This window comes from Bacillus sp. 0209A, from assembly GCF_036765095.1.
Classification (GTDB): domain Bacteria; phylum Bacillota; class Bacilli; order Bacillales; family Bacillaceae; genus Bacillus; species Bacillus subtilis_G.
In genome coordinates, this window is record NZ_JBAIZV010000001.1 from 345,581 (window position 1) to 460,923 (window position 115,343).

112 protein-coding genes, 2 riboswitches and 1 other annotated feature (2 of these 115 running past the window's edge) are annotated in these 115,343 nt (G+C 44.7%); of the genes, 8 read left to right on the top strand and 104 right to left on the bottom strand.

The genetic code is table 11. The features are described from left to right. The 13 genes from ftsY to V6D44_RS01370 form a co-directional block, all read right to left on the bottom strand. Positions 1–47 carry the 5' end (the start) of a signal recognition particle-docking protein FtsY gene (ftsY, locus tag V6D44_RS01310; protein WP_087992079.1) on the bottom strand. The gene continues 943 nt to the left of window position 1, outside the view, so only the first 47 of its 990 coding nucleotides appear in the window; it begins with the start codon at positions 45–47; its stop codon lies off the left edge, out of view. A 19-nt stretch (positions 48–66) separates the two neighbouring features. Continuing rightward, complete coding sequence (gene smc / locus V6D44_RS01315; RefSeq protein ID WP_333516230.1) at positions 67–3,627, bottom strand: chromosome segregation protein SMC; 3,561 nt, start codon at positions 3,625–3,627, stop codon at positions 67–69. Positions 3,628–3,728: 101 nt separating this feature from the next. After that, positions 3,729–4,478, bottom strand: a complete 750-nt coding sequence (gene rncS / locus V6D44_RS01320) for a ribonuclease III (protein ID WP_014113767.1) — start codon at positions 4,476–4,478, stop codon at positions 3,729–3,731. A gap of 139 nt (positions 4,479–4,617) precedes the next feature. Continuing rightward, on the bottom strand, positions 4,618–4,851 hold the full coding sequence (acpP, locus tag V6D44_RS01325) for an acyl carrier protein (RefSeq protein WP_003154310.1): 234 nt from the start codon (positions 4,849–4,851) through the stop codon (positions 4,618–4,620). A gap of 84 nt (positions 4,852–4,935) precedes the next feature. Continuing rightward, complete coding sequence (gene fabG / locus V6D44_RS01330; RefSeq protein WP_087992081.1) at positions 4,936–5,676, bottom strand: 3-oxoacyl-[acyl-carrier-protein] reductase; 741 nt, start codon at positions 5,674–5,676, stop codon at positions 4,936–4,938. Continuing rightward, positions 5,669–6,622 carry an ACP S-malonyltransferase gene (fabD, locus tag V6D44_RS01335; RefSeq protein WP_202327687.1) on the bottom strand — a complete coding sequence of 318 codons (954 nt, stop codon included), beginning with the start codon at positions 6,620–6,622 and terminating at the stop codon, positions 5,669–5,671. The genes fabG and fabD overlap by 8 nt, the downstream gene beginning before the upstream one ends. A gap of 18 nt (positions 6,623–6,640) precedes the next feature. Beyond that, positions 6,641–7,642, bottom strand: coding sequence for a phosphate acyltransferase PlsX (gene plsX / locus V6D44_RS01340; protein WP_087992083.1), 1,002 nt, complete (start codon positions 7,640–7,642; stop codon positions 6,641–6,643). A 13-nt stretch (positions 7,643–7,655) separates the two neighbouring features. After that, complete coding sequence (gene fapR, locus V6D44_RS01345) at positions 7,656–8,222, bottom strand: transcription factor FapR (protein WP_087992084.1); 567 nt, start codon at positions 8,220–8,222, stop codon at positions 7,656–7,658. Between the two features lie 108 nt (positions 8,223–8,330). Then, positions 8,331–10,379 carry an ATP-dependent DNA helicase RecG gene (gene recG / locus V6D44_RS01350; protein WP_253269085.1) on the bottom strand — a complete coding sequence of 683 codons (2,049 nt, stop codon included), beginning with the start codon at positions 10,377–10,379 and terminating at the stop codon, positions 8,331–8,333. Continuing rightward, complete coding sequence (sdaAA, locus tag V6D44_RS01355; protein WP_202327688.1) at positions 10,357–11,259, bottom strand: L-serine ammonia-lyase, iron-sulfur-dependent, subunit alpha; 903 nt, start codon at positions 11,257–11,259, stop codon at positions 10,357–10,359. The genes recG and sdaAA overlap by 23 nt, the downstream gene beginning before the upstream one ends. A gap of 23 nt (positions 11,260–11,282) precedes the next feature. Then, positions 11,283–11,945 carry an L-serine ammonia-lyase, iron-sulfur-dependent subunit beta gene (gene sdaAB / locus V6D44_RS01360; RefSeq protein ID WP_087992087.1) on the bottom strand — a complete coding sequence of 221 codons (663 nt, stop codon included), beginning with the start codon at positions 11,943–11,945 and terminating at the stop codon, positions 11,283–11,285. Positions 11,946–12,083: 138 nt separating this feature from the next. Next, positions 12,084–13,745: a DAK2 domain-containing protein gene (locus V6D44_RS01365; RefSeq protein ID WP_087992088.1), complete on the bottom strand. Its 1,662-nt coding sequence runs from the start codon at positions 13,743–13,745 to the stop codon at positions 12,084–12,086. 15 nt (positions 13,746–13,760) lie between these two features. Continuing rightward, positions 13,761–14,123 carry an Asp23/Gls24 family envelope stress response protein gene (locus tag V6D44_RS01370; RefSeq protein ID WP_087992089.1) on the bottom strand — a complete coding sequence of 121 codons (363 nt, stop codon included), beginning with the start codon at positions 14,121–14,123 and terminating at the stop codon, positions 13,761–13,763. Between the two features lie 279 nt (positions 14,124–14,402). Between V6D44_RS01370 and rpmB the strand changes: the two genes are divergently transcribed. Then, positions 14,403–14,591, top strand: a complete 189-nt coding sequence (gene rpmB / locus V6D44_RS01375) for a 50S ribosomal protein L28 (RefSeq protein WP_003221548.1) — start codon at positions 14,403–14,405, stop codon at positions 14,589–14,591. A 72-nt stretch (positions 14,592–14,663) separates the two neighbouring features. On the opposite strand, the gene spoVM is transcribed toward rpmB, so the two are convergent. The 17 genes from spoVM to V6D44_RS01460 form a co-directional block, all read right to left on the bottom strand. After that, complete coding sequence (spoVM, locus tag V6D44_RS01380) at positions 14,664–14,744, bottom strand: stage V sporulation protein SpoVM (protein ID WP_003221545.1); 81 nt, start codon at positions 14,742–14,744, stop codon at positions 14,664–14,666. A gap of 70 nt (positions 14,745–14,814) precedes the next feature. Then, positions 14,815–15,465: a thiamine diphosphokinase gene (locus tag V6D44_RS01385; RefSeq protein ID WP_087992090.1), complete on the bottom strand. Its 651-nt coding sequence runs from the start codon at positions 15,463–15,465 to the stop codon at positions 14,815–14,817. A gap of 68 nt (positions 15,466–15,533) precedes the next feature. Continuing rightward, entirely contained in the window at positions 15,534–16,187 is a 654-nt protein-coding gene (gene rpe, locus V6D44_RS01390) for a ribulose-phosphate 3-epimerase (protein ID WP_202327689.1), read from the bottom strand. Between the two features lie 4 nt (positions 16,188–16,191). Next, positions 16,192–17,088, bottom strand: a complete 897-nt coding sequence (gene rsgA, locus V6D44_RS01395; RefSeq protein WP_087992092.1) for a ribosome small subunit-dependent GTPase A — start codon at positions 17,086–17,088, stop codon at positions 16,192–16,194. A 14-nt stretch (positions 17,089–17,102) separates the two neighbouring features. After that, positions 17,103–19,049 carry a serine/threonine protein kinase PrkC gene (gene prkC, locus V6D44_RS01400; protein ID WP_087992093.1) on the bottom strand — a complete coding sequence of 649 codons (1,947 nt, stop codon included), beginning with the start codon at positions 19,047–19,049 and terminating at the stop codon, positions 17,103–17,105. After that, positions 19,043–19,807, bottom strand: coding sequence for a protein-serine/threonine phosphatase PrpC (gene prpC / locus V6D44_RS01405; protein WP_087992094.1), 765 nt, complete (start codon positions 19,805–19,807; stop codon positions 19,043–19,045). Before prpC ends, prkC begins: the two co-directional genes overlap by 7 nt. A 6-nt stretch (positions 19,808–19,813) precedes the next feature. After that, positions 19,814–20,905 (bottom strand): 23S rRNA (adenine(2503)-C(2))-methyltransferase RlmN, encoded by a 1,092-nt coding sequence (rlmN, locus tag V6D44_RS01410; RefSeq protein WP_087992095.1) that lies wholly within the window; start codon positions 20,903–20,905, stop codon positions 19,814–19,816. A gap of 2 nt (positions 20,906–20,907) precedes the next feature. Beyond that, a complete protein-coding gene (gene rsmB, locus V6D44_RS01415; RefSeq protein WP_333516231.1) occupies positions 20,908–22,251 on the bottom strand; it encodes a 16S rRNA (cytosine(967)-C(5))-methyltransferase RsmB in 1,344 nt (447 codons plus the stop codon). After that, the gene (gene fmt / locus V6D44_RS01420; protein WP_087992097.1) at positions 22,238–23,191 is read right to left on the bottom strand and encodes a methionyl-tRNA formyltransferase; all 954 of its coding nucleotides are present in this window, start codon (positions 23,189–23,191) and stop codon (positions 22,238–22,240) included. Before fmt ends, rsmB begins: the two co-directional genes overlap by 14 nt. A gap of 4 nt (positions 23,192–23,195) precedes the next feature. Beyond that, positions 23,196–23,678 (bottom strand): peptide deformylase, encoded by a 483-nt coding sequence (def, locus tag V6D44_RS01425; RefSeq protein ID WP_087992098.1) that lies wholly within the window; start codon positions 23,676–23,678, stop codon positions 23,196–23,198. Positions 23,679–23,704: 26 nt separating this feature from the next. Beyond that, positions 23,705–26,122 carry a primosomal protein N' gene (gene priA, locus V6D44_RS01430; RefSeq protein WP_333516232.1) on the bottom strand — a complete coding sequence of 806 codons (2,418 nt, stop codon included), beginning with the start codon at positions 26,120–26,122 and terminating at the stop codon, positions 23,705–23,707. Then, positions 26,119–27,339: a bifunctional phosphopantothenoylcysteine decarboxylase/phosphopantothenate--cysteine ligase CoaBC gene (coaBC, locus tag V6D44_RS01435; protein ID WP_333516233.1), complete on the bottom strand. Its 1,221-nt coding sequence runs from the start codon at positions 27,337–27,339 to the stop codon at positions 26,119–26,121. The genes priA and coaBC overlap by 4 nt, the downstream gene beginning before the upstream one ends. Positions 27,340–27,420: 81 nt before the next feature. After that, the gene (rpoZ, locus tag V6D44_RS01440) at positions 27,421–27,624 is read right to left on the bottom strand and encodes a DNA-directed RNA polymerase subunit omega (RefSeq protein ID WP_087992101.1); all 204 of its coding nucleotides are present in this window, start codon (positions 27,622–27,624) and stop codon (positions 27,421–27,423) included. Positions 27,625–27,627: 3 nt separating this feature from the next. Then, a complete protein-coding gene (gmk, locus tag V6D44_RS01445; protein WP_010327898.1) occupies positions 27,628–28,242 on the bottom strand; it encodes a guanylate kinase in 615 nt (204 codons plus the stop codon). 7 nt (positions 28,243–28,249) lie between these two features. Then, the gene (gene remA, locus V6D44_RS01450) at positions 28,250–28,519 is read right to left on the bottom strand and encodes an extracellular matrix/biofilm regulator RemA (protein WP_003154355.1); all 270 of its coding nucleotides are present in this window, start codon (positions 28,517–28,519) and stop codon (positions 28,250–28,252) included. Positions 28,520–28,595: 76 nt separating this feature from the next. Next, positions 28,596–29,471, bottom strand: a complete 876-nt coding sequence (locus V6D44_RS01455; protein WP_087992103.1) for a YicC/YloC family endoribonuclease — start codon at positions 29,469–29,471, stop codon at positions 28,596–28,598. Between the two features lie 81 nt (positions 29,472–29,552). Next, entirely contained in the window at positions 29,553–32,225 is a 2,673-nt protein-coding gene (locus V6D44_RS01460) for a calcium-translocating P-type ATPase, SERCA-type (RefSeq protein ID WP_202327691.1), read from the bottom strand. Between the two features lie 119 nt (positions 32,226–32,344). On the opposite strand from V6D44_RS01460, the gene rqcH reads away from it, so the two are divergent. Beyond that, complete coding sequence (gene rqcH, locus V6D44_RS01465) at positions 32,345–34,057, top strand: tRNA modification protein RqcH (protein WP_333516234.1); 1,713 nt, start codon at positions 32,345–32,347, stop codon at positions 34,055–34,057. 239 nt (positions 34,058–34,296) lie between these two features. On the opposite strand, the gene sirC is transcribed toward rqcH, so the two are convergent. The 53 genes from sirC to V6D44_RS01730 form a co-directional block, all read right to left on the bottom strand. Continuing rightward, positions 34,297–34,785, bottom strand: a complete 489-nt coding sequence (gene sirC / locus V6D44_RS01470) for a precorrin-2 dehydrogenase (RefSeq protein WP_333516235.1) — start codon at positions 34,783–34,785, stop codon at positions 34,297–34,299. Then, complete coding sequence (gene sirB / locus V6D44_RS01475; RefSeq protein ID WP_087992107.1) at positions 34,766–35,551, bottom strand: sirohydrochlorin chelatase; 786 nt, start codon at positions 35,549–35,551, stop codon at positions 34,766–34,768. The genes sirC and sirB overlap by 20 nt, the downstream gene beginning before the upstream one ends. Before the next feature lie 2 nt (positions 35,552–35,553). After that, positions 35,554–36,327: a uroporphyrinogen-III C-methyltransferase gene (gene cobA, locus V6D44_RS01480; RefSeq protein ID WP_087992108.1), complete on the bottom strand. Its 774-nt coding sequence runs from the start codon at positions 36,325–36,327 to the stop codon at positions 35,554–35,556. Positions 36,328–36,429: 102 nt separating this feature from the next. Then, a complete protein-coding gene (gene cysC / locus V6D44_RS01485; protein WP_087992109.1) occupies positions 36,430–37,017 on the bottom strand; it encodes an adenylyl-sulfate kinase in 588 nt (195 codons plus the stop codon). 12 nt (positions 37,018–37,029) lie between these two features. Then, on the bottom strand, positions 37,030–38,178 hold the full coding sequence (gene sat, locus V6D44_RS01490; protein WP_087992110.1) for a sulfate adenylyltransferase: 1,149 nt from the start codon (positions 38,176–38,178) through the stop codon (positions 37,030–37,032). A gap of 48 nt (positions 38,179–38,226) precedes the next feature. Beyond that, positions 38,227–39,291, bottom strand: a complete 1,065-nt coding sequence (cysP, locus tag V6D44_RS01495) for a sulfate permease (protein WP_087992111.1) — start codon at positions 39,289–39,291, stop codon at positions 38,227–38,229. 11 nt (positions 39,292–39,302) lie between these two features. Beyond that, entirely contained in the window at positions 39,303–40,004 is a 702-nt protein-coding gene (locus tag V6D44_RS01500; protein ID WP_087992112.1) for a phosphoadenylyl-sulfate reductase, read from the bottom strand. A gap of 154 nt (positions 40,005–40,158) precedes the next feature. Then, positions 40,159–40,264, bottom strand: a riboswitch (SAM riboswitch). Positions 40,265–40,408: 144 nt separating this feature from the next. Next, positions 40,409–41,041 carry an orotate phosphoribosyltransferase gene (pyrE, locus tag V6D44_RS01505; RefSeq protein WP_284690394.1) on the bottom strand — a complete coding sequence of 211 codons (633 nt, stop codon included), beginning with the start codon at positions 41,039–41,041 and terminating at the stop codon, positions 40,409–40,411. Then, entirely contained in the window at positions 41,038–41,757 is a 720-nt protein-coding gene (gene pyrF, locus V6D44_RS01510; protein WP_202327695.1) for an orotidine-5'-phosphate decarboxylase, read from the bottom strand. Before pyrF ends, pyrE begins: the two co-directional genes overlap by 4 nt. Continuing rightward, positions 41,726–42,661: a dihydroorotate dehydrogenase gene (locus V6D44_RS01515; RefSeq protein WP_333516236.1), complete on the bottom strand. Its 936-nt coding sequence runs from the start codon at positions 42,659–42,661 to the stop codon at positions 41,726–41,728. The genes pyrF and V6D44_RS01515 overlap by 32 nt, the downstream gene beginning before the upstream one ends. After that, the gene (gene pyrK, locus V6D44_RS01520; RefSeq protein ID WP_087992116.1) at positions 42,661–43,431 is read right to left on the bottom strand and encodes a dihydroorotate oxidase B electron transfer subunit; all 771 of its coding nucleotides are present in this window, start codon (positions 43,429–43,431) and stop codon (positions 42,661–42,663) included. Before pyrK ends, V6D44_RS01515 begins: the two co-directional genes overlap by 1 nt. Next, positions 43,428–46,643, bottom strand: coding sequence for a carbamoyl-phosphate synthase (glutamine-hydrolyzing) large subunit (gene carB, locus V6D44_RS01525; protein ID WP_333516237.1), 3,216 nt, complete (start codon positions 46,641–46,643; stop codon positions 43,428–43,430). The genes pyrK and carB overlap by 4 nt, the downstream gene beginning before the upstream one ends. Next, positions 46,628–47,722, bottom strand: coding sequence for a carbamoyl phosphate synthase small subunit (locus V6D44_RS01530; protein ID WP_087992118.1), 1,095 nt, complete (start codon positions 47,720–47,722; stop codon positions 46,628–46,630). Before V6D44_RS01530 ends, carB begins: the two co-directional genes overlap by 16 nt. After that, entirely contained in the window at positions 47,719–49,005 is a 1,287-nt protein-coding gene (locus V6D44_RS01535) for a dihydroorotase (RefSeq protein ID WP_202327697.1), read from the bottom strand. Before V6D44_RS01535 ends, V6D44_RS01530 begins: the two co-directional genes overlap by 4 nt. Then, on the bottom strand, positions 48,989–49,903 hold the full coding sequence (locus tag V6D44_RS01540; RefSeq protein WP_087992120.1) for an aspartate carbamoyltransferase catalytic subunit: 915 nt from the start codon (positions 49,901–49,903) through the stop codon (positions 48,989–48,991). The genes V6D44_RS01535 and V6D44_RS01540 overlap by 17 nt, the downstream gene beginning before the upstream one ends. A gap of 145 nt (positions 49,904–50,048) precedes the next feature. Continuing rightward, complete coding sequence (gene pyrP, locus V6D44_RS01545) at positions 50,049–51,356, bottom strand: uracil permease PyrP (RefSeq protein ID WP_202327698.1); 1,308 nt, start codon at positions 51,354–51,356, stop codon at positions 50,049–50,051. A gap of 179 nt (positions 51,357–51,535) precedes the next feature. Then, on the bottom strand, positions 51,536–52,081 hold the full coding sequence (pyrR, locus tag V6D44_RS01550) for a bifunctional pyrimidine operon transcriptional regulator/uracil phosphoribosyltransferase (protein WP_087992122.1): 546 nt from the start codon (positions 52,079–52,081) through the stop codon (positions 51,536–51,538). 180 nt (positions 52,082–52,261) lie between these two features. Further along, positions 52,262–53,173 (bottom strand): RluA family pseudouridine synthase, encoded by a 912-nt coding sequence (locus V6D44_RS01555; RefSeq protein ID WP_087992123.1) that lies wholly within the window; start codon positions 53,171–53,173, stop codon positions 52,262–52,264. A gap of 1 nt (position 53,174) precedes the next feature. Next, positions 53,175–53,639 (bottom strand): signal peptidase II, encoded by a 465-nt coding sequence (gene lspA, locus V6D44_RS01560; protein ID WP_087992124.1) that lies wholly within the window; start codon positions 53,637–53,639, stop codon positions 53,175–53,177. A 102-nt stretch (positions 53,640–53,741) separates the two neighbouring features. Next, a complete protein-coding gene (ylyA, locus tag V6D44_RS01565; protein ID WP_087992125.1) occupies positions 53,742–54,116 on the bottom strand; it encodes a sporulation-related RNA polymerase-binding protein YlyA in 375 nt (124 codons plus the stop codon). A 143-nt stretch (positions 54,117–54,259) separates the two neighbouring features. Continuing rightward, positions 54,260–57,025, bottom strand: coding sequence for an isoleucine--tRNA ligase (gene ileS, locus V6D44_RS01570; RefSeq protein ID WP_087992126.1), 2,766 nt, complete (start codon positions 57,023–57,025; stop codon positions 54,260–54,262). A gap of 52 nt (positions 57,026–57,077) precedes the next feature. After that, positions 57,078–57,310: a binding site (T-box leader), on the bottom strand. A gap of 62 nt (positions 57,311–57,372) precedes the next feature. Beyond that, positions 57,373–57,867, bottom strand: a complete 495-nt coding sequence (gene divIVA, locus V6D44_RS01575) for a septum site-determining protein DivIVA (RefSeq protein ID WP_003221468.1) — start codon at positions 57,865–57,867, stop codon at positions 57,373–57,375. A 93-nt stretch (positions 57,868–57,960) separates the two neighbouring features. Next, positions 57,961–58,734 (bottom strand): YlmH family RNA-binding protein, encoded by a 774-nt coding sequence (locus V6D44_RS01580; protein WP_087992127.1) that lies wholly within the window; start codon positions 58,732–58,734, stop codon positions 57,961–57,963. A 61-nt stretch (positions 58,735–58,795) separates the two neighbouring features. Continuing rightward, on the bottom strand, positions 58,796–59,068 hold the full coding sequence (locus tag V6D44_RS01585; RefSeq protein ID WP_087992128.1) for a YggT family protein: 273 nt from the start codon (positions 59,066–59,068) through the stop codon (positions 58,796–58,798). Between the two features lie 6 nt (positions 59,069–59,074). Next, complete coding sequence (sepF, locus tag V6D44_RS01590; RefSeq protein ID WP_141113407.1) at positions 59,075–59,533, bottom strand: cell division protein SepF; 459 nt, start codon at positions 59,531–59,533, stop codon at positions 59,075–59,077. Next, the gene (locus tag V6D44_RS01595) at positions 59,530–60,222 is read right to left on the bottom strand and encodes a YggS family pyridoxal phosphate-dependent enzyme (protein WP_253269077.1); all 693 of its coding nucleotides are present in this window, start codon (positions 60,220–60,222) and stop codon (positions 59,530–59,532) included. Before V6D44_RS01595 ends, sepF begins: the two co-directional genes overlap by 4 nt. Positions 60,223–60,228: 6 nt before the next feature. Further along, positions 60,229–61,065 carry a peptidoglycan editing factor PgeF gene (pgeF, locus tag V6D44_RS01600; protein ID WP_087992130.1) on the bottom strand — a complete coding sequence of 279 codons (837 nt, stop codon included), beginning with the start codon at positions 61,063–61,065 and terminating at the stop codon, positions 60,229–60,231. A gap of 162 nt (positions 61,066–61,227) precedes the next feature. Further along, positions 61,228–61,473 (bottom strand): YlmC/YmxH family sporulation protein, encoded by a 246-nt coding sequence (locus tag V6D44_RS01605; RefSeq protein ID WP_003232153.1) that lies wholly within the window; start codon positions 61,471–61,473, stop codon positions 61,228–61,230. Between the two features lie 82 nt (positions 61,474–61,555). Beyond that, complete coding sequence (locus V6D44_RS01610) at positions 61,556–62,836, bottom strand: acetylornithine deacetylase (protein WP_087992131.1); 1,281 nt, start codon at positions 62,834–62,836, stop codon at positions 61,556–61,558. Positions 62,837–62,921: 85 nt separating this feature from the next. After that, positions 62,922–63,023: riboswitch (TPP riboswitch) on the bottom strand. Between the two features lie 12 nt (positions 63,024–63,035). Beyond that, positions 63,036–63,830, bottom strand: coding sequence for an ABC transporter ATP-binding protein (locus tag V6D44_RS01615; RefSeq protein WP_087992132.1), 795 nt, complete (start codon positions 63,828–63,830; stop codon positions 63,036–63,038). Between the two features lie 147 nt (positions 63,831–63,977). Beyond that, a complete protein-coding gene (gene sigG / locus V6D44_RS01620; RefSeq protein WP_003221449.1) occupies positions 63,978–64,760 on the bottom strand; it encodes an RNA polymerase sporulation sigma factor SigG in 783 nt (260 codons plus the stop codon). A 139-nt stretch (positions 64,761–64,899) separates the two neighbouring features. Beyond that, positions 64,900–65,619: an RNA polymerase sporulation sigma factor SigE gene (gene sigE, locus V6D44_RS01625; RefSeq protein WP_003221446.1), complete on the bottom strand. Its 720-nt coding sequence runs from the start codon at positions 65,617–65,619 to the stop codon at positions 64,900–64,902. A 62-nt stretch (positions 65,620–65,681) separates the two neighbouring features. Next, complete coding sequence (spoIIGA, locus tag V6D44_RS01630; RefSeq protein WP_202327736.1) at positions 65,682–66,611, bottom strand: sigma-E processing peptidase SpoIIGA; 930 nt, start codon at positions 66,609–66,611, stop codon at positions 65,682–65,684. 193 nt (positions 66,612–66,804) lie between these two features. Then, positions 66,805–71,106 (bottom strand): S8 family peptidase, encoded by a 4,302-nt coding sequence (locus V6D44_RS01635; protein ID WP_253269076.1) that lies wholly within the window; start codon positions 71,104–71,106, stop codon positions 66,805–66,807. Positions 71,107–71,405: 299 nt separating this feature from the next. After that, entirely contained in the window at positions 71,406–72,554 is a 1,149-nt protein-coding gene (gene ftsZ / locus V6D44_RS01640; RefSeq protein WP_087992134.1) for a cell division protein FtsZ, read from the bottom strand. 35 nt (positions 72,555–72,589) lie between these two features. After that, positions 72,590–73,912, bottom strand: coding sequence for a cell division protein FtsA (gene ftsA / locus V6D44_RS01645; RefSeq protein WP_087992135.1), 1,323 nt, complete (start codon positions 73,910–73,912; stop codon positions 72,590–72,592). A gap of 174 nt (positions 73,913–74,086) precedes the next feature. Continuing rightward, positions 74,087–74,452, bottom strand: a complete 366-nt coding sequence (locus V6D44_RS01650; protein WP_087992136.1) for a small basic family protein — start codon at positions 74,450–74,452, stop codon at positions 74,087–74,089. 17 nt (positions 74,453–74,469) lie between these two features. Continuing rightward, on the bottom strand, positions 74,470–75,177 hold the full coding sequence (locus V6D44_RS01655) for a DUF881 domain-containing protein (protein WP_087992137.1): 708 nt from the start codon (positions 75,175–75,177) through the stop codon (positions 74,470–74,472). 22 nt (positions 75,178–75,199) lie between these two features. Then, positions 75,200–75,895: a DUF881 domain-containing protein gene (locus V6D44_RS01660; RefSeq protein WP_087992138.1), complete on the bottom strand. Its 696-nt coding sequence runs from the start codon at positions 75,893–75,895 to the stop codon at positions 75,200–75,202. Next, positions 75,892–76,683 (bottom strand): cell division protein DivIB, encoded by a 792-nt coding sequence (divIB, locus tag V6D44_RS01665; RefSeq protein WP_087992139.1) that lies wholly within the window; start codon positions 76,681–76,683, stop codon positions 75,892–75,894. Before divIB ends, V6D44_RS01660 begins: the two co-directional genes overlap by 4 nt. Before the next feature lie 129 nt (positions 76,684–76,812). Continuing rightward, positions 76,813–77,724, bottom strand: a complete 912-nt coding sequence (murB, locus tag V6D44_RS01670) for a UDP-N-acetylmuramate dehydrogenase (RefSeq protein WP_202327700.1) — start codon at positions 77,722–77,724, stop codon at positions 76,813–76,815. A 31-nt stretch (positions 77,725–77,755) separates the two neighbouring features. Further along, positions 77,756–78,847, bottom strand: a complete 1,092-nt coding sequence (murG, locus tag V6D44_RS01675; RefSeq protein WP_253269075.1) for an undecaprenyldiphospho-muramoylpentapeptide beta-N-acetylglucosaminyltransferase — start codon at positions 78,845–78,847, stop codon at positions 77,756–77,758. Positions 78,848–78,967: 120 nt separating this feature from the next. Next, positions 78,968–80,068, bottom strand: a complete 1,101-nt coding sequence (gene spoVE, locus V6D44_RS01680; RefSeq protein ID WP_014663887.1) for a stage V sporulation protein E — start codon at positions 80,066–80,068, stop codon at positions 78,968–78,970. Positions 80,069–80,128: 60 nt separating this feature from the next. Continuing rightward, positions 80,129–81,484, bottom strand: coding sequence for a UDP-N-acetylmuramoyl-L-alanine--D-glutamate ligase (murD, locus tag V6D44_RS01685; protein ID WP_253269074.1), 1,356 nt, complete (start codon positions 81,482–81,484; stop codon positions 80,129–80,131). Then, a complete protein-coding gene (gene mraY / locus V6D44_RS01690; RefSeq protein ID WP_087992144.1) occupies positions 81,485–82,459 on the bottom strand; it encodes a phospho-N-acetylmuramoyl-pentapeptide-transferase in 975 nt (324 codons plus the stop codon). A 111-nt stretch (positions 82,460–82,570) separates the two neighbouring features. Then, positions 82,571–84,055, bottom strand: coding sequence for a UDP-N-acetylmuramoyl-L-alanyl-D-glutamate--2,6-diaminopimelate ligase (locus V6D44_RS01695; RefSeq protein ID WP_087992145.1), 1,485 nt, complete (start codon positions 84,053–84,055; stop codon positions 82,571–82,573). Positions 84,056–84,228: 173 nt separating this feature from the next. Next, on the bottom strand, positions 84,229–86,169 hold the full coding sequence (locus tag V6D44_RS01700) for a stage V sporulation protein D (protein ID WP_087992146.1): 1,941 nt from the start codon (positions 86,167–86,169) through the stop codon (positions 84,229–84,231). Positions 86,170–86,302: 133 nt separating this feature from the next. Next, positions 86,303–88,444 (bottom strand): penicillin-binding protein 2B, encoded by a 2,142-nt coding sequence (pbpB, locus tag V6D44_RS01705; protein ID WP_437124953.1) that lies wholly within the window; start codon positions 88,442–88,444, stop codon positions 86,303–86,305. 5 nt (positions 88,445–88,449) lie between these two features. Next, positions 88,450–88,803, bottom strand: coding sequence for a cell division protein FtsL (gene ftsL, locus V6D44_RS01710; RefSeq protein WP_087992148.1), 354 nt, complete (start codon positions 88,801–88,803; stop codon positions 88,450–88,452). Positions 88,804–88,842: 39 nt separating this feature from the next. After that, positions 88,843–89,778, bottom strand: coding sequence for a 16S rRNA (cytosine(1402)-N(4))-methyltransferase RsmH (gene rsmH, locus V6D44_RS01715; RefSeq protein WP_333516238.1), 936 nt, complete (start codon positions 89,776–89,778; stop codon positions 88,843–88,845). 69 nt (positions 89,779–89,847) lie between these two features. Continuing rightward, entirely contained in the window at positions 89,848–90,279 is a 432-nt protein-coding gene (mraZ, locus tag V6D44_RS01720) for a division/cell wall cluster transcriptional repressor MraZ (RefSeq protein ID WP_003221402.1), read from the bottom strand. 125 nt (positions 90,280–90,404) lie between these two features. After that, positions 90,405–92,024, bottom strand: coding sequence for a bacillithiol biosynthesis cysteine-adding enzyme BshC (gene bshC / locus V6D44_RS01725; RefSeq protein ID WP_202327703.1), 1,620 nt, complete (start codon positions 92,022–92,024; stop codon positions 90,405–90,407). A gap of 69 nt (positions 92,025–92,093) precedes the next feature. After that, positions 92,094–92,990, bottom strand: coding sequence for a 2-dehydropantoate 2-reductase (locus tag V6D44_RS01730; protein WP_202327704.1), 897 nt, complete (start codon positions 92,988–92,990; stop codon positions 92,094–92,096). A gap of 157 nt (positions 92,991–93,147) precedes the next feature. Here V6D44_RS01730 and V6D44_RS01735 point away from each other — a divergent pair, with 157 nt between their 5' ends. Further along, positions 93,148–93,630, top strand: a complete 483-nt coding sequence (locus V6D44_RS01735) for an N-acetyltransferase (protein WP_087992152.1) — start codon at positions 93,148–93,150, stop codon at positions 93,628–93,630. 55 nt (positions 93,631–93,685) lie between these two features. Here V6D44_RS01735 and gerR read toward each other — a convergent pair whose 3' ends face one another. The 3 genes from gerR to V6D44_RS01750 all read right to left on the bottom strand — a co-directional run bounded on the left by gerR (position 93,686) and on the right by V6D44_RS01750 (position 95,135). Continuing rightward, a complete protein-coding gene (gene gerR / locus V6D44_RS01740) occupies positions 93,686–94,270 on the bottom strand; it encodes a sporulation specific transcriptional regulator GerR (protein ID WP_087992153.1) in 585 nt (194 codons plus the stop codon). 145 nt (positions 94,271–94,415) lie between these two features. Next, entirely contained in the window at positions 94,416–94,595 is a 180-nt protein-coding gene (rpmF, locus tag V6D44_RS01745; RefSeq protein WP_003154457.1) for a 50S ribosomal protein L32, read from the bottom strand. Positions 94,596–94,616: 21 nt separating this feature from the next. Beyond that, positions 94,617–95,135, bottom strand: a complete 519-nt coding sequence (locus V6D44_RS01750) for a YceD family protein (RefSeq protein WP_087992154.1) — start codon at positions 95,133–95,135, stop codon at positions 94,617–94,619. 27 nt (positions 95,136–95,162) lie between these two features. Here V6D44_RS01750 and V6D44_RS01755 point away from each other — a divergent pair, with 27 nt between their 5' ends. Both V6D44_RS01755 and V6D44_RS01760 read left to right on the top strand, forming a co-directional pair. Next, positions 95,163–95,348 carry a hypothetical protein gene (locus V6D44_RS01755; protein WP_087992155.1) on the top strand — a complete coding sequence of 62 codons (186 nt, stop codon included), beginning with the start codon at positions 95,163–95,165 and terminating at the stop codon, positions 95,346–95,348. Beyond that, on the top strand, positions 95,345–96,592 hold the full coding sequence (locus V6D44_RS01760) for a nucleotidyltransferase (protein WP_087992156.1): 1,248 nt from the start codon (positions 95,345–95,347) through the stop codon (positions 96,590–96,592). Before V6D44_RS01755 ends, V6D44_RS01760 begins: the two co-directional genes overlap by 4 nt. 174 nt (positions 96,593–96,766) lie before the next feature. Here the strand turns inward: V6D44_RS01760 and ddcP are convergent, their stop codons facing one another. Together ddcP and V6D44_RS01770 are read right to left on the bottom strand one after the other, a co-directional pair. Continuing rightward, positions 96,767–97,792, bottom strand: a complete 1,026-nt coding sequence (gene ddcP / locus V6D44_RS01765) for a protease DdcP (RefSeq protein ID WP_087992157.1) — start codon at positions 97,790–97,792, stop codon at positions 96,767–96,769. Position 97,793: 1 nt separating this feature from the next. Beyond that, on the bottom strand, positions 97,794–98,576 hold the full coding sequence (locus tag V6D44_RS01770; RefSeq protein WP_087992158.1) for a patatin family protein: 783 nt from the start codon (positions 98,574–98,576) through the stop codon (positions 97,794–97,796). Positions 98,577–98,755: 179 nt separating this feature from the next. Between V6D44_RS01770 and spoVV the strand changes: the two genes are divergently transcribed. Beyond that, positions 98,756–99,982 (top strand): dipicolinic acid transporter SpoVV, encoded by a 1,227-nt coding sequence (gene spoVV / locus V6D44_RS01775; protein WP_087992159.1) that lies wholly within the window; start codon positions 98,756–98,758, stop codon positions 99,980–99,982. A gap of 11 nt (positions 99,983–99,993) precedes the next feature. On the opposite strand, the gene coaD is transcribed toward spoVV, so the two are convergent. The 8 genes from coaD to V6D44_RS01815 all read right to left on the bottom strand — a co-directional run bounded on the left by coaD (position 99,994) and on the right by V6D44_RS01815 (position 104,805). Next, positions 99,994–100,479, bottom strand: coding sequence for a pantetheine-phosphate adenylyltransferase (gene coaD, locus V6D44_RS01780; protein ID WP_087992160.1), 486 nt, complete (start codon positions 100,477–100,479; stop codon positions 99,994–99,996). Positions 100,480–100,483: 4 nt separating this feature from the next. Next, complete coding sequence (gene rsmD / locus V6D44_RS01785) at positions 100,484–101,038, bottom strand: 16S rRNA (guanine(966)-N(2))-methyltransferase RsmD (RefSeq protein ID WP_087992161.1); 555 nt, start codon at positions 101,036–101,038, stop codon at positions 100,484–100,486. Between the two features lie 324 nt (positions 101,039–101,362). Then, complete coding sequence (locus V6D44_RS01790; protein WP_015715839.1) at positions 101,363–101,635, bottom strand: YlbG family protein; 273 nt, start codon at positions 101,633–101,635, stop codon at positions 101,363–101,365. Positions 101,636–101,689: 54 nt separating this feature from the next. Then, entirely contained in the window at positions 101,690–102,139 is a 450-nt protein-coding gene (gene ricF / locus V6D44_RS01795; protein ID WP_087992162.1) for a regulatory iron-sulfur-containing complex subunit RicF, read from the bottom strand. Between the two features lie 119 nt (positions 102,140–102,258). After that, positions 102,259–102,498: a YlbE-like family protein gene (locus tag V6D44_RS01800; RefSeq protein ID WP_003221368.1), complete on the bottom strand. Its 240-nt coding sequence runs from the start codon at positions 102,496–102,498 to the stop codon at positions 102,259–102,261. A 15-nt stretch (positions 102,499–102,513) separates the two neighbouring features. Continuing rightward, the gene (locus V6D44_RS01805) at positions 102,514–102,912 is read right to left on the bottom strand and encodes a YlbD family protein (RefSeq protein WP_087992163.1); all 399 of its coding nucleotides are present in this window, start codon (positions 102,910–102,912) and stop codon (positions 102,514–102,516) included. 324 nt (positions 102,913–103,236) lie between these two features. Then, positions 103,237–104,277 carry a CAP domain-containing protein gene (locus V6D44_RS01810; protein ID WP_202327705.1) on the bottom strand — a complete coding sequence of 347 codons (1,041 nt, stop codon included), beginning with the start codon at positions 104,275–104,277 and terminating at the stop codon, positions 103,237–103,239. 81 nt (positions 104,278–104,358) lie between these two features. Next, positions 104,359–104,805 (bottom strand): CBS domain-containing protein, encoded by a 447-nt coding sequence (locus V6D44_RS01815; RefSeq protein ID WP_087992165.1) that lies wholly within the window; start codon positions 104,803–104,805, stop codon positions 104,359–104,361. Between the two features lie 140 nt (positions 104,806–104,945). Between V6D44_RS01815 and V6D44_RS01820 the strand changes: the two genes are divergently transcribed. Beyond that, positions 104,946–105,308 carry a YugN family protein gene (locus tag V6D44_RS01820; RefSeq protein ID WP_087992166.1) on the top strand — a complete coding sequence of 121 codons (363 nt, stop codon included), beginning with the start codon at positions 104,946–104,948 and terminating at the stop codon, positions 105,306–105,308. Positions 105,309–105,545: 237 nt separating this feature from the next. Here the strand turns inward: V6D44_RS01820 and ctaG are convergent, their stop codons facing one another. From ctaG to cyoE, 6 genes are all read right to left on the bottom strand, one after another. After that, positions 105,546–106,439: a cytochrome c oxidase assembly factor CtaG gene (ctaG, locus tag V6D44_RS01825; protein WP_333516239.1), complete on the bottom strand. Its 894-nt coding sequence runs from the start codon at positions 106,437–106,439 to the stop codon at positions 105,546–105,548. Positions 106,440–106,465: 26 nt separating this feature from the next. Further along, complete coding sequence (ctaF, locus tag V6D44_RS01830) at positions 106,466–106,798, bottom strand: cytochrome c oxidase subunit IVB (RefSeq protein ID WP_087992168.1); 333 nt, start codon at positions 106,796–106,798, stop codon at positions 106,466–106,468. A 2-nt stretch (positions 106,799–106,800) separates the two neighbouring features. Next, positions 106,801–107,424: a cytochrome c oxidase subunit III gene (ctaE, locus tag V6D44_RS01835; protein ID WP_003221354.1), complete on the bottom strand. Its 624-nt coding sequence runs from the start codon at positions 107,422–107,424 to the stop codon at positions 106,801–106,803. Continuing rightward, positions 107,424–109,292 carry a cytochrome c oxidase subunit I gene (ctaD, locus tag V6D44_RS01840; protein WP_087992169.1) on the bottom strand — a complete coding sequence of 623 codons (1,869 nt, stop codon included), beginning with the start codon at positions 109,290–109,292 and terminating at the stop codon, positions 107,424–107,426. Before ctaD ends, ctaE begins: the two co-directional genes overlap by 1 nt. Positions 109,293–109,324: 32 nt before the next feature. Continuing rightward, the gene (coxB, locus tag V6D44_RS01845; RefSeq protein ID WP_087992170.1) at positions 109,325–110,395 is read right to left on the bottom strand and encodes a cytochrome c oxidase subunit II; all 1,071 of its coding nucleotides are present in this window, start codon (positions 110,393–110,395) and stop codon (positions 109,325–109,327) included. Positions 110,396–110,634: 239 nt separating this feature from the next. Continuing rightward, positions 110,635–111,552, bottom strand: coding sequence for a heme o synthase (gene cyoE / locus V6D44_RS01850; RefSeq protein ID WP_039073848.1), 918 nt, complete (start codon positions 111,550–111,552; stop codon positions 110,635–110,637). Positions 111,553–111,905: 353 nt separating this feature from the next. Between cyoE and ctaA the strand changes: the two genes are divergently transcribed. Next, on the top strand, positions 111,906–112,826 hold the full coding sequence (gene ctaA, locus V6D44_RS01855) for a heme A synthase CtaA (protein ID WP_087992171.1): 921 nt from the start codon (positions 111,906–111,908) through the stop codon (positions 112,824–112,826). 37 nt (positions 112,827–112,863) lie between these two features. Here the strand turns inward: ctaA and V6D44_RS01860 are convergent, their stop codons facing one another. After that, complete coding sequence (locus V6D44_RS01860; protein WP_333516240.1) at positions 112,864–114,297, bottom strand: cryptochrome/photolyase family protein; 1,434 nt, start codon at positions 114,295–114,297, stop codon at positions 112,864–112,866. Between the two features lie 64 nt (positions 114,298–114,361). After that, positions 114,362–115,343, bottom strand: the 3' end of a protein-coding gene (gene pyc, locus V6D44_RS01865; RefSeq protein ID WP_333516241.1) for a pyruvate carboxylase. 2,465 nt of this gene lie beyond the right edge of the window; the window shows 982 of its 3,447 coding nt (coding positions 2,466–3,447); the start codon falls outside the window, past its right edge; the stop codon is at positions 114,362–114,364.

Below are 115,343 nucleotides of genomic sequence, written 5' to 3' on the forward strand. Positions count from 1 at the left end.
TCTGTCTGTTTTGTGATTTTCTCTTTTAATTTTTTAAAAAAGCTCATCTTTTACCCTCTTTCCTCGTTACTGTACGAATTCTTTTGTTTCTTCCAGCTTAACTGAAATTACCTTTGAAACACCGGATTCCTGCATGGTTACGCCGTATAGCACATCCGCTTCCTCCATCGTCCCTTTTCTGTGGGTAATCACGATAAACTGGGTATCGCTGCTGTATTTTTTTAAATACTGCGCAAATCGGAAGACATTCGCTTCGTCAAGCGCAGCCTCTACTTCGTCAAGGACGCAAAACGGCACAGGACGAACCTTTAAGATTGAGAATAAGAGCGCTATAGCAGTAAGCGCACGCTCTCCGCCTGACAGAAGGTTTAAGTTTTGCAATTTTTTCCCCGGCGGCTGTGCGATAATCTCGACTCCTGAGTGAAGCAGATCGTTCGGATCGGTGAGCCTTAGTTCAGCTCGTCCTCCTCCGAATAAGGAACGGAAGACTTGATCAAAATGTGAGCGGATTTGGACGAATGTGTCGTTAAAGCGTTTCGTCATTTCTTCATCCATTTCTTCAATCACTTGGAACAAGGTATTTTTCGCTTCTGTCAAATCTTCTTTTTGTTCTGACAGAAACTTATACCGTTCGTTGACCCTCTCAAACTCATCTATGCTTCCGAGGTTTACAGCACCCAGCTCTTCGATTGCGAGTTTAATCAGCTTCACGCGCTTTCTGGCTTCCTCTGGATCTGCTTCAAGCTGATATGTCTCTTTTGCCCCCTCAAAGGACAAGCTGTATTCCTCCCGCAAGTACTGAAGCAAATTATCAAGCTCAACTTCCATCCGGCCCAGTTTGACCTCTTCATCTTTTAAGAGCGTTGTTTTTTGTTTATACAGCCGTTTCATTTCTTTCAGCTCACGCTCATACGTATCAAGCCCATGCTGAAGCTTGATACGCTGGTCGCGTCTTAACGCAATCAGTTCGATCGTTTTCGTTTTGTCATTCAATTTATGTTTTGCAGCTTCTTCAAGCTTTTCTTCGCCGCTGGAGCTTGATGACATCTCTGACGTTAAGAAGCTCAAGTCTTCTTTCGCTTCTTTTAATGCAAACTCTGTTTCTGCGAGCTCTTTCTTTAGTCTGTCAAGGTTGTCCTCTTCACCCTGGCATGCCTGCTCTTTTTTGGCCGCTGTGATCTTCAGCTCGGTAAGCTCATTGGAGAGAGACTCTTTCGTTGTTGATTGCGTTTGTTTTTGTTTTGTCAGTCTGTCCATGTCCTCTTCAAGCTGCTTCATCTTTTCGGATACGGCAGAAAGCTCTTCTTCCAGCTTGCGTTTGCGCGTTTTCTTCTCTTCATCGCTTTCTAACAGAGCGGATTTTTCTTGATCATAGAGCTCTAAATGGGTGTTGATATTTTTTTCGGCAACTTGAAGTTCGTACAGCTGGCCTTTTACATCCTGCTGCTTTAATCTCAAGCTTTCCCCTGTTTCTCTTAAATCAGCCAGTTTATTCTCTATATCCTGAAGGGATTGCTTAAGTGTTTTGACTTCTTGTTCAAGCAGTGCTGTTTTCTCTTCCATTTCAATGAGCCGTTTGCTCACATCTTCAAGCTCACGGCTTCTTCCAAGCAGCGAGTTATTTTTCTTTTTAACCGCTCCGCCCGTCATTGAACCACCCGGATTCACGACATCTCCCTCAAGGGTTACGATGCGGTACCGGTGGCCGAGAAGCTTCGCAAGCTCATTTGCCCCCTTTAAATCCTCTGTGATCAGCACGGTTCCAAGAAGATTCTGGATGATGCGCCGATACGCAGGATCAAATGTGACAAGTTCACTGGCAACCCCGAGAAATGACGAATGCTGCGCTGCTGTTTCCGCGTCCCGGCTTTGAAGCTGGCGGTCTCTGATGACAGAAAGAGGCAGAAACGTCGCCCGGCCGAAGGAATTCTGTTTTAAATATTGAATCGCTTTGCGGGCAGACTGTTCATCGTCGGTCACGACATGCTGGGCAGAAGCGCCGAGCGCAATTTCAATGGCCGTTTCATACTTTCGGTCTGTTGACATCAGCTCAAGGACCGCTCCGCGAATCCCGCCAAGGCGCTCCTTCACTTTCAGCACTTCTTTAACACCTTGATAAAAGCCGGAGAAATCACCCTGCATCGTCTCAAGCATGTCCTTTTTCGATCTCGCTTGCTGAACGTATTGGTATGCCTGATACAAAGCGGATTCATTTTTTTCGTATTGGCGCTTTTTCTGCTCATATTTTGTCTGCATGTCACGATATGCGCCGACTTGGCTGTACATCTCCTGCTCAATTCGGGCAAACTCCGTTTCACATGCGGCTTTTCGCGCAGAAATATCGCGCCGTTCCTGAAGATGCTTTTCATTGTTGTCTGCAAGCCTCTGTAATGTGACAGCGGATTGGGACATCTGGTCATCCAGCAGCTGGAGCTCGTTGCGTATCGAAGCCTGGCTGTTTAACAGCTCAAAGTAATCGCTTTTCAGCTGCTCGATCTTCTCTTCGACATTTTCATTGTGAAGACTGAGAGCCTGTTGCTTTTCTTTTACCTGAGCTCTTAACTGTTTCACCTCTGCCTGAAGCGTTTCGAAGACAGCTTCCTGCTTCGCAAGCTCTTCTTTCAGCACCGTTTCTTTTTGCTGAAACTGAACGATGGCTTCTTCCAGCTGTTCTTGGTTTTGCACAGCGTTTTTCTTGCGTTCTTTCAGGACTTCTTTACGGCCTTCAAGCTTTTCCAGCTCTTCACTCGTCACCAATAAGACCTGCTGGAGCTCATCTACTGATTCATCCAACGCTTGAATTTTGTCTCTCGCATCTTCAATTTTCGCTTCTTTCGCAGAAATTGCAGACGATTCAGCGAGCTCTTCTTCCTTTGCGAACTGCACTTTCTCTTTAAGCGTTGACCATTTGCCATGCAGCTCTTCGATATCATAGGCAGTCAGCGCAATTTCAACATGCTCCAGCTCTTTCTTTTTCTCCAGATAGTCTTTCGCGATTGAAGCTTGAATTTTAAGGGGTTCAACCTGTCCTTCAAGCTCATGTAATATATCTTCTACCCGGTTTAAATTGTCCTGTGTCTCAAACAGTTTATTTTCTGCTTTTTTCTTTCTCGTTTTATATTTAAGCACCCCGGCGGCTTCTTCAAAGATACTGCGGCGATCCTCCGCTTTGCTGCTCAGGATCTCTTCCACTTTCCCTTGGCTGATAATAGAAAATGCTTCTTTACCTAGACCAGAGTCCATAAATAAATCAATAATATCTTTTAAGCGGCACTGCTGATTGTTAATCAGAAACTCACTCTCGCCTGATCTGTATACACGTCTTGTAACACTGACCTCATGGAAGTCAATCGGCAAGAAATGATCATCATTATCAAGAGTAAGTGTAACTTCAGCTAGGTTTAATCGCTTTCTCGAATCACTGCCGGCAAAAATGATATCTTCCATTTTTCCGCCGCGAAGAGACCGTGCCGATTGCTCTCCAAGAACCCAGCGAATGGCATCTGTAATATTGCTTTTTCCGCTCCCGTTTGGACCGACAACCGCTGTAACGCCTTTTACAAAATCTACGGAAATCCGTTCTGCAAACGATTTAAATCCTATAACGTCTAAGCGTTTGAGGAACATAGCGATCCTCCTTATGTAATAAGTATTTCAATTCTATCATAAAACATGGATGAAATAAGACGGCATACATACTGAAATCCCCCTGAATGATAAGGGGGATTTTATTGTCTCGTATGGTGTTTTTGCAATTTAGCTAAAGCTTCCTGAGCAGCGTGCTGTTCGGCTTCTTTCTTTGAACGGCCGTTTCCGACTCCGAGTGGTTCACCTTTTAGAGATACGATGGCTTCAAATTCACGGTTGTGCGCAGGCCCTTTTTCGTTGGAGATTTTATACTCCAGAGAGCCTTTGCCGTCCCGCTGCACGTATTCCTGCAGCTGGCTTTTGAAATCCATCACATGAGAAAAAGCACCATCGTTAATTTTAGGGAACACATAGACTTTTAAGAAACTTTCGACCGGCTCTAATCCCTGATCAAGATACAAGGCTCCGATAAATGCCTCAAAAACATCCGCCAATAGAGCGGGACGCTTTCTTCCGCCTGTCATTTCCTCACCTTTACCCAATAGGACAAGGTCGCCGAATGACAGTTCGTGAGCCAATGAAACGAGAGACGGTTCGCATACAATCGCGGCTCTCAATTTCGTCAAATCTCCTTCACTCATAGCCGGGTACTTGGCAAATAAGAATCTGGAGATGGTCAGTTCCAAAACAGCGTCACCTAAAAATTCAAGCCTTTCATTATCTTCATACGGCTTTTTCCGATGCTCATTCACATAAGATGAATGTGTAAATGCTTGATACAAAAGCTTTTCATTTTGAAAGTGAACCGAAATCCGTTCTTGAAACTCTTTAAATTGTTCTACTTTTTTATAGAACTTTTTTTTATCTTTATAATGTGAGTGTTTTGACATAGTAACCTCCATAGGCACATCAGGTTCACCGCGCTTCTCTGACTAAACCGGATACAGCGCGCGTAAAAGCGGCATGCTGTAATAACTGCACGAATAAAGGGCTAAAGCCCCGCGTTTCGGCGGGACTTTTAGCATCAGCTTATTGCTGGTTTTGTATGTAGTTCACAGCGTCGCCGACTGTTGCAATCTTTTCAGCATCTTCGTCAGAAATTTCCATATCAAACTCGTCTTCAAGTTCCATAACAAGCTCAACTACATCTAGGGAATCAGCACCTAAGTCTTCCTTGAAAGAAGCTTCAAGTTTGACGTCTGCTTCATCAACGCCAAGGCGATCTACGATGATTTTCGTTACACGCTCTAATGTATCTGCCATAGCAATTCACCTCCCCTCAAGTATTATAGTGGATTCGTTTTTAAAAAACTAGAGAAACTATGATGAAATTTTCGAGAAAAAAACTTACATCACCATTCCGCCGTCAATATGAAGCGTTTGGCCTGTCATATAACGAGCTCCCTCAGAAGCAAGGAACGTGACAACGCTGCTGACGTCGCCAGGTTCGCCAAATCGCGCGAGCGGAATTTGTTTCAGCATTTCGTCTTGAACATCTTTTGTTAGCTTATCTGTCATATCAGTTGAGATAAATCCAGGCGCAATCGCATTTACCGTAATATTGCGGCTTGCGAGCTCTTTGGCAGAAGATTTTGTTAAACCGATCACGCCGGCTTTTGCGGCCACGTAGTTTGCTTGTCCAGGATTTCCACTGACACCTACGATAGACGACACGTTAATAATACGGCCTGAACGCTGTTTCATCATTTGTCTTGTAACAGCTTTCGTGCAGTTGAAAACACCCTTTAAGTTAATGTTAATGACGTCATCCCATTCATCTTCTTTCATTCTCATGATGAGATTGTCTCTTGTAATTCCGGCGTTATTAACTAAAATGTCAATCGCAGAAAAAACAGACAGCGTTTCTTTTATCATGTTTTGTACATCTTCGGGATTTGATACATCCGCTTTGACAGCAATTGCTTTTCTGCCCAATGATTTGATTTCATCGACTACTTCATTAGCTTTCGCTTCATTGCCGGAGTAGTTCACGACAACGTTTGCGCCGCTTTTTGCCAAGTCAAGGGCGATTGAGCGGCCGATTCCGCGGGATGCGCCAGTGACAATAGCTGTTTTGTCATTAAGCATTTTCATTCTCCTCCTTAAGCGTTTGAATTGCCAGCTCGATCGTTTCCGGATCTGATACAGCAATTGTTTTTAAGCGTCTGTTTACTTTTTTCACAAGGCCTGAAAGCACTTTTCCGGGGCCGATTTCAATAAAAGTCGTAACACCCTCTGCAATCAGCTTGTTAATGCTTTCCTCAAAACGAACCGGAGAGTAGAGCTGCTCAATGAGCTTCTCTTTGATTTCTGCTTTATCAGTCATGACATTAGCAGAAACGTTTGAGATGACCGGAACGTCAGCGTCATTTATGTCACAGGAGTCCAATACTTCTTTCAGCTTTTCAGCTGCTGGCTTCATTAGTTCAGAATGGAACGGGCCGCTTACTTCAAGCGGAATCGCACGTTTTGCACCGTTCTCTTTTGCCCGTTCAGATGCAAGCTCTACCCCTTTAGCTGTTCCGGAAATGACGATTTGTCCGGGGCAGTTGAGATTCGCAAGCTGGACAAGGCGACCTTCCTCCGTCACTTTATCGGTTACTTGCTTTAATGTTTCAGCATCCATGCCGAGAATCGCAGCCATGGCTCCTTCGCCAGCCGGCACTGCTTCATTCATAAACTCTCCGCGTTTTCTGACGGTATAAACAGCATCTTTGAAAGACAGTGCGCCAGACGCAACCAGTGCGGAATATTCACCAAGGCTGTGTCCTGCTGTAAAATCAGGTGTAATGCCTGATTCTTTAAATTTTTCAAGAACAGCAATGCTTGTCGTCAGCAAAGCAGGCTGTGCATTATATGTAAGTGTTAATTCTTCAGTATCACCTTCAAAAATCAGCGAACTGAGTTTTGTTTCCAATGTTTCATCCGCTTCATCAAAGAGACGCTTTGCAGCAGGGACCTGCTCATAAAGCTCTTTCCCCATGCCGATAAATTGTGATCCCTGACCCGGGAATAAAAATGCAATCTTACTCATGATGTAAAAACCTCCAGACTACTCATCTGTTTTTTCTTCTTTTACTTCTTCCTGAATGAGCGCAGCCACATTTTGGCTGACCATCTCTCTTGCTTGACGAATCGCGTGAAATACAGCATTAGAATCTGAAGAGCCGTGCGCCTTGATCACAGGGGCTTTTAAGCCAAATAGACTTGCTCCGCCATAATTCGAATACTCCATTTTCATTTTCATGTCTTTCATCTTCGGCTTCAGCACAGCTGCCGCGAGCTTTGATGTTAAATTAGACGTCATGACTTCCTTCATCATTTTAAAAATAGACAACGCAGAACCTTCCAGCGTTTTGAGTGTAACATTCCCGGTAAAGCCGTCTGTTACTACAACATCCGCCACATCATCTAAAAGGTCTCGCGCTTCCACGTTTCCGATAAAATGTATATTAGCTGTTTCTTTTAATAATTGAAACGTCTGCTTCGTCAGTTCGTTTCCTTTTTTATCTTCTGTTCCGACATTTAAAAGCCCGACTCTCGGTGAAGTGACACCGCGTACTTGCTGAGAATAAACAGAACCCATGATGGCATATTGGGCGAGGTGCTCCGGCTTGGCATCGACATTGGCGCCGACATCAAGGAGAAGAAATCCATCTCCTGAAATGGTCGGAAGCGTCGGGGCAAGCGCCGGACGGTCAATCCCTTTAATTCTGCCGACAATAAACAGACCGGCTGTCATTAACGCGCCGGTATTTCCTGCTGATATGCAGGCGTCAGCTCTGTTTTCCGCAACTTCCTGCGCCATAAGGACCATAGATGAGTTCTTTTTTCTTCGCACAGCGCGGACCGGTTCATCCGTAGGCTCAATCACTTCATCTGCGTGCAGCACCGTGATGCGATCTGGTGTTGTTGTTAAATGTGATTCTATCGTTGTTTTGTCACCGACAAGTGTGATATGGAGATCATCAAATGCCTCTATACCCTTTAAAACTCCGTCAATAACAGCTTTGGGAGCGTGGTCTCCTCCCATTGCATCTACAGCTATTCTCATGCATGCTCCACCTTTATAATTGTTTTGAACGGTACATGTCAAAATGTCCAGAAAAAACAATTTCTTCGCCAACATAGCTGTTCACTTCGACAACTGTTCTTCCTTTTTCTTTTTCGACCGCCGTCACTTTCGCTTTCGCTACAACACGTTCTCCCTGCTTTACCTGTCTTGTAAAGCGGATGTCTGCGCTTGCAGTCAGTGCCAGCTCGTCATCAATAACGGCCACAGCCAAAGAATTCGCCTGTGCAAACAAATGGTGTCCTCTCGCAATTTGATTCCGGCTGAACACATGCTCCTGTTTGATTTCTAAAATGGATATCGCCTGATCATCCAGCTCAAGGTCAATAATTTCTCCGATAACTTCGTCCAGTGACAGGGATTTCACTTCATCTTCAAGCGTTTTCTCTGCAACGTTCTTAATTCTTTCTCTCAGCTCCGGTATCGATAGCTCTAAGCGGTCCAAACGAATTGTCTGGATGCTCACCCCGAATTTACCCGCTAATTCTTCATCTGTAATAAAGGGGGTTGCTTGTATCGTCTGCTGAAGTAATTCCTGGCGTTCTCTCTTATTTCTTCTCATGTCTAAACACCATCCGGACAATTAAGACTAGGTACTAATAGTAGTATATAATTTCATAGATTGGAATGCAACGATTGTTTCTTGCTGAACACCGAAAACTTCTGGTAACTAGCTTAATTTTTCCCCGTCCATTGCTCCGCTCGTCAGTAATCGCTCTCTCAGCACACCGTATTCCGGCTCGTTCCAGAACGCGTCAGAAGCCACAAGATTCGCAGCATCCTGCCTTGCCGTTTCAAGCGCTCTGTAATCATGAACCATGTCCGCCACCTTGAATTCAGGCATTCCGCTTTGTTTTTTACCGAAGAAATCTCCCGGGCCTCTCAGTTCCAGGTCCTTTTCAGACAACTCGAAGCCGTCATTGGTCTCGGACATAATTCTCATCCGCTCTTTCCCTGTTTCTGATTTAGGATCGGCCATCAGAATGCAAAACGATTGATGCTCTCCCCGTCCGACACGGCCGCGCAGCTGGTGAAGCTGTGACAGTCCGAAACGGTCGGCGTCATAAATCACCATAATGGTTGCATTTGGAACATTCACGCCAACCTCAACAACAGTGGTTGATACGAGGATTTGACAGTGATTCGCACTAAACTCTCTCATGACCTGATCTTTTTCATCGGAATGCAACTTTCCGTGCATCAGGCCGACATTCCATTTCCCTTGGAAAATGTCAGAAAGCATATTGTACACATCAATAGCGTTTTGCACATCAAGTTTGTCTGATTCTTCAATCAGCGGGCAGATGATATAAGCCTGTCTGCCCTGTTTTAATTCTTTTTCGACGAATGCCAAAATACGATCCAGCATGTCATGTTTTACCCAATAGGTTTCGATCTGTTTTCGTCCCGCCGGCATTTCATCAATGACAGATACATCCATTTCACCGAACACTGTGATGGCTAACGTTCTTGGGATTGGAGTGGCTGTCATAAAAAGAACATCGGGATCCTGCCCTTTGTTCCGAAGTTTTTTACGTTGCTCAACTCCAAATCGGTGCTGTTCATCTGTAATGACGAGACTCAGCGCCTTAAACTCCACCTCATCCTGAATTAAAGCGTGGGTTCCTACAAGAATATCAATCTCTCCCGCGGCAAGACGCTCAAGCAGTTCTTTTCGCCGCTTCCCTTTGACAGAGCTTGTCAAAAGGGCGACGCTGACATTCCACTTTTCAAATAGTGAAACGAGCGAATCAGCATGCTGCTCGGCCAGAATCTCTGTCGGCACCATGAGCGCCCCCTGGTATCCGGACAGGATCGCAGCATACAACCCAATGGCCGCGACTGCCGTTTTTCCTGATCCGACGTCTCCTTGAAGAAGACGGTTCATTCTGTATGGAGAAGACATGTCTGCTGTTATTTCGCGAAGCACGCGCGACTGGGCGTTAGTGAGAGGAAACGGAAGGCTATTGATAAATCTCATGAGTTCTTCGTTTGAAAAACGCTGCCGTATCCCTTGAGTCTGCTCTCTTTCCGCCTTTCGGAACGCCTGCATTTTCAACTGAAACAACAAAAATTCCTCATAAACAAACCGGCGTCTTGCAAGCGTTAACGCTTCTCTTGTTTCAGGCTGATGCATCATTTTTAACGCCTGCTGATAGTCCGGCAGCTTATAGCGTGTTTTTAGCTTTTCCGGAAGAGGATCCGGAAGCGAGTCTGCATACTGGGTCAGCGCCTGCTGAATAAAGCGTCTCATCATTTTGACGGTAACATTTTCTTTCACAGAATACACTGGTTCAATGCTTTTATCCTCTTGGTGCGGCCCGTTTTTCAACTCCTGAACAGAGATGGTTTGGCGGTGCTTGTCCCATTTACCGGAAATCGTCACGACAGAGCCCAGCGAAAGCTTTTTCTTCAAATAAGGCCGGTTAAAACATACGGCAGTGATTAAATAGCGGCCGACAAGAATCCTGAATGTCAGCCTGTTTCGTTTTTTTCCGTAATAGGTAAGAGAAGGCTCTGAATGAACCTTCCCTTCGACTGTGACTCTTTCATCATGCTTCACTTCTTCTAAATCCCTCAGCTCGTAGTCATCATAGCGATAAGGGAAATAATTCAGAAGATCAGAAGTGTCATAAATACCGAGTTCATGTAATGTTTTTTCTGTTTCCGGCCCAATGCCCTTAATGTTAGCTATACTAGTTTGCTGATGTTGTTTCACGTGAACCTAGCGCTCCTCCGAAAATTTTTTTCTCTAATTCTCTGCCAGTCGGTGTTGCTGCTAAACCGCCCTGACCTGTTTCTCTAAGTGCAGTGGGCATCGTTTGGCCAATTTTATACATGGCATCAATAACCTCATCACATGGAATGCGGCTTGTAATGCCCGCCAATGCCATATCAGCAGCAATCATCGCATTTGACGCGCCCATCGCATTCCGTTTCACACACGGCACTTCAACAAGCCCCGCTACAGGATCGCACACGAGCCCGAGCATATTTTTTAATGTAATGGCCATGGCCTCCGCGCTTTGTTCGGGTGTTCCTCCTGCCATTTCAACAATAGCCGCAGCCGCCATGCCTGAGGCTGATCCAACTTCTGCCTGACACCCTCCTGCGGCGCCGGAAATACTTGCGTTATTGGCCACGACAAATCCGAAAGCGCCGGACGTAAACAAAAAGCGGATCATTTGTTCTCTTGTTGGGTTCAGCTTTTCTTTTACAGCAAATAATGTGCCTGGCACCACACCAGCAGAACCAGCAGTCGGTGTCGCACAGATGGTACCCATGGCTGCATTTACTTCATTTGTTGCAACAGCTTTCGATACAGCATCTAAAATCAGCGGGCCAGACAGGCTTTTGCCTGACCGAATGTAGGCCTGCAATTTAACGGCATCCCCGCCTGTTAAGCCTGTTTGGCTCGTAACTCCCTCGAGTCCTTTCTGAACCGCTGCTTCCATAACAGACAGGTTGTGATCCATCTGCTGAAAAATCTCTTCTTTTGTTTTTTCTGTTACTTCCATCTCTTGAGCGATCATCACATCAGAGATGGATATTTGCTTTTCTTTTGTAATCTCTAATAATTCCTTTACATTACGAAACATAACTGGCTCCTCCTGACCTTTCGCTAGTCAGCAATCTTTGTCACTTGAATAATATTCGGCAGCTTCGACAGTTCGTCGAGAACATGCTCATCGATATTTTGATCAACCTCTATTGTCATCAGCGCAAGCTGGCCGATATCCTTTCGGGCTACTTCCATATGGCCTACGTTGATTGAAAATTTCGCCAGGACATTGGCAACACCGGCAATCGTGCCAAACTTGTCATTATGAACAACTAATATGGCCGGGTGATTTCCTGACAGCCGTAGTTCAAAACCGTTTAATTCTGTGATTTCAATCTTTCCTCCGCCAATCGAAATACCCGTCAGCTCAAGCTCTCCCTTTTCATCAGATATGGTGATTTTGGCTGTATTCGGATGGACGGGGACAGCGTCTTCAACCCGAAACTCTATATCAATTCCTTTATCTTCTGCAATTTGTATAGCGGTTTTAATTCGTTCGTCGAATGTGTCAAAATCCAGCAATCCGCCGATAATCGCGACATCTGTGCCGTGGCCTTTATACGTTTCCGCAAAAGAGCCGTAAAAGGATACGATGATGCGCTCAGGCTCTCTGCCAAATAAACTTCTGGCCACTCTCCCGATTCTCGCCGCTCCCGCCGTATGCGAGCTGGACGGACCAATCATAACGGGTCCGATAATATCAAAAACGCTTCTGTATTTCATGCTATTCCTCCTTATGAACCAGAGCTTATAAGCGCTTTGCTTCTAGACTAATTGATCATATATAAAATGGCAAGCGGGCGCGTCACAGCGCTGCCGCACTTAAAAGCAGAAATAAGAATAGAAGGGCGAATCGCCCTTCTATTCTGCAGAAACTATATACGAATACAGCGGCTGTTTTCCGTTGTGGATCTCAACTTCAATCTCCTCGTACTTTTCACTTAGGAACGCTTCAAGCTCCTCAGCTTCTTCCTGAGACGCATCCTCACCATATAGGATGGTGACAATTTCGTCGTCTTCTCCGATCATTTCTGACAGCAGCATTTTCGCGGCTGACAGCTGATCTTCAGCAGTGCCGATAATCGTGCCATTCAGAATTCCCATAAAGTCGCCTTTTTTAATGTCTTTGCCGTCAATATGGGTATCTCTGACTGAGTACGTCACCTGCCCGCTTTTTACTTGCTGAATGGCGCTGAGCATATTGGCTTCGTTCGCTTCAGCTTCTTGATCCGGATTAAATGCCAGCAGGGCTGACATCCCTTGCGGAACCGTTTTGGCAGGAATGACAAAAACCTGTTCACCCATTACACTAGCCGCTTGATTAGCCGCCATGATGATGTTGGAGTTATTCGGTAAGATAAACACTGTTTCCGCATTTACAGATTTCACGGCATCGACAATATCCTCAGTGCTCGGGTTCATGGTCTGCCCGCCTTCAATCACAACAGAAGCGCCGATGCTTTTGAATAAATCGGAAATACCTTCTCCCATCGCCACAGTCACAATGCCATACGGCTGTTTTGCCGGCGGTTTTTCGTTGTCAGCAGGTTTGCTTTCCTGGCTGATGAGGGAGGTATGCTGCTCTCTCATATTTTCTATTTTAATTTTGATCAATTCACCGTAATGCTGGGCATAATTTAATACGTTTCCCGGTTCTTCCGCATGAATATGAACCTTCGCCAGCGATTCATCCGCAATGACTAACAGAGAATCACCGAACTGGCTGAGATCTTGTCTGAACGTGCCTTCGTCGAATTCTCGTTTTGCCTGATCGAGTCTAACCATCACTTCCGTACAAAAACCAAATTCAATATCTTCGGTATTCATCACGCTTTGCGCGCTCTTATGATGCTCTGCGCTGACCATGTCGTCAAGTGACGGAAGAACAGCTTTTTGAGGCACAGCCTCACCTTTTAATGAAGCAAGGAAACCTTCATACACACAAAGCAGGCCTTTGCCGCCGCTGTCGACGACTCCTACTTCCTTCAGGACAGGAAGCAATTCAGGGGTCCGGTTTAAAGACGCTTCTGCTTCTTCAGTCACTGCAGTCATCAGCGCTGTGATATCGGTTTCTTTTTCTGCCAGAGCCATCACTTTTTTCGCAGCGTCTTTTGCAACTGTTAAAATGGTGCCCTCTACAGGTTTCATGACAGCTTTATAAGCCATGTCAACACCCGCTTGCAGCGCAGCGGCAAACTCTTGTGCATTTATTTCTTTTTTTGATTCAATGCTTTTACTGAATCCACGGAACAATTGGGACAGGATCACTCCTGAATTTCCGCGTGCTCCCATGAGCAGTCCTTTAGATAACGCAGAGCCTACCTTACCGATATCATCCGTATCCATTTGCTCCACTTCTCTTGCTCCGGAAGTCATTGACAGGTTCATGTTTGTTCCCGTATCGCCGTCCGGCACCGGAAACACGTTCAGCGCATCAACTGCACTCGCGTTTTGAGACAGATTCTGCGCTCCCGCGAGAATCATCCCGGCAAAAGTTCTGCCGTCTAATGTTCTAATAGACAATCCTACTCCTCCTAACTACGGGTTCGTCACTCGGACGCCTTGGACATAAATATTAACAGAGTCCACTGCCAGTCCGATGGTTTGATTTACTGTGTACTTTACTTTTGTTTGGATATTATGTGCCACTTCAGAAATTTTCGTGCCATAGCTGACAATGATATACATATCAATATGTATCTGTTCTCCTTCTTGGCGAACTTGGACACCTCTGCTGAAATTCTCTTTCCGAAGGATTTCAGTCAGTCCGTCTTTAATCTGATTTTTAGAGGCCATACCGACAATGCCGTAACAGTCAATCGCCGCGCCACCTGCAACCATCGCAATGACTTCATTAGATATATCAATCTGCCCGTACTTCGTTCTTAATTCAATGGACACACTAGTTCCTCCTTCGAATGCATAGAGTTACAGCTATTCTACTATATGGTTTCCATTATGAAAAGAAAAGACCCGGCTGTCGCTGCCTGTCCCTCTACATATACTATAGCACCGCTGTTTCCGCAAGATGTCAAGTGAATTTTCTTGAAAGATGTTGAAACAATAGTTGCAAACGTTTTTTAGCTGTGGTAAATTATTTAAAGTATCCATATCGAAAGCATCTAAGATTATATGAAATGTTAAAAAGTAGATGTTTTGTGCAAGTGAGGAGGGAAACAAATGGCACGTAAATGCGTTATCACAGGTAAAAAAACAACAGCTGGGAATAACCGTTCTCACGCAATGAACGCTTCTAAGCGCACTTGGGGCGCGAATCTTCAAAAGGTTCGTATCCTTGTGAACGGAAAACCTAAAAAAGTATATGTATCTGCTCGAGCTTTAAAATCAGGTAAAGTTGAGCGTGTATAACAAAATGAACGCCTGCCCCGATATGTGGCAGGCGTTTTTATGTGGTGAAAGAGGGCTTTGAACCCCTGGGCTTTAATCTTTTCTGAATGAGCCCAGCATCGCCCGGACAATTCCTCCTAAAAACTTCGGCAATTTAATGGTGTAAAATTTCATTTTTTGTCCCCTCCTATAACGTACCGTAACCGCCTGTTCATTGATTTTAGCAAATGAATGAAAGCACATGCTAATCCGTGCTTCTTATCATTATTAATATGCCTTTTGCAAACGAAAAAGTACCTCGTGAATGAATGAGTTCGTTACTAATACATAGTGTTGAACCGAGCGTAATATGACATTTATTTAGCGGATATTTAAAACCGTTCAGTGTCAGCTCATGTATTTCTTCGGAAAACGGTATGAAGGAGATATATCGCTTGTTTTCATCCTTCTCCATATCATATTCACCAGGAGGGAACATTTGAATATGATTTTGTTTGTCTATCAGCCTAATTTTTATATTCGTTTTTACACCTCTGTACAGAAGCTGAATATTTCCTAAAAAATGATCAGCTCTGCCGCCTGTAATGCCGAAAATCTGAATCATATCAGGCTGCTTTTCCAGCGCCCAATCAAGGGCGAGGTCCAAATCTGTCTGATCTTTTTCTGATTGATACACATGGAGTGCGGGAGCCGCTTTTTCAATTCGGCGGCGTTCTTGCTCTGTTATGCTGTCAAAATCTCCAAAAGCTTCATCAGGAATGATACCGGCATCCAAAAGATTGACGGTGCCTTTGTCAACACCGATCCAAAGTACGTCCTCAGCCGTAGCCGTATAGCCAGTTAGATCGGGAATGAGATCTTTAGGGCCTCCCGCAACGATATTGATTGTCTTCATCTTTGATTCCTTTCTCTGATACAGGAAAAAGAGCTTAGGCGTTGTATGCCCAGCTCTTTTTTTGCTTTTTATTTACTTCCTCTGATTTCAGAAATCGCTTTTTTACGGTCAGGCTGGCCGTAAACAGCTGAACCGGCAACGAGTAAATTTGCGCCCGCTTCAATAACTAGCGGAGCGGTTTCTTTGTTGACGCCGCCGTCTACTTCAATCAACAGATCTTTTTTTCCTCTTTCATCCGCCATTCGCTTAACTTCTTTTATTTTAGAAAGGACGGAATGAATAAATTTCTGCCCGCCAAATCCCGGGTTCACCGTCATTAAAAGAACAAGATCGAGGTCGTCGAAAACATGCTCGATGACCTGTACAGGTGTATGCGGGTTCAGAACAACACCGGCCTTTGTGCCTTGCTCTTTAATAAGCTGGATGGTACGGTGCAGATGCGGACATGCCTCAACATGTACAGACAGGATATCTGCGCCCGCTTTAGCGAAAGCAGGGATGTAACGATCCGGCTCCTCTATCATTAAATGAACATCAAGCGGCAAATCTGTTACCGGCCGTACAGCTTCTACAATCAGCGGACCGATCGTGATATTGGGGACAAAATGCCCGTCCATGACATCAATGTGAATACAATCGGCTCCGCCCTTTTCTACATCTTTAATCTCATTGCCTAAAGCGGCAAAATCAGCGGAAAGAATAGATGGTGCAACCTTTATCATTATGCTAATACCTCGGCTTTCTGTCTTTAATCTCCGTCATAAATTCAACATAATGGTCGTAGCGGTACTGCTTTAATTCCCCGTCTTCAACAGCTTGTTTCACTGCACATTTCGGTTCTTTTAGATGTAAGCAGCCTCTAAATTTGCATGAAGAGCTTTTTTCTCTGATATCAGGGAAGGTATAGCCCAGCTCTTCTTCCTCAATGTCTGTAAATTCAAGCGAGCTGAATCCCGGCGTATCCGCAACCAAGCCTCCGGACGTATGAATCAGCTCTACGTGGCGGGTAGTGTGTTTCCCGCGGCCCAAATGTTCGGAAATCTCGTTTGTTCTTAAACCGAGCTCCGGACTGATTGCGTTGAGGAGCGAGGATTTTCCAACACCGGACTGACCCGCAAACACCGTTGTTTTGTCCTTAAAATGCGGGATGATATCCACCAAAGTGTCTTGGTCCTTAGAGGAGGTGAGATACACGTCATAACCAATATTCCGATAGTCTTCTGCATAGGCTTGTATCGTATCTTTTGTATCTTGATCTTCAATCAGATCCATTTTTGTAACGCATATAATTGGCTGAATATCATTAGCCTCAACGAGAACCAGGAAGCGGTCGAGCAATGCCGTGCTGAAAGAAGGCTGAACCGCTGAGAAAACAAGGACCGCTTGATCAACGTTGCAAATTGGCGGCCTGATCAGCTCATTGGTTCTTTCTTTAATTTCTAACAAATATCCCTCTTTGTCATTTTCAGCCTGATACACAACGTAATCGCCGACGAGAGGGGTAATTTTGTTCTTTCTGAAAATGCCTCTTCCTCTGCATTGTACCACTTTATCTGAATCCTCTGATTCATCCAGTACATAGTAAAAGCCGCTAAGCGCCTTAATAATTTTGCCCTCAGGCATATTTTCCCTCCTTGTTATTCATCTTTCGGATACTCAATGGTTTTGTAGCTGACGACTTTATTGTTTACCATCACTTGATAGTACCCTTTCTGGCCGGATTCAATCTTCAGTTCGATCGTTCGTTCAGTCGGCTCTTTTATCTTAAATTCTTCGTAAGTGTCAGAGATACTGTGATCCGCATCGTCAATAGCGATTTGTACTTCAAGCTCGTCCCCTTCATTTTCTGGCTCGTAGGGGATCTCGACCTTTTCTTTCACTGTTTTCGCAGGTTTTTTCTCAGGTCCGAGAGAGAATGTCACTTCCACTTCGTTTCCCGGCTTTACTGCCGTTCCTGCTGCTGGTTTTTGTTTGACAACCTGCCCTTCTGGAACGTCATCTGAGTATGCTTCTTTTTCTTTCAGCTTCAGTCCGTTGTCTTCCAGATATCCAGACGCTGCTTCTTTACTGTAAGTTTTCAAGTCTCTAAGCGTAATGTCTTCAGGCCCGATACTGACTGTGAGTTTGACTTGATCATCACTCGGCACAAGCTCAGTCCCTGCTGACGGATTCTGTTCAATGACAGTGCCCGCGTCTTTCTCATCATTCACTTCATTCACTGTGACATGTTTAAAACCTTGGTCTTTCAACGCTTTTTTTGCCTGATCGACCGTTTGGCCTGTAACATCACCGATCTCCGTTTTAGCTTTTCCGGTGCTTTTATAAAGCGTGACCGTTGCGCCTTCTTTGACTGTAGAATCCGCTTTAGGATCCGTTTTTACCATCAGGCCTTCTTCAATTTTCTCATCTGAGATTTCCAAAACCTCAGAATCAACCTGCAAACCGTCTTTTTCCAAGATGTCTGCCGCCTTTTCGTATTCCATTCCGGAGACATCAGGTATTTTGACATCTTCAGGCATAAAAAGCGACGGAAAAACAGTGACAGCAAGAATTCCCGCCGTGATGAATACGATGCAAACCGTGAGCAAAACCCACGGCCACTTTTTTCTTTTGCCGTTTTTCTTTGTTTTATTTTCGTTGCTGGGTGTCAATTCGGCTTCTTTTTCGCCAGCAGCTTTAGCGAGCTCTTCATCTTTAATGATAGGAATCGCTTTTGTCATTTCTTCATCTTCTTGAATCATAAATTTCTTTTCATTGAGTCTGTCGGCATCAAAAGCTGTTTTGATATCAGCTTCCATGTCTTCAGCCGTTTCATAGCGATGAAAAGGATCTTTGGCAGTTGCCTTTAGGATCATGTTTTCTACGCTTTGGGGTACTGACGGATTCCACCTTCTCGCCGAAGGAGTTTCCGCCTGAAGATGCTTTAAGGCGATGCTGACTGCCGATTCTCCATCAAACGGGATACGGCCGGTTAAAAGCTCGAAAAGAACGATTCCAAGCGCATAAATATCCGATTTTTTTGTTGCCAAACCGCCCCGCGCCTGTTCAGGTGATAAGTAATGCACTGAGCCCAGCACAGAATTGGTATGGGTGATTGTGGTCGAACTTAGTGCCGTCGCAATTCCGAAATCCGTCACTTTGATATTTCCCATGTGGTCAATCAAAATGTTATGCGGCTTAATGTCTCTGTGAACAATCTGATTTTGATGGGCATGAGCGATGGCTGAGACAATTTGCTCCATGATGTTCAGCGCTTCTTTAGGGTGAAGCGGCCCGTTTGCTGTTATGTATTCTTTAAGCGTCATGCCCTCAACGTACTCCATGACAATATAATAAATATCATCTTCTTCACCCAAATCGTAAATGCTGACGATATTCGGGTGATCGAGGCTTGATGCGGATTGGGCTTCTCTCCGGAAACGCCTGATAAACTCATTGTCATTCACATAGTCAAACCGCAGGATTTTGATTGCGACTTCACGGTCTAGAATCATATCCTCAGCTAAATACACGTTGGCCATTCCCCCGCCGCCTATGACGCGGAGAATTTGGTAACGTCCGCTGATCCGCTTGCCGATTAGCACTGATCTTCACCCTCTTCAACATGTAAAGCAAGCTCAAGCAAAACTGCTGTAATGTTGTCTTCCCCGCCATTCTGATTGGCTTTGTCCACAAGCAGGTTTACTTTTTCCTGAGGAGCTGAATCGCTTTGCAGGATGTCTTTTAATTCAGTGCCTTCCACTTTATTCGTCAGTCCGTCAGAACATAGAAGCAGTTTGTCCCCGGGTTCGATATCAAAAGAACGTGTGTCAATACTTACTGACAGGTCTGTTCCGAGTGCCTTCGTCAGCACATTTTTTCGCGGATGATGTTCAGCGTCTTCTCTTGAAATCTCTCCAGTGCGTACCAGCTCATTTACAAGCGAATGATCTTCTGTCACTTGAAAAAAATGGTCCTCCTGAAGCAAATAGCATCTGCTGTCACCTATATGAGCAACAGAAACCGTTTTCCCCGTAAAAAGCGCACATACAATCGTCGTCCCCATGCCTTGGCATTCTTCGTGGGCTTGGGCATGATCGTATATTTTGCTGTTTACCGCCAGAATCTGTTCAATGAGCCATTTTTCACATTCTGCGGGCGCAACTGGAATCGCCTCCGCTTCATTCCATTTCTCCCCCATGGCTTTCACAGCCATCTTGCTCGCAACATCTCCAGCAAGATGGCCGCCCATGCCATCAGCGACAACCGCTAATACAAATTCGTCTTTCCCTTTGAATATCCCCGCATCATCTTCGTTATGCTGGCGGATTTTTCCTGTATCTGTTTTTAAGGCTGTTAACAACCCTCATCACCTCGTCTCGTCTTGACGCTCCTTCGCGCGAAGCTGACCGCAGGCTGCGTCAATGTCATGGCCTTGCTCTCTTCTGATTGTGACATTAACTCCGCGGGATTTCAGCGTTTTTTCAAAATCGAAAATCTGGTCACGCGGTGTACGCACATAGTCCCGTTCAGGCACGTAGTTTACCGGAATCAAGTTCACGTGGCATTTAATTCCTTCCAGCAAGTCGGCAAGTTCTTCAGCGTGCTCGACCTGGTCGTTTACGCCCCCGAACAGCCCGTATTCAAAGCTGATACGGCGTCCCGTTTTGTTAATATAATATTTAACAGCTTCCATTAATTCAGGCAGCTTATACGCTCTGTTAATCGGCATCAAACGGCTTCTGATTTCTGTATTCGGCGCATGCAGAGAAATCGCAAAGTTAATCTGCATTTTCTGATCAGCGAATTCGTAAATTTTCGGGATGATCCCGCTTGTAGAAACTGTAATGTGGCGCGCGCCGATATTGAGGCCCTTATCATGGTTAATGATTTTCAAGAAAGCGAGCATTTCATCAAAGTTATCAAAAGGTTCACCGATCCCCATGATCACGACAGAGCTCACTCGTTCATCCGTCTCATCAAGAGCTTTTTGGACTTTGACGACTTGAGCGACAATTTCACCCGCTTCAAGGTTTCGTTTCAAGCCTCCAAGCGTCGAAGCGCAGAATGTACAGCCAATGCGGCAGCCAACCTGTGTCGTTACACATACAGAATTACCATACTCATGTCTCATTAAAACGGTTTCGATTGTATAACCGTCATGAAGTTCGAATAAAAACTTCATTGTACCATCTTCAGAGGTTTGTTTAACGGCCGTTTTCAGCGTTGTTAACACAAAATGAGTGCTTAATTTCTCACGCAGATCCTTTGACAGGTTTGTCATTTCCTCAAAAGAAGATATCCGTTTTTCATATAGCCATTCAAAAATCTGTGCCGCGCGGAACGGTTTCTCTCCGTTGTCTGTCAGCCATTGTTTGATTTCATCTAATTCTAAAGAATAAATAGACGGACGCTCTGTCCGCAATTCTTTTCTATCTTTCGTTTTTTTCATTTCTGCCATTGTTATCCCTTCTTTCTCATGCTGCAAATAAAGAAACCATCTGTTCCGAAATAATGAGGAAGGATTTGCACCCTTCCTTCCCGAACAAAGGGTCTCGCCTTTTCGGGCAGCCGCTTTTCAAGAGACAAATCGGGTTCAAAATCAGGATGTTCTTGTATAAACGCATGTATGACTTCTTCATTTTCTGTCCGGTCCATTGTACACGTACTGTAGACAAGAGTGCCACCTTTTTTTACTAATGGTGCGATTTCCGCCAAGATCGACAGTTGGATTTCAGCAAGCCGTGCGCTGTCATCAGGCTTTTTCGTGTATTTCATGTCCGGCTTTCTTCGGATGACACCAAAACCTGAGCACGGGGCATCTACCAATATCCGGTCAAACTGTTCGTTTTCAAACGTTTCTCCTGCTTTTCTCGCATCCATTGTTTCCGCATGAATGATCGTAAGGCCAAGCCGGTCTGCCGCTTCTTTGATCAGCTTCACTTTATGTTTGTGAAGATCAAGCGACGTAACGTTTCCCTTGTTCTCCATCAATTCGCCGATATGAGCCGACTTTCCGCCAGGCGCCGCACATGCGTCAAGCACCGTTTCACCGGGCTTAGGATCAAGGGCGCGGGCGACGAGCATGGAGCTCTCATCCTGGATGGACACTTCACCGTTTTGGAAGAAATGAGTTCCAACAATTGTTCCCTTTAGGAGCTTCACAGCGTCTTCAGCGAGGTCGCCTTTTTCAACGTCGATTCCCTCAGCTGCCATTTGATCAAGCAAATCCGTTCTGTCCGCTTTCATTTGGTTGACACGCAATGTCTGCTTCGGCGGAATGAGGTGGATGCGGCAAATCTTTTCAGCTGCTTCAAATCCATACGCAACGGCCCATTCTTTCACGAGCCATTCCGGATGGCTTGTCTCTGTCGCCAGCCGGCGGACAGGGTCTTCAATGGTGTCAAAGGCTGGAACACCTTCGCGCTGAATGGAACGAAGTACGCCGTTGACGAATGAAGCAATGCCTTTGTGTCCTCGGATTTTAGCAATTTCGACCGCTTCATGAATAGCAGCCCTGTCTGGTATCTTCTCCAAATACTCCATTTGATATAAGGATAGACGAAGAAGCTGAATCACCCACGGCTTTACTTTTTGAGGCTTATTAACAAACGGTTTGAGCATATAATCGAGCGCGATCTTGTTTTGCAATGTACCGTAGACAAGTTCAGTCAAAAGACCTCTGTCCTGATCGCTCAGTTCATTTGATTTAATGACCGACTTCAGGAGCAGATTACTGTAAGCCTGGTTTTGTTCTAGTTTGATCAGCGCCTCAAGGGCGATATCACGAACACTATTTTTTTTCATTGTTTACTCCTAACATATCGCCTGCTTCAACATGAGCGCCGCGCACAAAGTCCTCGCCTTTCATGCGTTTTTTGCCGGCCGGCTGAAGTTCGGTTAATAACAAGGCCGTGCCGTTACCTGTGGCTACTATAATCCCTTCCTTTTCAATCGCAACGACTGTGCCGGGCTCGGCTTTTGTTGGTGCGGGTGTTTTTTTCGACGTCCACACTTTCAAGTTTTGTCCATTAAGGGTCGTATAGGCCACAGGCCAAGGATTTAAGCCGCGGACTTGGTTGTAAAGCTCTTCACCTGTTCTAGACCAATTGATCAGCTCTTGCTCTCTTTTGATGTTAGGCGCGTATGTCGCTTTCTCTTCATCCTGCTTTTCAGGTGATATGCTGCCGGCAATGACGTTTGGAACGGTTTCAGACAATAGCTTCGCGCCAGCCGCGCTTAATTTATCATGCAGCGTTCCGACATTGTCGGTTTCTTCAATGTCCACTTCCACTTTTGAAATCATATCGCCCGCATCTAATTTTTCTACCATATACATAATGGTAACACCTGTTTTTTTCTTTCCCTGCAGAATGGAGTAATGGATCGGAGCTCCGCCGCGCAGTTCCGGCAAAAGAGACGCGTGAACGTTAATGCAGCCGTATTTTGGGCTGTCGAGAAGCTCCTTCGGCAAAATTTGTCCGAATGCTGCGGTTACAATAAGGTCAGGCTTAAATGCCAGCACTTTCTCGATTTCTTCTGTCAATCTGACTTTTTCAGGCTGAAGAACCGGGATGCCGTGACGCAATGCCTCTTCCTTGACCGGAGGAGGTGTCAGCACTTTTTTTCTGCCCTTCGGACGGTCCGGCTGTGTGACGACCCCCACTACTTCATATCCGTCCTCTATCATGTTTCTTAAAACAGGAACTGAAAAATCAGGCGTTCCCATAAATACGATTCTTGTCATCAAATCATCCTTCCATATCCGCTAGTTCATCTTCTGTATAGTATTTGCTTATTTTAGATGTAAACAGCACACCGTCTAAATGGTCCATTTCGTGCTGCACAGCCCTCGCTAAAAAGCCTCGCGCTTCCAGGATGAACGGTTTTCCCTGACGGTTAAATGCACGCACTTTGACGTAATCGGCACGTGTGACATCACCATAGACGCCGGGAAAGCTCAGGCATCCTTCAATTCCGGTTTGCCCACCGCTTTTTTCTAAAATCTCGGGATTAACGAGATCCATTCTGCCGCTGTCATCCCCGATGTCTACGACAGCCGCTCTTTTTAAAATGCCGATCTGCGGCGCTGCCAGTCCGACCCCATCCATTTCAAGCATGGTGTCGTACATATCATCAAGCAGTTTTTTTAGCTTTTTATCAAAAACAGTCACGGTTTCCGTCGGGGTTTCCAAAACCTCCGCAGGATGTGTGACGACTTTTTTCACAGCCAATTTGTTACCCTCCAAGACGTGAGATCTTACATCATCATATAAGGATTCATATCAATTGAAATCATTACATGCTTTTGTTCAATTTCGCGTTTATAATGTTCCAGTATCTTCTTCAATAAAGCGGATAACTGGGTTTCCTGTTTGTATTTTATCACGCATTGATAGCGATATCTATCTTTGATCCGGGCTATCGGCGACGCGCTAGGCCCGAGAATTTTCGTGTCAGCTCCGCAGTTTGCTTTCAAAAAGTGAGCGATTTTTTCAGCCGTAACAGCTGCTTTCGCCACTTCCTCATGAGAAACCGTCACAAGAGCCAAATAGTAATAAGGCGGATAGGATTGTTCTCTCCTGTGCGCCATTTCATGCTGATAGAATGTTTCATAATCGTGCGACTTCGTCAGCTGGATGCTGTAATGGGACGGTGTGTACGTTTGAATGATGACACGGCCGGGTTTCTCATGCCTTCCTGCCCGGCCGCTCACTTGCGTTAACAGCTGAAATGTTTTTTCGGCCGATCTGAAATCAGGAATATGGAGTGTTGTATCAGCACTTAACACTCCGACAAGTGTGACATTGGGAAAATCAAGCCCTTTCGCGATCATTTGCGTTCCGAGAAGAATATCCGCTTTTCCTTCTCCGAAAGCTGACAATAATTTTTCATGGGCGCCCTTCCTTGAAGTCGTATCAACATCCATCCGAATCACTCTCGCATTTGGCAGAACTTTTGTCAGTTCTTCCTCCACTCGCTGTGTCCCCGTCCCGAAAAAGCGGATATGCTCGCTTGCACATTCGGGACAAGTATGCGGGACAGGCTCTTCATGTCCGCAATAATGGCATTTCAGCCTTTGGCCGTAACGATGATACGTCATGGAAATGTCGCAGTGCGGGCATTGCGGGACATATCCGCAATCCCTGCACATCACAAAGGAAGAATAGCCTCTTTTATTTAAAAACAGCACCGCCTGCTCACCCTTGGCAATCGTTTCTTCAAGCTGTTCCATTAATTCAACTGAAAACATTGAGCGATTGCCGTTTCTGAGCTCCTCTCTCATATCGACAAGCGAAACCTCAGGCATCACCTGTTGGTTAACGCGATGCTTCAGCGAAAGAAGTTCATACACGCCCTTTTGGGCCCGTGCATATGACTCTAATGTCGGCGTAGCACTGCCTAACACAACGGGACAGCTGTGATGCTCAGCCCGCTTGATCGCAACCTCTTTCGCATGATAGCGCGGCATTTCTTCTTGTTTATAAGAGGACTCATGCTCTTCATCGATGATAATCATGCCAAGATTTTCAAACGGAGCAAAAATAGCCGATCTGGCGCCGACGACAAGCCGCACTTCCTTCCGGTGGATTTTGCGCCACTCGTCATATTTTTCTCCTGTGGATAATCCGCTGTGCATGACTGCCACCTGAGAGCCGAAACGGCCCTTAAAGCGATTGACCATCTGCGGCGTCAGCGATATTTCCGGTACGAGGACGATGGCTTCTTTTCCTTTCGCCAGTACTTTTTCAATCGATTGCAAATAAATTTCCGTTTTTCCACTTCCTGTCACGCCGTGAAGGAGGAACACTTTATGTTCATCGTTTTCCAATGTCTGGCGCATTGGCTGAAAGGCAGCGCTCTGTTCGTCTGTCAGCGGGAGCGGCTCTGTTTTTTTGAACATTTTGTCCTGATAGGGATCTCTGTAAACCTCTTCATAGCTTTCCTTCAAAAGCCCCTTTTGGATAAGGGTTTTGATGGTCGCAGAGCTTGCACCCGTTTTTTTGCACAAATCCGCCGCAGGAATTTTTACACCTTCCGGCTCAGCGATGAAAAAGTGAAGAATCGCCTGCTGCTTGGCTGCTTGGCGGGATAATTCCTCTGCTTGCTTGGCAAGCTCTTCTAAATTCGCATTTGCCTGAATATGCCTGACCACTTTTTTATTCGTTTTTTGCGCGACTTTATATGTCACGTCAATGCTGCCTTTTTGAACATGCTTTTGAATCAGTTTCAGCGTATCGTGATCGGGTATATCTGAATACAGCAGAGTCTTTGTTTCAGAAAACAGCCGATCCACTTGCGGCGGAAGATCGGCGCCCTGTGTGATTTTTAGTTCTTTTTCATATTTTGCCTTTAATGCGGCAGGCAGCATCACTTGAAGCGCCGTTATTTTAAAAGACAGCGTTTTGTCGGACAGCCATGATGACAAATTCATCAGCTCCTCTGTCAAAACAGGTGTAAGATCTAATAAATCCTCTACTTCCTTGACAGATTTCCCCGAGAGATCAGATGCTTCTTTCACAGCTGTCACAAACCCTTGAATTTTACGGGGGCCAAATGGAACAATGACCCGCATGCCCGTTTTAATCATGCCTTTGAGATGGTCCGGGATTTTATAATCAAAAGGCCTGTCAATATTTTTAGTGCTGACATCAACGATGACCTCGGCAAAATTCATGATTGCTCTCCAGTTTGTTTTGAGAGGACTGCGATTTCCTGGAGGATTTCAAAAGAAACATCGAGCTTAGACATCATCGGAAGCTCGCGTTTGCGCCCGTCTTCGAAAAAGATTGTCACGATATTCGTATCAGCACCAAAACCGGCCCCATTTGCTTTCACATCATTTGCCACAATCATATCAAGATTTTTAGCGGCGAGCTTTTTGCGCGCATAGTGTTCAACGTCTTGTGTTTCAGCGGCGAAACCAACTAAAAGCTGGGACTGCTTTTTCTCGCCCAATTCTCTTAAAATATCAACCGTTCTTGTCAATTCAAAGGTCATATCGCCGTCTTGTTTTTTCATTTTATGGTCAAATACGGTTTTCGGCGTAAAATCGGCTACCGCAGCTGTTTTAATGACAATATCACTTGAGTCATACACAGAGAGCACCGCATCGCGCATATCCGCAGCAGATTGAACAGGAATGAACTGAGCCAGACCTTTAGGCTGATCAAGTGAAACAGGGCCAGAGATTAAGGTTACCTGTGCGCCGAGCTGAACAGCAGCCCCCGCTAATGCGTATCCCATTTTACCCGTTGATTTATTGGTGAAAAATCGGACAGGATCAATCGCTTCCCGTGTCGGGCCAGCTGTAATGACCACATGTTTGCCCTCCAAGGGAGCAATTTTTTCTTCAGCAAAATGCTTTTCGGCTAGCTCCACGATATTTTCTGGCTCTTCCAATCTGCCTTTCCCTACATAACCGCACGCTAAATAGCCCTCACTCGGCTCAATAAAACGATAACCATCCTTATTCAGAACAGAGATATTTCGTTTGACTGCCGGGTGGTCATACATGTGAACATTCATCGCCGGCGCGATCCATACGGGAGCCGTTGCCGCTAACAACGTGGTCGTCAGCATATCATCGGCGATGCCGTTTGCCAATTTTCCAATCACATTAGCCGTAGCCGGTGCCACGATAATCAAGTCGGCCCAGTCTGCAGCATCAATATGAGATATGACACTTGGATTCTGTTCTTTAAATGTATCTGTATATACTTCATGGCGGCTCAATGCCTGAAATGTCAGCGGTGAGACGAATCGGCATGCTGATTCAGTCATAATCACTTTGACATTTGCTCCTGCCTGAACCAGCTTGCTCGTTAACGCACAGGCTTTATAAACAGCGATGCCTCCGCTCACGCAAAGTAACACATTCCGATTGTTAAGCAATGACTTCTCCCCCTCTGCACTTTACAAAAACCGCACGGAAAAAAATAACAACCTACATGATATAGGTTGCTACTTGTGCTACTATTCGCGGTCTTCCTTTTCAAACGAAAGCAGGCCTGCATCAATTTCTTCTAAAGCTTTGCCTACATATTTGTGTGAAATCGTATGTTCAATCAATTGATCTTTTTTGATTTGCATTTCACGCGCACGTCTCGCAGAAACAGTCACGAGCGTGTATTTGGAATCTAATTTATTCATTAATGAGTCAATCGACGGATCTAACATCTGTTATTCAACCTCCAGCATTTTCTTATATCTCGGTGCAACGCGCTCCCGCTTCAAATGTTCAGCGAGAACGATTGCTTTGATTTTGTCGCAAGCCTTTTCGACATTATCGTTTTCAACGACATAATCATAAGCATCCATCATTTCGATCTCAGCTTTTGCGGCTTTCATTCGATTTTCAATCAGAGCGTCTGTTTCCGTTCCCCGTGTCACGATTCTGTTCTTCAGTTCAGAAAGGCTTGGAGGCGCAAGGAAAATAAACAGGCCTTCCGGGAAAGCATTTCTCACTTGAAGAGCGCCTTGAACTTCGATTTCTAAAAAGACATCTTTTCCATCTTGAAGCGTCTGTTCAACATAATCGACAGGAGTGCCGTAATAATTGCCGACATACTCCGCCCATTCAAGCAGCTTGTTGTCTGCAATCATTTGTTCGAATTCTTCTCTCGTTTTGAAAAAATAATCGACTCCGTTCACTTCGCCCTCTCGCGGACTTCTTGTGGTTACCGAGATCGAATATTCAAATTTTGTGTCTTCCTGCGAAAAGATCGCTTGCCGAACCGTTCCTTTACCAACTCCTGAGGGACCTGAGAGAACGATTAATAACCCTCTTTCTTTCATGCGGCAACTATCCCTGCCCTTCATCCATAATTTCTTCTTTAACAGAAAGTCTGTGTGCAACTGTCTCAGGCTGGACGGCAGATAAGATAATGTGATCACTATCCATGACGACAACTGCACGGGTTCTTCGCCCGTATGTAGCGTCAATTAGCATTCCGCGGTCTCTTGCATCCTGGATCATCCGTTTGATTGGCGCAGACTCCGGGCTGACAATCGAAATCATCCGATTGGCGGAGATAATATTGCCAAATCCGATATTAATCAGTTTAATCGTCATCTTCTACGTTCCCCCTGTAAAGTAGACGTCTCTAGTTTAGCCTAGTAAGACCGTCTGTAAACAATACGCACAGTCACTATTCTATATTTTGCACTTGTTCTTTTATTTTTTCAATAGAACTTTTCATTTCGACGACAAGCTTTGTGATCTGATGATCATTTGCTTTTGAGCCGATTGTATTTGCTTCCCGGTTCAGCTCCTGAACGAGAAAATCGAGTTTGCGCCCGACAGCTCCTCCACCAGCTAATATATCACGAAATTGGGCGAAGTGGCTCTTCAGCCTGGTAATCTCTTCAGAGATATCAGAGCGGTCTGCAAAAATAGCGCATTCTGTTACAAGCCGGCTCTCGTCTAACACGTCTTCAGTCCATTCTTTTATTCTGGCGTACAGCCGTTCCCGGTAGCGAGATACGACATCGGCTGCCAGCAATTCAGTTTCATTCACCAGCTCTTCAAGCTGATCAATATGCATCAGGCAGTCTTTTGCTAAAAGCAATCCCTCTTTTTCACGCATTTCACAGAGCCCTTTTACCGCTTCCTCTGCAGCAGCGGTGATTAACGCCTCCAGCTTGTCATTTTGCGTCTGTTCTTCATGAATCTGGACGACATGGTCAAGCTTAAAGAAATCCATTACTTCAGGCTCTGCAGCCAATTGATACCGCTTCTTCATATCTCCCGCGGCTGCGACATATTCATCGAGCAGCGGCCAATCAATTTCAAGCCTTTTCTCAACAAGCATATCGCTGTCAATGGACACAAAAAGTTCAATTCTTCCGCGCTGGATATGCTGCAGAATGGTCTGTTTCAGTTTATCTTCAAAATATAGCAAAGGCCTTGGCAAACGAGCGTTCACTTCTTTAAATCTATAGTTCACAGATTTAAGTTCAACGCTTACAGAGAGATCATCTTGTGTTTTGCTTGCACTGCCGAAGCCTGTCATACTTCGTATCATTTTAAAACACCCAATTCTTCCCTGTTCTATAATAAAAGGGCAATAGACATGCTATTACCCCTAAGATTATATCATATGAATTTATTTTTTTCTTGTCAAAAGTGACCCAGCTAGCAAAAAAGTAGGAATGGCGGACATGCCGATGACGAGCATCCAGTCTCCCGGTGTGATGGCTACCGTATGAAAAATCGGCTGAAGCGGCGGATAGTAGATGACGACAAGCATCAGCAACATAGATGACAATACTGCGCCTATTAAGTACAGGTTTTCAAACGGATTTCTGGAAAAAACAGAGGTCTCGCTGCGACAGTCAAAAACGTGAATCAGCTGAGCCAGCACCAATGTTGCAAACGCAATCGTCTGGGCGTAAGCCAAATTCTCCGGATTCCGGTGATATACAATGATAAACGCTAAAATAGTGGCAGCTCCGATTAAAAATCCTCTGGAGACGACCTTCCATCCAAGCTTGCGGGCAAATACCCCTTCTTTCGGATGACGAGGCTTCCGCTTCATCACGTCTCCTTCCGGCTGATCCATGCCGAGCGCCATTGCCGGCAATCCGTCCGTCACCAAGTTGACCCACAAAATCTGAATCGGCACGAGCGGCAAAGGAAGGGCAAGCAGCATCGCAAACAGCATGACAAGGATTTCTCCGACGTTAGAAGCCAACAGGTATCTGATGAACTTTCTGATATTCTCATAGATGTTTCTGCCCTCTTTTATCGCTGACTTGATCGTCGCAAAATTATCATCCGCGAGAACGAGGGATGACGCTTCTTTGGCCACATCTGTCCCGGTAATGCCCATAGCGACTCCGATGTCAGCTTGTTTAATGGCAGGGGCGTCATTGACGCCGTCTCCCGTCATCGCCACAATATGCCCGTTTTCCTGGTAAGCTTTCACGATTTTCAGTTTATGCTCAGGAGAAACGCGTGCAAATACATACACATCCTCCACCACATGAGAAAGCTCTTCTTGAGAAAGTTCATTCAGCATCTGGCCGTCCATGATTTTGCCGCTTTTCGGAAGGAGGCGCAAGTCTTTCGCTATCGCTTTAGCGGTCTCCAGATGATCGCCTGTAATCATGACAGTCTTGATTCCCGCTTCACGGCATTCTTTAATCGCCTGTCTGACTTCCGGCCGCGGCGGATCAATAATGCCTGAAAGGCCGAGCATCGTCAAATCTTTTTCCGCCTGCTCCATAGACGGTGTTTCACCTGCTTTAATCGGCTTGTAGGCAACTGCTATCGTTCTGAGCGCCTGGGATGCCAAATGTCTTAATACCGACTCTGTTTCTGCTTTTCTCTCATTAGAGAAAAGAGCCGCTGAGCCGTCATAATAAATACGGGAAGAACGCTGCATCAGCACATCCGGTGCACCTTTTGTAATGATATACCGTTTTCTGTCCTGATCCTCTACAATGACAGTCATCATTTTGCGTACAGAATCAAACGGAAACTCATCAATCACCCGATAATGAGATTCAACAAACTCCTTAGAAAAACCGCCTTTTCTCGCCGCGGTAAGCAGCGCCCCCTCTGTCGGATCTCCGTCAAGCACATATACGCCGTCTCTTTTCTCAATATTGGAGTTGTTACAAAGCGCTCCGAACAGCAGCATCTGCTGAAGCGGCATATGCTCATTGACACTGATCTCTTTTTCGTTCAGTGTGAAGCTTCCATTCGGTTCATAGCCGGCCCCTGTTACTCTCCATGTTTTTCCTCCGGACCAGACATGTGTCACCGTCATTTTGTTTTGCGTCATTGTCCCTGTTTTATCTGAACAAATGATAGATGCACATCCAAGCGTTTCAACCGCAGGGAGCTTTCTTACGATTGATTTTTGCTTAATCATCCGCTGTACGCCAAGTGACAGCGCCACTGTCACAATCGCCGGGAGCCCCTCCGGAATAGCAGCTACAGCCAGCGACACACCCGCTAAAAACATACTGTACAGATCATGGCCCTGAATGACACCGACAGCAACGACAAGTACCGTCAGCAGCAACGCAACAACAATTAAAATCTTCCCGAGCTGCTCCAGTCGTCTTTGCAGCGGTGTTGACAGTGTCCCCGCCGATTCAAGCATATCGGCAATTTTCCCCATTGCCGTATTCATTCCTGTTCCGACGACGACCCCGATACCGCTGCCGCGGGTCACAATCGTTCCCATAAATGCCATATTCGTAATATCACCGAGCGAAACATCCGGTTTTTTTAATTTGTCGGCATGCTTCACAACCGGGATTGATTCCCCGGTCAGCGCTGATTCTTCTATTTCAAGGCTTTTCGCTTCAACAATTCGAACGTCCGCGCCAATTCTGTCACCACTTGTAAATTTCACAATATCCCCCGGCACAAGTTCTTTAGAAGGAATCTTTATCCAGCTTCCTCCCCTGAGCGCCATGACATGTGGTGTTGAAAGCTCTTTTAAAGCCTGAAGAGATTGCTCAGCACGCCTTTCTTGAAAGAAACCGAGTATGCCATTCACAAACACAATCGCAATAATCGCAACCGCGTCTACGTATTCACCAAGAAATCCTGAGATTAACGTTGCCGCCAGAAGCACAAGCACCATAAAATCTTTGAACTGCGCGAAAAACAAGAGAAGCGCTGATGTTTTTTTCCCTTCTGCTAGCTCGTTTGGCCCATGCTTGTCGAGGCGTTTTTTCACCTCTTTTTCTGTTAATCCTTGTTTCATGGACGTATTGGTTGCCTCTAGTAAATCTGTTTGCCCCATTTCATGAAACTTCATTCCGCTCGTCCACTCCCCTGCTCTTATAGAGATATCACTCTATAAGCATGCTTATTCTGACTCGTCCCATTTCATGCTATAATTATCGAATGCAGGAAGAATGAGAGGGTGTATTGCATATGTCGTTTGATGGCATGTTTACATACGGAATGACACACGAACTTAACGAGAAAATCATGGGCGGGCGAATTACGAAAGTCCATCAGCCATATAAGCATGATGTGATTTTTCACATTCGCGCGAATGGAAAAAACCAAAAACTATTATTATCGGCACACCCGAGCTATTCACGGGTGCACATCACGACGCAAGCTTATGAAAACCCAAGCGAACCACCAATGTTTTGCATGCTGCTGAGAAAGCATATCGAAGGCGGATTTATCGAGAAAATTGAACAAGCGGGCTTAGACCGCATTATGATTTTTCATATTAAAAGCCGGAACGAAATAGGCGATGAAACAGTTCGGAAGCTTTATGTGGAAATTATGGGACGCCACAGCAATATCATTTTGACAGATGGAACTGAAAATCTGATCATCGACGGACTTAAGCATTTATCTCCGTCAATGAACAGCTACCGTACAGTACTGCCCGGCCACGATTATAAGCTTCCGCCGGCACAGGACAAAATCTCGCCGTTCGAGGCGACAGAAGATCACATTTTGCGTCATCTCAGTTTTCAAGAAGGTCGGCTTGATAAACAAATTGTCGACCACTTTTCAGGTGTGTCTCCGCTCTTTGCCAAAGAAACGGTCCACAGAGCGGCTCTGGCCAACAAAGTCACACTGCCAAAAGCGCTGCTGGAGCTGTTTGCGAAAGTAAAAGAACACCGATTCATTCCAAACATTACGACTGTAAATGGAAAGGAATATTTTTATCTGCTGGAGCTGACTCATTTAAAAGGTGAAGCGCGCCGGTTTGATTCATTAAGCGAGCTGCTCGACCGTTTTTATTTCGGAAAAGCTGAACGAGACCGCGTTAAACAGCAGGCACAGGACCTTGAACGGTTTGTAGTCAATGAACGGAAGAAAAATGCCAACAAAATCAAAAAATTAGAAAAAACACTGGAGTATTCGGAAAACGCGAAGGAATTTCAGCTATACGGGGAGCTTTTAACTGCTCATTTATATAGGCTGAAAAAAGGTGATAAACAGGCTGAGGTCATTAATTATTACGATGAAAAAAGCCCGACAATCACGATTCCTTTAAATCCTAACAAATCGCCTTCTGAAAACGCACAGGCCTACTTCACGAAGTATCAGAAAGCAAAAAATTCGGTCGCAGTTGTCGAGGAGCAAATCAGGCTGGCACAGGAAGAGATTGAATACTTTGATCAGCTGATTCAGCAGCTTTCATCCGCTTCTCCTCGAGATATTAGCGAAATCAGGGAGGAGCTTGTAGAAGGCAAATATTTACGCCCTAAGCAGCAAAAAGGACAGAAAAAACAAAAACCGCACAACCCGGTTTTGGAAACATATGAATCCTCTTCGGGCCTGACAATTTTAGTTGGTAAAAACAACCGCCAAAATGAGTATTTAACGACAAGAGCCGCAGCCAGAGACGATATTTGGCTTCACACGAAGGATATTCCAGGCTCCCACGTTGTGATCAGAAGCAGCGAGCCGGATGAGCAAACAATCATGGAAGCCGCGACGATTGCTGCTTATTTTTCAAAAGCTAAAGATTCAAGTTCAGTGCCTGTAGACTATACAAAAATCAGGCATGTTAAAAAACCGAACGGCGCGAAGCCCGGCTTCGTCACCTATGATAGCCAGCATACCGTCTTTGTTACACCTGATGCTGATACTGTCATCAAGCTGAAAAAAAGCTGAACCGCATGGATAAAGAAAAGCCAGAGCTTTGTATGCTCTGGCCAGCGTGTCGACAATGCATTCGTTGTCAGGCCCGCGCGTCGGTGCTCACGAATTCCGACATTCGCTGCGCTCCGAGGCTCGTCCTTCCTAGACTTCAAGGGTTTTCAATCACGCTGAAAAAACGACAAAACCCTAAAACGAAAACCGTTTTAGGGTTTTGTCAACAATCTGAAGCCAGAGCATTTGTATGCTCTGGCTTATTTCTTTCTTCTCGTCTGATAAAGTCTGTCAACTTCAGCGACAAAACCGCCGTCAATCAGCTCACCCACTTTTTCAGCCAGCTCCTTTGTGTGCTTTGGGCTGGCTCCGTTTGTAGAAACAGATACCGTAACATGCCCTCTTTTTACGATTTTCGGTATGTACACATTGCCAAGCTCAGCATCACTGACACAATTGACAAGCTGAAATGGCGAAGCGGTTTGAGCAATCTCTTTGTTGACTGCCGCATTATCCGTTGCGGCTATAATCAAAAACGCATCGAGATAATCTTCTTTTTCAATCGTACGTCTGACCCATCTGATGCGGCGATTGTCTGCCATCTGCTTGATTTCCGGTTCAACATCCGGACTGACAAGCGTAATATCAGCTCCCTCTGAGAGCACCGTTTCCAGTCTTCTGAGAGCGATGCCGCCGCCTCCTGCAATGACAACCTTTTTCTTCTCCAGGCTAATATGCAGCGGGAGCATATGAACCTCCGTCAAAATCAAATTGTCCTTTAGGGTTTGCAGCGGTTTCGCTCACACGATTCAAAAATGCGTTTTTCACGTGAGGGTGGAAACCGATATAGGAGGAGAGATAAACATTCGGATTAACAGCTTTTAATTCCTGAAACTCTCGTTCGATTTCATTCATCAGCATGCCCGTAAAAAGCAAATAGGGAACGATAAAGGTTGTTATGCCGTCATCTTCTTTAAGTTTCGAAAAAATCTCTTTGTAATTCGGGCCGCATGCTGTCAAAAAGCACGGGATGACCTCCTTGACCGGAATCATATTTTGGAGAAGGTTGGCAATACCGGTTACATCTCTTTTGACTTCGGGATCTGAACTTCCCCTTCCGATGAGCACGACTCTGGCATTTTCATACGGAACACCTATGTCTTTCATTCGGTGGTATACGGCTTTGACTACTTCTTCGTCAATTCCGATCGGCCTTCCATATGAAACGCGGACCGAAGGATACCGAGATGCGGCACGCGCAATTTCTTCCGGAATATCATGTTTTGCATGCGCAGCTGTTAAAAGAAGCAGAGGCACCACTGCGATATGAGTGGCGCCTTGTTTCACACATGCTTCAAACCCTGTCTCAATTGTCGGCTCCTGAAGCTCTAAAAAGCTGATTTCCTGTACAGGCGCAGAGACGTGCGCCTTGCATCCTTCCAAAAAGGCCGCGGCTTCTTGCTGCGCCTTTTTCACCCGGCTGCCGTGGCCGACATATAAAATTGCTTGTTTCATTTTTACAACGCCTCGCTTAAATCTTGTTTTTTCAGTTCAGACTCAAACCATTCCAGCTTATAGTGATAATTTACAACATTTCCAACGACAATTAAACTCGGATTTTTAATGTCCTCTTTTATCACCGTTTCTGAAAGGGTATCAACTGTACAAAAAACAGTTTTTTGCTTGTCCGTTGTTCCCCAGTGAATAAAGGCTGCCGGCGTAGATCCGTCCCGGCCGTTTTCAAGGAGCTTTCTTTCAATCTGCTGTATGTTTTTGATACCCATATAGATAACAAGTGTATCAATTCCTGTAGCCAGCGCTTTCCACTTTTCCTCAAAATCCTCTTCTTTTTTATAATGACCCGTTACAAAAGCGACGTTAGAGCCCGCATCACGATGAGTAACAGGAATCCCGGCATAGGCAGCTGCCGCAATTCCTGACGTAATGCCGGGGATGATTTCAAACGGAATTCCGTTTTCTGAGAGGCATTCCGCTTCTTCTCCCCCTCTGCCGAACACAAAAGGGTCTCCGCCTTTCAGTCTGACAACGGTTTTTCCTTTTTGCGCATACTTCACAAGAAATCGATTGATGGTTTCTTGCTTCATCGTATGAAAATCTGGAAGCTTCCCGCAGTAGATCAGGTCTGCTTGCTCTTTGGCATATTGTAAAATCTCTTTATTTACTAATCTGTCATATAAGATGACATCAGCTTTTTCAATGGCTTTCAGCGCTTTAATTGTCAGCAGATCAGGGTCTCCGGGACCCGCTCCTACAATATATACTTTCCCCATCGTATTTCCCCCGATCTATTCGAGTTCTTCCAGAACATTCGCTGTAATGTTGTTCTCGCTTGCATTCCGGCACCTGAGAAGAACACAGCAGATCATACTAGCTCAATTTTTTTTGACAAACTCGATCAGCTGGTTTTTACACGCTTCACGGTCATGCTGTCCTGAATCAAGAACAAGCTCCGGTGCTTCCGGCTCTTCATAAGGAGAATCAATTCCTGTGAAGAAGGGAATTTCCCCGTTTCTTGCTTTTTTGTAGAGCCCTTTCGGATCTCTTTGTTCACAAATATCGAGGTCGCATTTAATGTATACCTCATTGAATTCGCCTGCTTCTACAAGCTGGCGAACCTGTTCTCTGTCCTCGCGGAAAGGAGAGATAAAAGCAGTGATCACAATGGTGCCCTGCTGAACAAACAACTTTGCCACCTCTCCGATTCGGCGGATGTTTTCTTTACGGTCTTCATCTGAAAAACCAAGATCCTTATTTAAGCCGTGACGGATATTATCCCCGTCCAGCACAATGACTTGGTAGCCCAGCTCAAACAATTCTCTCGCAGCGGCATTGGCAATGGTTGATTTGCCTGAACCGCTTAACCCTGTCAGCCAGAGAATAGAGCTTTTATGCTTGTTTTTTTGCTGGTACTCCTCTTTTGTAATAGAGGCTTCATGCCATACGATATCGCGATTTGTCACTGCCAGTCCTCCTTAAAATACGCCTGCTTCTTCTTTTTTCTTCATCCCTTTGATTAACACTTCTACGACTTCTGCGCGGCTGAATTCAGCAGGCGGCAGCACACCGTCTCTCAGCATGCCTCTTACCTTAGTGCCTGATAAAATCACGTGATGCTCTCTGCCGTGAGGGCAAGTTTTCGCGGTTCCCATATTCCCGCATTTTTCACAGAAGAAGCTGTGCTCGAATTTCAGCGGTGTAATCCCGAGCTCTTCAGGTTTAAATGTGTCAAACAGCTCCTGTGCTTCGTATGTTCCGTAATAGTCACCTACACCCGCGTGATCGCGGCCGACGATGAAATGCGTGCAGCCGTAGTTCTTTCTGACAAGCGCGTGGAAAATCGCTTCTCTCGGTCCTGCATAACGCATCGCCGCTAAGAAGACGCCGAGGAACACGCGGTCTTTCGGATAATAATTGTCAAGAAGCACTTGGTAGCTTTCCATCCGCACATCAGCTGGGATGTCATCAGATTTTGTTTCACCTACCAGCGGGTTTAAGAACAAACCGTCTACTGTTTCAAGAGCCGTTTTTTGAATGTATTCATGTGCTCTGTGAACAGGATTTCTTGTTTGGAAACCGACAATTGTTTCCCAGCCATTTTCCGCAAACTGGCGTCTTGTTTCTGCCGGTTCAAACGTAAATTCAGGGAACTGTTTTGAAGCTTTTTTAATCAATGTGATCGGTCCGCCGACATATGTATCGCCGCGGCTGAACAGCTTTTTAACACCCGGGTGTTCCTGATCATCGGTTTTGTACACATTGACCGCTTCTTTTTGTTTGTCTGGCACGTACAGGTCTTCAATTTGGATAACGCCGTATGTGTCTCCTTCATACGTTAACTTTACCGTTTCACCGACTGACAGTTCAGCTGCTTTTTGCGCGCCTACCGGGAGCGTGATCGGCAGAGACCAGACAACACCGGAAGAAAGACGCATGTTTTCCACAACAGATACGTAATCCTTTTCATTAAAGAAGCCTTCGATCGGGCTGTAGCCGCCGATTCCAATCAACTCTAAATCGGCAAAAGAAATTAAATCAAGTTCAATTTCTTTTTGAATGCTGCTTACATCAAATGATTCATCTACTCTGTTTACTAATGTTCCTCCGTGAGGTGCTAAACTCATAATATCTATTTCCTCCTAGTTAACATATAAAAAAACTCAGATTAATGATCAGATTCCCCCGCCTTGTTCGTGGACAGAGCGTCTCTCTTTACGTATGGCCTTCATCAGGCTGACGGCACCGACCGTCGCTAAGAGCACGCTTACCATAATAAAGATTGAATAATAATCCGCTTTTAAAAACAAGGATACAAGCATATAAGAAATCGATAAAGATAAAAACGGCGATACAATCCATACCTTCAGCATCGTTTGAACAACTTGTTTATGGAACACATTCGGACCGTTTTTTGCCATGCCTATTCCGATAATAGACGATGAAGTGACTTGCGCCAAAGGCACCGGCATCCCAAATACCGAACTGATGATCACCAGTCCCGCTCCCGTACCGGATAAGAGAATGCCTTCTCCTTTTGAGAATCTCGTAATTTTCTTCCCGTTTGTTTCTAACACACGCCGGCCTAATAACAGCGCGCCAAGAGCAACAAACGCTCCTCCGTACAAAGTTCCTTTCGCGACATCCAGCACACCGGCCGCCACTAACGGGCCAACGGCATTCGCCACGTTGTTCATGCCGGCAGAGAACGCTTCGAAAAATCCGGCACCTAACAATGCAATGCCAAGGAATTTTTGCTTTTTAGAAGATTTAATTTCAATCTTAAAATAACGAAACAGCTTAAATACGAAATATGTGAAGCCGAAAGCGAACAGCGGGACAAAAACCCAAAACGACACAATGACCAGAAGGCTGTTCACAAACAATACTTTGTAAGCGACTCCCACGCCGACAACAGCACCGACTGTTACTTCACTTGTCGACAAAGGAATGCCGAGCAGATTAGCCGTAAAGAGCGACAGCGCAGCGGCTCCAATAATAATGCAAACAATCGTCAGTGTAATCGTCTGCTCGGGGATAATTCCGGAACTGATGGTTTTTACAACCTCCCCCCCGCCAATGACCGCCCCAGCTAGCACACCGACTGCGCATAGGATCAAAGCGTAGGTTTTCTTTCTGATGGCTCCAGAGCCGTAAGCAACTCCCATCGAAGCTGCAGCGCCGCTTGCACCAATATTCATCGCGAAAAACAAGCTAAATAAAATAGCGGCTAGTTCCATTTTGCAGCTCCTTATTCATGCAGTCCGCATTCTGTTTTCGCCATGCCATTCCATCTGCCTGAGCGTAAATCTTCTGCGGTAAAAGCAGGAGCCGTACAAGGCGCGCAGCCAATACTTGGATAACCTTGGTCATGAAGCGGATTGTAGTCCAGCTCATTCCGGGATGTGTATCTCCAAATGTCTTTCCAAGTCCAATGGATAAGCGGGCATACTTTTACTGATTTGAATTTTTCATCTTTGTTTAAGAAATTCGTATTGGCACGGCTTGGCCCTTGATCGCGGCGCAGACCGGAAAGCCAGGCCGGATGTCCCGAAAGCGCCTCTCTTAAAGGAACGATCTTTCTGAGATAGCAGCATTGATTCGGTTCTCTTTCCCACAGTTTGCCACCATATTCACCGGCTTGCTGTTCAAGGGTAAGGTCTGGTTTTTTCAGGATGATATGAAGACCAGGATAACGCTCTTTCACTCGTTCAATCGTTTCATATGTTTCTTTAAAATGAAGCCCTGTATCAAGAAACACAATCTCTGCGTCTTTTTTCACTTTATAAATTAAGTCAATCAGAACGATTCCTTCAATTCCGAAACTGCATGCATAAACAAGCTGATTGCCGTAATGGCCGTATGCCCACTTTAAAACTGACAGCGCTCCTTTATAAGGATCGTCTTCCGGAAACGTAATCGTTGGTTCTTCCCAATTATCGTACGTTAACATTTCTTCTTTCCTCCTTTCGGAGACAACAGTAGCTTTCTGCTGGTTGTCTTTTACCAATTGTAATGCGCGGCTGCGGTTATTGCAGTCAGCCTTTTTTCCTCTTAAAATAAAAAACTTTCAATCCGGCGGAAAGAAAGACAGGAACAGCATGTAGCCCTTATCTTTCAAAATGGAATTCATTTTGCTGGAAGTAGCACCTTACAAACTGTGCAGGTTGCCGGGCTTCATAGGTCCAGTCCCTCAGCCGCTCTTGATAAGTTTTTAGATTTGTAGTAAATTTTAGCACAATTCTAACATAAGTCAACCCGACTTTTTTTATAGGATTAATAAAAAAACAGGCTGCAAGGCCTGTTTTCAAGTACAGAAAGGCTTTGGAGCCCTTGTACATCACCAAAATTTATTTGTTATTTTTTAAACCAATCTTTTGACTCGGGATTTTGTTTCCACGTTTTCAGCTTTTCTAAATCGTCTGAATGAATATTGCCGTTTTCAAGCGCGACCTGTGTGAGCGTATCATAATCAGTTAAAGAGTAGTATGGCAGTTCTGCCTTCGCAAACGCTTCCTGCGCTTTAGGCAGTCCGTACGTAAAGATTGAGACGACACCAAGCACTTCACAGCCAGCCGCTTGTAAAGCCGCCGCAGCTTCAAGCACACTGCCTCCTGTGGAAATTAAGTCTTCGATCAAGACCGTTTTTTGGCCTTTTTGAACAGTTCCCTCAATCTGATTGCCTTTTCCGTGCGCTTTCGGCTTGCTTCTCACATAACACATCGGAAGATTCAAACGGTCAGCCGCCAGAGCAGCATGAGGAATACCGGCTGTTGCTGTTCCCGCAATCATTTCAGCTTCAGGAAAATGCTCTTCGACAAGCTTGCTGATGCCTGAAGCGACATCATTTCTGACCTCCGGGAATGATAGCGTGAGACGATTGTCACAGTAGATGGGCGATAAAATGCCGCTTGCCCATGTAAATGGCTCGTTCGGGCGTAAAAATACAGCTTGGATGTTTAATAGATGTTTTGCGATGACTTGTTTCATGATTTGATCCCCTCCCATTCGAGTCTGACAGCTTCATAGGCTTTTACCGGGTCTTTCGCTTTTGTAATCGAGCGTCCCACCACAATCGCTGATGAACCTTTCTCTCTTGCAATTGCAGGTGTCGCTACACGGATTTGGTCATTCGCAGCGTCCTCTGACAGCCTGATCCCCGGAGTAACAGTCAAAAATGTAGGCGATACCGCTTCGTAAATGGCTTTTGCTTCATGAACAGAGCAGACCACTCCATCCAGCCCGCTTTCTTCCGCCAGTTTGCTGTAGTGGACGACCGTGTCGATCAGAGGCTTTTCGATCAGCAGTTCATCTTTCATCATTTGTTCAGATGTGCTTGTCAGCTGGGTTACCGCGATAAGGGACGGGCGTTTTTGTCCGGCCGGCGTCCCTTCTTCTAAGCCTTCCAGAGCTGCCTGCATCATTTTTTTGCCCCCGGCCGCATGAACATTGACGAGGTCTACTCCGAGACCGGCAAGGCGCTTCATCGCTTTGTTTACAGTGGTCGGGATGTCATGAAGCTTTAAATCTAAAAACAGCTCGCAATTTCTTTCTTTTAGTTGTTTGACGATAGATGGCCCTTCTTGATAAAAAAGCTCCATCCCAACTTTTACAAATAACGGTCCTTGCTGAAAAGGCGCTAAGAATGCAAGTGTTTCTTCAGCTGTTGCAAAATCAAGCGCGATGATGGGCAGGTTGTTTTTCATGGTTCCAGCTCCTTCCGATGCATTCTTCAATTGATTGATAGCCGTATTGGCGCAAAACAGCTGGGAGCTGGTCTATAATATCTGGGCATGCAAAAGGATTTACAAAGTTTGCTGTACCGACAGCGACCGCGCTTGCTCCCGCAAGAAGAAATTCCAGTGCATCTTCGGCCGTCTGCACGCCTCCCATTCCGATAATCGGGATGTTGACCGCCTGGCTGACTTCATACACCATGCGAATAGCAACCGGCTTCACAGCAGGACCAGAAAGCCCCCCTGTTTTATTCGCTAATATCGGCTTTCCTGATTTTAAATCGAGTCTCATCCCGATTAATGTGTTGATCATCGTAAGACCGTCCGCTCCCGCCTCCTCGATCGCTGATGCAATTTCTGTGATATTTGCCACGTTCGGGGAAAGCTTCACATAAACGGGTACATCTGAAACCTCTTTAACCGCTTTCGTCAAATCAGCAGCCATTTTAGGGTTCGTCCCAAAAGCGATTCCGCCTGTTTTCACATTCGGGCAGGAAATGTTCAATTCAAGTGCATGAACGTTGGGCGCTTTACTGATATGCGCTGCGACTTCTACATAATCCTCGATCTGAGAACCTGCGACATTGGCAATGATCGGTGTTGCAAACTGCTCAAGCCACGGCAGCTCATTTTGCAAGACGCTTTCCAGCCCCGGGTTTTGCAGACCGATCGCATTGAGCATTCCAGCGCCAGTCTCAGCTACTCTAGGCGTCGGGTTCCCGAAGCGAGGCTCCTTCGTCGTAGCTTTGATCATGATGGCTCCGAGACAAGATAAATCATAAAAACGCGCAAACTCTTTTCCAAAACCGAAGCAGCCTGATGCAGGAATGATCGGATTTTTCAAATCTAGTCCAGGCAATTTCACCTCTAGCATTACAGCGCCACCTCCTGAGCTTTAAATACAGGCCCGTCGAGACATACTTTTACGTAGGATGTCTCACTTTCGTTTGTATGGCACACACACGCGAAGCATGCGCCGATTCCGCAGCCCATTCGTTCCTCCATCGACAGGTAAACTTCTTTATGGGCATATTCCTGTTTTAACGCCTTCAGCATTGGTGTCGGCCCGCAGCTGAGAAGAATGTCAAACTCTAGGTTTTTCTGTTTTATCACATCTGTGACAAATCCGGTTTCCCCATAGCTTCCGTCGGCTGTTGCCACATACGTGTCTCCGTACTGCCGGCACGCTTCTTCGTAAAAAACATCCTTTGCCGATTGGAATCCTAAAACGTGTATGACCTTAACCCCTTTTTCGTTCAAGCGTTTCGACAGCTCTTGAAGAGGGGGCACACCAACACCGCCTCCCACCAGCAAAGCCGTCTTTCCAGGTTTGACTTCATTGACAGGAAAGCCATTTCCCAAAGGCCCGAGGACATCCACAAGCTCTCCCTGCTGCTTTAGCGACAAGAGTCTTGTTCCTTCCCCATCTACTCGATAAATGATGGTGACTTCATTTTTTTCAAAGTTGACGTCTGCGATGCTGATTGGCCTCCTCAATAGAGGCGTAACCGCTTCGCTCACTTTAAGATGAAGGAACTGTCCCGGGGTTGTAAACCCTTGGACAAGCTCCCCTTTCAAAACCATTTGATACACCCGGTCTGCAATTTGCTGGTTAGAACATACTGTCAAATACGCTTTTTTCATATAGTGATTGCCGCCTCCTGATTTGTGTTGACTGCCGGCATTTGATCAGCACGGAATGTCATGCTTTCCAGCACTCGCAATATCGCTTCTGCCGTATCTAAAGATGTTAAGCAGGCAACACCGTTTTCTACTGATTCACGTCTGATTCTAAATCCGTCTCTTGCTGGCTGCTTTCCTTTTGTCAGCGTATTGATGACAAACTGCGCTTCTCCGTTTCTGATCACGTCAAGCAAGTTCGGGCCGTCCTGGCCGATTTTCCCGACCACCTTCGCAGGAATTGAAGCTTCTTTCAGGTAACCCGCCGTTCCTTCCGTCGCTAAAATGTTGTAGCCGATCGCATGGAACCGCTTAGCGATGGCAAGCCCTTCTTCTTTGTCCTTATCAGCCACTGTTAAAAGCACGGAACCGTAGTTAGGGATTTGAATGCCTGAAGCGATCAAGGCTTTATAGAGCGCCTTTTCAAGGGTTGAATCTTTCCCCATGACCTCACCTGTTGATTTCATTTCAGGCCCTAACGTAATGTCCACTCTTCTCAACTTAGCGAAGGAGAAGACCGGCGCTTTTACAAATACACCCTGCTGTTCAGGCTGAAGGCCCTCTGTATAGCCAAACGCTTCCAGCTTTTGCCCGAGAATGACTTTTGTGGCTAGGTTCGCCATTGGGATACCCGTAATTTTGCTTAAGAACGGTACGGTTCTGCTTGATCTCGGATTCACTTCGAGCACGTACACTTCGCCTTGTGACAGTACGAATTGAATGTTGAGCAAACCGACAATGTTCAGCCCTTTGGCTAATGCGATCGTATATTGTTCAATTTTTTTCTTAATGTCTTCTGTGAGTGACTGAGGCGGATAAACAGCGATTGAGTCTCCGGAGTGAACGCCCGCCCGTTCAATGTGCTCCATAATCCCCGGGATTACAACTGTTTCACCGTCAGATACTGCATCCACTTCAATTTCTTTCCCTGTTAAATATCTGTCAATTAATACTGGGTGCTGCGGATTGATTTTGACTGCGTTTTTCATGTAATGAAGCAGTTCTTCCTCATGATACACAATCTCCATCGCCCGGCCGCCAAGAACATAGGACGGGCGCACCAGTACCGGATAGCCGATATCACTCGCGATGCTTACCGCCTGATCTACTGATGTCGCTGTTTTGCCAAGCGGCTGCGGAACACCAAGTGCTCCAAGCGCTTGTTCAAATTTATCCCGGTCTTCCGCACGGTCTAAATCCTCTAATGAAGTCCCAAGGATTTTAACTCCTCGTGCAGAAAGCTCATCAGCAAGGTTAATGGCAGTTTGTCCTCCAAACTGTACGACAACGCCCATTGGCTGTTCGAGGTCAATGATGTGCATCACATCTTCAATCGTAAGCGGTTCAAAGTACAGCTTGTCTGAGATACTGAAATCTGTTGAAACGGTTTCCGGATTGTTATTGACAATAATGGCTTCATAGCCTGCCTGTTTAATCGCCCACACAGAGTGAACAGTTGCGTAGTCGAACTCAACACCCTGACCGATTCGAATCGGACCGGAACCAAGCACGATCACACTTTTCTTATCCGTAACGACTGACTCATTTTCTTCTTCATATGTGCTGTAGAAGTATGGCGTTTCCGATTCAAACTCCGCCGCGCACGTATCTACCATTTTGAATACGGGCGCAATTGCCGCTTGTTTTCTCAAGCTGTAAAGCTCCGATTCTTTCATTTTCCACTCACGGCTGATGTACTTATCAGAGAATCCGAGTTCTTTCGCCCGTCTCAGCATATCCGTATCGCCCACATTTGCCTTCAGTTCTTTTTCAAACTGTACGATTCCCAAAAGCTTATGCAAGAAGAAGACATCGATAGCGGAAAAGTCATGGAGGGCTTCTACCGTGTAGCCTCTTCTGTACGCTTCAGCTAAGTAGAATAAACGTTCATCACCGGCCTTTTTAATTCGCTTTTCAAGAAGCTCATCTGAAATGTCGGCAGCGTCTTTCAATTCCAAGTGATACACATCCGCTTCCAGTGAACGCACAGCTTTCAGCAATGACTCTTCAAGCGTGCGGCCGATCGCCATGACCTCTCCTGTCGCTTTCATTTGCGTGCCGAGCTTTCTGTTTGCTGATTCAAACTTATCAAACGGCCAGCGCGGAATTTTGGATACGACATAGTCAAGAGCCGGTTCAAATGCTGCATATGTTTTTCCTGTCACTGGGTTCATCATTTCATCTAATGAAAGGCCGACTGCAATTTTAGCAGCGAGCTTTGCAATCGGATATCCTGTCGCTTTTGACGCAAGGGCAGATGAACGGCTAACACGCGGGTTTACTTCAATAATGTAGTATTGGAAGCTGTCTGGATCTAAAGCGAGCTGGACGTTACATCCGCCTTCAATTCCAAGCGCGCGGATCAGTTTTAACGATACATTCCGCAAGAGCTGATATTCGCGGTCGCTGAGCGTTTGGCTCGGCGCTACTACAATGCTGTCTCCAGTGTGGATTCCGACTGGATCAATGTTCTCCATGTTACAAACAACGATGGCGTGATCCCGGCTGTCTCTCATGACTTCATACTCGATTTCTTTATAACCGGCGATGCTTTTTTCAAGCAGACACTGGTGAACCGGACTTAATTTTAAGCCGTTCTCAACAATTTCTTTCAGCTCGGTTTCATTCGAGCAGATGCCTCCGCCTGTTCCGCCTAATGTATATGCCGGGCGGACAATGACAGGGAATCCAATTTGGCTGACGAAGGTTTCTGCTTCTTCTAAGGAGTGGATGATCTCACTTTCAGGCACCGGTTCATTCAGTTCGTTCATTAATGTTCTGAACAAGTCGCGATCTTCAGCCTGCTGAATCGCAGACAGCTTCGTGCCAAGCACTTCGACGCCGCACTCTTCCAGCACGCCTCTTTCAGAAAGCTCAACCGCAAGATTCAAACCGGTTTGGCCTCCAAGAGTAGGAAGAATGGCATCCGGGCGCTCTTTTCTGATGATTCGAGTCAGGAATTCAGGAGTGAGCGGTTCGATGTAAACCCGGTCAGCCATTTCAGTATCTGTCATGATTGTGGCGGGGTTTGAGTTGACAAGAATGACTTCATAGCCTTCTTCTTTCAAAGCAAGGCAGGCTTGCGTTCCCGCATAATCAAATTCTGCTGCTTGGCCGATGATGATCGGTCCAGACCCGATTACTAAAATTTTGTTAATGTCTACGCGTTTTGGCATACCGCTTCCCCTTCTTTCTCTGTTGTGTCGATCATTTCGATGAATCTGTCAAATAGATGGTTGGCATCCTCAGGACCAGGTGAAGCTTCGGGATGATATTGAACCGTAAATGCCGGCTGTGTTTTATGCTTCAGCCCTTCAATCGTATCGTCGTTAATTGCGATATGTGTCACTTCAAGTTCCGTTTCGCTGATGGATGACACTGTATAGCCATGGTTTTGAGATGTTAAGGCGACTTTTCCGGTTGCCAGCTCTTTTACCGGGTGGTTTGAACCCCTGTGGCCGAATTTCATTTTTTCAGTATTCGCTCCGCACGCCAGCGCGAATAATTGGTGGCCGAGACATATTCCGAATAATGGCACTTTACCAAGAATACCTTTGATCATCTCAATCGCTTCAGGCACATCTTTCGGATCTCCAGGTCCGTTAGAAAGCATGATGCCGTCCGGTTTCAGCTGAAGCACTTCTTCCGCTGTAATGTTGTAAGGCACAACGATGACGTCACATTTCCGTTTGTTCAGCTCTCTTAGAATCCCGTGCTTCATGCCGAAGTCAACCAAGACGATGCGTTTGCCTCTTCCCGGGCTCGGATATGCTGTTTTGGCTGATACTTGAGATACTTGATTTCTCGGCAGTTCAGTTTCATCAAGCCTTTTCAGCACTGCTTCGATATCTTCATCAGGTGAAGCGAATGTTCCTTTTAGCGCGCCTGCCGTGCGGATCATTCTTGTTAGCTTTCTTGTATCAATTCCCTGCAGTCCGGGAATGTTTTTCATTTTTAAATATTCGTCTAAGGTGTATGCTGAACGCCAGTTGGAAGGCAATTCACATAATTCTTTGACGATCAGCCCTTTTACAAAAGGGGTAATGGATTCAAAATCATCACGGTTAATGCCGTAATTTCCGATAAGCGGATACGTTAATGTTACGATCTGCCCGCAGTAAGAAGGATCAGATAAAATTTCCTGATAGCCTGTCATCCCAGTGTTAAAAACGACTTCTCCCATGCTGTTTTCTAAGCTTCCGAAGGCTTTTCCCTCGAATACCGCTCCGTTTTCCAGTACTAATCGTCTCTTCATTTGACAAGTCTCCCTTCTTCATAAGCAAGCTTCCCCGCCGCAATTGTAGCGACCGGCCAGCCGATGCAGCTGATGCCGTTGAATGGTGTATTTTTTCCTTTTGACAAAAATGTCTCTTTCTCTATCACTGCTTCTTTTTCCAAATCAATTAACGTAATATCAGCAACTTGCCCCGTTTGTAATGTTCCATATGGGAGACCGAACGCTTCGCATGGTTTAATTGTCATATAGTCAATCAGCTGTTTCAGCGACCAGCTGCCATTTTTGACAAAGTGTGTGTATAGAAGCGGGAACGCTGTTTCTAAGCCGACAATTCCGAATGGCGCAAGCTTCATTTCTGTATTTTTCTCTTCTTCTGTATGCGGCGCATGGTCTGTTGCGATAAAATCAATCGTTCCGTCTAAAAGACCTTCGATTAAAGCAGCTCTGTCTTCTGCGCTGCGAAGCGGAGGATTCATTTTATAATTTGTGTCCAGCCCCGGAATGTCCTCATCACAAAGCAGCAAATGGTGTGGTGACACTTCTGCCGTCACTCTGATTCCTGCTTTTTTCGCATCACGTACGACCCTGACAGACTCTTTTGTGCTGATATGGCATACATGGTAATGGCAGCCTGCCGCCTCAGCCAGCAATACATCGCGGGCAATATGAACCGATTCACACACAGAAGGAATGCCGTTGAGCCCGTTTGCTTTTGAGAATGTCCCCTCATGCACACTTCCTCCGTAAATTAAGGAGTTGTCTTCACAATGTGCAACAATCGCTTTGTCAATTGCGGCTGCCCGCTTCATCGCTTCATACATCATTCCTGCTGTCTGTATACCGACGCCGTCATCTGTAAAAGCAAATGCTCCGGCTTCTTTTAAAGCTTCAAAGTTTGTCATCTCATCACCGATTTGTCTGATCGTAATGGACGCATATGGAAGAACTCTGACGCATGAGGTTTCTTTAATTCTGTTTTGCACCCATTCCATCTGCTCCTTCGTATCAGGAACCGGCCGCGTATTCGGCATTGTTGCCACTGTTGTATAACCGCCGCGCGCCGCTGCTTTTGCTCCGGTTTCAATGGTTTCTTTCTTCTCACCGCCTGGCTCTCTGAAGTGTACGTGGAGATCAACAAACCCAGGTGAAACGAGCAATCCTTTTGCATCAATTACCGTTTCTTTATCCGCTGCATCAAGCTTTCCGATTTCGGTGATGGTTTCTCCTGTCACTCGAATATCCGCTTCTGTTTTTTCACCATTTTCGTTAAGTATCCAGCCGTTTTTAATGAGATATGACATACGCTGCTTCTCCTCTTTTCACATTGGTTTGTAAGGCACGCTGTATCACTGCCATTCTGATAAATACACCATTTTGCATTTGCTTGAATATTCTTGATTTATTACTTTCTACTAAGCTGTCATCAATCTCCACTCCCCTGTTTACCGGAGCGGGATGCATAATGATCGCATGCTGCTTCATACGCTCAGCCCGTTCTATGGTCAAGCCGTATTGGTTTAAATAACCTTTCTGGCTGACAGCGGACTGATGTCTTTCATTTTGAATGCGGAGCAGCATCACAACATCGGAAGACTCAACTGCTTCATCCATTGAAGCAAACGTACCGAATGTGTTTTCTTCATCCTGCCATTCCGAAGGACCGGAAAATAGGACGCGGGCACCCAGTCTTGTCAAAACCTCCGCATTCGATCTTGCCACTCTGCTGTGCTTAATATCGCCGTGAATGGAGACGGTAAGCCCTTTGAACGTATTGAACTCTTCGTAAATCGTCATGACATCAAGCAGTGATTGTGTCGGATGCTGGCCGCATCCGTCACCCGCATTCAGAATCGGGATATTCACCTGGCTGACAAGCTCTTTATAGTACTCATCCTCACTGTGCCTGATGACGCACACGTCTACACCGATTGATTCGAGCGTCCGTATGGTGTCATACAGGGTTTCGCCTTTTTGCACGCTTGTGCTTGTTCCATCAAGATTCAGGACATTCATGCCCAGCTTTTTTTCCGCGACTTCAAAGCTGAACCGCGTCCTCGTGCTCGGTTCAAAAAACAGGTTCGCTGCAAATTTCCCCGCAAGCCCATTGTCTGTGTTTCCGCTTTTGAGGTCGCGTGCTGTTTGAAGCAAATCTTTGATTTCCTCAGTGCTGAGTTCACTCATCGTCGTTAAATGCTTCATGTTTTTTTCCCCTCTCATTTCAACTTTAAGGCTGAAAAAACCCCGGTCTAAGATAGACTCGGGGTAAGGTTAAATAGAGGGCAGCATTGAAGCTTCCTTCTCTTTATAACCCTTCCAAGCCTCTCTGGACTTTCATTAAAAGGTTTTAGATATGATGTTGTTCAGATGTGTCAACCTGCTCTTCCTTCGCCTGCGGAAGAATCAGGTTTAAGATGACACCGACAATTGCTGCAAGCGCCATTCCCGACACTTGGAATCCTCCTTGAGACACTTGGATAAACGCGCCTCCTACACCGATCACAAGGATCACCGATGTGATAATGAGGTTTCTGTTGTTTTCATAATCAATTTTGTTATCAATCAGCATTCTCAGACCGCTCGAAGCGATGATTCCGAACAGCAGGAAGGAGACGCCTCCCATTACCGCTGACGGCACTGAACTGATCAGCGCTGAGATTTTGCCGATAAAACCGAAGCATAAGGCAATCACTGCCGCGCCGCCGATGACAAAGACGCTGAATACTCTTGTGATGGCCAGCACGCCAATGTTTTCCCCGTAAGTCGTTGTCGGCGGACCGCCGATCAGGGAAGCAAGGATTGTCGCCACGCTGTCACCCATAATAGAGCGATGAAGCCCCGGCTTTTTAATGAAATCTTGTCCGACAACTTTGCTCAGCACCATTTGGTGGCCGATATGCTCTGACATTGTCACAAACGCGACGGGAACCATTGCCGCTGCGATGCCAAGTGTGACTGACGGTGAATAGTCTTTGAACGGGATGATAAACTCAGGCACCGCAAACCATTTCGCGTCAAGCACAGGCTGGAAGTTGACAATCCCTTGAGTAAGGGCAAACAAGTATCCGCCGATAATGCCGATCAGAACCGGAATCAGGCTTAAAAACCCTCGTAAGAAAGTCGCGCAAATAATCGTAATCGCCAACGTAACGCCTGCTACACTGAAGTGCTTTAAGCTGTAAACCAATTCACTCGCGTTCGGATCAGCGTACATCGCCATGTTTACCGCAGTGCTGGCCAGTCCGAGCCCAATGACGATAATAACAGGTCCTACGACCACAGGAGGAAGAACCTTCATCAGCCATCCTGTTCCAAGCTGTCTGATCAATAAGGCAATCAGCCCGTACACTACCCCTGCAAGAAACGCTCCGACCATTGCCGCTCCCGGGCCGCCGGTCGCTTTGACCAGTATGATCGGAGAAATAAAGGCGAAGGATGAACCGAGATACGCCGGAATTTGCCCTTTCGTAATAAGCAGATAAGCGAGTGTCCCGATGCCGCTTGTCACCAATGCCACAGCAGGACTCATTCCAACTAGCTTCGGAACCAAAATTGTTGCGCCAAACATGGCAAATAAATGCTGCAGACTGAATGAAACCCACGAGAAAGGTGTCGGGACATCCCTGACTCCTAAATTTACTTTTTTCTTACTCATGATGATTTTCCCCCTGATCGTTGACTTTCATTTTAGGATGACTCAATGACTGTAAAAAAAACCTCTTTGCTATTTTTCACGCAAAGAGGCATACAAAGATCCGCCGTATTCTTTCGGGGGCTTTGTTGTGCACCTCTTTGCAACCTCTCTGGATTGCCTTTAAAAAGGTGATCTATTATTCATTCATTTTGATAAATGGCCACGAGATCGTTTTGATCTACCTCATGAAGCTGAACCATAACCTTTTCAGCCTTTGATGTCGGGATGTTTTTCCCGATATAATCCGCTCGGATCGGCAGCTCCCTGTGTCCTCTGTCAACAAGCACAGCAAGCTGAATGGAGGAAGGTCTACCTACATCAACAAGCGCATCCATACCGGCTCTGACCGTTCTTCCGGTGTACAGGACATCGTCAACAAGAATGACTTTTTGATCGTTGATGTCTACCGGAATATCTGCACCTTTCACTAGCGGTTCTTCGTTGCTCGTTTTTTTGGAAAGATCGTCTCTGTAAAGGGTAATATCAATCTCACCGACTGTTACAGGACTTCCTTCAATCTGCTCGATTCGCTCCGCAAGGCGTTTCGCCAAGTAAATCCCTCTTGTCTTAATGCCGACAAGGATGCAGTTATTCATACCTTTATTGCGTTCGATCATTTCGTGAGCAATTCTGGTCAGCGCCCGTCTGATTGCTTGTTCGTCGAGAATGACAGCTTTTTGATTCAATGTGTGACACCTCACAGTTCATATAGAAGAAAAACCCCTCCTGCCAGAGCATAGAGGGGTTTTAGGACAAGGTGCGCATAATATACGCATCCCGTCTATCCGTTATCCTTCTCAGCCTCTCTGGACTGTTTTAAAGAATCTATTCAGCTTCGTTTATTATTTCAGAAAAGAAACAGTCTGTCAACCGTTTTTTCTGAGGTTTTCGATTAATTGGACCATATCCTCCGGAAGCGGCGCTTCAAATTCGACATATTCGCCGGTGCGAGGATGATCAAAACCTAAAATACCGGCGTGAAGGGCCTGGCCGTTAAAATCGATCGTTTTTCTCGGCCCGTACTTTGGATCGCCCGCCAATGGAAATCCAATATATTTCATATGAACACGAATTTGATGCGTTCTCCCAGTTTCAAGCTGGCATTCCACCAACGTAAAATCCTGAAAACGCTCAAGCACATGAAAATGAGTGACTGCGTTTTTGCCTTCACGCGCCACAGTCATGCTTTGACGGTCTTTCTTGTCCCGTCCGATCGGCGCGTCAATAGTGCCGTCATCGTGAGAAATAAGCCCGTGGACAACCGCCGTATATTTGCGCGTGACCGTTTTGTTGACCAATTGGTTCACGAGTGACTCATGCGCCATATCATTTTTCGCCACCATTAACAGGCCTGACGTATCCTTATCGATTCTGTGAACAATCCCCGGACGCATCACGCCATTGATTCCGGAAAGATCCGTGCAATGAGCCATAAGGCCGTTTACAAGTGTGCCCGTAAGATGCCCAGGAGCTGGGTGAACAACCATTCCGCGCGGTTTATTGACGACCAGCACATCCTGATCTTCATAGTAAATATCCAGGTCCATAGGTTCTGCCAGCACGTCGAGCGCTTCCGGCTCAGGTACAGTGACGGTCACCTGATCACCTGGCTGAATTTTGTAATTTGATTTTACGGGGCTTCCGTTTACGACAATTTGTCCGTCTTTCACCCATTGCTGTACTTGGGTCCTCGACCAATCATTCTCAGTCGATGCCAGAAATTTATCAATCCGCTCACTTTTTTGTTCTTCTGAGGCGGTTATATCAATTTGATTCATGCTATTGCTCCTTTTTCTTTTTCCCGCTGTCCAACATCATTTGTATAAATAAAAGCATGACGCCGACACATAGTGAAGAGTCCGCGATATTAAAAATCGGGTAATTGTAATCCACAATAATAACATGGATAAAATCCACAACTTCCTGTCTGAAAGCCCTGTCGATGAAGTTGCCGATGGCACCGCCGAGCATAAGTCCGAGAGCTACGCCAAGAAGCCTTTGTCCTTTAGTATAACGCTGTATGTAATAAACAATGCCAATAATAACCGCGGTTGTAATGAGGTAGAAAAACCACATCTGACCGGCCAATATCCCCCATGCAGCACCCGTATTGCGATGGGAGGTGATATAGAATACCTGATCAATGACCGGAATACTTTGTCCAAGTTCCATATTCTTAACGACAAGCCATTTTGTCAATTGATCGGCTGCAATAATAAGAAGTGCAATGATATAATACAGCACAAACGTTCCTCCAGTTTACGGTTACTTTAGTCCATTATGCATTTTATCAATAAAAAGCACTGGAGTAAAGAAATATCAGGCATATAAACCAGACAGGCACTGTTATTCATACAGTGCCTGTCCATATTCAATATCCGTTGATTTCCACAACGGAAGCGTTTTTTTTTCAAATTGGACAGAATAAAGAAAATCGTTTGCTGTACGGGCTGTCGGCAGCACAGCAAGCTTTGAAAGAGGAATGGGAGCCCCGGTTTCTTCACAGTATCCGAATGTGCCGTTTTCGACTTTGGACAATGCGAGGAGAACGTCTTGAAGTTCTTCTTTAATGTGATAGATCAGAGTTGCTTTTTGTTTATGATTGATTGCTGCTTGCGGACTTGTTGAAGCCTGAAAGCAAGAATACTCAAATAATCTCGACTGTAGTTCTTCTTTCATCAGAAGAAGTTCCGTATAAATTGCGGTCAGTTGATCATTCATTCATCACAACTCCTGCTCTTAACGTAGTACCTATATTGTTGCCTGTGAATGATGATCTAAAGCCCATAAGATTTTTCCTGCTGTTCTAATCGATGTCACTCTTGGCACAAAAAAGCCCGGCTTTTACGCCGGGCTCTTTTCCATTATTTTTGATAGTATTTTTCAACGATTTCAGCGTTTCGCAATGAAAGTGTAGGGTATTTCGGATTTGCCCCCACGTCTTTTGAAATCACACGTGATCTCTCACACATGTCGCCTTCCGCTTTCTCGACAGCGATTTTACCTGTCGCAAAGCTTTGGGCATCGTTCGGCGCTTCATTTTCTTCGCTGATTGTCAGTTCAGAAACAATAAACAGCTGAGAAAGATTTTCTTTAATGGAAGCTAATAGCTCTTGGTTTTCTTTGTTTGGATACAATTTCAGATTTGCTTCCAATGATTTACCGATAATTTTTTCATTTCGGGCAGTTTCTAACGCTTTTAGCACATCGTCACGAAGAGCCAAAAAGCGGTCAAATTTATTTTCTGTCGCTTCGCTGTTTGGAACCGTAATTGTTTCCGGCATATCTGTCAGTTGAACGCTCTGCTCCTCAACAAATGCCAAATGAGACCATAATTCGTCAGCCGTATGAGGAAGGATAGGAGCTGAAAGCTTCACTAATGCTAGAAGCGTTTCATAGAATACCGTCTGCATGCTGCGTCTGTCCGGATGATCCGCATGCTCGATGTACACAATATCTTTTGCGAAATCAAGATAGAATGAGCTCAATTCGATTGTGCAGAAATTATGGATACTGTGATACACAACCGCAAATTCGTACTCGTCATACGCTTTTTTCACTTTATCAATCAGTTTATTCAGCTTAATCAGCATATACTGATCCACTTCGCGAAGATTTTCGACAGCCACCGCATTCGTTTTTGGATCAAAATCGAATACGTTGCCGTGAAGAAAACGGAACGTATTGCGGATTTTACGGTACACTTCAGCAACCTGCTTCAAAATGGCGTCAGACACGCGAACATCCGCCTGATAATCAACTGAAGACACCCATAATCTCAAAATATCGGCACCAAGCTGTTTCATGACTTTGGCTGGAACAACGACGTTACCGATTGATTTACTCATCTTACGTCCTTCTCCATCCAGTGCAAACCCATGGCTGAGCACACCTTTATATGGCGCTTTTCCTGTTACGGCTACCGCTGTAGAAAGAGACGAGTTAAACCAGCCGCGATATTGGTCAGATCCTTCTAGATATAAATCAGCCGGGCGAACGAGGTCTTCACGCTCTTCAAGCACCGCTTGATGGGAAGAGCCTGAATCAAACCAAACATCCATGATGTCCTGTTCTTTTGTAAATGTGCCATTTGGGCTGCCAGGATGCGCAAAACCTTCCGGAAGAAGATCCTTCGCTTCTTTTTCAAACCAAATGTTTGATCCGTGCTGCCTGAACAATTCAGAAACATGTTCGATGGTTTCATCTGTAATAATCGGTTCTCCGTTTTCAGCATAAAATACCGGAATCGGCACACCCCACGCACGCTGTCTGGAAATACACCAGTCTCCGCGGTCACGAACCATGTTATGCAAACGCTGTTCGCCCCATTCAGGAACCCATTTGGTTTCTTTAACGGCATCCAGCAGGTCTGATCTGAAATCTTTAATTGAAGCAAACCATTGCGCTGTCGCTCTAAAAATGGTTGGTTTTTTTGTTCTCCAATCGTGCGGATAAGAGTGAGTAATAAATTCAAGCTTCACAAGCGCGCCTTTTTCATCAAGCTGCTGTGTGATCACTTTGTTCGCATCATCGTAGAACATGCCTTCAAAGCCTGGAGCTTCGCTTGTCATTACACCTTTTGCATCAACCGGGCATAGCACATCTAAACCGTATTTTTGGCCGATGATAAAGTCATCTTCCCCGTGTCCCGGCGCTGTATGAACACAGCCTGTTCCGGCATCAGTTGTCACGTGTTCGCCAAGCATAACAAGAGAGTCTCTGCCATATAGCGGATGTTCAGCGATAATGTTCTCAAGGTCTTTCCCTTTGATCGTTCTTGTCACTTCATATTGCTCAAACCCGCATGCAGACGCAACATTTTCGACTAAAGCACTTGCTGCGACAAAGCGGTCTTCACCTACTGCAATCACGCTGTACTCAAGATCAGGATGCACTGAAATTCCGAGGTTCGCCGGAATTGTCCAAGGCGTTGTTGTCCAGATAATAATACGCTCGCCGTTTTCAAGAACGCCTTTGCCGTCTTTTACACCAAAAGCCACGTAAATAGATGCTGAACGTTTATCTTGATATTCGATCTCAGCTTCAGCCAACGCAGACTCACTTGAAGGTGACCAGTTAACCGGTTTCAGACCTTTATAAATGTAGCCTCGTTTTGCCATCTCACCAAATACGCGGATTTGCTGCGCTTCGTATTCCGGTTTTAATGTCACATATGGGTTTTCCCAGTCACCGCGGACACCAAGGCGTTTGAACTGCTCACGCTGTCCCTCGATTTGCTTCCAAGCGTACTCTTCACACAGTTTGCGGAATTCCGCTACTGACATTTCTTTGCGGTTGACTTTTTTGTTTTTTGTGAGAGCCGTTTCAATCGGCAACCCGTGTGTATCCCAGCCAGGTACATACGGCGCGTTGAAGCCGCTCATTGATTTATAGCGGACAATGAAGTCCTTCAAAATTTTGTTAAGCGCATGCCCCATATGGATGTCTCCATTTGCATACGGAGGTCCGTCATGTAAAACAAATTTCGGGCGGTCTTTCGTCCGTTCCTGCACAAGATGGTAAATATCCTCTTCTTCCCATTCCTTTTGAATGTCAGGCTCACGGTTTGGCAAATTTCCTCGCATCGGGAAATCTGTTTTCGGCATTAAGAGCGTATCTTTAAAATCCATTTTCATTCCTCCACTGCATTTTTTCAGAAAATAAAAAAAGCCTTCTCATCCCATAAGGGACGAGAAAGCTTATCTCGCGGTACCACCCTTTTAGAAAAAGCCAGCATCAGCATACGCTTTTTCCTCTCGAGCATCGTAACGTGATGAACGTCCTAACCTACTGTGAGTTCAGAAAGGAAACTTAAGGGCTGATCTACATGATTCCGGCCATCCCGGACTCTCACCATCTCCGGGTCGCTATGAAGGCCTGAAGGAAACATGACTGTCCCTTTCAACCGTCTTTTCATCTGAATTTATGAACGTATTATATTCGACAAGCTAAGAAAATGTCAAGATGATCAGAAAATTTATTCCTTTTCCTCAAATACTGCGTCGACTTCATACTCAAGCAGATGATCCCAATCGTCATTTTTCAAAAGATCGAGCTGGGCTTCAATCAGCATTTGGAAACGTGTTCTGAAAACTTTAGACTGCTTTTTCAGCTCTTCAATTTCCATTGCAATTTTTCTTGATTTTGATAAAGATTCGTTGATAATGCGATCAGCATTTTTCTCCGCTTCCCGAACGATCAGCTTTGCTTCTTTTTGAGAATTACGTTTTACGTCTTCAGCCGCTTCTTGAGCAACTAAAATCGATTTATTCAGCGTTTCTTCAATATTGGCAAAGTGTCCGATTCTTTCATCAAGTTCATTGACTTTCGCTTCAAGCTCAGTTTTCTTACGGAGAACAATTTCGTAATCTTTTCTGACTTGCGCTAGGAATTCATTTACTTCATCTTCATCATATCCGCGAAAACTTTTTGTAAACGTCTTGTTGTGAATATCATTTGGCGTTAATGGCATGATGCCACCTCCATTTTTACATTTCAGTACGGTTATCTAGTTCACATTATAAAACAAATTTCGCACAGATGGAGAAAAAAACTGAAAAACCGACTATTTTTGTCGTTCAAACGTAACTCTCCATTTGTCTTTTTTGGTTTTTCCTTCGATTTTTGTCAAGCTGCACCGGCCAAAGCCTCTGATAGACAGCATGTCCCCTTCTGCCACCATGTATGAAGGATCTTCAACTACCTTCCAGTTCACTTTCACGAGGCCGTTTTTCACAAGCGTCTGTGATTTCTGGCGGGATTGCCTGCTCATAGAGGCGCAGACGGCATCAAGCCTTAAAGAAGAAACCGTGTCATCTCTTATTTCGACATCAACTGCGGGAATGTTAAGGTCTGACAAGTCAATTTTCTCTAAGCTGACCGCCGCTTTGCCTGCTTGGGTCAGCTGTGCAGCCACAAAATCTGCGGTATCGGCTGAGACAATCAATTGCACTGATGTCTCAGAAAACACGATGTCACCAAACTTTTGCCGCTTTAAGCCTATGCCCATTAATGCACCAAGCAGAGAACGGTGATCTACTGAGACAAATTTTTCAGCATAACGGACGTTAAACGCCTGCAGTTCAAAATCCGATTCTTCCGGCGTTATGTACTCTGGATACAGAATCGCCCGTTTTCGCTCAGCTCTGCCATAGCCGCCGGAAAAAGCAAGCCCGACGTCTGCCTGTCCCGTAACAGCAGAGAGGATGACCTGCTCTCGGGGGTCTAAAAAGTCGGTCAGCTTCATCCTGTACTGTTCCTGGACAATGCTTTTCCATTCGAGCGCCTGATCAATAAAGGCCCGCTCGTCTTTTCTGAAGTGCTGATATATATCGCTCATCGTCTTTCCCTTCTATGTAAAGAGGCTTGGCTGCTGCCAAGCCCCCTATCAAACTGTCACTTTAAAACGCAATCATGCGATAAAGCCCCCACAAGCCAGTTGTCGCAAACCGAAGCACAAGAATAGCCACGATCGGAGAAATATCCAGCATTCCGATTGGTGGGATGATTTTTCTGAATGGCTCGAGATATGGTTCACAAATCGAAGCTAAAAAACGCCCGACAGCTGTTTCCCTCGTACTCGGCACCCATGACATAAAAATATATATGATCAGGGCAAATGAGTATATTGTGATTAATAAGCTTAAAACCGAAAAAACTTGATAAAGGATCATCTGGCTTTACCACCTCTGATGTTCGTCTTCAGATATGAGCTCAGAAATTGTGCCTGATACATCTACGTTGTCAGGCGTGCAGAGGAAAATATCCGAGCCGATTCTTTGAATGTCGCCGCCGATGGCATAAACGGTTCCGCTTAAAAAGTCAACAATCCGCTTAGCCTGGTCATGCTGGATCCGCTGAAGATTGACGACAACTGCCCGCCGGTTCTTCAAATGGTCGGCTATTTCCTGTGCCTCCGCATAAACGCGCGGCTCACTCAACACCACTTTAGAGGATTTCTGAACACTTTGCAAGCTCACTACATTCTGTTTGCCCGCAGGTTTATGAGCAGCGTAAGCCGGCTTTTCTTTTTGCTCCTGCTGCTCCTCGTCAGATTCCCGCTCTGTCTCAATATATTCATATTCGTATTCTTCATCTTCCATTGAGAAAAAGTTTTTCAGTTTATTTTTCATACTCATTGCTGTACACCCCCTGTTTCATTTCCGACTAACGATGAGCCGATTCTAATATAAGTAGCCCCTTCTTCAATTGCAATTTCAAAATCATTTGACATGCCCATCGACAGTTCTGTACACGGAGCGTTCGGCTGTTTCAGCTCCTGAACCTGATGACGGAGTTCTCTCAGCAACCGGAAACAGCTTCTGACCTGATCTTGCTCATCAGTCAGCGGAGCCATTGTCATCAGTCCGGCCACAACGATATGTTCGAAACCGGAAAGCTCCTGTATGAATGGTATGACTTCTTCTTTTTTCATGCCGTGTTTAGAAGGCTCAAGAGAGGTATTGACCTGCACAAAGCACTTGACAGTACCTTCAGCCCGTTTTTCAATTTCTTTCGCTAATGAGAGCCGGTCTAAGGAATGGATATAGGAAACCGCATTGACAACGGCTTTTGCTTTTCTTGATTGCAGACTGCCGATAAAATGCCATTCCGGATTCCCTTTTATGATTTCCTGTTTGCGGAGCAGTTCCGCGTCCCGGTTCTCTCCGAGGCAGGTGATGCCCGCATCCACTGCCTCCTGTGCTCTTTCAGGCGATACATATTTTGTGACTGCAATAACCGTAACTTTATCGGAGCTGCGGCCCGATCTGTTACATGCTTCGTTTATTCGTTCGTTTATATGTCGTAAATGATCAACAACACGCAAGATCTTTTATGCCTCCTTCATTCCGATAAAGGACATCATCCGTCCAGTTTTCCCCTGATCACGGCGGTGAGAATAGAAAAGAGACGGCTCACTTTCCGTGCATAAACCGCTGACAGAGATCTGTTCAGTTGCCAAACCGCTGTCGATCAGTATAAGGCGGTTCAGCTCTTTCAGATCAAGCTGATATTGTGCCTTTTCCGTCTGATTAACGGCACGTCCTGCCGAAACCGGCAATGCCCGGACAGCATCCATGACACGGTCGTCTACCGTATAGCATGCTCCGCTGATAGACGGTCCAATAACAGCATAGATATCCGATAAATTTGACCCTTCCTGCTCGGTCCATCGCTTCACCATTTCTCTGCCAATCTGTTTGACAGTGCCTTTCCACCCGGCATGGGCGACCCCGACAAGCGATTTAACCGGATCATAGAAGAAAAGAGGCACACAATCAGCAAAGCATAATGCCAAAAACACATTCTTGTCCTTTGTGTAGAGCCCGTCCGTTGCTTTCAGAGCCGTGTGATACTCACGGGCGCCTTTTCCCCTATCTCTCTGCGTCACTTTTTGAACGCGATTATCGTGTGTCTGATCAGCAAATACCCAAGACTGCAAATCAATATTAAACATATCGGCAATATATTCGCGATTTTTAACTACATCTGCATCTTTGTCATGAACGTGCAATCCTGTATTTAACGATTCAAAAGGCTTTTGGCTGACACCGCCGTTTTTCGTAGTAAATCCGGCAATGACTTCTCTGTTGTTTTGATTCGTTTGTGTCCAGTCTTGTATCATGAGTGTCGAGGGTGTGGTAAGACTGAATGGGTGATATGTATTCATGATGATCCAACCTTTCGACAAACATTTAAAAAAGCGGAATTTCCCACTTATTTTACCACATCTTTCTGCATTCGTTGAGCGCCGATTTGCATATTTCTAAATGAAATGTGCCGGAAGAAACGAGACTTCCGGCATTTTCCAATCAGCAGCAGACAAGCAGGTTTATGCATGCGGTTCACTTAATCGGACCAAGATCACATCTTCCCCGATTTTTACTATATTTCGCCATGGAATGACTAATTCCTCTTCTTTTCCAAAAAATCCGAGAACCTTCCCATTCCCCCCTAATATGATCGCCTGAATTTTACCAGTAGTCACATTGATATCGATATCGCCAATGCTCCCCAGCTTTTTCCCGTTTGAGACATTGACAACATCCTTCACCTGAAATTCTGAGATGCTGATCATTCCATCACGTCCTTTTTCCGTCCTTTTTTCAAGTATATGAATGGGCGGGCTGAACCTTGTCAGCAAGAAGAAATTTTCATGGTTACTGTTCTTTTTTACCGCTGCACCATCTAATGATAAAATCGAGCATGATTTTTGTGTAATCCACCAGCTGCTCAATCGATACCTCCTCGTTCACAGAGTGTGCATTGTGCAGATCGCCAGGACCGTAGATCACGCTTGGAATCCCGGCATTAAACAGCCATCCCCCGTCTGTAACGGATTGAGAAACGTCAATAACCGGATGCTCCCGTTTCACTTCCTCATGAGACGCTGTAAGCGCTAAGACGCCTGGGTGGCTGGGGTCAACTTCCAGTGCCGGAAAAATTTCTCCTCTGTCTTCAATCATAGATGAGCCTCCCCACTTAAAAACAGGACGGTTTTCCCTAAGCCAAATATCACTGTCGCTCAGCCGGTTGATGTAATCTTCTATTTCAGCTGCCACTTGGTCATGGGTTTCATTCGGGTAAAAATGGACCGTAATCCACAGCCGGCACTCGTCCGCTATAAAAGCCGCATGTCTGCCGCCTTCAATAACAGCCGGATTAATGGTATTTGTGCCGGGTTTAAAGCCATGGTAACTTTTCATAATGGACCAGTGGCGCTCAAGTTCACCGAGTCCCGCAATGATTTTTGCCATTTTTTCAATTGCGCTTGCCCCGAATGTGCCTCCTCCTGCGTGAATCATATTCCGCCTCGTCCCATCATGAAACGTTTGACTGCTTTTGATTTCGATCCAGCCTGTAATGACACCTCCTTGGCCTTGAATATGCATATCGCTCGTATCCGCGACAACTGCAAAATCAGCATGATAGCCCCTCTTGCAGCATTCAAGCGTGCCGGCTTCTCCGACTTCCTCCCCAATCACCGATTGCAAAATCAAATCACCGGGAAGTTCAATGCCGGCTTCACGAATCAATTTGACCGCAAACAGCACACACGCCAACCCGCCTTTCATATCTGAAGCGCCTCGTCCGATTAAGAAACCGTTTTTTTCAATTGGGTGAAACGGATTATGCTCCCAATCCTCATTCTCTTTTACCTCTGCAACATCTACATGGCCATTGATGATCAGGCTATGATAACCGGCTGAATCCATTCCTCTAAGAAGACCCACTACATTGGGATCTCCCGGGTACACGTCCCATTTATCGATCGAGAATCCCATGTCATGTAAAAACCCTGCAATCCATGACTGGACGCCGTCTGTATTCCTTGCAGGCGGAGCAGGTGTCTGATAAGAAATCAGCGTTTTTGCAAGCTCAATCAGGTCCCCCTTTTGATCTTCCGCCTTTTTGATCAGAGAGTCTATTTGTTGATTCAATGTGATCCGCTCCTTTCTTAAAAATCAAAAAGCCGTTTCATATGTTATGAAACGGCTCGATAAAAACAGACAGAGTCCTATGTACTCCGCTTTTTCACCGCTTCCCTCCGCTGGCATGATCCAGATCAGGTCAAAAGGGTTGAGACAATGTCTCTCTCAGCTTCGAAAAGCACCCCTAGGATGAGTCTGTATGTGTTTGTCAGGCATTTGTTATCGGCTCGGCTCTTGTTAAAAACGGCCGACCCTGATTCCATAATACATGGATTGGCGTATCAAAAAAAGCCGAGAGTATGTGATCAGTAAGCATTTCTTTTATTTCTCCGGATTTAAAGACCTCTCCCTGTTTTAACAAAAGGGCTTTGTCAAAGACCGGCAAAATTTCTTCCGCATGATGAGTCACATAAAGGATCGATGGCGCATTTTCTTTGTTTGCAATGTATGTAATCGTGTCTAACAGCTTTTCCCGGGCAATAAAATCCAGCCCTGTGACCGGTTCGTCCAGTATCAGCAGCTCCGGATCCGCCATTAGCGCTCTTGCAATCAAAGCTCTTTGTTTTTCTCCTTGAGAAAGGGTTTCATAGCGGCGGTCGGCATATTCAATCGCTCCCAAGTCCTCTAACAAACCAATCGCTTTTTCCCTGATTTCCGCACTTGGTGTTTCATATAATCCAATTGAAGCGTAAGCGCCGCTCAAAGCAATTTCAAATGCTGAATCTGCCGGATAAAATTTTTGCTGAAGAGCCGCTGAGACGAGGCCAATTTTCCGTCTGAGCTTCTCCCCAAGCTCTGTTTTGCCAAATTCATGGCCAAGCACCTGCATCTTGCCCGATGTTGGGAAATAATATGAGCAAAGCATATTTAACAGTGCGGTCTTTCCGGCGCCATTCAGTCCGTAAAGCACCCAATTTTCCTTTTCTTCCACCCTCCAATGGATATCCCTCAGTATCCATTTCCCATTTCGTTTTAATGAGACATTGTCAAGCTGCAAAATCATCGTGGTCCTCCTCTTTACTGCCTTCTATAATTATTTAAATTTTCATAAAACTTCGTACGAACTAGGATACCTTATTTTTTCCAAAACGTAAACCGTCCGAAATCAATAGAAAGCCTTTAAAACAAAAATTGTTTTAAAGGCTTTACATTATTGATGGATATTCTTATTCATTTGTTTGATAGCCGCTTTTTCAAGCCTGGACACCTGCGCTTGGGAAATCCCGATTTCCTCGGCTACTTCCATTTGTGTTTTCCCTTGGAAGAACCGCTTTCGCAAAATCATTTTTTCCCTATCATTCAGTCTTCTCATGCCCTCTTTTAAAGCCAGCTCTTCAATCCATTGTGAATCTTTATTGCGCTCATCACTAATTTGGTCCATCACATAAATCGGGTCTCCGCCGTCGTTATAAATCGGTTCAAATAGAGAAACCGGATCCTGAATGGCATCAAGCGCAAATACAATTTCTTCATGCGGTACTTCAAGAACTTTTGCGATGTCTTCTGCAGTCGGCTCCTTGCTTGTCTCACTGATTAACCGCTCTCTTACTTGAAGTGCCTTGTAAGCGATGTCCCGGAGTGATCTTGAGACACGAATCGGGTTATTATCGCGTAAATACCTGCGGATCTCTCCGATTATCATAGGTACAGCGTATGTTGAAAACTTAACATTGTGGCTTAGGTCAAAATTATCAATGGATTTCATTAGTCCGATGCAGCCGACCTGAAATAAGTCATCAACATACTCTCCTCTGTTATTAAATCTTTGAATGACACTTAAGACAAGACGCAAGTTCCCGTTTACAAGCTTTTCTCTCGCTGAATCATCGCCTTCATCCTGCAGCTGCCTAAACAGCTTTCTCATCTCTTCATTCTTGAGTACTGGTAATTTGGAGGTATCCACCCCGCAGATTTCGACTTTATTTCTCGACACTTTTTTCCCTCCCTACAGGAGCTGCTGTACAACGTTAAGTATCTCCTTGGGTGGGAAAAATATGCACTGCACTCAGATCGAAAAACAGTCGAATTCAGGAAATCCCTGTAAAATCAAGGGTTCTATACTATAAAAAATTTTACACCATTTTGTTGAACTCTTTTCTCAATCTTTTTATTATTCTTTTCTCCAGACGTGAAATATAAGACTGGGAAATTCCCATCATATCCGCTACATCCTTTTGGGTCTTTTCTTCTTCGCCGACAAGCCCAAACCGCAGCTCCATGATTTGCTTTTCCCTCTCATTAAGCTGTTCAAGCGCTTTTTTCAAAAGCTTTTTATCTACGTTAGCTTCTATGTCTTTTGTGATAATGTCATCGTCCGTGCCGAGCACATCAGAAAGCAACAGCTCATTGCCGTCCCAATCAATATTAAGCGGCTCATCAAAGGAAACCTCTGACCGGATTTTGTTGTTTCTTCTTAAATACATCAGGATTTCATTTTCTATACAGCGTGAGGCATAGGTCGCCAGCTTGATTTTCTTTTCTGGATTAAACGTATTCACAGCTTTGATTAATCCGATGGTGCCGATGCTGATTAAATCCTCTATATTAATTCCTGTATTTTCGAATTTACGGGCGATATAGACGACCAGACGCAAATTGCGTTCAATCAAAATGGCGCGAGCCGCCTGATCGCCGTTTGGAAGCTTCATTAACAGAACCTGCTCCTCATCTTTAGATAATGGAGGAGGCAGGGCTTCACTCCCGCCTATGTAATAGACTTCATCACTTTTCAGCCCAAGTTTCATCAGCAGCTTATACCAGAGGTGCGTCAATCGCAATTTCAGTTTTTTCATCTTCCTCTCCCTTCTAAATGTCACGTCGTTTGAGTATGATAAGTAACGGACATTTGCGAACATTATGAGACGTGTTTGATGGCCTTGCCCGAGAGCATTTTAGGATGAATAATGGCGTCAAACTCGCCATCTGCAGATAGCTTTGTTGTGCTGATGCCGATTAAGCATTTATCCGCAGAAATCATTTCTTGTTTTGTCATAATCGTTACGTGATCCGGTTTAACGCATAGTAAAAATTGATTTTGCTGACCTACTCCTCTGTATGGAATCAGCCTCATTTTATCCAAAAAGCGAAATGAATCATCGAGCTGCTGAGTGGCTTCCAATGGATCTGTGTTTCGAATGATCATCGTTTCGGCTGCTCCGAAAATCGGTTCCAGTTTATCAAGGTGAATAATCATGACAGGCGTTTTAGTAAGCGGATCGTACAGCTGATTACCGGAATCAACCAGCCCTCTGACATGAAGCGTTTGGCCGCCCAAATCAGCCTGTACGCTGACTCGTTCCTCATATTGAATGTTTTTTGTTTCAATCTCTTCAATTCTTCTCTTAGAAAAAAACCATAACACTGGAAAGCCAGCAACAATAAACAACCAGCTGATCGGGTCTCCAAACCCTGTTTGATTTGTCATCATGACACCATTTCGAACAACGGAATTGGTCTGCAGCAAAGAATGGGCTCCAATCATTCCTCCCCCCATTAAAAAAGTCGCAAAATAAAAGGAAAACAAATTTTGAAAGAAATAACGAAATCTTTTAAAGCCAAATGTCACCATCACAATAACAACTGAAAAAGCCAGCTTACCGGCCGGATGTTCAACGATCGGCGAAAAAGGAGTAAACATCAATAGAACAATACTTGAACCGATGAACGCTCCGCCTAGCAGTCTTCTTTTTTTCACATGCCGTTTTAAAATAAATGCCGTGAGCAAAAGCAAAAGTGCATCAAAGCAAAAGTTCAATAGCCAAATGACATCTAAATAGATTTTCACATCTGACTCCTTTCTTTCTTGCATGACGCTGTTCCCCTTCTTGTTTCATAAGTATAAATCAAGCTCTGTGGGAAAGTCTGTCAATTAATGTTGAGAGGAAAATACAATTTTTCAGGGATAACTGCTTAATTTGTCGAGGGAATAAATGAGAGTATACATAAAAAAGCTGCCCTTGACGGCAGCTTTTTTACACTTAATTTCCAGTATTGATATAGAGTTTTCCGTTCGCTGTTTTTCTTGTTTCATTTCCATAATCATCACGTACAATCACTTCTACTTTTGCTCCGTTTGCTTTAATAGAAGAAGTGGCTGTCCAATAGCCTTCATATCGCCCCGGAGAAATTTCTCTTAACGGGAGCTCGGTGGCGTTTTGCACACTCGCTCTTGCATTTGTCAGCGGCATACGAATGACAAACGTTGCATCCAAGTCTTTAGCGCTTGAGAAAGCGATTTTCACAGATTCACCGGCTTTTAAGATTTTGTCCTCTCCCGGGATCAATCCGGAGATGACAAGCTGGTCATAGTTGACATCAATGACAGCCTTTTTCTTCGTTTTGTTGCCTGCTAAGTCTGTTGCTGTCACCTTGATTTCATTGCTTCCGTTCTCCAAAAGAATACGAGCTGAGTATGAACCATCAGTGACCGTTGCTTTTTTGCCATTCACTTTGACTTCTTTCAGATTGTCATCGGATACAGACCCTTTGACAGTCAGCGCTTCTTTATTTATTTTCTCGCCATCCTTTGGATTGTCCAGCGTCAATTCTGGCTTGTCTTGATCAAGCGTGACCATGACAGGGCTGGAAGCATCCGTAGTCCCATTGTCTGTTGATGCCGTGGCCGTCAGCTCATTTTCACCCTCGCTGAGTGATACGCCTGCCTGAAACGTGCCATCCGCCGCAGCTTTCGCCTCTCCTGCTTCTTTCTTTCCATTATAAATGTGTACCGTTGTTCCCGGAGAAGCTTTTCCTTTTACGGTGACGTTCTCCTTATTTGTGTATGATTTGTCTGCCGGTGAAGTGATCTCAGGTACAGCCGCTTCATAATCAACTAATGCGCGGATCATATAGTTGCCGTCAGCTTCGTCACCCGGCTGCCATTCTCCGTCTATATACTGCCAGTTGCGGCCGGAATTCTGACCGGTTTCATCCATTGCCAGACCTGGTGAATATGGATCTGGTTTCGACTGGATATATACGAGATAAAAATCTTTATCGACCATAATCCCTTTTGAACTGAGATCTACCTTGGTCCATTCGCCATTGCGAAGGGCTTCAGCGTTAAATGGCCCGGCAATTTTCTTGCCCGGTGCGCCATCTTCTCCTGTAGCATCGTATACCTCAACCTTAAACTCTGTGCCGCCAGGATCAGGGAACTCTGTATCCCAGAATCTAAACAGTCCTCCTGTAAGCATGCCTTTGTCTTTGCCGTCAGCCAATGTCATTTTGACAGCCCATCCGTTACCGGCTGCAAAATAGGAATTGGCATTCTCCGCCGTTCCATCATCATATGCAATCTCACCCGGATAACCGACGAAAGGCTTCAGTACAGTTTCCTTCACAACATTACCTTTTAAATTAACGGAAAATTCATCGCTGTAATAACCTGGTGCAGCGACTTTAATCGTATAGGCGCCTTCATAGGCCTCAAGCGTATATTCACCTTTGTCATTTGTTGTAGCCGGTTCAACCGCAGCATCCTCCACAACATAAACAGAGGCTCCTTTTACCGGCTCTCCTGTCGTTTTATTGATGACCGTGCCTTTTAATGTGCCCTTCTTCATTTCTTCTAACGTAAAATTAGCTGGTGTCGTCTGATCTGCCTGCAGAGAAACCTTTTGTGTTTTCGATTGATAACCGTATGCTTCTGCCATAAGCGTATAGTCTCCCGCTTTGTGCGTCAGCGTGTACTGCCCTGTGGATTGATCTGAATATGTTGATTTCCCTGTTTCCATAACACTGACTTGCGCCCTGAGCGGCAAAATTTGAGGCTGTATCTCTTTACTCTGGTTTTTTACCGCTGTGTTTGCAGATGGCTTAGCTTTTTTCGGATTCACTGGCTTTTTCTTTTGCTTTCCAGACGGCTTTTCAACACCCAGCTTATTCTTTTTGGCTGTTTTTCCGGCCGATTTGTCAGAAAGCACTACATCATCAATGTACCAGCCCTCTTTTGCAATGCTATCATCGGATTGAAGATTAAACATGACTTGAATGTTTTGACCTTTATAAGCGGATAAATCAATTTCTTCGTCCATCCAGCTTGATGTCTTTCCATTATAGACGCCAGCCTGCTCCCAATTCTTCTCACCTTCAGGCAAAACAAAAACATAGCCATAATCAAAATCATTCTCTAAATTGTGCCAGCTTTTAAATTGGAGAAACAGGTTTCCTGAATCCGGCACTTTAACAGGAGGCATCACGAGATTCATGTTTGCTGAGTTGCCATAGTTTCCTGCCAGGTCTGTTCCGTATACTTTTTCTCCGGAAGCTGCTGTATTTGGGCCTGCTGACGGAACTCCCCACTCCCAGCTATTATTTGTGCCACTCGCAATCCAGCCGCCGGGTTCAGTTTCAAAGTCCTGCTTATAGCCCGCCGTGATGCTTGGTTTCACTGTTACATCATATGTGTCAGACTCAACGACATGGCCGCCAAAATCCTGAATCATCCACTTATAGCTTAGTGCAGCTCCTTTTACGTTTGGGATCTCCGCCTGATACGTTCCTTTCAAGTGATCTCCGCTGATTCGTTTAGCCGTTACTTCAGTCCACTCGCCTTGATCCAGCTTATAGGACAGTTTGACAGATGTCACACTTACATTGTCTTCAGCTGTCAAAGTCAGCGGCAGGTTCGCGCCTTCATAGGCTTCTGTTACTTTCTCATGCTGATAGACAGGAGGCTCTTGATCATCTCCCTCTACAGAGACCTGTCCTTCTGCTTTTCCTAAACCATCTGTAACAGCTGATACAGCGTCAAAAGCGTTCACCAAACCATGGCCGTATCCGTTATTCGGAGAATCGGGAAATGTTGAATCCGTCAGCGGTTCAGCCGTGCTGGTTAAAATATCCTCCATCTCATCAACAGAAAGTGAGGCATCCGCCTGTTTCAGCAATGCAGCAACAGCGGACACATGCGGTCCTGCCATTGATGTGCCGTCCCATCCGTCCTCATATGTCTGGCCGGGAACGGAAGAGCGAATATTAACGCCAGGTGCAGAAATTTCCGGCTTTATTTCATCATATGGAGATGGCCCTTGGAGAGAAAAGTCAGCAAGCTTTTTGTTAATATCAGTCGCTCCAGTTGCAAACGATTCCGGATAGTTTGCTGGGTTTGCGATAGAACCAGGCCCGCCCGGAATAAAGATATCTGTATTTCCCGCTGAAAACTCAGGGAAAATATCGGCCGCACGCCAGGCATTGACCATGTCTCTGTACCACTCATCAAGTCCTGAGCCTCCACCCCATGAGTTATTGACAACATCAGGAGCCATTTCCGGGTGAGGATTTCCATCTGCGTCCTTTGGAGCTAAAACCCATTCACCGGCTTCCAAAATGTCAGCATCAGTGCCGCCATCTTCGGAGAACGCTTTAACAGCAATCCATTTTGCGCCTGGCGCTACACCGATTTGATTTGTTCCATCGGGTTCTGATCCCACCATCGTACCTGTCACGTGGGTTCCATGAGCCAAATCATCATAAGGACTTGCTTCGCCTGCTACGGCATCATACCAATTCATTTCATGATCCGGCTCATCAGGACTTTCCGGATTATATCCACGATATTTCTCTTTTAAAGCCGGGTGGTTCCATTCCACACCTGTATCAATGGACGCGACAACCGTGCCAGTTCCGTCATATCCAAGTGCCCAAGCTTTCGGGGCGTCGATTTGGTCTACATTCCATTCCACACCGTCAGTTGCTTTGACAGCTTTTTGCGCTTTTTTCATATTAAATGGAGAGGATGATTTAAACAGCTGCCGTTTCTCATTTGGAAGCACCTTTTCCACTTCGGAGAACTGCGCCACTTTTTCCATCACTTCTTTTGAAGCATGAACAGCGATCCCATTCACTACATAATAAGAGTGAATTTGGTCTGCATTCCCCTTGTTTTTCTGGCTGTTCAAGTATGTTAAGACATCTCGCTGGGATTCATCGGCTGTGACTTTTAAAGATGACACCACGGCCGAACGCTTTTGATATTCCGTCTTAGCTGCAGTCAGCTTCTTCGATTTCGCTTTTTTAACAGCCGCTTTTGCCGCTTTTTTTGTGTCAGCTTGATCTTTAAATTTAATCAGAAAGGTCGTTTTTTCTTTCTTTTTAAAGCTTTTCTTTAATGAACTCGAGATCTTGTTCTGAATGGATTCAGCAGATTGAAGCTCCTGTTTAACAGAAGCTGAGGCGCTTTTGCTGCTTGCTCCGGCTACACCCGGAAAAAGCATTGAACCAATGACAACCGTACTTAAAACAGAGCTGATGAGTCTGTTTTTCGTTTTTCTCCTCATTTTTATCCCCCTTTTTCAACATGCTTTGAAAAAAATGTCGTCCCTCCTTATAAAAATGAATGGTTTGTCAGAGCATCGCTGTACGTTAACTGTAGACAATCTCTATTACAGATATTGTCGTTTTATGTCACCTTATTTCCATAAATATGAAAACAATAAAATTGTCATGGGATTTAAATGGGTCTAATGGCCTGATTTATTTTTATGTGAAGGAAGGCATAAGGAAAAAGACTTTATATAGAAGAAATGTTTTGGAGAAAACAAAAAGGACAAAATCGAAAACGATTTTGTCCTTTACATTAGCCGCGTTTATTTCGGTTTCTTAAGAATGTCGGGATGTCAAGCGTATCATCAGCCGGCTGTGAGGTATGACGGCTTACTGTGTTTTGTTGCTGAGGCTCCTCACGTTTTGGCTCACGCTTTGGAGCACTTTGATTATTTGTTTTGATGCTTTGGTTTAAGCTTGGACGTTGAGATTTCGTCACGTCCTTCTCTTGTTCAATGAAACCAGTCGCAATCACTGTCACCACAATCTCGTCTTTTAGATTTTCATTGATAACAGAACCGAATATCATATTTACGTCTTGGTCAGACGCAGAAGCGACAATGTCTGCTGCTTCCTGAACTTCATACAGGCTGAGATTTGTGCCCCCAGTGATGTTCATGAGAACGCCTTGCGCACCGTCAATGGCCGCTTCAAGAAGCGGGCTGGAGATTGCCTTTTTCGCTGCCTCTGCCGCGCGGTTTTCTCCAGTTGCAATACCGATACCCATCAAAGCAGATCCTTTGTTTGACATGATTGTTTTCACATCAGCAAAGTCAAGGTTGATAAGACCAGGTGTCGCAATCAAGTCTGAAATACCTTGAACCCCTTGGCGGAGTACGTTATCCGCTTCACGGAATGCTTCAAGCATCGGCGTGTTTTTATCAACAATTTCAAGGATTCGGTCGTTCGGGATCACGATCAGTGTATCCACCGCTTCTTTCATTGCTGTGATTCCGCCTGCAGCCTGAAGCTGTCTTTTGCGCCCTTCAAATGTAAACGGTCTTGTAACGACTCCGACTGTTAATGCGCCTAAGTCTTTCGCGATTTGTGCGATAACCGGTGCGGCACCTGTTCCTGTTCCGCCCCCCATACCAGCTGTCACGAATACCATGTCAGCGCCTTTTAATGCTTCTTCAATCTGCTCTTTGCTTTCTTCAGCGGCTTTTTTTCCGACTTCAGGATTCGCACCTGCTCCCAATCCTCTAGTCAGTTTTGCGCCGATTTGCATTTTTACTTCTGCTTTTGACAGGTTAAGAGCTTGAGCGTCCGTATTTACCGCGATGTACTCTACTCCTTGCACTTCATTTTCAATCATTCGGTTAACGGCGTTGTTACCGCCGCCTCCTACTCCGATTACTTTAATTGATGCTAAGCCGTCTATGTTTGTTTCGAACTCCAACATGCTAAATCCTCCTAATCTGCCGAATGACTATCTATCTATTCCCAAAACATGCTTAATAGTTTTTTCATTTTGCTCTGTTTATGATGTTCGGCTTGTGTTTTTTGTTTTCCTTTTGGCCGCTGCTGCACCTCATTTTGGTAATGATGCTGCTCTTGTTCCTCTGATGATGAGACTGCGATTTCCTGTATCGCTTCTTCAGGCATCTTGAAGCCTATTTTTCTGCCTTGGATTCTTGCATTTCGGCAGGCGAATTGGATCATGCCCACTCCCGTCATATATTGAGGATCTCTTACACCGATATAATTCGGGCTTGCCACTCTGACATTGTTTTGCAGCACATCCTGTGCCAATGACATGACACCCGGCATTGCTGCTTGTCCCCCTGTCAGCACGAAGCCTCCCGGCAGATCGGTAATTCCCATACTGCTAATCTCTTCTGAAACAATTTCAAGAATTTCTTCTACTCTTGCTTCAATGATGTTCGCTGCTTCCTGCTGTGTAAATGTTTGTTTTTGATTGGTGCCGATAACGGTTACCTCAAATACTTCATCTTCCGAGGCTTCGTCATAGTAGGCATGTCCAAATTGCTTTTTCACGCGTTCTGCTTCTTCTGTTGACGTTCTCAATCCGATGGAGATATCTTTGGTGATATTTTCGCCTCCGAGTGGAATAACACGGGTAGAAGTCAGATGTCCGTTCTCGAATACGGCAATGGTTGTTGACCCTCCCCCTATATCAATGAGAGCCACTCCAAGATTTTTCTCGTCCTTTGACAATGCAGCAGAACCGGCTGCCAGCGGCTGAAGACAAATATCAGTTATTTCAATACCGGCTCTTTCAACACAGCGAAGCAAGTTATGTAAAATTGTTTTTGAACCGGTGATCAAGGTGCCCTCTACTTCTAAACGCACACCAAGCATTTTTTTCGGGTCGGTGATTTCATCTCTTCCATCTACGATAAACTGTTTAGGAATGACATCCACAATCAGCTGTTCGTGCGGTACTGACACAACCTGTGCCGCCTCCATGACTCGGCGCACATCTTCAACCTGAATTTCTTTATTTTCACTGGAAACTGCTACAACACCGTTTGTATCTTGAATATTGATATAATTTCCATTAACGCCGACAATAGCTTTTCTAAGCGGAAAACCTACCATTCTTTCAGCTTGGTCAAACGCTTTTCTTATAGAATGAACAGTTTCATCTATATCAACGATTGAGCCTTTTTTCAACCCTTCAGACGGTACATTTCCCACACCGATAATATTTAGGGAATCATCTGTCATTTCTCCGACGATCACTTTTGTATTGGACGTACCGATGTCAAGACTGACGTAAAGTTCATTGTTGTTCATTCTATGGCACCTCCTCACATTTCAATCATTTCTATTCTATTATTTGCGGAACAACAATACAATGAATGTGGCTTTACAAGTGTGTAACAAAAAATAACAACGGAATATTCTTTATGTGCTCTTCACATTTTATGTTTATTGAAAATATTCGTTATATCCTATGTATATCCTCTTTTATATCACATTTTTTTTATTTTTTTTAGAAAGAGTCCACTTTGTTAGTAGATTTCTTCTGATCACGGCAATATTCTGAAATAATCTGACTCCAAATGCGAATATACCTGCTAAATACAAGTCTACACCAAGATGGACTCCCAGAAAAGCTAAACTTATTGCCAATATAATATTAAAAAAGAAACCGGAAACAAATACCATTTCATCATATGTACCTTGTAAATGCGCCCTGATTCCGCCGATTAATGTATCAAGTGCGGCAAGCACCGCAAGCGATAAATAGTTTGAGTATTCACTCGGTATCGTTAAGTTTGTCATCAGTCCAAGCGCAATTCCGAGCACCAGCCCCAATACGGGCAGCCACATGACGGTTCTCCTCCTTTTCAGTCTTTAAGCGGTTTTAGCCGTTGTACATCCAATGGCCTGTCATATGCTTTTAATGTCAGTTCGCTTTCAGATTTACCGGCTTTAAATGCTAAATTTTCAGATGCAAAGAGATCCTCAAGGCCTGATCCCTTCACTCTGCTGTACAGCATGTCCGGATCTTTGGCAAGCACATTTACTGTTAAAGGATAATCGTCAAGGCCGTATCCGTCTATTTTCGTTGTGCCGTTTATATCCCTTATGACTGTATGATTCACAACTCTTCGCTCATTAATAGAGATTTGTTCTGCACCGAAGGAGTTGAGTTCATTGATCAGCTTCTTCAGCAAATCCGGAGGCGGATTTTTGATCGGCTCTCCTGTTAAACTTTCAGAAAAAAGCGGGGATATGGTGATGACAATTCCGCTACCTGTTATATCGGTCATGCCGGCTGTTTTTTTTAAGGTTTGCAAGGTATTATTGAGCGCGGTTTCTTTTGTCATTTCTTTCGTTTGCGAATAGCTATTCAGCAATTTATCATATTTGTTTATTTCATCCAGCAGCTTTTCCTGCTTCTTCTGCTCTGAAGTCAGCTCTTCCCTTATATCCCACATATCTCTTGTGTCTCGGACTTTGGGGTGCTTTAATGAGTTAAACTGAACAGCTATCATGATGCCGAAGATGATCATAAGCACACTGATGCTTATGAAGGAACGCTTTATTTTCAATCTGTTTCACCCGCTTTTTCAGTCATTCCTTCGTTTTCAGAATCGGTTTCATTTGAACGTTTTTCTCTTTTTCTGCGGAAACAGAAATATGATCCATTGACAGCTGATCGATCAGGCCTCCTGCTATATTTAACGAAGGCAGCAGAACATCAGGATCTCCAATAGCTGATATCGTAAACGGAGCGGGATGCTGCACTCCGTCTACCGTTACAACGGGACCGTTGCACTTGATATAGGAATCATGTGTCAAACGCTGGCCATTAACGGCAACAGCCGCCGCACCCGAAATATACAGTTCGTTTACCACTTGAAAGATATGGCTTTCGTGAACGATGTAACTGTTCACATTCTCCCCTTCCGGTATGTACGACGCATCTTCCAAGGTCACCTCAACGCCCTCTCCCTGCACACCGACTTCCCCAATATACATTCTGTATTTTTCTGTATCTTCAAGGACGTTATAGTATTCCGTCTTTTCTTTTTTCAGCTTATTTTCTGCCTGACGGACTTTGTTTTGCTTTTGATACAATTCTTTTTCAAGAGTCTTATTTTCTTTCTCCTGTTTCAACAGTTCATCTCTCAGCGCATATTCTTTTTTCCACTCTTCTGACTCAGCCGCTCCTTTTTCATTTTCTTTAGTTATTTGAAAAGAAAATGAAATCAAAAAGCCTGCGATAAGCATGATCAAAGAAAGAAGGACTGCTGATTTGCCCCTCAATTTTCATCTTCCTTTTTAGCAGATTTATCGTTTTTTCCAAACTCTTCAAAATAGGTGGCAACTTCTAAATGAATAATTCCCTTTTTACTGCTGCTAAGCTGTGAAATGATAGAAGGATACGTTTTCATTCGGTCTGCAAAGGTTTTTATAGACGCAGTGACAACATAACCGTCGTTCATGTACAATTTAATACGGTTTTCATCCATTTTTACAGGTGTATAGTAGATTTCTGATATTGACTGTTTTAACGAATTTGACAAAGCATTAAGCTGCTTAGCCATTTGAGAGCGTTTTTTTGCGTTAGTCCAATTCACCAAAATCGGTCCGGCATCATCCGGCGTTACTTCGTTTGGCAGAACGGAACCATTTTCAAGCACTTCATAGTACACATTGTCTTTTTCTAAATAAGCAATCGCTTTATATTCTTCGATCGCAATGTTGATTTTATTAGGAAGCGATTTGCTGATCTCCGCTTTTTTCACTAATTTATTTTGCTGAATCTTCTTTTCTGTTTTTTTCTTGTCCAAACTCCAAAACTCGGTATCTCCGCTGTTGATATCGGAAAGGTCAATAATTTCCTTTTTGGATACATTCTCATTCCCTGTTACAGAGATTGTCGATACTTTACTGATTGGCGTCTGCAGATACACAATGACCAACACCATCATAAAAAAGAGCATAATAAATGAAATGAGACGGCGGTTTGCCTTCTGTTTCCGCTGCTCTTTAATTTTAGGAATCCGTTCTTCAATGTTTACGATTTTTTCTCGGTCATGCCCCGGGTTCATTGCCTGTTCACCTCATTCAAATGAAACAGCTGTTAAAAGTCTGTCTATTCCAAAACAAACGGCATACTATGATGCCGTTTGTCGTTTGCTTACAGTATATCATATGAACAGCTTCAGTCAGAACTTGAATCAGCGATTTTCGCCGATGATTTCAACCTCTGTATGCATATCAATCTCGTATTTTTCACGAATTGTCTTTTTCACATGGTCAATGAGATCAAGCACATCTTTTGCTGATGCTCCGCCCGCATTGACGATGAAGTTTCCGTGCATCTCCGAAATCTTTGCACCGCCGATTTGATATCCTTTCAAGCCTGCTTTTTCTACAAGGTTTCCGGCATGATTTGGAAGCGGATTTCTGAATATGCTTCCCGCACAAGGGCTTGAATACGGCTGTGTATTTTTTCTGTAGTCTTTATTGCTTTGCATTTGCTGAACGATTGATTCCTTATCCTTCTGCTCCAGCTGCAGAACCGCTTCAAGGCAAACGCCCGGACGTTTCTGTTGCAATACAGACGTTCTGTAGCTGAAATCCATCTGCTCATTTGTCAGCCACTCAATCGTGCCGTCTTCAAATAAAATATGCGCTTTGACGAGGATTTCGCTCATATCAGAACCGTGAGCGCCGGCATTCATATAAACCGCTCCGCCGATTGATCCTGGAATACCCGCAGCAAATTCCAAACCGGACAGGCCTTTTTTGCTCAATGATGTAGCAAGACGGACCACTGAATAACCGCCTCCGACCGTTACTTGTTCCCCGTCAAGCTCCAAATGGTCAAGGCCTGCCCCCAGCTTAATCACTACGCCTCTGATTCCCTCATCTAAAACGAGAAGGTTTGACCCGCGGCCGATGACTGTCCACTCCACATCATATTTTTTAATAACGTCCATGATATTTTTGACAGCATCTACACTGCTTGGAATCACCAATACATCCGCAGGGCCGCCGATTTTCATCGTTGTATGATTCGCGAGCGGTTCATTTGCAAGAACCTTGCCGACTTCGCGTTCTTTTAATTCCTGTATCACTTTCTCCATCGTAAACCTCCGCATTCCATTTGCTTTTCTATTACTTTTTCAATTCTTCGAGTACGCTGTATAAACGGGCAGCCGCGTCAGGAACACCGAGTGACTTTGTCCGTTCGCTCATTTCCGTTAACGTTTGCTCATTCAGTACAATCCGGTCAAGCGCAGCAATCAGCTTTTCCCCGCTTAGCTCTGTTTCTTTCAGAACAATCGCCGCATCATGCTGGCCGAGAGATCTCGCATTGACCTCCTGGTGATTCGCTGTTACATATGGGCTTGGGATCAGAACACTTGGGATTCCGAGAGCCGTAATTTCGGCAATCGTTGTCGCCCCGGCTCTGGCCACAATGACATCAATGGCCTTTAAATACTCCGGCATTTGATGAAGAAATGGCTTGGTGACCATATTATCAGCGGCACCCTTGCTTTTCAGCTCATTCATCACTTTTTCATAGTGAACTTCACCGGTGATATACAGCACTTGGTAGTCTCTAGTTTTCAGCGCATTCTGCATATCAATAACAGCACGGTTAATCGGTGCGGCGCCTCGGCTTCCGCCGAAGATTAAGACCGTTTTTTTCTCTTCAGAAAGCCCAAATTCCGCCATCGATCGGCCCGTCTTTATTGAGACGACTTCAGAGGCTCTCGGGTTTCCCGTAAATACCACTTTCTCGCTAGGAAAATGTGATTTTGCTTCTTCAAAACAGATCGCTACTTTATTAACATATTTTGAAAGAAACTTATTCGTGATGCCCGGCAGGCTGTTTTGTTCATGGACAATAGTCGGCATTCCCATTTTCGCAGCGGCATAGACAACCGGCCCGCATACGTAACCGCCCGTTCCGATCACGGCATCAGGCTTAAATTCCGCTAAATACGATTTGCTCTTTTTTACGCCCTTCAGAAAACGCATCACAGTTTTGACGTTTTCAAATGACAGCTTTCTCTTAAAGCCTGTAATTTCAATTGAACGAAACGGTATATTCTCCCGTTCAACAATTTTTTTCTCCAGCCCGTTTTCTGTTCCGATATATAAAAATTCCACTTCAGGATGACGGCGCTGCACTTCTTTAATAAAGGCAAGAGCAGGATAAATGTGTCCTCCTGTACCGCCTCCGCTTATTGCAATTCGCATATCTCTTCCCCCAGTCTAAGTTTCTCTATAACATAGCGATAACCCTGTTTTGTTGGACAGGGTTATCGCATCAATTGTTTCTCAGGCTTCCTGTTCACAGGACGCTCGGCAATACATTCATTAATACCTCGAGTATCGGCTCACGTTCAGCAGAACGCCGACGGCCATCAGCATCAGGGTCAATGAAGAGCCTCCGTAGCTCAAAAACGGCAGCGTGATGCCTGTTACCGGAATAAGGCCCGTTACTACACCAATATTAATCATGACTTGAATGGCAATCATTGAAATAATGCCGACTGCGACAAAGCTTCCGTACAGATCAGGTGCGCCGAGGGCAATTCTGATCCCTCTCCACAGCAGGACGCTGAAGAGGAGCAAAATAAGGGTCCCCCCGATAAAGCCAAGTTCCTCTGACAATATGGCGAAAATAAAGTCTGTTTGCGGCTCAGGCAGATAAAAGAACTTCTGTCTGCTTTGTCCTAGCCCCATTCCGAACAATCCGCCGGGCCCCACCGCATAAAGCGATTGAATGATTTGAAAACCGCTGCCGAGCGGATCTTCCCACGGATTTAAGTAGGAGGTAATCCGCTTAATTCGGTATGGAGCCGATAGTACCAGTCCAACAAATCCGCTGAGTCCGATCAGCCCGAGAAAAACGAAATGGGCGATGCGCGCGCCGGCTACAAAAATCATGACAATACAAGTCCCAACCATTACTGTCCCTGTTCCAAGGTCAGGCTGGCACATGATAATCAAAAACGCTGAAAACACGATGCCAAGTGCCGGGATAAATCCCCGTCTGAATGATGTTATGTTTTTTTGCTTTTCAGAGAGAAATTTAGCAAGGAATGCAATCATCGCAAGCTTCATAAACTCTGAAGGCTGTATGCTGAATGCCCCGACCCCGATCCAGCTTCTTGAGCCGTTCCGCACCATGCCGACGCCTGGTATCAAAACAAGCACAAGGAGGAAAAAGCAAATAACCATCAATAATTTGGACCATGTCCTCCACGTCCAATAATCAACATTCATGATAAAAAACATGGCAATAACGCCGATTCCCGCAAACAGCAGCTGCCGTTTCGCGAAAAAGAAAGAGTCGTCAAATTTATAATCCGCCCATACGGCACTCGCACTGTACACCATAATTAATCCGATTGTTAATAATAATAGCGTAATGATGACCAATAACAAATCAGGCGATGTTTTTTTAGTAGTCAAAGCAACCGACACCCCAAGCTTAAAGTCATTAGGGCTGCCGATTTACTTCAAGACAAGCCCTTACTTAAGCATATGCACGGCATCTATAAACATGTCACCGCGTTCTTCAAATGTTTTGAATTGATCCCAGCTCGCACACGCAGGTGACAGCAGGATGACATCGCCTTCATTTGAGAGCGCAAACGCCGCAGATACTGCTTGTTCAACATTATCGACACGTTTGACATGTTGTATTCCCATCTCATTGCCGAGCTTCTCGAGTTTCGGCGCTGTCTGGCCAAATGTTAGCACTGCTTTGACATGCTTCATATACGGTTTTAAATCGTCAAAACCATTTCCGCGATCCAGTCCGCCCGCAAGCAGAATGACCGGTTTGTCAAAAGCTGAAAGCGCCTTGGTTGTCGCCAAAATGTTTGTTGCTTTACTATCATTATAAAACTTGCGGTCTTGCACTGTTGTGACATATTGGAGACGGTGCTTGACGCCAGTAAAGCTTGTCAGCACCTTTTTGACTGCTTCGTTAGACACTCCTGCCGTTTTCACAACTGCAATGGCAGCTAAAATGTTCTCCATGTTATGTGCGCCGGGCAGCACAACCTCTTCCAGAGGAAGAATGGCTTCACCGTTGAACATCATCATACCGTCTTTTACATAAGCGCCCTTTTCAAGCGTTTTGCTGACTGAGAATGGGATGACTTCGGCTTTTCCGTCTTCAGCCAGACGCACGACAGTTTCATCATTCTGATTAACAATGGCTTTATCTGAAGCTTTCTGATGAAGATACACTTTCTGCTTCGCTTTTTCATAGTTTTCTCGTGTATGGTGATAATCCAAATGAGCGTCAAATATGTTTAAAATCAAGCTGATTTCCGGTCTGAAAGCGTGTGTTCCCATCAGCTGAAACGAAGAAAGTTCAGTAACGATCCATTCATCCCCATCAGCATGATAAGCCACTTCGCTTGCGACAGTGCCGATGTTTCCGGCAATCAGCGCTTTTTGCGAGTCAGCTTTGAGCATTTCATAAATCAGCGTTGTCGTGGTTGTTTTTCCATTCGATCCGGTAATCCCGATAAACTTGGCGTTTGTCAGGTAGTAAGCGAGCTCAATTTCCGTCCAAACCGGGATGCCTCTTTTTTCCGCTTCCTGAACCATAATATTTTCATATGGAATGCCGGGGTTTTTGATCAGAACCGTGATTTGATGCTGATCGAACAGAGAAACAGGATGCTCTCCGCAAACAACCTCAATGCCTGCTTCAGAAAGCTTTTGCGCTGGTTCGTTTTCTTCAAAAGGTTTTTGGTCATTGACTGCAACATACATGCCTTTTTCATGAAGAATAGATGCCGCCGCATACCCGCTTTTCGCGAGCCCAAGGATTAAAAAATGCTGATTCTGTAAAAATTGATCGTTTTCCACTTATAACCACACCTCGATGTAAATTCCTAAAACGGCAAGTAAAAGTCCCGCAGTCCAAAACGTCACGACGACTCTCCATTCAGACCAGCCGACAAGCTCATAATGGTGATGCAGCGGACTCATTTTAAAGATTCGTTTACCTGTCGTTTTAAAGCTGATGACCTGCAGAATAACGGATAATGTTTCGATAACGAATACACCGCCGATGATAACAAGCAGGATCTCTAATTTCGTTAAAATAGCAATGGTAACGATGGCTCCTCCCAATGCCAGTGATCCCGTATCTCCCATAAAGACTTTGGCCGGATGAGCATTAAATACAAGGAAGCCCAGCACCGCACCGACAACGGCAACTGAGAAAATCGCTACGTCATATTGAGACTGATTCCATGCCAGGATGGCAAAGGCGCCAAAAGCAATCGCAGCCGTACCGGATAATAAACCGTCAAGACCGTCAGTCAGGTTAACCGCATTTGATCCGCCGACAAGCATAAAGAGCACCAGGATAAAGTAAGCCCAGCCAAGATCAAATGATAAATCAGTTCCAGGCACGCGAATATCCGTCGCGAAATTGTAGTAATGGTACACGGCATAAAATACAACCGCAATGATAATTTGTCCGATCAGCTTTTGCTTTGACGTCAATCCAAGGTTGCGCTTCATGACGACCTTGATGTAATCATCTAAAAAGCCAAGCAAACCGTAGCCGAGCGTAACAAACAGAAGCAGCACCATTTCCGGGCTTATTTCTGAAAACTTCTGTGTCATCACAATTGTTGTCACAATGATAGAAAGTATGATCATGACCCCGCCCATTGTCGGCGTCCCTGATTTTTTCTGATGTGATTTCGGTCCTTCTTCTCTAATACTTTGGCCGAATTTTAATCTTCTTAAAAACGGAATAAGAATCGGAGAGAGCAGAACACTAATTAAAAACCCCATTAAAATTGTAAACAGAATGACTTGCTCAAGCATTGTCCTTTTCTCCTCCTGTTTCTTTCAAACGACATACGTAGTTATCATATTCATGATCTTTTTCCATATGAAAAATCTTTTGAAGCTCCATTATGCAATAACATCTCTTTCCTATGAATTTGTCTTATTCTTATTGAGTTCGACAATCGCTCTCGCCGCCACTTCAGCATCGTCAAAATCGAAGGTTTCGTTTCCGATCTGCTGATAGGTTTCATGCCCTTTTCCTGCAATGAGAACAACATCGCCTTTTTTGGCATTGGCAATCGCGAAAAAGATCGCTTGCTCGCGGTTTGCAATGCTATGGTAGTATGCATTCTCTACTCCAGCTTCCATATCTCTTAAAATCGCGCGGGGATCTTCGCTTCTCGGGTTATCTGAAGTGAAAATCGGTTCGTCAGCCAGCTCCGCAGCGATTTTAGCCATTTTCGGGCGTTTTGTCTTATCTCTGTCTCCCCCGCAGCCGACAACGACAAAAAGCTTACCTTCTGTCATGTCTTTGCATGTCTTCAGTACATTTTCAAGGCTGTCCGGCGTATGCGCGTAATCAACAATGACTGGAAACTCCTGCTGCTGATTAACCAATTCAAAACGGCCTCTTACGCCATGCAATTCTTCAACCGCTTCAGTGATCGTTTCAAACGGTATGCCTGCTGCAATACATGTTGCAACAGCTGCCAGCACGTTATACACGTTAAACTGTCCGACGAGCGACATTGTGATATGTTTAGTGCCTTTGTTTGTCACAAGATCAAATCTTGTGCCCTGTGCCGTGATATTGATGTTCTTCGCCATCACATCAGCGTTGTTTTTTATTCCGTATGTACAAATATGCGCTGCGGTCACCTTTTCAAAATAAGCGCTCGCCTCATCGTCAGCGTTCAGTACGGCACGCTTTGGATGTTCATGGTCGAAAGCCCCGCCAAGCTGAGAAAAGAGCAGGCTTTTTGCCTGTCGGTACTCATCCATCGTTTTATGATAGTCCAGATGGTCCTGCGTTAAATTCGTAAACACGGCAATATCATAATCACAGCCATGAACACGACCTAAAGACAATGCGTGAGAAGAAACCTCCATGATGGCAGTGTCAACTTGCTTGTCATTCATTTTCTTAAACGTTTTCTGCAGTGTGACGCTTTCAGGTGTCGTGTTTTTAACGGGAAGTGTTTCTTCGCCGATTTTCATGTACATTGTGCCGATTAAGCCTGTGCGTTTTCCCGCTTTTTTCAGAATCTCATCGACCATGTGGGTCGTTGATGTTTTTCCGTTTGTGCCTGTGATCCCGATCAGCTGAAGCTTCTTTGTCGGCTGTCCGTAAAACGCATCAGACAAAACGCTGAGCGCTCGCAGTGACTGCCGGACAATAATGACAGGCACATCCACATCAAGCTCTCTTTCTGCCACAATAGCCGCTGCGCCGCTTTCTGCTGCTTTTTGCGCAAAATCATGGCCATCCACCGTATACCCTTTTACACATACAAAAAGACTCCCTTTCTTTACTTCCCTGGAGTCCATCTCAATTGAAGTTATTTCAGGGTCTTGTGAGTCGTTTACAGAAGGTTCGGTTGTTAAGTATGTAAGCAGCTTTGTCAGTTTCATCGTATCAAACCTCTCAACATTCTAATTCGTTCTTTTTATCATTGAAGTCACGTCAATTGATGTGATAATGATTTTAAGCATACAGTTCATATTTTAGCGTAAATAAAAGGATACATCCAGCTAATCTTGAAAGATCATATCATTTTTCTGCAATAAAATATAGGCAGCCCGAATCAATCGGCTGCCTCCTTTTCATCCTCTTCAGTCAAATAAACGCGTATCTTTGAGCCCTCTTTTACTTTCGTTCCGGCAGCTGGCGATTGTTTCACGATTTTGCTTCCTTTCCCGGAAGCATCGACATTGAGATTCACCAAAAGTGACTCAAGTTCTGAGACAGACATCCCTACAACATTCGGAACTTCTACTGTTTTTGTGTCGTTCCATTTGTATTTTTTCTCAATTTGATTTTTCCGAGGCTTGACACCAATCTCAGGCAGGCTGTCTCTCATAATATTCCCGACAATAGGCGCTGCAACCGTTCCGCCAAACTGAATCGTGCCTTTCGGGTTATCCACCGCGACATAGACGACAAGACTCGGATCGTCAGCCGGCGCGAAACCGATAAATGATACAACATGGTTGTTTTCAAGGTATTTTCCATCTTTAACCTTTTGTGCAGTTCCCGTTTTTCCGCCGACACGGTATCCTTCTACAAATGCGTTGCGGCCGGTGCCTTCTGCGACAACGCTTTCTAAAGCATAGCGGATTTGTTTGGAGGTTCCCTCTGAAATGACTTGTTTCTTGGCGATTGGCGATTGTTTTTTGACCGTTTTTTTCGTTACAGGGTCGATCCATTCCTTTGCAATATAAGGTGTGTAAAGCGTTCCTCCGTTTACAGCGGCAGATACGGCTGCAACCTGCTGAATCGGCGTGACAGATACCCCCTGCCCGAAAGCCGTAGTCGCTTGTTCGACCGGACCTACTCTGTCAAGCGGGAATAAGATTCCTGTTCCCTCACCTTGCAGATCAATTCCTGTTTTTTGGCCGAAACCAAAGTCTTTGATATATTTGAAAAGCTTATCCTTGCCTAGGCGCTCGCCCAATTCAACAAACCCCGGGTTGCAGGAATTCTGTACAACTTCTAGAAACGTCTGCAGCCCGTGCCCGCCTCTTTTCCAGCACCGCAGTCTCGCTCCGTCCACTTCCACATGCCCTTTATCATAAAATTGATCACGTTTCAAATTTACTTTTTGCTCTTCAAGAGCTGCTGCAAGTGTAATAATTTTAAAGGTAGATCCCGGCTCATACGTGCTCCACACCGGCAGATTCCGATTGTAGACGGACGGATCGACTGATTGATAATCAGCAGGGTCAAAGTCAGGCCTGCTGGACATTCCCAATATTTCTCCGTTTTTCGGATTCATGGCCACGGCAATCATACCGTCTGGATGATATTTAGCCTCAGCGTTATCAAGCTCTCTTTCCATTATCGTTTGAACCTTTGAATCAACTGTCAGCTTCATATCAAGCCCGTCCTTAGGCGGTGTATAGTCGTCCGCTTCATCAGGCATCTTCTTTCCTTTGGCATCTGTATAAAACTTAACAGAGCCCTTTTCCCCTTTTAAATCATCATCGTAATAAGCTTCTAGACCAAGGAGACCTTGGTTGTCAATTCCGGCAAATCCAAGCACATGAGACAAAAAGCTACCGAACGGGTAATGGCGGATACTGTCCTCCGCCACATACACACCTTTTAAATCGAGCGCTTTGATTTCTTTCGCCTTTTCATTTGAAATCTTTCTCCCTTCAGGAGTGATCTTTTCGATTGACGTTTTTTTGGTCACGTGCTTATATACTTTTTCTTCTGACATGTTTAAAACCGCCGCAAGCTGCTTGCTCGTTTTCATCGGATTCTGAACTTGGCGCGGCACGACGAATACGGTCGGCGCGCTTTTGTTTGTTGCGAGCTTCACACCGTTGCGATCAAGGATCTCGCCTCTCTCCGGCTCGAACGGCAAATTCCTGCTCCAAGAATCCTTTGCCAGCGAAGTCAGTTTCTCACCCATCACAAACTGAACATACCCCAGCCTTGTATCAATGATCAGAAACACGATCACGCCAAAAAGCAAAACAAATAATAAACGTTTTCTAACCGTTACATTCGAGACGCGCAAGAGACCGTTCACTCCTTATTTAAGCTTGTTTCATTTTATGCCTGAACTTGGACAAGTAGAACGATGCTCCTCTGAAGGTATAAAAAAAGAAAGCCTGCATAGCAGGGAAATCCCCAGCAAGCTTTCTTTCTATTTAATCAGGATTTTTAAACGTCACCTTGATTACGGTTTTGTCTTTTATTTCTTTGTCTTTCTTGACGCTTTGGCTGACAGCATAGCCCTGTCCGCTGACTTCAATGTGAATTCCCGCCAGCTCGGCGTACTGAAGAACCTCTCTTCTCGACCAGCCTGTCATATCAGGCATTTTGATTTTACCGCCCGTTTTCAGGAAGACCTTCTGATTGGTCAGAACTTCCTCATCCGCTTTCGGATACTGTTCTTTTACAGCGACATCACTGCCGATGACAACCGGTGTGAGATTTTCTTCTTTTGCTTTCTTTTGAGCACCGGCTACCGTTTGGTCTGTTAAATCAGGCATCGTCTGCGCTTTTGTTTCTTCCTTATCCGAGTCAGATTTTTCAGTTGGTTTGATGTTCAGGTAGTGCAGGCTGTTTTTCATTGTTGGGTTGAAGATTTCTGATACTGGATCTGAACCTGTTTCATCATTCTCTAATTGCGGCTGCTGCACCGCAACATAGATCAACAGCTCAGGATCATCTTTAGGCGCCATTCCCATTACAGAAAATACGTAATTATCGCGTCCAGATAGATAACCGTTTTGTCCGGCAATTTGTGCTGTTCCGGTTTTAACGGCTACATCAAAACCTTCAATTTTATACGGCCGTCCTGTACCGATATCAGATGTAACGACATCACCTAAAATATTACGAACCTTTTTAGCGGTATCAGCAGAGACTGGCGTACCGGCTGACTGAGGTTTATTTTGATAAATGGTTTTCTTCGTATCAGGATCTACAATATGGTCTATGACGTAGGGTTTCATCATTTTGCCGTCATTCGCAATTGCTGTTGCGGCCTGAAGCTGCTGAATCGGTGTAACAGCAGAAGCTTGTCCATATGCAGTCGATGCTTTATCAAATTCATATTTGAAATTTATTTTACTTGATACTTCATTCGGCAAATCAATACCTGTTTTTTGATAGAAATTGAATTTATGAAGATATTCATTTAGACGGGAATAGCCCAGCTTTTCATTAGCCAGTTTGGCAAAAGCCACATTAGAAGACCTCACTACACCATCATGGTATGTTGTTGCTCCCCAGCCTACCCCGGCATTATGGTCTTTTACTTGTCCTCCGCCTACTTTATATGTTCCGGACTTGTACTCTTCATTGCCGTTATACACATTTTCCTGTATAGCAGCAGCAAGTGTAAAAATCTTCATCGTTGATCCGGGTTCATATGCATATGAAATCAAATCATTATAGTAATTTGTCACATCGCGGGTGTTCGGATCAAAACTTGGGCGCTGTCCCATGGCAAGCACTTTGCCCGTTTTCGGATCGACGACTGCTGCCATGATTTTTTTCGGATTGTATTTTTTCGCCACTTTTGTCATGCTGTCTTCCAAAAAGGTTTGGATTTTCTGGTCAATGGTTAAATAAACATTGTCACCATTTTTTGGCGCTGTAATTTTATTTTTGCTGTTCGGGAGCTCCCAGCCGGATTTGTCGCTTTCATAGGTCACATATCCGTCCCGCTCCTTCAAATACTTATCCAGCACTTTTTCTAGTCCCATCGCGCCGGAAATTTCATTTGTGTCTTCATCAACCTCGGCATACCCTACTAGATTGGATGCAAAAACACCATTTGGATAGTAGCGTTTGGTATCCCGTAAAAATGAAATGCCCGGGAGTTTCAACTTTTCGATTTCTTTCTTTTTCGAATACGTAATATCCCGGCCCGCTGAACCGAACTCCACTTGCTTTAAATCCTTGTTTAAGATATCAAGGATATCAGCCTTGTCCATCTTAATCTCTTTAGAGAGCGCTTCCGCCGTTTTTTCTTTGTTTTGAACATGCTGAGGATGCTTTTTATCAGTGGTCATTTTTTTATCAAGAACGGCAATCAGCTTATACGTCGCTGTATCTTCCGCAATCACTTTACCGTTTCGGTCTAAAATCGAGCCGCGGCTTGCTTCGATGGGCCGTTTCTTTTCATGCTGCTCTGTCGCTTTTGTCGCAAGCACCTCGCCATTCGCTTTTCCGGTTATTTGAATATACGCCATTCTCCCAAGGATAACAAAGAAAAAGAGAGCGAAACAAATACTTAGAATCGCTGCTCCTCTATTCATAAATTTATTCTTTTTTGGCATTTGAATCATTCCTGTATGTTTTTCACTTTTTTATCTTTTAAATTCAAGCCGTTCTTTTCCGCAATGTCCATAATGCGCTGCGGTTTGCTTAAATCAGCAACACTTTTTTCGAGGTCACCAATTTGCTTATTTTCGGATGAAATTTGCTCCTCAAGCTTTTGCACCTCAATATTGGTTTGATATGCCGCATACGCCTTTGATACGATCAAAAGCGATACGCTGAGCACCACCGCAGCAAAGAGGACAAGAAGCACTTTTTCTCCGAGAGTAATGGAAGCCCTTTTCTTGACAATTACTTTTTTCTCAGGACTGATCGTATGCCGCTGCTGTTTCTCTGGTTGGTAAGCTAAATTGCTCATAGGCTGATGACCTCCTTTTTATTTTGCGTTCGTGTTTCGTTATTTTCTTTTTTCGGCAATCCGAAGCTTCGCAGAACGAGCCCGGTTGTTTTCTTCAAGCTCTTCCTGAGATGCCGTAATCGGTTTTCGCGTGATGAGTTTAAGTTCTGGTTCAAACTCTTCCGGTATGACAGGAAGACCCGGAGGAAGTTCCGGAAGTGACGACTTTTCTTTAAAAGTAGATTTACAAATTCTGTCTTCAAGCGAGTGGAAGGTGATGACTGATACCCTTCCCCCTGGTTTCAGAACCTCTATTGCCTGCTCCAAAGCCTCTTCAAACACCTTAAGTTCATCGTTCACGGCAATTCTGATTGCCTGAAACACGCGTTTAGCGGGATGTCCTCCGCTCCTTCTCGCTGGAGCGGGAATCGCGTCTTTTATTAGATCGACCAGTTGGCCCGTAGTTTGAATAGGAGATTTGATTCTTGCCTCTTCAATTTTTCTGGCGATCTGTTTGCTGAACTTCTCTTCGCCGTATTTAAAGAAGATACGGACGAGATCCTCATAGCGCCACTCATTAACGACTTCTTTCGCCGTAAGTGTGGCCGACTGGTCCATCCTCATGTCCAACGGTGCGTCATGATGGTAACTGAATCCCCGTTCCGGTGTATCCAGCTGCGGGGAGGACACCCCTAAATCAAATAAAATACCGTCTACTTCAGTAATACCTTGTTCATTCAAACATTCTTTTAAATACCTGAAATTGCTTTTGATCAAAATGAGCTGCCCTTTATAATTGGACAACGCTTCTTTGGCATGCTCTAATGCCGTATCGTCTTGGTCAAAAGCGATTAAACGCCCCTTCTCGGATAATTGCTGCAATAAGTATGTACTGTGCCCAGCTCCGCCGAGTGTGCAGTCTACATATGTACCGTCCGGTTTAATATTAAGCCCGTCTACGGTTTCACGAAGAAGTACTGTTTTGTGTTGAAACATATTGTGTTGGTCCCACCTTTTATCAGGATGAATTGAAATTGTTTTTAGAGTGTTATACACGAAGAATCATTATATATCAAACCCAATCATGTTTTCAGCAATTTCAGCAAATGAATCTTCTTGCTCTTCTGTGTATTGTTCCCAAATTACTTTACTCCACAATTCAATTCGATTAGAAACCCCGATAACAACACATTCTTTTTCCAGTTTGGCGTAATTCAATAGAGATGATGCGATATTTACCCTGCCTTGCTTGTCCAGTTCGCATTCGGTCGCCCCTGAAAAGAAGAAACGGGTAAACGCGCGGGCATCTTTTTTAGTGAGAGGAAGTGCTTTTAGTTTTTCTTCAATTTGTTTCCATTCGTGCATAGGGTAGCCGAAGAGACATTGGTCAAGCCCTCTGGTCAGCACAAACTGCTCGCCAAGGCCTTCTCTGAATTTAGCGGGTACGATCATGCGGCCCTTCGCATCGATGGTATGCTGATATTCACCCATAAACATGATCTCTTGCCCCACTTTCTCTCCTTAACTCACCACTATCCACCACTTCTCTCCACAACTTCATTTTACACTGTTTACCCATAAAAAAAAACCCTGAACTAGTCAGGGTTCTTTAAAACTTTATTTCAAAGTTTGACAACTTGATGTTGATTTTGAAAAGAAAATGGCAGATTCTTGAATGATGTGAAGAATTTTGGACCGTACCTGTTCAAATAATACATGATATTCCAAATTCGCTCTTGCGGCGCAAGCAACGGCTTAATGCTATTTTGGATTCTCTCATAATCCTTCAAGACGCAGCCTTCTTTTTCTTCAATTCGTTTCGTCACTGTCCGCTCTAAAAATTGAAGCTGATCCTGAATAAAAGCGGCGTTCTTCAGGAGTAAAGGTTCCATGCTTTGATCAACCTTTAACGCCTCGTGCCTTACCGTTTTGTGAACCGCTTCAATTTGTCTTTTCGCCTGATCCATCACCGCGGTAAACTCTTCCGGAATCTGATGCTCAAAGTATATCTCTCTTTGATTCTCCGTACCGCGTTCAATCGCATCTTGTAATAAGATATCCCGTTCAAGCAGTTTTTTCTCAATATGCCGTTCAAGTATCGTAATATTCAGCCTCGGCATAACCGGAGGCATTTTAAAGCCCATCACCGTAAAGGCCTGTTTAAGCTCACCCCAGTAGTTAATTTCTCCAGGCCCTGCAATAAAGGCTAAAGTCGGAATAAGGTATTCCTGCATTAACGGTCTCGTTACAACATTATTGCTGAAGCGCTCAGGATGTTCTTCTATATGTGTATAAAGTTCATCCATCGTCCATGCGAGATCAAGCTCATTGATGACAAAACGGCCGTTGTCTTTTTCAATTAAAAAACGCTCTTCTTCATATTCATAAAACAGATTCGCCTGCTCTTTTCCGGACTCGATAATCGGCTTGTAGCCTGCTTCACGCATGAAGTCCTGCTGTTCTGACACAGCGCGGGCGAGTTCATCATTTTCCCGGAGAATCTTTTGGAACATGGCCGTTTCCATCTTTTTAATCCCCGGATCTCCAGAATTTAATAAAACTAACCCCTCCTCTTGGAACAGATCCGCGATCAGCAGTTCAAAGAAATCAGTGAATGTAACAGATTCACTTAAACATCGCTTCACATTGTCGAGAAGTGTATTCGTATGGTCTGTTTCTTCAAAAGCGGCAAATACACCATCTATCCATGCGGCGCATTTTTCCTGATCAAGAGTTGTGCTCGCTGCCGAAGATTTCTTCCAATAAGACTGGGGCAGCTTTGTTTTCACGGGACCATTCTCTTCAGATGTATGGACAAAATTAATCTCATCCAAATCGTGGTCTTCTCCGGCCACCCAGAAAATCGGGATGACAGGCACTTGCAGATGCTTTTCTTGTTCCTTTGCTAACACAATGATTGAAATGATTTTATGTATAGTATAAAGCGGTCCTGTTAAAAGTCCTGCCTGCTGTCCGCCGACAACAGCCGCGCTTGACGGATCCTTCAGCTTCTCAATAGCAGACTGCATGGCACTTGAACCGAATTTATCATGGTAAGAGGATAAGTATGCCGCCAACTCCTCTCTTGCGAAAAACCGGGAGGATAAGTCCTTCAGTCTGTCGCGCCACATGTCCTTATGATGAATGCTGTAATCAAAAAAAGAAGACATTTCTTCTTTGCCATCTATATAGTGCTGTACAAACACATTCTGATTTTTGATGGAAAGTTCAGTTAGCTGCATCTTCTAGAACTTCCTTTCTAAATAAATAGTTAGTTATCCGAAATGAGTATAGCATGTTACAGAAAAAGCTCAAAAGACTTTGTTTGTATTTCGCTCCAAAGCTTTAATGCTCCCGTATAAAAACTCGAGGTGGGCAGCATCAAGGCCGCGAACGCTAGCTTCCTTCAATAAATATCCGATAATGGCGTCAGCTTCCGTCTGCCGGCCTTCGATAACGTCAACCAGCATAGAAGAGCGGTTTTCTTTCGTTTGCCCGCAAACGGCCCGAACCCTCTCCCAAGCCTCTTCTTCGTTTTCAAGCCTTAAAATGCGGGACGCCTCCTGAAAAACCAGCTTCATAAAAGCGAGATAAGCCGGCGCTGTCAGCAGTTCTCCATTTTTCACCTGCAATAACGCGGTTAACGGATTGATACAAGCGTTAACAATCAGCTTGCCCGTCAGCAAGCGGTACCAATCCTCCTCATAACGAATCGGAAAATCCGAATGGTTATGCTGAAACAAAATGTTGAGCCGATCTGGTTCAGCGTCATCGAACGCGCTCCATTTTATCGCACCCAAACCCGTATGATCAACAGCTGTATCTGATTTCCTAACAGCTCCGTGCTCAACAATTCCAACATAAATGGAATGGCCAACGCGCCAGTCTTTCAATTCGTGGATATGCCCCATACCGTTTTGCAAAAATAATATATTCGTTTTCCTGATCCGTTCAAGCGACGGAAAAACAGACTGGAGCTGATGCTGCTTTACTGTCACGACAAGCAGATCAAAATCCGAATTGATACTCGTGTCCGCACTGCAATCAGCGCTGAATTCTTCTCCGCCTTTATCAAGCCGGACGCCTTCAGACTTTATGGCCGCAGCCTGCTCTTTCCGCCTCGTCACAACAGTCACCTCGTGATGAAGTGACAAATAATAGGCGCATAAAAGACCGACAGAGCCTCCGCCGATAATCCCAATTTTCATGTTGTCACACCCAATTAACATTTATGTATTATCATAGCAGAAGTAAGAACAAATTACTTCTCAAAGGTTCCGTGTGCTTAAAATTAAAGTTTTAATATTTGGATTTTTTAAATAAAGCGTTTACAATATATGTAGAAACAACAAAGGGGGAGATTGCATGGTAAAGGTAGAACGTCTGCTCGTCAACTATAAAACGCTTGAAGAATTCAAGAAGTTCAAAGAATACGGCATTCAGGAGCTTTCAATGCTTGAAGATCTTCAGGATAATATTATTGAAAATGACAGCACTTCGCCTTTTTACGGGATTTATTTTGGGGATAAACTTGTAGCGCGAATGAGTCTATATCAAGTTAATGGCAAATCGAATCCTTATTTCGACAATCATCAGGATTATTTGGAGCTTTGGAAGCTTGAGGTTCTTCCGGGCTACCAAAACAGAGGATACGGGAAAGCGTTGGTTGAATTTGCCAAATCATTCAAAATGCCGATTCGGACAAATCCGCGAATGAAATCAGCGGAATTTTGGAATAAAATGAACTTTGAAACTGTTAAATATGATATGGCGCGGGACAAAGGGGAAAACCCGCTCATCTGGCACCCTGATATGGATCAAGAAATGACACCGGGAGAATCTGCATAGAAATAAAAACAACCGGCCTATTCACACTCTACGGCCGGTTCATTTCAGGCGTTCATTACGTTTCTTGAGCCTTTTTTTTCATTCTTCCGTCTTCCTTAGAAACAACCATTTTTCTGGCCCGGTCCATAATATCGATCAGTGCCTTGTAATCCTCTTCTGTCATCTCTAGCTGGTTCCTCAATGTTTGATTTTCACTCCGTAAATCCTCAAGCTCCTTTTGCAGCGATTGGATTTGCCTCTTCAATTTTTCCCTTTCGAGCTGAAATTCATGTGCAGACGGCGTTTCTTTGAATTGTTCGAGAAATTGAATGACATCCTGAATGGACAAATCTCGTTTTCCTTCTGTTGACGCTGCCGCGGCGGTTTGCTTTACGGAATTCGGCAAATTGACCGAATGAACGCCGATTTGTTTTCTCAGTTCTTTCCTCTGCTTTTTCGCAAGCTCTATGCCTGATTGGTATTGTTTTCTCACATACGAGTTCCACCTGAACCCACAGGCTGCTGCGGTTCTGGTCAGCGCTCTTCCAACCTCCTCAAAGGCTGATAGCTGTGTTCCTCCCTCTCGAATATGGCGAAGCACCACTTCTGCCAGCAGCAAATCCTCATCCTGAGTCCAAGCATCTTGTCTTGTAATGGTCAAATTTAATCTCCCTCCATGTCAGCTTATTTATCTCATACATATGCCGGTAATAGATTAGATAGACTATTTGCACTTACAAATTTTCCGCAAGCTGACAGGAAGAGAAAAAGAAAAAGCGCAGGGCTTTCACCCTGCGCTTTTCTTATTAGTTACTTTTTACATTTATGTCTTTGCCGTTGTATGATCCGCATGCTTTGCATACACGGTGAGACAATTTCATCTCTCCGCATGACGGACATTCTGTCATACCAGGTACATTAAGTTTGAAATGTGTACGGCGCAATCTTTTCTTCATTTTAGAAGTTCTTCTAAAAGGTACAGCCATTATTCCCACCTCCTTAAAGAGTTAAGATTCATCATCTTGTTTTAAGAGCTTTTCGAGGGCTGCAAGTCTCGGATCGACTTGATTCTTCTTGTCTTCCTCTGAAATGACTTGCCAGTCCTTTCCTTCTTGAGGAGCAGCTCCTTTTTCTTGTTCAGATTCACAAAAGATTTGCATAGGGATTTCTAAAAGAATTTCTTCTTTCACGATCGGAGTTAAGTCGATAGTATCGTCCTCAGCAATGTGAACGTCATCATCTTCTATATCATCCGTCTGATGAAATATAAACAGTTCTTTTGTTGAAATTTCAAATGGATACGCAACATCAACGAGTGTTCTTGAGCATGGCAAAATCATTTCGCCTGAAATCGCAAAATCAAACGAAACCTGTTTCGATTTAATATCCGCTCTGCCCTTCACCCGAACGGGAGAAATGCGGCGGATGTCAGAATTCAGCTTTGTCAGCTCATTTAACTCAACTGTTTCATCAAACTCAAAACTTTGGTTTGGCATTTGATGCAGCTGATAAATCGTCCATTTCATTTGTATCACCTCATGAAAGCAACAAACATGATTATAGCTTTTAAGATTGTTTTTGTCAATATTTTTTCTTTACAGCATAATGCTGCCACTCAAGTATCATTGACAGCGGTATATGCGATGCATACACTTAGAATAAAAATAAGACGTAAGAGTTTCCATTTGCAAATGTACCATACGTTTTTAAACATAGCAAGAAAGGCGGAAAAAATATGAAAGCTGTCGGATTGGTGGTTGAATATAATCCCTTTCATAACGGTCACCTTTATCATGCCCAAACAGCAAAGCGGCAAACCGGATGTGACACGGCTGTTGCTGTAATGAGCGGACATTTTTTACAGCGCGGAGAACCGGCTGTAGTGTCAAAATGGGCCCGAACAAAAATGGCGCTGCAAAGCGGAGTCGATCTTGTCATTGAACTGCCTTATCTTTATGCGGTGCAAAAAGCGGAGATTTTCGCACGCGGCAGTGTTTCCATCCTGAACAAACTTGGATGCGAGGCGCTTTTTTTCGGGAGTGAAAATGGTGATATTAAGCCGTTTATAGAAACAGCAAAGCTTATTGATGAGCATAAGCATACATTTGATCAGTGTATCAAAGAAGAACTTAAAAAGGGGGCCAGCTACCCAGCCGCGGCAGCTATCGCCTTCAGATCCATTTTACATACAGAAAATGCGCTTGATTTATCAAAGCCAAACAACATTCTGGGATATCATTATGTGACTTCCATTCTTTCCGGGGGATATCCAACGAAACCTTATACCACAGCGCGCATTTCCTCGGACTATCATGATGCCGACCTTCCTGAAGGCGAAAACCATATCGCAAGCGCCACAAGTATCAGAAAAGCGATGTTTGAACAGAATCTTGAAGCCTGCCTTCGTTTTCTTCCTGGTACATCCGCAAGTGAATTAGCACATTACCGAAAATCTTTCGGATTGTGGCATACACCTGAAAGCTATTTTTCTTACTTAAAATACAGCCTGTCGACTGTCACAGCACAGGAATTACAGCACGTATACGAGGTGGAGGAAGGCTTAGAACACAGAATTCTTCGTTCGATCAGAAAAGCCAGCTCCTACCAGGAATTTATGGAGCTTCTGAAAACAAAACGTTATACGTGGACAAGGCTCCAGCGGATGAACACGCACATTTTAACCAGAACGAACAAACAGGAGATGCATAAGCTGCTTGCCGACGAAGAGGTGCCTTATATTAGGCTTCTCGGCATGACGAAAAAAGGACAGTCTTATTTATCAGAAAAGAAAAAAGCGATGTCCGTTCCGCTTGTCAGCAAACTGTCCTCTTTCTCCCATCCCGCACTCGATCTGGACATAAAAGCAAGCAGAATCTACAGTCTGCCGATAGAAGAACCGCTGAGAACTGAATTTGCCCTGCAGGAATATGGACGTACTCCCATTCGATATGACGAGGATGAACAACGCTTTTTAAATATATAAAAAGCACCTGAGTTCAGGTGCTTCAAATTGTTGAAGTCCAGGAAGGCCGAGCATCGGAGCAGATTTCACAGGATGTAGGCAGGACGTCTGGCCGTTCCACTCCGTATTGAGCACCGACTCGCAGCCCTGACAACGAATGCGGGGGTTTATCGACACACTGAAAGCACTTGAGTATCAGGTGCTTTTCGCTTTCAGCTTATTCAAATAATCAATCGCGTCTTGCATCGTATCAATAGGCACAATCTTCATATCTGAATCAATATCTTTTGCTGTTTTCACTGCGTTTTTATAATCGGAATTGCTGGCGCCGTTTTGATTTGGGGCGAAGAAAATGTCTTTTCCAGCTTTGTCCGCGGCGACGACTTTCTGATCGATGCCGCCGATCGGACCTACTTTTCCGTCAACATCAATGGTACCGGTTCCCGCAATCTCGTAGCCTTTTGTTTCGTCTGGTTTTGTCAGCTGATTATAGATTTCCAGAGACATCATTAACCCTGCTGACGGGCCGCCGATATTTTCGATTTCAAAATCAATATCGGGCTCCACTTTCACGTTCCTGTCCGTATAGAGCGAAACTCCGATGCCTGCCCGTTCCGGCTCATCGGGAAATTGTTTTAATGTAAGGGTGATCATCTTTTCTTTTTCTTCTCTTTCAATTTTTAACCGGACTTTATCTCCCGCTTTTTTGCTGCTGATATAATCAATCAGCTTTTCAGCAGACTGATAGTTTTTGCCGTCTGCCTTAATAATTTTATCACCGACTTCTATTTTCCCTTTTGCGGGCATGTTTTCTACAACTGAGCTAGCGTATATGCCGTTAAAGGAATAACTGACTTTTTTTCCTGCCTTTTGATAGGCCGCTATGACGGCGTTTTCTTGCGAGCTTTTCATCATTTGGAGCTGCCTTTTCATATACTCCTCATCTGATTCGCCTTCTTCCTTGATGCTTTCATCAGGAACTATTTCATAATAAGAGTGAACCTTCGCCCACACATATGTAAACGGATTAGCCGGTCCCACTTTGACAGTCATTAAGGACAGACTTCCTGTTTCCGGGTAGCCTCCCTCCACTTTTATCAGTGAAGCAAGCTCTGTCGCTTCTCCCGGTTTTGTAATATAGTATGGAAGTTTTATAAATGATAAAACGGCAATCAGAATGAGGATGACAAGCATCCAGCTAAAATGTTTTTTACGAAGCAAATTATGAGCCCTCCCAATTCTCTATTTCTTTTTTTATCTTGCTGATCATTCGGTCTGTCGCTTCCTCGCCTGCCGATATCATTGCTTCAATATTAGCAAACGAGCTGGAGCTGTATGTTTCAAGAGAAGGGCGAATCATGATATCCGCGGCAATCGTTTGATGTCGCACCAATTCATTTTGCAGTATATCCATACTTTGCATAATCACATCAAAAATATGCGCCGCCGTTTCGGTTTTTCGAACCCTGGAGACATCCGAAGCGATGATAATATCAGCCCCCATGTCTTTGACAACAGAAACCGGGATTCGGTCGACGACCGCGCCGTCTACAAGAAGCCGTCCGTCCAGCTTCTGCGGAATAAAGATACCTGGTATGCTGATGCTCGCCCGCACCGCATCTGACACCGAGCCCTTGCGGAACACAATCTTTTCTCCTGTCTGTAAATCACACGCTACAATGCCCAGCGGGATTTGAAGCTCTTCGATCGGTTTTCCGAATGTATAAGCATGCACAAGCTGCCTGACGCGATCACCTTTTAAAAAACCGAGCCTCGGAACCGTATAATCAGCATAAAGCCGCCGTTTAAAGACTTTAGCGACTTTCTCCATCGTTGCCACATCGTGGCCGGCGGCATAGAAACTGCCTACCAAAGCGCCCATGCTGCTCCCCGCAATCATATCCACTTCAATTTGATGCTTATGTAAACTGGAGAGCACACCGAGATGAGCGAGCCCCCTGGCCCCTCCCGATCCTAACGCTAACCCGATTTTAGGTTTAACCAAAGCGTTAACCTCCTGCCTGAATTCCCTGTATACCGAATTCTATGGTCTAAACTGAACCCCTATGCTCGTATATTAGTACAAAGATTCAAAAGGACAGGTACTGCTTGGCCGTTTCGTGTCATACATATTTTATCATGATATACATGTGATTGGGCATTTTTAGCATCGGGGAGGTAAGAATGAACTTGTCGAAGATTCATACACTTTTAATTGCTTCGTTTTTTCTATTTTTAACAGCGACTGTCATCTCACATCCGCAGGCCTCATTCGAAGCCTCTAAAACCGGGCTTTCTATGTGGTGGGAGGTTGTGTTTCCGTCATTGCTGCCATTTTTTATTCTGTCTGAACTCTTAATCGGTTTTGGCATTGTGCGGTTTGTCGGTGTTTTGCTTGAGCCTTTTATGCGGCCGATCTTTCGCGTGCCGGGTGTCGGCGGCTTCGTTCTTGCTATGGGAATGGCATCAGGAAACCCAGCGGGAGCAAAACTCACTGCCCGTCTGCGGCAGGAAAAACAGATTTCAAGAGTAGAAGCAGAACGGCTTGCGTCGTTTACCAATTCTTCAAATCCGCTCTTTATTTTTGGCGCTGTTGCCGTCGGTTTCTTTCAAAACGCGTCATTGGGCATATTATTGGCTACCGCACACTATTTAGGGAATCTGGCTGTCGGTTTAACGATGCGTTCCTATGGACGCAAAGAAGAGCAGCATCTCAGAAATAAGAAAACGATTCCTTTTCCTTCGATCAAAGATGCTTTACACGCTCTGCATACCGCCAGACTTGCGGAAAAACGGCCTCTGGGCAAAATTTTAGGCGACGCCGTGACATCTTCTGTTCAAACGCTTCTCATGGTGGGCGGGTTTATTATTTTGTTTTCTGTCTTTAACAGGCTGTTATCCGTGGTGCAGCTGACTGATATTCTGTCTGTATTCACAAAAGGTGCGCTGACCTTGTTTCAGCTTCCAGCTCAATTGGACATCCCTCTATTATCAGGAATGTTTGAAATCACGCTGGGAAGCAAGCTTGTCAGCGAAACAGACGTTACTCTTCTGCAACAAGCCATTATCGTCAGCTTTATTCTCGGGTTTAGCGGTTTTTCTGTTCAAGCTCAAGTGGCAGGTATTTTATCGGAAACCGATATCAGATTTAAACCATTCTTTATCGCGCGTTTGCTGCAGGGCGTTTATGCCGCCGTCTTCGTCATGCTTTTATGGAAACCTCTATACACGGCATGGAATGATCCATATCAGTATGTTTTCAAATCTCTTCATAGCGGCGAAATGCCAACAGCACTTATAAACAGCTGGAATCAGCTCGTGCAGGTTGGACCTGCTGTCACATTATGCGCACTGTTTACGTACATTATCATTTGTTCTTACAGACTGACAAACGGCACAAAAAAAGGATGAGTCAAACCCCCTCATCCTTGTCTGAATTTTTGCTGAAGCGCCAGCTCTACTTCCGGCGGCACAAACTCTGATACAGTGCCATTGTATCTTGCCACTTCTTTGACAATGCTTGAACTTAAAAACGAATATTGATTGTTTGTCATCATAAAAAACGTTTCAATGGATTCATCAAGTACACGGTTTACAGATGTCCCCTGCATCTCGTATTCAAAATCAGACACCGCTCTTAAGCCTCTTAAAATCGCTTTCGCATTTTTTCTTTTTGCATAATCAATTAATAGCCCTTGCGAAGTTTCAACTGTAATGTTCGGGATATCTTTTGTCACTTCTCTCAAAAGCTCACACCGTTCTTCTACACTGAACAAAGGTTTTTTTGAAGAATTATTCAACACACACACATACACTTGTTCAAAAATATGCGCCCCGCGTCTGATGATGTCCAGATGCCCGTAGGTCACCGGATCAAAACTGCCGGGACAGACAGCTATACTCGCCACAACACTACCCCCTCTTTTTATAAATCGCTACACCTGTAAGTCCATAGGTTTCTTTTCTTGCCATCACAAGATCTCCTACAGCTTCGGGAAGCTCGACCTCTCTGTCATGCTCAGTAACGATAAATCCGTCTTCTTCCAGCATTTGATATTCGTCAATCATCGTTAAAAGCGCTCTCAGCTTTTGTTCCTTATACGGCGGATCAAGAAAAATGCCGCGAAAGGCAGTTTCTCTTTTTGCAGCAGCGTGCAAAGCCCGTTCCGCATCATTGCGGTATACCTGTGCATGTTTTGTAAGCTCCAGCGTTTTTAAATTTGATTTTACCGTTTGAATCGCTTTAAAATCACGGTCAACGAATATACAATGCTCAAACCCGCGTGAAAGCGCTTCGATTCCAAGTCCTCCGCTCCCCGCGAATAAGTCCAGTCCCCTGCCCCCGTCAAAATAAGGGCCGATCATATTGAAAATGGATTCCTTCACTTTGTCGGTTGTCGGTCTTGTTGATGTTCCCGGCACGGCCTTTAGTGAACGGCCTTTTTTTGATCCAGAAATTACTCTCATATTCCACACCACTTTTTCTAAAAGCTATTTTGTTTTTTTGTTCGGCCGGACGCCGCTATGTACATAGAAAAAAATCAATCCTATCTTAACATAAAGCATTCTTGCAAACAATGAACGTAATCTTGTTTAAACAGGTGTATAGCCAGACTGATCCTTGTCCATACTATAAACAACAGCATCTAGAGGATGTTGTTGCCAACCGCGGAGAAGACTTACGTTTCCCCATAAGTTCTTCCTCCGGTTTCTCCTCTCCCTTTGCCTTCTCCTTAACTTGTTAAGGAATAGAAGGACCCCGCAGAAGCCTGCGGGGATTTTTTTATAGAGCTATATGCCGATTTTATAATCGTATTCTTTTGCTTTATCAAGCTTTGACTCGAATTCCAATTTTAAAAACGGTTTATAAGAAGGCTCCACTTTTTTCACAAACGAGTAAGAAGCGATCTTGTCCATTGTTTTTTCAATTTGATTCATATCGCAATACAGCACGACATATTTTAAGCGTTTTGATACATAGTGCACATTTCCGAACTTCCTCAGCATTTTGCTTTGTTTTAGGGAATGCAGATACACAACCATACCCTGGCGCCTATTCTCCAATACAATCACCTGCCTGATTTCTCTTATATGTAAAAGACGAGACGGCCAGTCTCGTCAGGACACTTTGCATCCGCAGCCTCCGCCCGAACCGCAGCCGCCTCCGCACGAAGACAAACCATCAAAATAAGGGTTCCCAGTCGGAACTTTAACATGCTCTGAAACAGCTGTTCCAATCTCGACGCTAACCTCATCAAGAATAGACTGGAGCTCATTTTCAGCTCTCTTGAAGTCAGCCACCTTATCGTTCAGATCCAGCTCCCGCTTGATCTCCCTCATTTTCCGGGATATTTCTCTATAGTCAGGATGATATTTGCCAAAACGCTGTACATCCTCATACTGCTCTTTTATTTGGATAAAAGAACGAATAATCCGCTCTGCCTCTTCATCTTCCTGGAGACGCTTGTAACAATTGCGGTAGTTCTCAGCCGTCTCCGACTGCAGAATCATCTCGGCAAGCTGCTGAGCTTCACTTTGAAGCCGCACGGATTCCATCGTCGCATACATAACACGCACCTCCAGTTGTTAGTTTACCATGAAACCAGCCAATTGGAAAATCCTTAGCCGAAGCCTGAAAACAATCTCCCTGCATTTACAGCATGAAAAAAGACCCTCTTTCGGGCCTTTCAATCTTTTGTCCGCATCGCTTGAAACATTTGCATCATCATTTGCGCCATTTGAATCCCGTTCGTAAACTGGTTCACCCGGTGCGGTATGGTTTTTTCATAAAAGTTCATCATCTCAAGCTGAAAGGAGGACAGATCATCCGGTTTTCTCGAAAGCCTGCGGTACCATATCGGCTGTTCTCTGATGAATCGTTTCCGTTCTTCATTTGCTGAAATAAATTCCTGAACCTCTTTGCGCATATAAGCTCCCCTTTTTTAATCCTTTCGAAAAGAAAAAGGATGCTGTCCAGAGCCTGGCTGAGATTGCTTTTGGCCGCTCCCGGAAAATGTATGAAGAAGACTTTGCAATGATGAAATTGACTGGCTCATTTTATTGATTTGTTCGTTCATTTGATTGACATCCATTTTTTTCACCGCTGTTACCATTTTAGAGACAAAATCATTTTTTTCCGCCGTTTCTGGCACAGCATTCGCACCTTCTTCCGGTTCCCGATACGGATCCCAAATCGGGTCGCTCTCCCCGAAGAGGACCCAATTCTCATAGACGTCCTGCCAGCTTCTTTGTTCTTTACGCACTTCTTTTATCAGCTTGGGATGCTTTTTGACGAATTGTTTAAAGTCATTGATTGAATGATTGGCGTGTTGGTTCGCCACAATCCTCACCCCCTCCGAAAATGATACCTACTACAATGTATCGTTTTGTGAGGCATTGTGTTCGCCTATATTCACACCAATATCTTCATTTATTATCACAGGGAGCGCAAAGCAATTTGAGAGTCAGAATACCGCCGTTCTGCTCCGTTTTTTAAATATCGCACAGATGGCTGCTATCAGGATGGAATGTTTCTAGATTTGCCCCAACACAATAAAGGTGATCGAACGCAGGAAGAGTATCGGCCTCCTCTGTACCATCACATCCAGACCAGCCGATTATGTGGAAATGAAAAAACCGCGGAACCAACCGTTCGCGGCTTTTCATTACCATCGCTTAATAAAATTTTGGGTGTAATATTTCCGGTCTACTCCGACACCTAGATGCGTATAATCTGAATTTAAAAGCGCTTTTCGATGGCCTTCACTATTAAGCCAGCCTTCTACAGCGGCCGGGCCGTCCACATAATTGTATGCGATGTTTTCTCCCGCTTGCTGAAAGTCAACATCCCCTTCTTCTAAGCGGTCTTTCAGCGTCCCGTATTTTTTAGAAACATGGGAGAAATAGTTATTGTCCTTCATATCCTCGCTATGTCCAAAAGCTACTTCCGCCGTCGGCTGGTCCCACTCAAGCTTCGCAAGTCCATACTTGACACGTATGACATTCGTCAAATCAAATATTTGCTTTTCGCTCGTCGTTTGGATCTTTTCCCACTTATCATCTGAAACATCTTTTGATTTCATTAATTCACCGCGGTAAACAACCTCATAAGGTCTTTGCTTTACAAAGGTTTGCGCATCAAACGCCCTGATGCTGGATAGCTTCCCCTCAAATTTGTCCATATACAGCTGGACATACATCTTTCCTACCTTTACAGTCGGTCTGGTATTGATATCCTCTTCAGAAAACTCAAATCGATAAGAATTTCCTTTATACTCTACATTCACAAACGGCGCCACCTGGGTCGTCTTGAATACTTCTCCGGTTGATTCGCCAATTTTGAAAGGCTTTGCGTTAATATCATTCCCAGCTGCAAATAATGTGACCACTTTATTATTTAATACTCCGATTTGGATATATTGGTCCTTTCCTTGATTGTAAACCCACCAATCGTAATCATATGCGGAAGGGTCAATGCGTTCAGGTTTCCCAAGCTTTTTTGTTACATCATCGGCGGACTTGCCCATAAAGGACAATAACCCTGAAGTCGGCATATGTATTCGTTTGCCGCTTTGCGCTTCCTCGTTAGACACTTGAGGCTCGCTGTCATTGGATTTTTTTTCAGGAACAGATCCGTATTGAATAAACAGAACGTAAGTTCCGCAAATAATCAAGAGGATAACCAGTGCTCTCAATATATTTTTCAATCTATCACCCCCGTGCGATCACGTGTCTTGCCTTACATCTCATTACAATACAGCCTATTTAACATGTCAAAGATTTATGTGTTAATGAAAAAAGCCTTCTTCTCTGTCATCACCCTCGGAAATATCCGATAAGGCGCTGCCGGCACGTTCATTCGTTTGCTCAGATAAAGAAAGATCACCAAGCGTGACGATTCCAGTCAGCTTTTTGTTTTTTGTAACGGGTATCCTTCTGAGCTGATGTGATGCCATCAAATGAAGAACCTCATCGACTGAAGCATCTTCCTCCACACTGACAGGTTTTTCGGTCATCGCGTCAGTGATTTTTTGCGAATTCGGTTTTTTTATAGCGATTCCTCTTAACACGAGATCCCGGTCGGTCACGATGCCAACAAGGGTTTCTCCATCCTCATCTACTACCGGAACCGCACCTATATTGGCGTCCTTCATCTTTACTGCAGCTTCATATACATTATCTAATACCGTGCAATATTGCAAGTCGGCTGTCATCAGATCTTTTATTTTTGTCATCCGTATAGCCCTCCTTTAGTCTAGTGCTATTTTCGTCAAAATTTATTTTTTGCATACTTTCAAAAGAAGAAGATTCATTGAAAGTTTAACGCTTTCATACTATGATTGTCAGGAAAGGTAATTTTTATAAGGAGGGGTCAGTGTTGAAGTTTACTGAAAGCGGGCTTGAAGGAGTAAAGGCTGAGCTCAGCTGGCTAGACGACTTGATGGAAAGCAAAGGTCTCATAAGAGCGGGTCAATGGGATTACGAAAGAGTCACCTATGACAGAAAGTTTTCGACGATTGAGGGTACGTTTTACCTGCGGATACCAGGCATTGCGGCTGAGGGCGATGTTGGAAGCGGCCGAGCCGTGATTCAATTAATGCCCCCTCTCTTAGGCAAACATTACTACCCGCACGGAGTAGAATATGGAGAAACGGAAGAGTTTCCCGTACAGGTTGTAACAAAAAGCAAGGCACTGATTCAGGACATATCCGACATGTTAAAAACAGTTCAAATGTAATGAAAAGGAACAGCATCTTCTGCTGTTCCTTTCAGATTGGTTGACAAAATGCAAAACGGTTTTGATTTTAGCATTTTGTCATCTTTTCAGCGTGATTGAAAACCCTTGAAGTCTAGAAAAGGAGAGCATTAGAGCGGAGCGAATGTTTTCATTCGTGAGTTCCAACGCGCAGACTTGACAACGAATGCGTGGGTTTGTCGACACGCTGAAAAGGTACAGCATCTTCAGCTGTACCTTTTATGATATCGTCTGTTGAATATACGGCGGTTCCTCCTGCCCGTCCTTTTCTCTTTCTTTCTTCACCCATTGAAAAAAAACAAGCGCCAAAAAAGTGCCGTACACAATTTCCTGGATGATTTTCATCATGACTGCTCCGAGTTGCTGATCCTCCAACAAAGGGAGTGTATTGAACATCTCCGGTCCTGTTAATGGGACCTGCCCCATCATATCCGCAGGCACACAAAGCTTCATTGCCTCAGCCCACGCAGACGGGTCTGTATAGGTCCCGTATAACGGCGCGCCGCTGAACATGATCAGCGCGCAAGCAGGCGTGAGCAGCATACCGTCCGCCATAATATATCCCAGCTTCATCAAGCCGCTGAGCTGCGGGAGACGCTCTACCTTATGAACAAGCGGCCACCACATCAAAAACGCCAGTACAAAGATGAGCCAAGTCATTAATGTATGATAAAACGGATCCGTTTTGACAGTATCAAATATAAGTGGAACATGATATAACGAAAAAATGCCGTTAAACAAAAGCAAAGCAATTAAAGGTGTCGAAAAGAATGAAAAAACCGGTTTAATGGCAGGCCTGAAAATGATCTTTTCCCAGAGCCATGCGGGAATTCCCGCAATTAATAATGGCGGGACGACCAAATACAGGACAGCCATTTGCACCATATGAGCGCTGAACATAATATGGCCGAGCAGATCTACCGGACTCCCCTCTGCTGCATATAAAAACAGCATCGCCGATAGAAAGCACACCATCTCTTTACCTGTTATCCGTTCAGGCTTTGAAGACATTCGCCAGTAAAAATAGAGATATAGCACCGTAATCCCCAACAGGATACAAAAAAGATAAGGGCTCCACATCGCGCGAAACCCAAACACGTCTAACTGATTCATTACTTCACCTCCGGCGGCTGTTCAAATTACCACCATATAATTGTGACAAACGCAAGCACCGTAATAAATGCGACAAACATGCCTGAATACAAAAACAGTGCCGGCGCCTCATGCCCCTTTTGATTCATATGCATGAAATAATACAGTTGGAAGATGACTTGAATCGCAGCAAGCAGAATAATGAAAGGAATCGTAAACCAGCTGGCGACACCGTCCGTTGCCACAGTCAGAAAGGCAACAATCGTTAGTCCAATCATTAAGCCAAAAGACAGAACCTGATATTTCATCTCCTGAGCATGCTTCTTTTTCTTAAATTCAAGATCGCTGTTGATATGCCCCCTGCTTTTTTTACCGACCATGTTTATCCCACCATCCCCATTAAATATACAACGGTAAAGATAAAGACCCACACGACATCAATAAAGTGCCAATACAGACTGGCAACATAAAACTTAGGCGCCGTATACAGGTTCAGTCCCCTTTTGGCATTGCGTATCATCAGCGTGCTGATCCACATAAGCCCAAATGCCACGTGAGCGCCGTGTGTACCGACGAGCGTGTAAAACGCGGAACCGAGTGCAGAGCTTGTGATGGTAAAGCCAAACTCATGGGTGTAATGCTTAAACTCATAGATTTCCAGCCCTAAAAATCCCGCCCCCAATAAGATCGTAATTCCCAGCCAAAGCTGCATTTTGCCGAAGGAAAAGTTCTTCATGTGGTACATCGCGTACACACTCGTTAAACTGCTTGTTAATAAAAGCATTGTGGCGATAAACACAAGCGTCACATCAAACATTTCCGTCGTAGGCGGGTCACCGGCGTTTGAATTCCGGAGTGCGAGAAACGTTGCGAAGAGAGACGCGAACAGAACTGTCTCTCCTCCAAGGAAAAGCCAAAAGCCTAAAAATTTATTTTTCCCTTCCAGTGTTACTTTTTCGGGAGAAGCTGGAAAGGTTTCTGCGGTGAATTTTTCTTCAATTTGCATTATGCCTTCACCCCTTTATCATCGTTCGGCAGTTCTTCTTTATGAATATGATAGCCGTGATCATCAATGACTGAGCGAAGCAGCATCGTAATAAATGTGATACCGAGTCCGATAAAGATCACCGGCAGGCCCCAAGCGTGATCGGTTCTGTACATCAGCCCGAAAGCTGCAACAAAGAGGCCGAAAGAAATAATGAGCGGCAGGATTGAGCCGTTCGGCATATGAATATCATCAACCGGTTCAGCCGGCGTCATTGAGCTGTGTCCTGCCTGCTTCTCAATCCAAAGCGGATCAAGCCCTCTGACAAAAGGAAGCTGTTTAAAATTATACTCAGGCGGCGGTGAAGAAACAGTCCATTCAAGCGTACGTCCGTCCTGCCATGGATCGGCTCCGACATATTCTCCTTTTACCGATGTCCAGATAACATTGACCAGCAGAAGAATAACTGCAGCCGCCATAAAAAACGCCCCGATTGTACTGATCAAGTTGCCGGTTTCAAGACCCTGGCCTGGTAAGAACGTATAAACCCGGCGCGGCATACCCATTAAACCGACAAAATGCTGAATGAAAAACGTAAGGTGAAAGCCGATAAAAAACAATACAAATGAAATTTTCCCCATCGTCTCATGCAGAATTTTACCGAACATTTTCGGCCACCAGAAATGCACACCCGCTAAAAGGCCGAATACCACACCGCCAATAATGACGTAGTGGAAATGCGCCACCACAAAATACGTATCATGGAACTGATAATCAGCAGCAGCCGCTGCCAGCATGACTCCCGTTACACCGCCGAGCACAAAGGACGGTATAAATGAGACGGCATACAGCATAGCGGTCGTATACTTTACATTTCCTCCCCAAATCGTCAAAAGCCAGTTGAAAATTTTAATCCCGGTCGGAATCGCGATAGCCATTGTGGCAACCGCAAAAATCGCATTTGCAATCGGTCCGAGACCTGTCGTAAACATGTGATGGACCCAAACCATAAAACCTAGAAAGCCAATGAGCACGATGGCAAAAACCATTGATGAATACCCAAACAAACGCTTTCTGGCGAACACAGGAATGACCTCTGAAAAAATACCGAATGCAGGCAAAATCAAGATATAAACCTCCGGGTGGCCAAAGATCCAAAACAAATGCTCCCAAATGACCGTATTCCCGCCAAGCTCTGGATTAAAGAAATTGGTGCCGAACAGCCGATCCAGCATCATCAGAGCCAATCCGGCTGTAAGCGGCGGAAATGCAAACAAAATCAATGCCGAAGCCACAAATGTCGTCCATGTAAACAAAGGCAGCCTCATGTACGTCATGCCGGGCGCCCTCATGTTAATAATCGTGGCCAAAAAGTTAATCCCGGCTATCAGCGTCCCGAGCCCCGATATTTGCAGTCCGAGGACGAAAAAGTCTATGCCGTGCCCTTCAGAATGAAGCGAAAGTGAGGCATATGACGTCCAGCCCGCATCTGGCGCTCCGCCCAAAAACCAGCTTAGATTTAAGAAGATGCCCCCGAAAAAGAAGAGCCAAAAACCGAGTGAGTTTAAAAATGGAAACGAAACGTCACGAGCCCCAATCTGCAAAGGCACGACCGCATTCATCAAGGCAAATAAAAGCGGCATCGCAGCCAGAAAGATCATCGTCGTCCCGTGCATTGTCATGACTTCATTGTACGCTTGAGCACTGAGAAAAGCATTTTCCGGCTTTGCAAGCTGAATTCTGATAAACATCGCTTCAATTCCGCCGACAAGAAAGAAGAATCCCCCGGCGATTAAGTAAAGAACCGCGATTTTTTTATGGTCCACCGTCGTCAAATAATCCCAAAGTATAGATCCGCGCGCCCGCTTTTCTGTAAGCGTGTTCAACATATGCGACCTCCCCTAATATCTCCCTTTCTTTCCTACTTGCTTTCCGTTTTTAAGCCTTTTAAGTATTCATAAAGCGCATCTGTTTCACTGTCTGAGAGCTTCGGATATGTTCCAGTCATTTTGTTCCCCGGTTTTATGCTCTCAGGATCCTTCAGCCAATCCTTCACATTTTCTTCGTTAGCGTCTTTCACCCCTGCCACTTTTGCCCTTTCACCGAAGGTCGCTAAGTTGGGGGCCGTTCTTGCTGCTTCTGCCCGCTTATCATTCGGCTCGACCGCATGGCAGCTCAGGCAGTTCTTCTCTTTAAAGAGTTCTTCGCCCTGCTTAGCCAAATCACTCTCTGCTGTAGACTTATAGTTTTTCATTTCTTTTGTCCAGCCCTGAAATTCTTTTGCAGACATCGTCTTTACCTTAAAATCCATCAGCGCGTGTGAAGGGCCGCAAAGCTCTGCACACTTTCCAAAAAACATATCTCCTGCCTCTTTGCTTCGTTTTGAATCAAATGTCAGGAAAAACTTATTTTCATTATCCGTATTCGTATCAAGTTTTCCTCCAACTGAAGGAATCCAGAAGGAATGTTTTACATCTGAGGCTTTTAAATTAAAATACACACGCTGGTCTGTCGGCACAATCAGCTCCTGACTTGTGATAATCCCGTAATCAGGGTATTCAAACTCCCACCAATATAAATTTGCCCGGACATTGACTACAAGAGCATCCTCAGCTTTGCGGCTTTTCTTATCCATTGGTGATGTATCTGCTAGCTCTAGCGTATATAGTACGACAGGGATCACAAGAATAATGAGCAGCAAAATCGGGATCACGGTCCATGTGATTTCTAAAAATTTGTTCCCCTCTACCTGTTTCGGTATCGTATTCTCACCGACCCGTGATCTTCTGAATCTCACAATCACATAAAAGAAGATAACAGATACTACTGCAACAACAACCACCATAATCAATGTACTGAGCACTGTCAGGTCATACTGTTTATCAGCCACCTCGCCAGCAGGCTTGAGCGTGGATAAAAAAGGTTTTCCACATCCGCTTAATAGAAGCGGCACTAAGGCTAATAATGAAATAAGACGCCAATGCTTTACCATTTCACCCAACCCCTTTTCTGGTCAATACAAAGGCGGAGAGCAGATCGAAATTCGTCGCAATCCAGCCTATCACCAATAAAGCACTTACATTTCCACTTCTCTTAAAATATGAGTTTTTTGACTCAAAATGCCATCTATGTATAAAAGTAAAGCCGCCTGATTAAACAAAAGGTCAAGGCGGCATTTACTAGTTGTCATCGATTATTTTGAAGCGATAAAACAAGCAATGTATCTATTTTTTAAAAAAGAGTCAAGACAACCATGGCAACGAAATAGATTGTCATGTAATTGAGCGAGTAAATGAACATCTGCGTTGCCCACTTCATGATATTTTTGGTGCGGAGGCCCATCAAGCCGAGAATCAGCCAGCCGATATTTAACAGCAAGCCGAGAATGACAATCGGCAGGCCCAAGCTTCCAAGGAAAAACGGAAGTGGCATCAGGCACGCAACCCACACAATAATTTGTCTTTTTGTCACTTCAAATCCGTATACGACAGGAAGCATCGGAATATTTGCAGCTCTGTAATCCTCAGTTTTCTTAATAGCCAATGCTAAAAAATGAGGGATCTGCCAAATAAATAAAATCATGAATAATACCCATGCCACGACACCGATATGCCCTTCCACTGCCGTCCATCCAATAAGTGGCGGAACAGCGCCGGAAACACTTCCTACTACTGTGTTAATCGTATAGCGGCGTTTCGTCCACATTGTGTACAATACAACATACGTAAAGACTCCGATAAAACCGATAACAGCAGCCATGACAGTTGTCATCAGCAGCATGATCAATCCTAAAGCAACCAGCAAAATTCCGGACCATAACGCCTGATTCGGCTGAATTTTACCCGTAACCGTCGGTCTTACTTTCGTGCGCTCCATCAGATGATCGATATCCCGGTCATACCAGTTATTGATCGCGCAAGAGCCCGCAATAATCAGAGATGACCCGATTAATGTAAGAAGAACGGTGTTTATATTGCCTAAAAAACTCAAACCGGAAATATGCAGTGCAAGCCACATTCCAGTAAAAGTCGTGATGAGATTGGAATTGACGATCCCTATTTTAATAAGGGACAGAAAATCTTTCCATGCCGTTGTTTCTTCAATTTGTCCGTCTATAGCTGTATCATTTATGATTCTGGAGTTAGCCATAACGTAAACCTCCCTTACAAACCTAACGCAGGACAATAAAAAACCTGCAACTCTATCATACAAGATAACATCTTGTAAAAAAACATCCTATTAAATATTAAACGACAAACAGGAATTTATTTGTGAACTTTTTATGAATTTTACCAAAGATAAAGGCAATCGCGAAATCGGCAGTGCGTTTACCTTATTTCTATCAGACCCGGCATGAATAATCAAGTGTACATTTTTCGGAAGCCGCCATTCTATTATATTTTTGTGAACAAAAGGCTCTAAGAATTGCCTCAAAACACATATTCGCTTACACTTGGAACGTATATAAAATCGCAGCAGTATGTTAAGAAGGTGAATATTAAATGAATAAAGCATTAAAAGCTCTCGGTGTTCTGACAACATTTGTCATGCTTATTGTTTTAATCGGGGGAGCCCTCGTTACAAAAACAGGTTCCGGCCAAGGATGCGGCAGACAGTGGCCGCTGTGTCACGGCCGTTTTTTCCCTGAATTGAACCCGGCTTCAATTATTGAATGGAGCCACAGATTCGCAAGCGGGATTTCTATTATCCTTGTGTTAAGCCTTGCGTTTTGGTCATGGAGAAAAATCACGCCGATTTTCCGTGAAACAACGTTTCTCGCGATCATGTCTATTATCTTTTTATTTCTACAGGCACTGCTTGGCGCATTGGCTGTCGTATTCGGTTCAAACGCGCTGATTATGGCGCTTCACTTCGGCATCTCATTGATATCTTTCGCTTCAGTGCTTATTTTGACGTTGCTTATATTTGAAGCTGACAAATCAGTTAGAAAACTGGTTAAACCGCTTAAAATCGGCAAAAGAATGCAATTTCACATGATAGGAATATTAATATATACCTATATCGTTGTGTATACAGGCGCATATGTAAGGCATACAGAATCAAGTCTGGCATGTCCTGATGTGCCGCTATGCAGTCCGCTGAACAATGGACTTCCGACTCAATTCCCTGAATGGGTGCAAATGGGCCACAGAACAGCAGCATTGCTCTTGTTTGTATGGATTATTGTGGCCGCTGTTCATGCTATTACTTCCTATAAAGATCAAAAGCAGATCTTTTGGGGCTGGATCTCATGTCTTATTTTTATTACATTACAGGCACTGTCCGGTATTATGATCGTGTATACTGAACTGGCTCTGGGCTTTGCTCTTGCCCACTCGTTCTTTATTGCCTGCCTGTTTGGCGTTCTATGCTACTTCATATTATTGATTGCACGGTTCCGTTATGAATCCAGACAATCATAAAGATTTTAGACCAAAGCTTCCAGTGCTTTGGTCTTTTTTATGTCATATTTTTTGCCGTTTCATATGTTTCAATCGCCAGCCTCCGCTGAACTTGATGATCAATGAGCGGATTCGGATAATCCTCGCCGATGATGCAGGATGAACTCCCTTCAATTTGGGGCGTCATTTTCCATGGCTCGTGAAGAAATTCATCCGGAATATGTTTCAATTCGGGAATGTATCTCTTAATAAACAGCCCATCCGGATCAAACTTCTTAGATTGGATGACAGGATTAAATATCCTGAAGTACGGTACAGCATCCGTCCCGACAGAAGCAGCCCACTGCCACCCGCCAATGTTAGATGCAGGATCGTAATCAATTAATTTATCAGCAAAATATGCTTCCCCGAGACGCCAATCGATTAAAAACTCCTTAACGAGAAAAGAAGCAGTGATCATGCGAAGCCGGTTATGCATCCAGCCTTCTTTGTTAAGCTGCCTCATCCCCGCATCAACGATCGGAAAACCAGTGCGCCCTTCACACCACGCTTGAAACAGCTTGTGATCATGATTCCAGCTGATGTTGCGGAACCTCTCATCAATTTCCGTCTCAGCCATGTGCGGATGAGCGGCGTATACCATGTTGTAAAAGTCGCGCCAAGCCAGCTCCTTGATAAAAACGTCCTTCGCTCCTTGCGGCGACTCATGCTGCAGTACTGCATAATATACCATACGCGGTGACAAGACGCCGGTTTTTAGAAACCGGGACAGCTTGCTGGTGCTATTTGCAAAAGGCATGTCTCTATTTTTATGGTACATTGACAGCTTTTCATCTATAAATCGGAAGAGAGCCTCTTTTGCAATGGAGGCATCAACATGCACCCAGTGTCTTTTGCTGGACTGCACAAGATGTTCCAGCACCCGTTCGCCCTGATTAGATAACGACTGATTTCTAATCATCTGCGTTGAACATAAAAAATGAGGATCGATCTCCATCATTTTCGGCTTTTCAGCCTTTGACCATGATCTAAAATATGGCGTAAACACCTTATACATACTGCCATCTTGTTTCACGATGTCGTCCGCACCGTGAATATGTGCATCTGTCCATGGCGAAGGATAAATCCCGTTTTTTCTTAAAAACGCTGATACTTCATGATCCCTCTGCGCTCCGTATCCTGCGTCATCCTGATTATAAAAAACCGCATCAATTTCATATGCATCCATCAGCCTGCGAAACATATGTATCGCTTCATGATAAAAGATGTGCAGATAGAGTCCCTTTTGTCGCGCTTCATTTGTAAAAACAGAGAGTGTCTTAAAAAAATATTCGTGACTCATATCATACTTCATATCTACAAAGTGAGGATCGATCTGAAAGATCGGAAGCAGACCAGCCTGTTTTTGTTTTGAATAGGAAATAGCTTTTGACAGTGCTGTATTGTCTTCAAGCCTTAAATCTCTTCTAAACCACACAATGACAACTTTCATTTGTTTCACTCCGCTTTTTTCTAAAAAACAAGAGTGTATATCAAATGATATACACTCCGGTTTATTATGCTTTTTCAATTTCGATAAGCAGATCTCCCGTTTGGATCGGCTCGCCATTTTTCACATGAACCTGCTTGATTGTTCCTGAGAAAGGCGCCTGAACCGTTGTTTCCATTTTCATCGCTTCATTAATCATTAAGTGATCACCTTTATTGACTTTTGCACCTGCCTCAGTCAATACCTTAATAACCGTTCCAGGCATGGAGGCTGCGATGTGGGTTGGGTTTGTCCGGTCCGCTTTCAGCTTTTCCTGAACGGAAGACTTAATGCTTTCATCTTTAATGACAACTTCACGCGGCTGCCCGTTCAGTTCGAAATAAAGGACGCGAGTGGCATCAGGCTGAGGCTCGCCGATTGAAATCAGCTTAACGATCAGCGTTTTTCCGCGCTCAATTTCCACTTCTATTTCTTCACCCAATGTCATGCCATAGAAGAATGTCGGTGTATCTAATACCGAAATGTCTCCATAGCTTTCTGCCGTTTTCACATAATCAGAGAAGACTTTAGGATAAAGGGCATACGCAATAGCATCTTGATCTGAAATCTCCAAGTTATGCTGCTCTTTAAATTCCTGTTTGATCGCTTCAAATGATACCGGCTCAAGCAGTTCTCCAGGTCTGACCGTAATTGGCTCCTGCCCTTTTAAGATCAGTTTTTGGAGTTTTTGCGGGAATCCGCCATGAGGCTGGCCGATATTTCCTTTGAATAGCTCAACAACTGAATCAGGGAAATCCAATGATTCGCCTTTTTCGTACACGTCCTTTTCAGTCAAGTTGTTTTGTACCATGTAGAGCGCCATATCTCCGACGACTTTTGAGGAAGGCGTGACCTTCACGACATCGCCGAACATATCGTTGACGCGTCTGTACATTTCTTTGACTTCATTCCAGCGGTCACCCAGGCCTACTCCCTTCGCCTGCTGCTGCAGGTTGCTGTATTGGCCTCCAGGCATTTCGTGTTCATATATTTCAGTATGCGGTGACTTC

Coding starts and splice junctions, on each gene's coding strand:
- V6D44_RS01530 (WP_087992118.1), bottom strand. CDS start 47,722: ATGAAGAGACGATTAGTACTGGAAAACGGAGCGGTATTCGAGGGAAAA.
- pyrF (WP_202327695.1), bottom strand. CDS start 41,757: ATGAAAAACAACCTGCCCATCATCGCGCTTGATTTTGCAACAGCTGAA.
- V6D44_RS01605 (WP_003232153.1), bottom strand. CDS start 61,473: ATGATCAGCATCTCAGAATTTCAGGTGAAGGATGTTGTCAATGTCTCA.
- V6D44_RS01800 (WP_003221368.1), bottom strand. CDS start 102,498: ATGCGCAAAGAGGTTCAGGAATTTATTTCAGCAAATGAAGAACGGAAA.
- sepF (WP_141113407.1), bottom strand. CDS start 59,533: ATGAGTATGAAAAATAAACTGAAAAACTTTTTCTCAATGGAAGATGAA.
- fmt (WP_087992097.1), bottom strand. CDS start 23,191: ATGACAAGAATCGTATTTATGGGAACGCCTGATTTTTCAGTTCCTGTT.
- pbpB (WP_437124953.1), bottom strand. CDS start 88,444: ATGCCAAAAAAGAATAAATTTATGAATAGAGGAGCAGCGATTCTAAGT.
- V6D44_RS01615 (WP_087992132.1), bottom strand. CDS start 63,830: ATGATTTTGCAGCTTGACAATGTCTCATTAAAACGAAATGGGAAATGG.
- V6D44_RS01735 (WP_087992152.1), top strand. CDS start 93,148: ATGGTAAAGGTAGAACGTCTGCTCGTCAACTATAAAACGCTTGAAGAA.
- cobA (WP_087992108.1), bottom strand. CDS start 36,327: ATGGGGAAAGTATATATTGTAGGAGCGGGTCCCGGAGACCCTGATCTG.
- ctaA (WP_087992171.1), top strand. CDS start 111,906: ATGAATAAAGCATTAAAAGCTCTCGGTGTTCTGACAACATTTGTCATG.
- sigE (WP_003221446.1), bottom strand. CDS start 65,619: ATGAAAAAACTGAAATTGCGATTGACGCACCTCTGGTATAAGCTGCTG.
- sirC (WP_333516235.1), bottom strand. CDS start 34,785: ATGCTCCCGCTGCATATTAGCCTGGAGAAGAAAAAGGTTGTCATTGCA.
- pgeF (WP_087992130.1), bottom strand. CDS start 61,065: ATGAATACATATCACCCATTCAGTCTTACCACACCCTCGACACTCATG.
- V6D44_RS01760 (WP_087992156.1), top strand. CDS start 95,345: ATGAAAGCTGTCGGATTGGTGGTTGAATATAATCCCTTTCATAACGGT.
- ftsL (WP_087992148.1), bottom strand. CDS start 88,803: ATGAGCAATTTAGCTTACCAACCAGAGAAACAGCAGCGGCATACGATC.
- ftsA (WP_087992135.1), bottom strand. CDS start 73,912: ATGAACAACAATGAACTTTACGTCAGTCTTGACATCGGTACGTCCAAT.
- rsmD (WP_087992161.1), bottom strand. CDS start 101,038: ATGAGAGTAATTTCTGGATCAAAAAAAGGCCGTTCACTAAAGGCCGTG.
- V6D44_RS01460 (WP_202327691.1), bottom strand. CDS start 32,225: ATGAAGTTTCATGAAATGGGGCAAACAGATTTACTAGAGGCAACCAAT.
- sdaAB (WP_087992087.1), bottom strand. CDS start 11,945: ATGAAATACAGAAGCGTTTTTGATATTATCGGACCCGTTATGATTGGT.
- acpP (WP_003154310.1), bottom strand. CDS start 4,851: ATGGCAGATACATTAGAGCGTGTAACGAAAATCATCGTAGATCGCCTT.
- sat (WP_087992110.1), bottom strand. CDS start 38,178: ATGAGTTTAGCACCTCACGGAGGAACATTAGTAAACAGAGTAGATGAA.
- sdaAA (WP_202327688.1), bottom strand. CDS start 11,259: ATGTTTCGTAATGTAAAGGAATTATTAGAGATTACAAAAGAAAAGCAA.
- V6D44_RS01650 (WP_087992136.1), bottom strand. CDS start 74,452: ATGTGGCTGCCCGTATTGGGGCTGGTGCTCGGAATTGCGCTTGGACTG.
- ctaE (WP_003221354.1), bottom strand. CDS start 107,424: ATGCAAATTGAAGAAAAATTCACCGCAGAAACCTTTCCAGCTTCTCCC.
- rpmB (WP_003221548.1), top strand. CDS start 14,403: ATGGCACGTAAATGCGTTATCACAGGTAAAAAAACAACAGCTGGGAAT.
- divIB (WP_087992139.1), bottom strand. CDS start 76,683: ATGAACCCGGGGCATGACCGAGAAAAAATCGTAAACATTGAAGAACGG.
- V6D44_RS01515 (WP_333516236.1), bottom strand. CDS start 42,661: ATGCTAGAGGTGAAATTGCCTGGACTAGATTTGAAAAATCCGATCATT.
- pyrK (WP_087992116.1), bottom strand. CDS start 43,431: ATGAAAAAAGCGTATTTGACAGTATGTTCTAACCAGCAAATTGCAGAC.
- carB (WP_333516237.1), bottom strand. CDS start 46,643: ATGCCAAAACGCGTAGACATTAACAAAATTTTAGTAATCGGGTCTGGA.
- ctaD (WP_087992169.1), bottom strand. CDS start 109,292: ATGTTGAACACGCTTACAGAAAAGCGGGCGCGCGGATCTATACTTTGG.
- V6D44_RS01555 (WP_087992123.1), bottom strand. CDS start 53,173: ATGAATCAAATTGATATAACCGCCTCAGAAGAACAAAAAAGTGAGCGG.
- sirB (WP_087992107.1), bottom strand. CDS start 35,551: ATGAAACAAGCAATTTTATATGTCGGCCACGGCAGCCGGGTGAAAAAG.
- coxB (WP_087992170.1), bottom strand. CDS start 110,395: ATGGTAAAGCATTGGCGTCTTATTTCATTATTAGCCTTAGTGCCGCTT.
- V6D44_RS01540 (WP_087992120.1), bottom strand. CDS start 49,903: ATGAAGCATTTAACGACGATGAGTGAACTCAGCACTGAGGAAATCAAA.
- V6D44_RS01385 (WP_087992090.1), bottom strand. CDS start 15,465: ATGAAGACAATCAATATCGTTGCGGGAGGCCCTAAAGATCTCATTCCC.
- V6D44_RS01695 (WP_087992145.1), bottom strand. CDS start 84,055: ATGAAACTGACAAAGCTGCTTACATACTTAACAACCGAACCTTCTGTA.
- V6D44_RS01500 (WP_087992112.1), bottom strand. CDS start 40,004: ATGTTAACGTACGATAATTGGGAAGAACCAACGATTACGTTTCCGGAA.
- V6D44_RS01755 (WP_087992155.1), top strand. CDS start 95,163: ATGATTATAGCTTTTAAGATTGTTTTTGTCAATATTTTTTCTTTACAG.
- gmk (WP_010327898.1), bottom strand. CDS start 28,242: ATGAAAGAAAGAGGGTTATTAATCGTTCTCTCAGGTCCCTCAGGAGTT.
- V6D44_RS01730 (WP_202327704.1), bottom strand. CDS start 92,990: ATGAAAATTGGGATTATCGGCGGAGGCTCTGTCGGTCTTTTATGCGCC.
- pyrE (WP_284690394.1), bottom strand. CDS start 41,041: ATGAAACAAGTCATCGCAAAACATCTATTAAACATCCAAGCTGTATTT.
- mraY (WP_087992144.1), bottom strand. CDS start 82,459: ATGCTTGAGCAAGTCATTCTGTTTACAATTTTAATGGGGTTTTTAATT.
- ftsZ (WP_087992134.1), bottom strand. CDS start 72,554: ATGTTGGAGTTCGAAACAAACATAGACGGCTTAGCATCAATTAAAGTA.
- ctaG (WP_333516239.1), bottom strand. CDS start 106,439: ATGAATCAGTTAGACGTGTTTGGGTTTCGCGCGATGTGGAGCCCTTAT.
- V6D44_RS01455 (WP_087992103.1), bottom strand. CDS start 29,471: ATGATACGAAGTATGACAGGCTTCGGCAGTGCAAGCAAAACACAAGAT.
- rlmN (WP_087992095.1), bottom strand. CDS start 20,905: ATGGCAGAAATGAAAAAAACGAAAGATAGAAAAGAATTGCGGACAGAG.
- spoVV (WP_087992159.1), top strand. CDS start 98,756: ATGAACTTGTCGAAGATTCATACACTTTTAATTGCTTCGTTTTTTCTA.
- priA (WP_333516232.1), bottom strand. CDS start 26,122: ATGAATTTTGCCGAGGTCATCGTTGATGTCAGCACTAAAAATATTGAC.
- bshC (WP_202327703.1), bottom strand. CDS start 92,024: ATGCAGCTAACTGAACTTTCCATCAAAAATCAGAATGTGTTTGTACAG.
- remA (WP_003154355.1), bottom strand. CDS start 28,519: ATGACGATTAAACTGATTAATATCGGATTTGGCAATATTATCTCCGCC.
- mraZ (WP_003221402.1), bottom strand. CDS start 90,279: ATGTTTATGGGTGAATATCAGCATACCATCGATGCGAAGGGCCGCATG.
- V6D44_RS01860 (WP_333516240.1), bottom strand. CDS start 114,297: ATGAAAGTTGTCATTGTGTGGTTTAGAAGAGATTTAAGGCTTGAAGAC.
- V6D44_RS01535 (WP_202327697.1), bottom strand. CDS start 49,005: ATGTCATATCTCATTAAAAACGGCTGGATACTTAACGAAAATGGTGAA.
- rpoZ (WP_087992101.1), bottom strand. CDS start 27,624: ATGTTAGATCCGTCGATTGACTCATTAATGAATAAATTAGATTCCAAA.
- V6D44_RS01815 (WP_087992165.1), bottom strand. CDS start 104,805: ATGACAAAAATAAAAGATCTGATGACAGCCGACTTGCAATATTGCACG.
- V6D44_RS01750 (WP_087992154.1), bottom strand. CDS start 95,135: ATGAAATGGACGATTTATCAGCTGCATCAAATGCCAAACCAAAGTTTT.
- murB (WP_202327700.1), bottom strand. CDS start 77,724: ATGGAGAAAGTGATACAGGAATTAAAAGAACGCGAAGTCGGCAAGGTT.
- divIVA (WP_003221468.1), bottom strand. CDS start 57,867: ATGCCATTAACGCCAAATGATATTCACAACAAGACGTTTACAAAAAGT.
- ylyA (WP_087992125.1), bottom strand. CDS start 54,116: ATGAATGATCAACTGACCGCAATTTATACGGAACTTCTTCTGATGAAA.
- pyrP (WP_202327698.1), bottom strand. CDS start 51,356: ATGAGTAAGAAAAAAGTAAATTTAGGAGTCAGGGATGTCCCGACACCT.
- cyoE (WP_039073848.1), bottom strand. CDS start 111,552: ATGGCTAACTCCAGAATCATAAATGATACAGCTATAGACGGACAAATT.
- fabD (WP_202327687.1), bottom strand. CDS start 6,622: ATGAGTAAGATTGCATTTTTATTCCCGGGTCAGGGATCACAATTTATC.
- rsmH (WP_333516238.1), bottom strand. CDS start 89,778: ATGTTTCAACACAAAACAGTACTTCTTCGTGAAACCGTAGACGGGCTT.
- V6D44_RS01635 (WP_253269076.1), bottom strand. CDS start 71,106: ATGAGGAGAAAAACGAAAAACAGACTCATCAGCTCTGTTTTAAGTACG.
- V6D44_RS01585 (WP_087992128.1), bottom strand. CDS start 59,068: ATGATCCTTTATCAAGTTTTTTCGGTTTTAAGCTTATTAATCACAATA.
- rsmB (WP_333516231.1), bottom strand. CDS start 22,251: ATGAAAAAAAATAGTGTTCGTGATATCGCCCTTGAGGCGCTGATCAAA.
- ricF (WP_087992162.1), bottom strand. CDS start 102,139: ATGTATGCGACGATGGAATCCGTGCGGCTTCAAAGTGAAGCTCAGCAG.
- spoVM (WP_003221545.1), bottom strand. CDS start 14,744: ATGAAATTTTACACCATTAAATTGCCGAAGTTTTTAGGAGGAATTGTC.
- rsgA (WP_087992092.1), bottom strand. CDS start 17,088: ATGCCTGAGGGCAAAATTATTAAGGCGCTTAGCGGCTTTTACTATGTA.
- plsX (WP_087992083.1), bottom strand. CDS start 7,642: ATGAGAATAGCTGTAGATGCAATGGGAGGAGACCACGCTCCCAAAGCT.
- fapR (WP_087992084.1), bottom strand. CDS start 8,222: ATGAGAAGAAATAAGAGAGAACGCCAGGAATTACTTCAGCAGACGATA.
- cysP (WP_087992111.1), bottom strand. CDS start 39,291: ATGGAACTAGCCGCTATTTTATTTAGCTTGTTTTTCGCGATGAATATT.
- rpe (WP_202327689.1), bottom strand. CDS start 16,187: ATGATAAAGGTTGCACCATCTATTCTTTCCGCTGATTTTGCCGCTTTA.
- smc (WP_333516230.1), bottom strand. CDS start 3,627: ATGTTCCTCAAACGCTTAGACGTTATAGGATTTAAATCGTTTGCAGAA.
- ileS (WP_087992126.1), bottom strand. CDS start 57,025: ATGGATTTTAAAGATACGCTCTTAATGCCGAAAACAGATTTCCCGATG.
- rqcH (WP_333516234.1), top strand. CDS start 32,345: ATGTCGTTTGATGGCATGTTTACATACGGAATGACACACGAACTTAAC.
- V6D44_RS01580 (WP_087992127.1), bottom strand. CDS start 58,734: ATGAGCGATATATATCAGCACTTCAGAAAAGACGAGCGGGCCTTTATT.
- fabG (WP_087992081.1), bottom strand. CDS start 5,676: ATGCTTAATGACAAAACAGCTATTGTCACTGGCGCATCCCGCGGAATC.
- ctaF (WP_087992168.1), bottom strand. CDS start 106,798: ATGGTCGGTAAAAAAAGCAGGGGGCATATCAACAGCGATCTTGAATTT.
- rncS (WP_014113767.1), bottom strand. CDS start 4,478: ATGTCAAAACACTCACATTATAAAGATAAAAAAAAGTTCTATAAAAAA.
- murG (WP_253269075.1), bottom strand. CDS start 78,847: ATGCGAATTGCAATAAGCGGAGGCGGTACAGGAGGACACATTTATCCT.
- rpmF (WP_003154457.1), bottom strand. CDS start 94,595: ATGGCTGTACCTTTTAGAAGAACTTCTAAAATGAAGAAAAGATTGCGC.